We start from the raw sequence: 114,014 nt of genomic DNA, 5'->3' as shown, positions 1-114,014 counted from the left end.
CCGGCCCGAGCCCCCTCACGGTGTCCGCGAAGGCGTCGATCGACGCCTTGAGCCAGGGATGGCGACGGATGTCGCCGACCCCCGTGGTCACCACCATGTGGGCGTAGTTGTCGGCCACGCGGTCATAGGACTCACGCACCACGTCGAGATCGGCAGGGCGGGCGATGGGGTGTGCGCGCATCCGCCAACGATAGGACGGCACGGCCGACTTGGGACCGCTCCGGCCCGGGGCCGTCCTCGCGGCCGGCGGGAGTTCAGGGGGTGGCCTGCGGCTGTGCGCGGGTGAGGTGGTGCACCCGGGTCCGGTCGGTGTGCGGGGCCAGCAGGTCCCGTAGTTCGCCGGCGGCGGTCCTGAGGAGGTGTCCGTCGCGGGTGGCGTGGAGGGTTTCGAGGACGAAGGCGACGTGGGTGGAGTCCTCGGTGACGCGGGTGCGGTGGGCGTCGCGGTGGTTCCAGTGGCGGGTCAGTACGTCGGTGGTGTCGGCGTAGATGATCTCGCCGGCCTTGGGGTGTTCGGTGGTGCCGGGTTCGCCGAGCGGGGTGAAGGTCTCGCTGCCGTCGGCGTGGCGGATGTCGACGTCCCCGGTGACGTGGTCGAGGTCGAAGGCACCGGCGGGCAGGCCGTGGCGGACGGAGACGGCGTTGTAGGAGTCGACGGCCGGGTTGATCCGGGGCAGGGTGCTCTTCTTCGCGAACCGGCGTCCGAGGGCGTCGACGCTGGGCCGGACCCGGCGGGGGTTGGTGCCGAAGGAACGGTAGGCGGTGTGCCACGCCTCGATGCGCGGGTCGCTCTCGTCAGCGGGCCGCCAGGCGCCGTCGGCGAGCTGTCGCTCCAGCTCCTCAAGGGCGGCGGTGGTGGCGGGCCACGGTTCGTGGCCGCGCAGCCCGGTCGCGGTGACGACGGCGATGAGGGTGTCGGGGAAGGCGTCGGCCACGGCGGGGCTGAGACGGAAGGTGGTCATCGTGGAGAGTCCGTTCCGAAGGGGCGGGCTGGTACGGCGGGTTCAGGCTTTCCAGGGGCCGATGCGGTCCAGGCGGCGGCGCTGCTGGGCGGCCGTGGGCGCGTCGAGGCCGGTGCCGCGCTCGGTGAGCCGGCGGGCGGTGTCGGTGCGCTGTTCCACGGGTTTGTGGTCGTCGTACTTGAACTTCGCGCGGACCTCGGTGACGTCCAGGCGCAGACCGCGGATGCCGGACAGCATCCGCCCGTAGGGCGGCCGGCCGGGGTCGATGGGGGCGTGGTCCCCTTCGGGCTGGAAGTGGGCCATCTGGCGGCGCAGCAGCTCGGCCTTGGCCGCCGGGTCCTCGATGACCGTGGCCCGGCAGGTGAACTGGACGGCCGCGTAGTAGCTGGTCGGAACGCCGTCGGTGGGCGGTGTACCGGGCTGGGCGCGCCAAGGGCCGGGGATGAAGGCGTAGTCGCCGGTGACGGTGAAGGTGACGTTCGGGTCGGCCTCGATCGTCTGCCAGACCGGGTTGGGCCGGGCGAGGTGGACCAGCAAGGTGCGGCCGTCGACGGCGAAGTGGGTGGGTACGACGACGGGCGCCTGTCCGGGCAGGCCGTTGACGCTGAGGATGCCGAAGTCGTGGCCGTCGGCTATCCAGGTCTGCCACTCGGCGTCGTCCAGGGCGGCGTCCCAGGGGTGGATGAACACGTGCGGGTCCTTCCGGGGCGGAGGTGCGGGAGGTCAGGCGAGGGCGAGGAGGCCGACGGCGGCGGTGCGCGGGCCGGTGAGCTGCCCGCGGTGGATCCGCCCGGCGAGGACACCGCGGGCGAGCGGGACCGTGTCGGCCGGGTACAGGGCGGTGATCACGGCGGCGACGGCGAGGTCAACGCTGCGGGCGGCGAGGAACAGCAGGCATGCGACCGAGTCGAGCCCCCGGCCGTCGCCGACGTCGCGTACGCCGGCTTCTCGGGCCCCTGCCGCCGGACCATCGGCCCGACCGTGGCCAGGGCGACGGCGCTGGACGCGGCGCGACCGGTGATCAGCGGGCCGACGCGACCGCCGGAGGGCGCCTGGTGCAGGAAGACCAGCTGCCGGGCGATGGCGGCGCCGGCGCCGAAGGCCGGCAGGAGCACGGCATGCGACGGGCGGGCGCTCTTCGCGTGCGCCGAGCCCGCCGAGGAAGTCGGCGCACCCGTAGGCCAGGGAACGGCCCAGGGCCGGCAGCGGAGCGATCACGGGTCATCCCTTACTATCAATGGAACGACTACACCGTACAGCGCACCGACCGGGATTCGTCAACCGAACGACCGCGCGGTGCACTGCACTGATCCACTGCCGGAAGGGTGATGACGATGGCCGGGACCGAGGCGGCGTTGCGGACGCTCGCGCACAACGTCCGCGCGGCCCGTACCCGCGCCGGGCTGTCCCTGGACGAACTCGGCCGGCGCGCCAAGGTCAGCAAGGGCGCCCTGGTCGCCCTGGAGAAGGCCCAGGGCAATCCGAACTTCGCCACCCTCGTCCGCCTCGCCGACACCCTCGGCATCTCCGTGTCCGCGCTGATGGAAGGCCCTGCCGAGGGCCGCGTCCGGGTCGTGTCCGCCGACGCCGTCATGCCCTTGTGGGCCGGGGAGAAGGGCGGCGAGGCGCGGCTCATGCTCACCACCTCGGGACCGGCCCCGGTCGAGGTCTGGCGCTGGAGACTGGAACCGGGGGAGGAGTACCCCAGCCATCCCCACCAGCCCGGGGTCGTGGAGACGGTCAGCGTCACCGCCGGCCGGATGGTGCTCGTCGTCGACGGCACCGAGCATGCCGTCGAGGCCGGGCAGACGGCCACCTTCGACGGCGACGCCCCGCACACCTACCGTGGCGCGGGCACCGGGACCTGCCACCTGATCATGACGGTGCACATCCCGCCCGGCCCTGGCTCCGCGAGCTGACCGCTGCGGTGGGGCGGCCGCGCGGGACCGCGCCCGTCAGGCCCGGTCGGCGAGGTGGCGGGCCCGGGATCGCCGCTGATCGCGCCCCCGCACCCGGAGCACCCCGCCGCGCGGGAGGGGCGCCCGTCGGCGTGGGACCGGGTCCGGCTCAGGAACCGCCGCGCTCGCGGGGGATCTTGTGGCCGGCCTCGATCGCCACCGGCAGCCGGTTCTCGGCCGGGGGCAGCGGGCAGGTGGCCAGGTCCGTATAGGCGCACGGCAGGTTCGCGGCACGGTTGAAGTCCAGGACGACCGTACCGTCGGCGGCGGGCGGCTCCAGGGTCAGGGCCCGGTTGGCGGCGTAGGTGGTGACCCCGGAGGTCGCGTCGGTGAACAGCACCATCAGCCGGCCCGCACCATGGCCGGGGAACGCGGTCAGCGACAGCGGGCGCCCGTCCAGCTCGAACTCGATCCTGCCCGGGGCGTCGTACACGTGCTCAAGGCCCTCGACCGCGGCGCCCACGGTGGTCGGCCGTGGCGTGTCGAAGGGGATGTAGCGGCCCGACACCGCCCAGCGCGGGTCGGGGGAGTAGGCGGGCGTTCCGGTGAAGGCGGTGCGCAGCGGTGCGTCCGGGTGCCGGGGGCGCACGATGTCGTGCCCGCCGCGCCGGGCGATCTCGATGACGGCGTCCCCCCAGGCCGCGTCGACGCCGCCGCGCTCGGGAAGCACGCCGAAGTGGTGCTCACCGCGCACCGGTGTTCCGTCGACGACCAGTTCCTCGCCGTCGTCGAGGTCCACGACGACGCCCTCGGGGCCGGTGCGCCAGGTACCGGGAGCGTCCGGGAAGCGCTGCGGCCGGTCGTCGAGCCAGTGCAGGCCGGTGATCGCCAGGAACCCGTGCGGGGCGGCGAGCCGGGCCTCTTGGGCGCGGTACCAGTCCAGCCAGTTCTCCGTGAAGGCGTCGCGGTCCGTCGTGGTGGCCTCGGTGGTCATGGGTTCTCCTTCGTCACGGGGTGCGGAGGGGGCACGGGGGCGGGGGCCGGCCGGGGCGTCGGCGCGACCGGCGTGCTCAGCGGGCCAGTTCGCCGAGGAGCCGCCAGGTGCGTCGGCGGTCGGCCTCTCCGGCGATCTCGGTGCCCGAGAACACGACCTCGGTGGCGCCGGCGTCGCGGTAACGGCGTACCTCGGCCTCGACGGTCTTCTCGTCGCCGATCACGGCCAGGTCGGCGGCCCGTCGGCCGCCGGACAGTTCGATGACCCGGGCGTAGGACGGGATCTGCTCGTAGAACGCGAGGCTCTCGGTGGCCTTGGCCCGCACCGCGTCGACGTCGTCGGTGACCACGCCGGGCACGAGGGCCACGATCCGGGGCGAGGGGCGGCCGGCGGCCTCGGCGGCGGCGGTCAGGGCGGGGACGATGTGGTCGGCCAGGGCGCGTGGTCCCGCCAGGTAGGGCAGGATCCCGTCCGCCAGCTCACCACTGACCCGCAGCGCCTGCGGCCCCATCGCGGCGACCAGCAGGGGGACGCCGTTCTCGGCGCCCGGTACCCGCGCCGGGACCGGGGTGGCGGCGGTGAGCAGTTCACCGTGGAAGTCGGCCGTGCCGGTCTCGGTCAACTGAAGCAGCGCGGTGAGGAATTCACGCAGGCGGGCGATGGGGCGTTCGAAGGGCAGGCCGAAGCCGCCCTCCGTCAGGAGTTTCGTGCCCAGGGCCAGACCGAGGTGGTAGCGGCCGTGCGTGGCGGCCTGGGCGGTCTGGGCCTGGCTGGAGACCAGCAGCGGGTGGCGGCCGAAGACGGGGATCGCGGAGGTGCCGACGTGCAGTCCGGGCACTTCACGCCCGACGATCGCCGCGAGCTGGGGTGAGTCCGCGCCGAAGGTCTGGCCGAACCAGGCCGACGTGAGACCGAACTCGGCTGCCTCCCGGGCCAGTTGCACGGTGGCGTCGACCTGGTTCGGCGCGTCGGACGCGTTGAGCGCTACTCCAACAGTCATGTCAGTTCACAACGGGTGCCGGTCGGACCCGCATTCCGGCCCGGGTATGACAGCTTCTTGTCAGTCATGTGTACGGGGTCCCGTCCGGGGCTCAGCCCGCCCGTCGCCGGTCCGGCGCGGACCGGCGGGTGAGTGGTTCGCGCAGGCCGAGGTGTTCGCGGAGTGTGGTGCCGGTGTACTCGGTGCGGTAGACCCCGCGTTCCTGCAGTTCCGGGACGAGCAGGTCGACGATGTCGTCGAGACCGTCGGGGATGAGGTAGGGCGTGACGTTGAAGCCGTCGATCGCGCCGTGCCGCACGAAGCGGGCGAACTTGTCGGCCAGGGCGGACGGAGTGCCGACGTGCCCGCGCTGCGGGCCGAGCGCGATGACGGTCTCACGCAGCGACCAGCCGTGCGCCTCCGCCTTCGCACGCCACTCGGCCACGACCGCACGCGGGTCGGCGACGCGCCGGGCCCCGAAGGAGCCGTCGTTCTCGCCGACGACCGGATCCTCCTTGGGCAGTGGCCCGTCGGCGTCGCGGTCAGACAGGTCGATGCCCCACAGCAGCCCGGCGATCCCCAAGGCCGTTGCCGGAGTGACCTGTTGCAGCCGGACCCAGCGCTTCTTCTCCTGGGCCTCCTCCTCGGTCGCGCCGAGGATGATCTCGGTGCCGGGCAGGATCCGCAGATCGTCCTCGGGGCGCCCGCCCGCCCGCAGCCGGCGCCGGATGTCGTCGGCGAAGGCCAGCGCGTCGTCGAAGTCGGTGCCGTGCGCGGAGAAGATGACGTCGGCGTTGCGGGCGGCGAAGTCGCGTCCCTCGCCGGAGTCACCGGCCTGGAAGATCACGGGGTGGCCCTGGGCGCTGCGCGGCAAGGTCGGAGCGAGGTCGACGTCGAACTGCGGACCCTTGTGGCGCACCGGGTGCACGGCGCCGGGCGTCGACCAGGCCGGCGCGCCCGCGGAGCCGGCGACAGCGCCGTCCTCCCAGCCGTCCCACAGGGCGCGGGCCACGGTGAGGAACTCCTCGGCGCGCCGGTAGCGGTCGGCGTGGTCGAGGTAGCCGCCGCGGCGGAAGTTCGCACCGGTCCAGGCGTTGTCCGTGGTCACCACGTTCCAGCCGGCGCGGCCCTCGGAGAGGAGGTCGAGGCCGGACAGGCGGCGGGCCAGATCGGCGGGCTCGTTGAAGGTGGAGTTGGAGGTCGAGACCAGACCGATGCGGCGGGTGACGGCGGCCAGCGCGGCGAGCTGGGTGATGGCGTCCGGCCGCCCGGCCACGTCCAGGTCGTGGATCTTGCCGTCGACCTCGCGCAGCCGCAGCCCCTCACCGAGGAAGAACGCGTCGAACAGGCCCCGTTCCGCGGTCTGGGCGACACGGCGGAAGGAGGCGGGGTCGATCTGGGAGCCGCTGTCGGGGGCGGACCAGACCGTCCAGTGGTTGACGCCCTGGAAGAACACCCCGAAGTGGAGCTGGGCGTGCGGCCGGGGGACGTCGAGGGGATCGGTGCGGGTCATCGGGCGTCCTCCTGGGCGGCCGGGGCCGCGGCGGCGAACCGATTGTCGGGGCGCTCCAGACCCAGGGTCGAGCGCAGGGACGTACCGGGCAACGGACGGGCGACGAGCCGCTGACCGGACAGGGCGGGCAGGACGAGGCGGGAGAGGACGGGCAGATCCTCGTCCAGCACCAGCGGATGCAGCCGTACGCCGTCGATGTGACGGCTCAGCTCGGCCAGGAGGCCGACCAGCCGCTCCGCGGAACCGATGTGCCGCAGCCGTCCCCGGTCGCGCCAGGCCGCGTGCCGTTCCAGGTCGGCGACCCGCTCGGCGGCCGTTGCCCCCGGCGTGTCCAGCGCCACCTCGACCTCGGCGAAGACGCGGGGCGTCCCGGCGGCTGTGGCGGCCGCGGCGACCGACGCGGGGTCGTGCCCTTCGACGAGGGCGATGTCGAGCCGTGCGGGGGGAACCCGGTCCGGCCGCCCCACCACGACGAGCTGGCCCTGGGGCGGGCGCGGGACTATTGCCGGGCCCTTGACGGTGTACGTCTCACCGGTGAAGTCGATGTGGTGCAGCCGCTCGCGGTCGAGGTAGCGGCTGGTGGCCACGGACCGGATGACCGCGTCGTCCTCCCAGGAGTCCCACAGCGCGCGGGCCACCTCGACCCCGTCGGCCGACTCCCGGGCCCGTGCCCCGGCGTCGACGACCAGCGGGCGCCCCCAGGCACGGGCCGCCTCCGGACGCTCCTCCTCCGTCACCACCCACCCGGCGCGACCGGCGGAGATGTGGTCCAGGGACGCCAACTGACCGGACACGTGGAAGGGTTCGGCATACGTGAGCGGAACGGCGGGCGCGATACCGAGGGTGCTCGTGGACGCCGCGACGAAGGCCGCCCGCTCCACCGCGCCGATGCGGCCCACCGGATCCGGTGAGGCGCCGGGCGGCAGCACGCCGTCGTCCAGGGTGATCAGGGTGAACCCGGCGTTCTCGGCGATGGCGGCGACCTCGGCCACGCGGCGCGGGGTGAGCAGCCGATCGGGGGAGTGGGCGGCGCGGCGCCAGGCCGCGGGATGGGCGCCGTCACCATCGATCTCGACGGCCAGGTGCAGGGCAGGGCCGGACAATGGGGTTCCTTCCGGGAACACGCACGATGACTCGCGGCACAGGGCCGCGACGAGACGGCCGGCGGGGCGGCCGGCAGGGGTCAGGTGTGTACGGAAGGACAGACGGCGGAAGAGGTTCGGCAGTAGTCGACGTGCCGCCGGATGACGAGCCGCGCACCGCTGCACGCACCGCACGGTGCCGCGCCCGGTACGCGCATCAGAGCCTCCGACCGTCAGGAAATTTCCCGTTCAACGTACGTCGTCGGCCCCGGTGAATGTCAAGGTCGCCCCTGGCGGGTGGGCGTCTCACCGGATGGGACGCATGGTGGACGCGTCCTTCCGGGTGTGCTTTGATCCGGCCATGGAGACCACTGGCCCGGCGCACACGGTGCTGCTCGACCCGTTCTGGGTGAGCCGCCGAGCCGACCAGTTCGACCAGGTCTGTTGCTGATCGCCGTTCGACGGCTCGCGATCCCGCCCTTCTCCTTCCGCCTCGCATCCTTCCCTCGCCGCCGACCGGCCCGCGTCCGGGCGTGGTGGTGAGGCGACGCGCGCGTCCGCCCTGCCGTGAAGGAACCCCCATGGCTCAGTCCCCACCCCTGCCCGTCCACGGCATCCCCCGCTTCCACCCCCCGGAAGCCGACCGTGCCCCCCTTCTCGCCGAACTCCACCCCGCCGCCCACGATGTGGGCTCCATCCCAGGGACGCGCCGCCACGGTCTGTTCCGCACGCACGGTCTGTTCCCCACCCAGAGCTCGTACCGTACGCACGGTCTGTTCCGCACCCAGGGCCCGTTCCGCACTCACGGCACGGGCCGCATCCACGGCAGGGGCCGCATCCACGGCAGGGGCCGCACTCACGGCACGGGCCGCACCCACGGCACGGGCCGCACCCACGGCACGGGCCGCACCCACGGTCCGTTCCGCACTCAGGGCACGGGTTGCACTCACGGCTCCTTCCGCACTCACGGCACGGGCTGCACCCACGGCCCTTTCCGCACCCACCGCACGGGCGGCACCCACGGCCCCTTCCGTACCCGCGGCACGGGCCGTACCCCGCGCGACCACCTCGGCCTGTCGCGGCCGTCCGGGCGGGTGTAGATGCCGCCGGGAGGGAACCGCGCCGCACGAGGGGTCCTGCTGGTGTGCCTGGCCGCGGGCGCCACGACCCTGCTCGACCAGGCCGTGCTCACCATCGCGGTGCCGAGCATGCGCCAGTCGCTCCAGGCCACGGGCGCGGACGTCCAGTGGATCGTGGCTGGGTACTCGCTGGCCTTCGGCCTGGCCCTCGTACCGGGTGGCAGCCTCGGTGACCTGCACGGCCGCAAGCATCTCCTCATGACCGGGATGGCGGTCTTCCTCCTGGCCGGGGTGACGGCCGCGACCGCGGCGGGGCCGGGCACCGTCATCGGTGCCCGGCTGGCCCAGGGCGCCGCGGCCGGGCTCGTCAACGCGCAGGTGATCGGCACCGTCCAGGACGTCTTCCACGGCCCCGCCCGCGGTCGTGCCCTGGGCCTCTACGCGGTCACGGGCGGCGTGGCCACGGCCCTCGGCCCACCCCTCGGCGGGGGGCTGGTCGCCGGACTCGGCCCCGAAGCGGGCTGGCGGTGCTGCCTGTTGCTGAGCCCACCGTGCGCGCTGCTCACCCTGACCCTCGCCGGCCGCCGACTGCCCCCGTCCCGGCGCACCGCCCGGAGCTCCCGGCTGGACGTCCTCGGCCTCAGCCTGCTCTGCGGATGCACACTGACGCTGATGGTGCCCTTCATCCGCACCCCGGACAGCGGGGCACAGGCGCTCCTGTGGGGCACCATGCCGTGCGCGCTGGCAGCCGTCCTGGCTGTGCAGCAGCGTCTGCGGGTTCGGCGGGGCCGTCAGCCGCTGGTGCACCCGGCGCTGACCTCGTCGAAGCCGTACATGCTGGGTACGGCCGTCGCCATGGCCCAGTTCGGCTCGTCACTGGCCGCGTTCCTCGTGCTCACCGTCTTCCTTCAGGACGGGCTCGGCCTGTCCGCTCTGCTCACGGCGGTGATCACCCTTCCCGGAGCGGTGGGGATGGGCCTCTCCTCCGCCCTCGCGTGGCGGCTGGTACGACGGATCGGACCGCGTACGGTGACCGTCGGCCTGGCCCTGGGCGCCGGTGCGTCCCTGACGGGCGCGGCCGTCGCGCTCTGGGTGCCGGCGGCGGTACTGCCGACGGCGTTGGCCGGAACACAGCTGATGTCCGGCGTCGCCGGGGGGATCACCGTCTCGCCCAACCAGGCCCAGGTGCTCGAGCACGCTCCGCCCCAGGCCGCGGGGGTGGGCGGTGGCATCCTGCAAATGGCCCAGCGCATCGCGGCGGCCGTCTGCCTCACCGCCGTCCCCGCCGTCTATCTGCACGTCGCTTCCGGTCCGCCGGGAGGCGGTCACGACCGGGCCGGGTACGCGCTGGCCTGCTGTGTCTGCGCGGGCCTGCTCGGTGTGGCCCTGCTGCTCTCCCTGCGGCGAGACGCCACCCCGCCGTCTCGCCCGATGGCACCCGTGCCGGTGCACCACGCCGACGAGACCCCCTTCTCCAAGGAGGCGACCTGATCCTCCACGGCACGGGCGCAGCGCCCCCGCCGGCGACCGCACCACAAGGCCTTCCCACTCCACCCGAACCCCCGAACGCCCCTGAACAGCCGAACACCACCGAACACCCGCGCACCCACCGAAGCCCGAGGAGAACGCATGAGTCCGAACAGAATCCGGCACGCCCTCGTCGTCCTGGGCACGGCGGCGCTGTTGACCGCCTCCGTCGAGGTTCCGCAGGCCACGGCGGCCGGCCGTACCACCACGGCGCTCGCCTGGTACGACGCCACAGCCGAGACCATCGCGACGGCGGGAGCGCCCACCCAGATCACCAACAGCCGGACGTGGGCCGTCAGTTGGCTAGCGGCGGCCCGGGCCACCCAGAGCGTGCCCGCGGGTGTCGAGCGCGGCGCGTATCAGGAGGCGGCGCTCGCCGGGGCCGTACACCGCGCGCTGGTGACGCTGGTCCCGAGCCGCGCGGAGCAGCTCGACGAGACGTACGAGAAGACCCTCGCCGCCATCCCCGACGGCCCGGCCGAGGAGCGGGGCGTCGCGGCGGGGGAGCGACAGGCGGACCTCGTCCTGAAGTGGAGGGAGGGCGACGGCCTGGACCCCGCCTCGGTCAACGCCCCTTATCCCGTCAAGCCCGCGGCGCCGGGCGTGTGGCAGCCGACGCCACCCGACCACGCACCTGCGGCCCAGTACGGCAACCGTCTCGCCGCCCCGTTCCTGCTCGGCACACAGAGCCGGTTCCGGCTCGCCCCGCCGCCCGCCCTCGACTCCCGGCGCTACGCCGCCGACCTCGCCGAGGTGCGCACGTACGGCGCCGCGAACAGCACGGCGCGCAGCGCCCACCAGACGGAGACCGCCACCTTCTGGCTCGGCTCCTCCCTCACCCTCTACACCGAGCCGCTGCGTGTGGCGCTCTCCCGGACGCGGCAGGGGATCGCCGGGCAGGCGCGACTGGTCGCACTGTTCCACGTGGCGCTGGTCGACACGCAGATCGCCACCTCCGACAGCAAGTACGCCTACGAACGCTGGCGTCCCGTCACCGCGATCCGCACGGGCACCCTCGACCCCGACCCCGACTGGACGCCGCTGCACCCCACCCCCGCCCATCCGGACTACCCGAGCGGCCACAACACCTACGCCGGCGCCGCGCAGACCGTCCTGTCGGCGCTCGTCGGACCGCGCACCGCCCCGTTCGAACTGACCAGTCCCACCGCGCCCGGTGTCACCCGGACCTACACCACCTGGAAGCAGCTCTCGGACGAGAACGCCGACGCCCGGGTCTTCTCCGGCATCCACACCCGGTCGGCCGACGAGGCGGGGCTCACGCTCGGCACGGACGTGGCACGGTACGTCCTGCACCACGCGGCACGGCTCCTCGCCCCACGCTGACCCCCCGTCGCGCTCACCGGCCCCGCATGTCCGAGCAACGCGGTCCGAGCGCACCCGGGGAAAACCCTGGCCGAGTTGCGGCGACAGCGGCACGGGCCGATCGGCGCGAGGTGCCGATGCCGGAACTCCCGGCCCAGAAGCGGCCGCCGATGCCGGAACTCCCAGAAGTGGCCGCCGACGCCGAAGCTGCTCGGCCACGTGGTGACGTGCGGGGTGGACGTCCGGCCACCGGCGCCCACTGCCTCCTCCGGGGCACATGTCGCCTGGATCAGGTGACTGCCCGGCGATAGATCTGCCGTGAGCCGCCTTCCGGGCCTGGATCAGTGGCTTCGGCCGGGGTGAAACCGAGACCTTCGTAGAAGGTGCGTGCCCCGCTGGCGGCAGCGCCCGGGTGGTCGGCACCGAAGGTGACCACCTCGATGCTGCCTGGGCCGAGCACGAACCTGCGTGTCGCGTCGGCCATCAGCGCCCTGCCGACGCCCTGTCCGCGTGCCTTCTCGGAGACGACGAGCCAATGGACGTGGTAAATCGGGGGCTCCGCACCGAAGAGCAGGCCGCCGAGGAGGGCCGATTCCGAGGAGGTGGCGACGAGCGCCGCAGACTGGCGAATGTGCGTGTCCACGGCGCTATGGAAGCCAGGGTCCTCGACCATCGGGCCGAACCAGTGCTCGACCTGGGCTGCCAGGTCGAGAAAATGGGGGAGGTCCTGTTCTCGCGCGAGTCTGACGATCACCCGAGCAGTCTGACAGACGAGGCGAACGCCGCCTGATGCGGCCCTGCCCGCCCACCGCTCGGCACCCACCACACGGGCGGCTGAGCGCCCGGTCGGCCCGTCTCCGTCCGCGGATACGGGCAGCGTGGTCGTTGAGGTGTTTCAGCGGCGCAGCATCCGGGAGCCGGAGATTGCGACGAGGATCGCGGCCAGGGTGACAAGGCCGACGAGCACGGCGACCGTGGGCCAGACCCTGAGCGCGGCGGCGGTGAGCAGCGGCGGGATGGTCATGCCGGCGTAGGCGATGAGGAAGCCTGTACGGGCTTCCGGCGGCCGCCGCCCCGGACCTTGCCGTGCACCGGCTCGCCACAACGCCCTACGCGGCCATCGTCGCGGCCGACCACCACCTCGCATCGCGCCCGGTCCTGGCGCTGGGAGACCTCGCCGATGAGCGCTTCGTGGACGCGCCTGTCGGTTTCGGCAACCGGGACGTCCTCGACGCCGCGCTCAGCGCACGCGGTGTTGTGCGCGACATCCGAGCCGAGGTCACCGAGACCAACTCGATTCCGGTCTTCGTCGCAGGCGGCCTCGGCATCGCACTGCTTCCCGAACTGCTGATCCCGCCAAGCGAAGGCATCGCAGTCGTCCCCCTCAACGAACGCATCACCTGGGACTTCAACGTCGTGACGCGGACCTCGACCGGCGCAGCCACCGCGGCTCTGCTCGCGCAGTTGCTCGCGGCCTATTGACCCCTTCGCCCGGGTCGCTTCCGCGATCGCCGGCGGGCGGCGCGGTCACGGCCGGGGGCCGGGCGCGCTCAGCCGGTTGCGCGTCGGCCGGGGCCGCCACGCCGATCCGCCGTCAGCCCGGCGGTGACGTCGAGGACTTCTGCCTCGGCCCGGGGAACGTGAAGCTGCCCGCGTCCTTACGGAGTCGCACCGTGACGTCCGCGGGTGCGACCCGGTGGCCGGCCGGGTCCCTGATGGCTGCGGTGCGGGCGTCCTCAGGCCGGTTTCTGGGAAGCGGCTGCGTCGGGACGCAGGTCGCCGAGGGTGAGCTGGTGCGCCGGAGGATCGGGAAGAACGACCTGACGGGTGAGGCGGAGGCCGGGGCCGACGTGGAGCAGTTCGCCGGGCTCCATCTCGCGCCAGTGCGGGTTGTCGTCCATACGCTCGCTGGCGACGACCACGGCGGGGTGCTCGGCAAGGTGCGATGAGTGGATGCGCATGCGACCGTGGGTGCCGCTGTGGTCGAGATGCCGGTTGCCATGCTGGCCGCCCGCCTGGCGTTCGAGGACGTAGAGGTGGTGGGTGCCCGGGTAGCGCAGGGCCCACAGTTCCCCGGGGGTGACGAGGATCAGGTTGATGGCGTAGACGGGCAGGTTGCCGGCGATCCATCGGGCGGCGTGCCGGATGCCCTCGGTGACGTCACCGCCGTGCCGCCGTGTCTCCCGGGTGATCAGGGCGAAGAACCGCTCGGAGTCGGTGTCGCCTTTCACCAGTGACCGGTCCTCGCCCAGGTGGTCGTCGAGCTTGTCCAGACCTTCGATGACCCCGTTGTGGGCGAAGAGACGTCCGTCCTGCTCGAAGGGATGGGTGTTGCGTACGTCCAGGCTGCCGGTGGAGGCGAAGCGCACGTGGGCGATGAAGGTTGCCGATTCAACCTCGCGGGCCGCCTCGGCGAAGGCACGGTCGTGGTATGCGGCGACGGGGGACTTGTCGATGCGCGGGGTGCCTTCGGCAGTGAAGTAGCCCAGGCCGGTGCCGTCGGGATCGCGGTGGCTCTGCCGGCTCAGGCTGTCGGGGGCGTCCAGGAGCCAGAAGGTGTCGTGGGTACGGCGCGGGGCGCTGCTGAGGCCGAAAAGACGGCACATGGCATTCCTCCAGAGGGGTCGGCCGGCCCTTCCTGGCTCGTGCCGGGTCGGCGGTTGGTGTTCTGGCGTCAGTGACGGCCGGGGCGCGCGCCGGGGACGAAGCCACCGGCCTCGTCCTCCCGGTGAGGTCCGTACACGCACCTGGTGTCGAGTTCCGCGGTCCGCGGATGCTCGTCCGTGTGGCGCACGTTTCCTCGGCGCACTTGGCCGTCAGCCGCCGAGCCCCGTTCCCGGCGAACGTCGCCGGGTTCTGCCGGGCGGTGCCGTCGAGAAGGAGCTCGTCGTGCACGACCGCGAGAGGCGGTGTCTGGTCCCACCCGTGCGGCAGCGCATACCTGGACCGGTCCTACAGGCCCACGGCTGGGCGCCGGGGTGATCTCCAGGGCGCCGCTCACCGGGGACATCGTGCTGCATCGCCCATACGTACTCGTCCTCTCCGCCGAGTTCGTCCGCCTCTGACAGCCATCCCACGCCGAGTGGAGGATCTACCACGAGTACGACGATGTCCGGTGTGCTGCTGCCCCGAGGCCCCGCCTGCGGCCGACCCGCACGGACCGGGAGGCCGGCCCTGTCCCGGAGCAGGCGACCGATGTCGCCACGATGGAGCAGACCCGGCGGACGTTCGAAGGCGCCGCCAAGACGGCCGCCGGCGTCCGGGACCGCGCTGTCGGACCACCGCACCTCCACCACAGCGTGCCCGCACTGGACCAGCGGGCCCGCCACCCCGACGTCCACGAGACCCCCGCACCGGCGAAGGACCTGGTCCTGGCGGAGCACCGTGACGTGCCCACCGCCACCATCACCCTCGCCTTCCAGCGCCACTGCTCCCGCTGCGTCGACAGGGCGCCGACATGACGCCGCCTCTGGAGGACCTCACGGCAGGCCATGGGGAAGGGGAGGTCACCCCTGGCACCTACAGTCGGGCCGTTCGGCTCAGTGGTCTGCGGCCGGACAACTCGCGCGGCCGGTCCGTCTCCTCACCGGAGGGGAGGGCCGGGCCGGGGGCATCGCCGACTGCCCCGCGGCGGAGCTCCGGGCTGAGCGCCTGCGGTGAGGCGGCCGTCCCGGCCCTGTTCTCCCGAAGCCGCGGCGAAGTGACGAGGAGCGGTCAGGAGAGGCAGTCACCCGAGCCGATGAACTCGGGGGTCGCCATGTTGCCGCTGTAGACGGCCACGGACCAGCGGATGTACCGCCAGGATCGGTTCCTGCTGTACTCGTCCCTCAGCTTCCCGCAGGCGGTCCTTCGGACGACGTCCTGGAAGTTGTCTCTCTGGGCGCGTCCGATCAGCGCTCCATAGGTGTCCTGGATCCACACGTACGCGGCCTTCTCGGCCGGGTCGAACCCGAGGCTGATGTCGTCGTCCGCGGCGGAGGGGTCCACGCCGTTGCCCTCGGCGACCCGGGTCCTCCACGCGGCGGTGATGGCCTTGTCGGTGGCGTCGGCGACCCGGATCTCGTCCTTGTCGGCACTGGGTATCTGCGCGGTCGCCATACCGGACTCGTCCCCCTGCCACTGCCCGGCTACCTCGTTGTAGCACCCGTCGGTGGCCTGGCCGAAGCCGAGGACGTCCGCCTCGGTGTCGTCGTCGGAGTTCTTCCAGAAGACGGAGTAACGGCCGTAGGGCCAGGTGGTGGGGGTGCCCTGGAGGCGGCGCGCGAGAGTGGTGCAGGATGCCGTCTCTCCTGCCCTGCGGAACACCTCCTGGTCGTCCTCGGGCAGTTGGGAGACCGGCCCGCCGGTCACCATCACGGTCTGCGCACGCCGGTTGAACGTGACCGTGGCGGGGAGGTGGTTCAGGCCCTTGGTGGCGAGCATGGACTTCACATCGTCCTCGATCGCCCGGGCGGTGTCCTTCTCCTCCTGAGTGCTCGCGGTGGTGCTCGCCCTCCACTCGTCGTCCGACGGCTGGGCCTCGTCACCGGCCCGTGTGAAGGCCGGGTGGGCCACGCCCGCCAGCGGATCGGTCGGTACGCGCAGCCCGCGCGGATCGGCAGCGGTCCGTGTCGCCGCGGCGGGGCCAGGGGTTCCGGCGGGCCCGGTGGCGCCGTCGGTGTGCCGGGCCGGGGACGCGGTCGGCCGGCCCGCGTCGGCACCGCGTGCGCCGCCTCTGTCTTCGCCGTCCGGGAAGGCGGCCGGGATGGCCAAGGCGCCCCCGGCGAGAGCGCCGATCACGGCGGCGGCCACCAGCACGGTCGTGACGGCCCGTCTGCGGGAGGGCGGGGAGGGTGCGTGCCAGGTGGGGTCGTCCACGGCGGGCATCTCCCACACGGCCGTGACCAGTTCACCGACCCGCGTGGGTGCCGGTCCGTCGCTGCCCGCGAGGACCTGGGTGGCCTGGGAGGCGAGAAGCCGCGAGCACTCCTGGGAGGCCGAGGCGGCGGATATCCGGTCGGCGGGTTCCTTCGCGAGGGCGCTCTCCACGATGTCGCGGAGGTCCTCGGACACACCGTCCAGGTCGGGGTCCCCGGACATCACACGGAACGCGACGACGTCCGGCGCGCCGGTACCGAACGGGAGCCGGCCGGTGGCGGCGTAGGCGACGAGCGCGCCCCAGGCGAACATGTCGCCCTCCGGCCCGGCGGTGCTGGTGCGGTAGTACTCGGGGCTGATCCAGCCGGGGGTGCCGGTCATGACGCCCGTCCGGGTCACGCTCGTGCCGTCGGCGGCGCGGGCGATGCCGAAGTCGAGGACGCGAGGCCCGGCCGGAGTGAGGATGACGTTCTGCGGCTTCACGTCCCGGTGGACGACGCCGGCGTCGTGGACGGCCGCCAGTGCTTGGGCCGTACCCGTCGCGAAGGCGTACAAGGTGCCGCCGGTCAGGGGGCCGTGGTCGGCCAGGTACTGGTTGAGGGTGGGGCCCGGAGCGTAGGCGGTCGCCAGCCAGGGCGCGTCGGCCTCGGGGTCGGCGGCGAGCAGCGGCACGAGGCACGGCCCCTGCACGCGCGCGGACAGCTGTACCTCGCGGCGGAACCGGGCCCGGAACTCCGGGTCTTCGGCCTGTGCAGGGTGGATCACTTTGACAGCGACCCTGAGCCCGTCGGCGGTGAGACCGGCGTGGACGGTCCCCATGCCGCCGGAGCCGAGGCGGCCGATGATCCGGTACGGGCCGACACGGGAAGGATCACCTGGACGGGCGGGTTGCACCCGCCCGCCGGAACCAGCAGCGCTCACAAGGAGTCCCAGCCTAGGAAACGTACAGTGAAGAAGATGTGAAGGTATATCATGATCACATAATTAGGTGAAACGGGCCCTGGGACGTCGGTTTTCCGAGGAGCTGGACGAGGCCGAGCAGTCCGGATCGTCCCGGCAAGAACGCGCGGCCGCCGTGACAGCGGCGGGCCGCGTCCCGGCCGGTGGCGGAGAGCTCGCGGCGGGTTTCTTTCGACGACAACCTCTCGACGACCCCGCCCGCCGGGCTGGTTCCCGGATGACGAGTACGACGAAGCTCCCGGTAGCCCGGCATCGCCCGGAGGCGGTGCGTGAGCCGTCTCCTGCGGTCAGGGGGGATCAGCAGGGAAAAGTGCCGCTGTAGAGGGCGTGTCCGTAGGAGGAGCTTCCGGAGCCGAAGCCGTAGACGCCGTCATCGCTCCAGACCGCCTCGCGGAACCCGTTGACGCAGGTCGACGCGGGCGCGATGGCGAAGCCCTCCAGATTGTCGACCGGCATCACGGCCGGGTTCGTGTAGGTCACATCCGGCACGATCGTGCCGGACGCGTTGACCTTCATGAAGGTGTGCGTCTCGCCGCAGGTGTTGTCGCAGGTCGCGACGATGCGCTGGGTTCCGGCGTCGAACATCACGTCTATCACGGAGGCCTTGCCGGTCGAGACGGTGCCGAACGTGGTGAACGTGCCGTCGGAGTTCAGACCGTAGACGTGCAACGTGCCGTCCCACTCCAGGCCCGCGAAGTACAGGCCCGACCCGTGCAGCGGGTAGTTCGCCGGGTTGTACGCGGCCCCGGTGAGCGGGTCGACCCAGCCGTTCGCGGTCAGCCAGCTGTCGGGCACGTAGCCGACGCCCTCGAAGCCCAGGTTGGCGTCGTCCTTGCTGCCCGTGTCGAGCTGGGGGAACTGCGACGTCATGTCCCACTGGTGGACCGGCGTCAGCGTCGATCCGGTCGCGGCCGGGTCGAACTCCATGACCGTGTCCTTGGGAACCGTGTTGTCGGCGTTGTCACGCTCGGACGTCACGTAGATGTGGCCGTTGCCGCCGACCGTGACTCCCTCGGAGTCCGGCTGGCCCGAGCCACCCGCGAAACGGATCTGCTTGCCGGTCGCGCTCCACGACGGGTCCGGGACCCACTTGCCGTTGCTCTTGACGAGCTTGTACAGCCAGTTCTTGTTCTTCGCGGCCCACAGCACCGACGGGTTCGCCGGATCGAACGCCAGCCCGCTCACGTCGCGGCCCTCCGGGCCGGTGGACGTGGTGAACGCGCAGACGTTGTCCGTGATCGTGACGTCCAGGCCGCCCGGCCACGCCGGCGTGCCCGGCGGAGTCGAGCTCGTGCCGGAGGGCGCCTCAGGGGTGCAGCCGCTGGTCAGCGAGCCCCCGCCGCCCAGCAGATGGCCGGTCTGGCCGCCGCCACTGCCACCGCCGGTGCAGGAGTTGGCGCTGCCGAGCGTCGCGGTCGTGGAGGTCCGGAACCAGCCGGTGCCGTTCGTGCAGCGCTCATCGGACGGCTTGGCGCCGTCGGTGGCCCAGGTCACCGAGTCGACGGTGGTCCCGTTGCCGTCGAGGAGGAAGAGCGAGTCGTTGTCGCCCAGACCGAGGCCGGAGTTGAACGTGATGTAGCCGCGCGCAGGGATGCTCGACGCGCTCGGAGAGGAGGACGAGACCGAGACCGGGGAGTGACTGGTGTCGTTGTCGACGTACTTCCACGACCCGATGCTGACCGCGCTCGTTCCGCCGTTGTACAGCTCCACCGTGTCCGAGCCGTCGGAGGTGACTTCGTTGATCCGCACCTGGCTCACCGACGGGATGGACGACGGGCAGCCCGAGGCGTTCGCGGCGCCGAACGTGGTCGCGGCAGTCGCGGTCACCCACGCGCCGGTGCCGTCGCCCCCGCAGCGTGCCATCGCCGGTTTCGCCTTGTCGGTGGCCCACTCGACGCGGTCGACCACAGCGCCGCCGGCCGTGTAGATCACCAACTTGTCCGAGTCACCCAGCCCCTTGGGCGAGTTGAAGGTGACGAACCCGCCGGCAGTGATCGTGGTGGCGGACGGGGTGAACGACTGCGGCGAGAAGCTGTCGTCGGACATCTTCCAGCCGCTGAGGCTCACCGCGGTGGAGCCGGAGTTGTACAGCTCCACGGTGTCGTTGTTGGAGGAGGTCACCTCGTTGATGCGAACGTTCTGGTAGCCGGCCGGGTCAGCGGCAGCCGCGGGCTGAGCGGCGAGCAGCCCGGTGGCAACCAGTCCTGTGAACGTCAAGGCCGCGGCACATACCGAGGCGACGCCGACGCGTGAGTGTGAAGTAGGCACGAGGCGGAACTCTGGTGAAACGACGTTGAAACGGCGTGTACTTCGACTGAATGCCACCTGCTGACCATCAGAACGACAGGCGCACATCGCCGAGTACATCGCCAAGCGCACATTGCCAGGTGCGCTTCGTCGGGCGCGCATCGCCACGCGTGAGGACGCGGTGACCCGAGCACAGGCAGAGTGAGTGACCCGGAGCAGAGAAGCCGTTGCACGTGAACTCGGGCAAGCACAAGGAGCTCCCCAGGTTCGAGGCCGACAGCGCGGTCCGGTTCTTCGCCCGGCACTTCGGCCGAGCGGTCACCTCGCCGGCCTGACGCGCGCGGTCGCGGCGCCCGGCCTACCGGCGGCCGGGCGCCGCCGCGACCGCTCGGCCCGGGGTGGGGCTCCTGCATTCACTGAGGTCGGTTGGCGCGCCGGGTGCGCCATGCGTGTGCACGCATCGCCGCGACCAGCCGGCCTGGACCACGGCTTCTGCCGCACCCGGCCGTCCGGTTACCCGCCGGCCCTCGCTGATGCCGGCCTGCCGAGGGAGACCGGCCCGGTGCGGACGACCCAGCTCACACGCGAGCAGCGGTACGCGGCCGCGGCGGCGGCCGCACGGGAATCCCTGTCCCGCCCCGATCGTCCCACCGCCGGTGACATGCGGGTGGTGGGCGTGCACCAGTCCCGCGCACGAGCCCGGTCCCGCATCCCCTACGGCCTCCGTGGTCGCATCTCGTACGACCATGCGGGCGGTGGGCGTGCACCGGGCCGCGCGCGAGCCTGGTCCGCGCATGCCCTACGGCCTCGGTGCGGTCGCATCCGTACGACTGTGGCCGGCTTCGACGACGTACGGCCGTGGCCTGGATCCGGTCGGCCGGTGGGCGGCGGTTGTTCAGGCGCGGGTCCACTTCTGGCCGGCCTGACCGTTGCAGGTCCACAGGACCAGCGGTGTTCCGTCGGCGGTGCCGGCCCCGTCGGCGTCGAGGCACAGACCCGCGTGGACATTGCGGATCGACCCGTCCTGACCGAGGGTCCACTTCTGGTTGTTCTGGCCGTTGCAGGGCCAGGTGATGACGCGGGTACCGTTGGCGGTGCCCTGGTCGTAGGCGTCCAGGCACTTGTCGCCGTAGACGCGGATCTCCCCGCCGGTCCATGCGGTCCACAGCTGGTTGGCGGCCGTGTGGCAGTCCCAGAGCAGTACCGTGGCACCGGCGGTGGTGGAGGAGTTGTCCACGTCCGCGCAGCGGCCGGACGCGCTGCCCCGCAGACGTGAGGTGGTGGCGGCCAGGGGGCTGCCCCCGGTCACCCGGAACACGGCCACGCCGTGGGCGGGGACGCTCGCCGAGATCTGCCCGGACGTGCTCGACGTGCCGCCGGTCCACAGGTCGGTGAGGGTGAACGGGCCTCCGGAAAGGCCGACTTGCGCGGCGGTCGCGGTGACCGTCGCGGTGCCGCCTCCCCGGTTGAACAGGCCCACGGCGACCGAGCCGTCCGACAGGGGTTTGACGAACACCTCGGTGGCGCCGTCGTCGCGTACCCTGCGCCCGCCCGCGCCCAGCGGATCCTGGTTCACCGCCAGCAGACGCGGGTTGCGCAGGATCGCGCTCACGTCGGCGGACATGGTGCGGATGTCGTTTCCGGCCATGAGCGGGGCGCTCAGCAGTGCCCAGAGGGCGAAGTGGGAGCGGGACTCGGCCAGGGTCAGGCCCGGACGGCCGACGACCAGCATGTCCGGGTCGTTCCAGTGTCCCGGACCCGACTGCGCAGCCAGCGGCGCGGTGACGTCCAGGACGTTCCCGACACCCATCGGGTAGCTGTTGGTGTTGCCGTTCTGCCAGATGTCGAGCAGGTCCTCGGTCGTCCGCCACAGGTCGGCGACCTCGCCCCAGTTGTAGGTCGAGCCGGTGATGGCGTGGAAGCTGTTGGGGTTGATGGAGTAGACGATCGGCCGGCCGGTGGCGCGCAGGGCGTCACGCATCAGCGTGAACCGCGCGACCTGCTCGTCGCGCGTGCCGCTGGAGGAACACCAGTCGTACTTGAGGTAGTCGACGCCCCAGGAGGCGAACGCGGCGGCGTCCTGGGCCTCGTGCCCCCTGCTGCCGGTCGAGCCAGGGTAGGCGCCGCTGGTCTGCGCGCAGGTGCGTTCGCCCGGCACCTGGTAGATCCCGAACTTCAGGCCCTTGCCGTGGATGTAGTCCCCGAGTGCCTTCATCCCGCTCGGGAACTTCGCGGGATCGGCCCGCAGGTTGCCTGCCGCGTCACGCTGCGGGTCGAACCAGCAGTCGTCGACCACGACGTACCGGTAGCCGGCGTCCCGCATGCCCGAGGACACCATCGCGTCGGCGGCCTGGCGCACCTGTGCCTCGGTGATTCCGCATCCGAAGCTGTTCCAGCTGTTCCACCCCAGCGGTGGCGTGAGCGCGGGGCTGCCCGGCGCGGCCGAGGCGGTGGAGTGGGCGGAGGCCGTCACGGTCGCGGTGATGGTCAGCGCGGCGGCCGCCAGGAGGCGGAGCAGGCGTCCGCCTGATCGTCTGAGCACGGGGGGCTCCTTCGGCACGGCGAGGAAGGGACAGGAAGGTTCGAAATTTCGAGCATCATTCGGAAACTTGGGGTTCCACGGATATTAGAGAGGAGCCTGGACATGTCAACACCGTTCGAACGAACCAGCCGCGTTCGAGGACGACGGACCCGGAAGGGGGTACTTGCCTGGGTCAACGGTGAAGTGACTGGCGGCAGTTCGCGATGGGTCGGTGTCGAAGGTTTCGTCAGCCTTACCGAATCCTGCGGGAGGTATTGACGAGTGTATTCGCTCTCCTATCATCCAGGATGCTCGGGAAATCGACCCTTATTCGGTATATCGAACGCACTGGAGCCGCTCCGCCCCCCGTGAAGCCGAGGAGAACGCCGTACATGCATATGTCATGGACGCAACAACACCTTTCCCGTCGGCGCGCGCTGACGGCCGCCACCGGCATGGCCGTCGGCGCCCTGCTGCCCCACAGGGCCGCCCACGCGGCCGCCTCCACGTACACGAACCCGGTGATCTGGCAGGACTTCGCGGACATCGACGTCATCCGTGTCGGCGACACGTACTACGCCTCCGCCTCGACGATGCACTACTCGCCGGGCGCGCCCGTCCTGCGCTCGTACGACCTGGTGCACTGGGAGATCGCCGGCCACTCGGTGCCCGTGCTCGACTTCGGCGCCAAGTACGACCTGAACGGCTCCCGCGGCTACGTCAGAGGGATCTGGGCGTCGTCACTGGCCTACCGGCCGGGCAACAGGACCTTCTACTGGCTCGGCCAGATCGACTTCACCCGGACGTACGTCTACACCGCCACCGCCGTCGAGGGGCCGTGGAACCGGCTGACGACGATCGGCACGCCCTACTACGACGCGGGGCTGCTCGTCGACACGGACGACTCCCTGTACGTGGCGTACGGGAACACCACCATCAGCGTGGCCCAGCTCTCGCCCGACGGCCGCAACCAGGTCCGCACACAGCAGGTGTTCACGACGCCGTCCAGCGTCGGCACCCTCGAAGGCTCGCGCTTCTACAAGATCAACGGGCAGTACTACATCTTCCTGACCCGCCCCGCGAACGGCCAGTACGTCCTGAAGTCGTCCAGCGGCCCCTTCGGCCCCTACACGATGCGCCAGGTCCTCCTCGACCTGCGCGGGCCGATCCCCGGCGGCGGCGTCCCGCACCAGGGCGGGCTGGTGCAGACGCAGAGCGGCGCCTGGTACTACCTGGCCTTCGTGGACGCCTATCCCGGCGGCCGGGTGCCCGCGCTGGCCCCGGTCACCTGGACCTCGGACGGCTGGCCGGTCGTACAACTCGTCGACGGCGCGTGGGGCACCTCGTATCCCAGCCCCGCCGTGCCCCCTCCGCCCCGTCAGGTCACCCCCATGACCGGCGTCGACACCTTCGACGGTACGACCCTCAAGCCGAACTGGGAGTGGAACCACAACCCGGACAACTCCAAGTGGTCGGTCGGCAACGGGCTGACCCTGCGGACCGCCACCGTCACCAACGACCTGTACTGGGCCCGCAACACCCTCACGCGCCGCATCCAGGGCCCCACCTCCACGGCCACCGTCCAGCTCGACCACTCCGCCATGCGGGACGGCGACCGGGCCGGACTCGCACTGCTGCGGGACTCCTCCGCGTGGATCGGTGTCACACGCGACGGCGGCGTGACACGGGTGGTGATGGTCACCGGGCTGACCATGGACACCACCTGGAACACGACCGGCACCGGCTACGAGGTCGCGAGCGCGCCCGTCCCCGGTGGCCCCGTCTGGCTGCGCGCGACCGCGGACGTCCGCCCCGGCGCACCACGCCCCGGCACTTTCTCCTACAGCACCGACGGCACCACCTTCACGCGCCTCGGACCCGCCTTCTCCATGGGCAACGACTGGCGGTTCTTCATGGGCTACCGATTCGCCCTCTTCAACCACGCCACGCAGGCACTCGGCGGCGCGGTCCGTGTCACGCGGTTCGAACTGTCCACGCCCTGAACCGGTCCACCGATCGCACCCCCCCGACCACCGGCCGGCAGCGGGGCCCGACTCCGGCCGGGGCCCCGCCACAGCCGTCAGGCACTGGAGCGGACGACCAGGTGGGTCGGCAGGATCAGCGCAGTGGGGTCCTGCCCGTCGACGAGCGCGACCAGCATGCGCGCCATCTCCCGACCCAGAGCCTCTATGGGCTGATGGACGGTGGTGAGCGGCGGATCGGCGACCCGGGCGACGGTCAGGTCGTCGAATCCGACCACGGCGACGTCGGCGGGGACCTGTCGGCCGGCCTTGCGCAGCGTGCGCAGCGCTCCCACCGCCATGTTGTCGCCGGCGGCGAACACCCCCTCCACCTCAGGACGGTTCGCCAGCAGTGCGGCCATGGCGGCGGCTCCGCTGGGCTCGGTGAAGTCCCCCTCCTGCGGCGGCAACGGATCGAGGCCGGCAGCGAGCATGGCGTCCCGGTAGCCGCGGTACCGGGCGCGCCCGGCCTCGGTGTCCAGCCGCCCGCAGATCGCGGCCACCCGGGTCAGGCCGCGCGAGAGCAGGTGCTCGGTCGCCTTGCGCGCCCCGCCGACGTTGTCGACATCGACGTACCACCGGGGAGTCGTACCGACCGGGCGTCCGCCGAACACGACGGGCATCTGCGCCTCGTCGGCCACCCGGGTCAGCGGATCGTCCTCGCGCAGCGCCATCAGCATGGCGCCGTCGGCGCCCCTGGAGCGAAGGAGTTCCGCAACCCGCTTGCGGCCGCGGTCGGAAGCGGCCAGGCACAGCATCAGATGCAGGTCCGCCTCCTCAAGAGCGGCCGACGCCCCCACGATGACCTGGGCGAAGAAGGGATCGGCGAAGATCGACGGATCTTCTCCCGAGACGACCAGGGCGGCCGCTCCCGTCTGCCGGGTGGCCAGGGCGCGGGCGGTCGGGTTGGGGACGTAGCCGAGTTGCCGCACGGCCCGTTCGACGGCTTCCCGTTTGGCGCGGCTGACGTGCGGAGCGTTGTTGAGGGCGCGGGAGGCCACGGAGCGGGAGACACCGGCGCGTTCGGCCACCTCGTCGAGCGTCGGCTGCCGACGCGGCGCATCTTCTGCCATGAGCCCGGAGTCTTCCACAGGTCGGGGGCACTCGGGGTGGCCTCCTGGGAGCGCTTCCAGCTCGCTGTTTCACCAGTGGCCTCAAATTGCCGTGAAGGTCAACCCCTGTGGTCGAGTCCTGCACCGACTATTGACACCTCAATCAGCCCACCCCACGATTGGGACCGCTTCCAGTGGGAGCGCTCCCAATGCACTCGAATCCCGCCCAGGAAATCGAGGTACAGCCATGCGCCGCAGACTCCGGGTACTGGTGGCAGCCCTCTGCGCCCTGCCGTCCGCGCTCGCCCTCGCACCGTCCGCCCACGCGGCCGACCCGACCACCATGACCAGCGGGTTCTATGTGGACCCCGACTCCAGCGCCAAGAGGTGGGTGGCCGCCAACCCCGGCGACGGCCGGGCCCCCGCCATCAACGCCTCCCTCGCCAACACCCCGACGGCCCGCTGGTTCGGCTCCTGGAGCGGCACCATCGGCACGGCCACCGGGGCGTACGCGGGAGCGGCGGACTCGTCCGACAAACTGCCCGTCCTCGTCGCCTACAACATCTACAACCGTGACTACTGCGGCGGGCACTCCGCGGGCGGAGCCGCCTCGCCGACCGCCTACGCGAGCTGGATCGCCCAGTTCGCCGGCGGGATCGCGGGCCGTCCGGCGGTCGTCATCCTCGAACCGGACTCCCTCGGGGACTACGGCTGCATGACCCAGGCTCAGATCGACGAGCGGGAGGCCATGCTCACCAACGCCCTCGCCCAGTTCAGCCGTCAGGCCCCCAACACCTGGGTCTACATGGACGCCGGCAACCCGGGTTGGGTCAGCCCGGCGACCATGGCCCAGCGCCTCCACGAGGCCGGCCTGCGCCAGGCACACGGCTTCTCGCTCAACGTCTCCAACTACTTCACGACCGCCGAGAACACCGCCTTCGGCAACGCCGTCAACAGCGAGCTCAGTGCCCGCTACGGCTACACCAAGCCGTTCGTCGTGGACACCAGCCGCAACGGCAACGGCTCCAACGGCCAGTGGTGCAACCCCGCGGGCCGTCGAATCGGCACCCCCACCCGGACGGGCGGAGGCGCCGAGATGCTGCTGTGGATCAAGGCTCCGGGCGAGTCCGACGGCAACTGCGGCGTCGGAGCCGGCTCCACGGCCGGACAGTTCCTCCCCGAGGTCGCCTACAAGATGATCTACGGCTACTGATCCGGGACTCCCGCCGCCCGCAGGCGGATCGGCAGCCCGCCGGGCGGCGGGCGCCTGCCTCCACCACCTCGTCGACCAGGAAGCCACCATGAATCCACGCAGCCTTCGGCGCCGCGCGGCCGTCGTCGTCGCGGCCCTCACCGCAGGCGCCGCTCTGACCGCGACGCAGGCGCAGGCCACACCCACACACGACCTGATCACCCCGGCCACGAAGTTCTACGTGGACCCGCACAGCAAGGCCGCGCAGCAGGCCCTCGCGGACTTCGGGAACGGCGACACCGAGAACGCCGTGAACATGGCCAAGCTCGCCAGCTGGCCGCAGGCCGAGTGGTTCACCGAGGGCACGCCCGACGAGGTGCGCGGCAAGGTCGGCAAGCTCGTCCACCGGGCCCGGGCCGTGGGCCGGACCCCGGTCCTGGTCGCCTACAACGTCCCAGGAAGGGACTGCACGCAGTACTCCAGTGGCGGAGCCGCATCCTCCGCCGCCTATCGGCAATGGATCGACGCCTTCGCCGCCGGCATCGGCACCAGCAAGGCGGTGGTCGTCGTCGAACCCGACGGCACGGCCCTCCTCCCCAAGGACTGCGGACCCACCACGGACCCGACGGGCGAACTCACCGCCGCCCGCATCGCCGACCTCGCCTATGCCGTGAAGACCCTGAAGGCCAAACCGCGCACCGCCGTCTACCTGGACGCGGGGAACGTCCAATGGCGGCCCGTCGGTGAGATGGCCCGGCGGCTGCTGGACGCCGGGGTCCGCCACAGTGACGGCTTCGCCCTGAACGTGTCCAACACCCACCCCACCGACCACAACGCCAGGTACGGCACCTGGATCGCCCAGTGCATGTGGTTCGCCACCGAGGGACCCGAGGAGGCGCGTGGCCACGCCGAGCGGTGCGCCGACCAGTACTACTCGGCGGCCGCCCCCAATGACGGCACCCCCGGCAACGCGGTCTCCTCCGCCGACCCCACCACCTGGCGGTGGACCGACGCCTGGTACGACCGGAACGTGGGCACCCCGCCGGCCGACCGGTTGCAGCACTTCGTGATCGACACCAGCCGCAACGGTCTGGGCGCCTGGACCCCGGAGCCGGGCAAGTACACCGGGGATCCCGAGGCCTGGTGCAACGCACCCGGCCGCGGTCTCGGCCCGCGCCCCACCGCCGACACCGGCGTACCCCTCGTCGACGCCTACCTGTGGATCAAGATCCCCGGTGAGTCCGACGGCAGCTGCACCCGCAGCACCGGCGGCACCATCGACCCCGAGTACGGCGTCGTCGACCCGCCCGCCGGTACCTGGTGGCCCGACCAGGCCCACACCCTGGCCCGCAACGCGGCACCGCGCCTGGCCTTCAACCACTGAGCGGCCGAGGCTGCGAGCCGTCCTCCGGCCTCCCGAGGAAGAACCCGTGGCTGAGGAGGGAGATGCCGTACTCGTGCCCCGGCTCGGTGGCGGCAGGTGGGAGGCATGGAGAAGCCGCCACCTACCCGGTCCCGCCGCACCGAAGCCGGCCCACGACAGGGGAGTCGAGCACGACGACGTCGAGAGGCAGAGGACGGGAACGAGATCGGAGGTGTCCCGGAGGCGCACCCGCGGCACCTTCGGACCGGGGCGGAGCTCGCACATGCGGTGGCCGGCGCTGTCGGTTCGGCGGCCACGTGCCCAGATGCCGTGGCGTACGAGGACGGCCCCGCCCGCCGTGCCCGCCGCGCAGGTCGGCCGCGTCCGGCCCCTGACGTTCCGGATACCGCCGGTGCCTGTCTCGTCGATCGGCGCAGGTGGCTTCCGGGCACGCGTCCGGAGGCCGGCAGGCACGGACGCGTTGCTCGTCGTCGGCGGCGGCGACGGCCGCGCGGTGAACCGCCACACGGGCCTCTACGACGGAACCGGCACTCGCCCTCCGCGGACGCGGCGACGGCGGCCGGAAGCAGCACCGATCCCAGCACGGTCAGAACGGCCGGGGCGCGGGTGCCGGCCGGCACCCCCCAAGGGGTGGGGCGGGAGAGTCCTGCCGGACGGAGGCACCGCTGTGATCGGACGGGGCCGTTGCTCAGGGGGAGGGTGGCGGGTCCTGTGGGGAGTGAGGGAGAGAGCCGTTCCCTTCGGGTTCCTCATAGGGAATGCGGTTCAGGTGGATGATGCTCCCCAGCGTGCCCCACTCGTCACCCCCGAGCTTGGTGAGGGGGCGCAGCCGCTCGGAGCCGGGCCGGCCGCCGACGAGGTACTCCTCCTTCGCCGCGGCATGCAGCACCCGGCCGAAGACGAGGGTGGAGTTGCCCATGCGCAGGGTCGTGTGTGAACGGCATTCCAGCACGACGGGTGAGGCGGCCACCCTGGCCGGGCGGACCCGCAGACTGGGCTCGCGTTCGATGCCCGCGACGTCGAATTCGCTGACGGTTCGGGGGAAGTCGGTGGCGGTTGCGTTGATCATCCGCAGCAGCGGCTCCGAGGAGAAGTTGACGACGAACTCGCCTGTGTCTTCCACGTTGCGCAGCGAGTCCTTGCGGCCGATGGAGGTGAACTGGACGATCGGCGGGTCGGTGCTGGCGATGCTGAAGAAGGAGTGCGGGGCCAGGTTCTCGGTGGTTCCGTCAGGTGTGATCGTGGATACCCAGGCGATGGGGCGTGGGACGACGACGGAGGTCATGAACCCGTAGAAGGCATCGCTGCCCATGACCTCCGGATCGAATTCAACGCGCATGACCGTGAGTATCCGTGGCAGGCGTGATCCCGCCCCGCCGAAACGCCGCGGCGTCGGTTCGGCCACCGGTGTGCGGTGTACGGCCTTCCCAGGGCGGCGGGATCACCGCACGGGCCCGAGCGTCCGCTCCCTGTCCCGCCCCGTAGAGCCGAGGAGCTTGGCCCGCCCGCCATCGTCCCGGCCCCGGACACGCGCGGAGGGTGCCGGGCGCCGTTGTCGTCGGCCCATTGTCAGTGGCTGGGCCGCGTCGAACGGCATCGGCACGTCGTGGTCCTCGAACAGGGCCTCCGAGCACCAGGTGTCTGCTCGCGGCCCTCGCCGCCGGGCGCTTGGGGCCTGTTCCGCGCTTGGGTGACAGATGATACGGGCGTCACCTGGTTCACCCGTGGCCGTGCTCCGTGACATGGGCGTCGGCCTCCTGTCGCGGGACACAGCCCAAGGTCAAGGCAGGCGGATGTTGTCGTACCTGGTGTTCGGCTCCCCGTTGGCGTACACGCGCGGGGAGGTGAACACCCCGACCAGTTCCTCGCCGACGATCGTTCTCCGGGGAAGGCTCAGTCCGTAGTGCTCGCCCATCAGCCGGTACACGTCCCGGATGTCCGGGACATGCAGCCTCCACTCGTCCGGCTCGTCCGGCTCGTCCGGCTCGTCGGGCGAGTCGGGGTTCGGGGCGAGGCCGCCGAGCCCGATCTCGGCGGTCATCCGCCGGGTGAGGGGATGGTCCGCCCTGACCGCCTCGTGAACCTCGCCGTCGAAGTAGCTCCAGTCCAGCTTTCCGTCCACGATCACATCGATGACGGGTGGGTCCATGGTGGTGTCCATGATGGTCAGCCAGGTGCGGCCCTCCCACAGGTGCTTCACGTGGTCAGGGCGCTGCATGTAGAAGCCGTCGTCGCCCCCGCACAGGGCGAAGGCCCACCCCGCGTGCTCGCCCAGCCTGGCCCAGTCCGGGATGTTGCCGGAGCGGTCCAACGTCTTGTTGAACACGTCAGGAGACATGATGCCGAGGCCGGGATCGGCTCCCCTCATCGCCGCCAGCTCCTCGACGCTCACGCCTTTGACCATCTCCAGGTAGAAGCCCCAGGAGGTGAGGTCTTGCTGTATCCACTCGAATCCCTCATCGCTCATGGCCGGAAGTGTGGCAGCGGCGTCTGACAGCATGGCCCGGGACGGCGATCCGTGGCGCCCGACGCGACGCCGGCTGCCGTGTCGTGGGAGTGGTGTCCTGCGCCGGGCGCCCATCGGTCGTTCCGTGGCACTGACCATGCCGGATCCCTTTGTGAGGCCGGGCAACGGGGGATCGACCAACCGCGCGGCCCCCCCTGGTCGCCCGGCCGTCAGCCGTCCGCCGCGTACACCTCCAGCGCGGAGAGAGCCGCTCCGGTCCAGGCCGTGTTGCCCGTGATGACCAGGCGCACGAAGCGGGCCCGGGCGGTGACGGGGAGGGTGACCGTGTTGCACCGGTCGGGAGTGAAGAGGCACGCCGTGACGGGGGTGGCGGGGACGAGGTCTGTCTCGGTGAGTCCGGTGTGGACCGCCAGGGTCTCGGTACGGGCCTCCCAGCTCTCCGGGGTGCGCAGGACCACCCGCGCCAACGACACCCTCTCGCCGAGGTCCACCTGGAGCCACTGCGGGAAGCCCATGCCGTCGCTCTGCCACCAGCTCGCCGGTACCCCGTCGACAGCGGCCTCGGGCGGGAAGCCCCCCATCGCCGTGCTCGCCGTGGCGCGGCGCCCCAGGGCCCGGTCTCCGGCCGGGTCGAAACCGATGCCCGTGAGGTCGACGTACAACGGGCTGTGCGGAGCGTCCGAGTGCAGAGTCAGCAACCCGGTGCGGCGGCCCGTTGCAGAAGCGGCGAAGCTCACGGCCAAGGTGGTGTCCGCCCCGGGCGGGACGGTGGCCGGGCCCGTCAGGCGTGCCGTGAAGTCCCCGGACACCTGTGGGTGCTGGAGGACGGCCGGGCGGGAGCCGGGATTGTGAACGGTCAGGCGTCGGGGACCGGCGGTGGTGTGCGGAGTGGTCGCTTCGAAGTCAAGGCGGGCGGGGGACGCGTGGAGGGAGCCGTCGGGTGGGAGGTCGGGGCGCTCGTGCGCCCAGCCCTCGTTGCCCGGACCACAGGTGAGGTCGAAGTCCGGGGTGGCGCGGTGCAGGCCCGTCACGCCGAGTCGCCTGGCCCCGACGTGGGTGAAGCGGGCCGAGCCGGTCGCCTGGAGCTGGACCGCGCAGGTTCCCGCGCCGTCGATGGTCATACCGGCCACATGGACGCCGTCGATGCGCGATCCGCTCAGTTGCACGGCCGCGTAGGCGCTGTCCGTCAGATGGTTCTCACGAACGATGATCCTTGCGTTGATGGGCGCGTCGTCGGCGAGCAGCCACACGGCGCCGACGCCCGCTCGATGCTCCGGATGGTAGGAGCCGGCGCGGATCAGGTGGTTGCCCTCGATGCGGGTCTCCCCCGCCAGAGGGACGGCGCCGTACCGGTTGGCGACGTGGATCCCGGCGCCCTCGGTGACCGAGTCGGTCAGGACGTTGTTGACGACGGTGTTGTCGTGACCGCCGTAGACGGCGATGTGATTGCCCAGGAGCGGCAGCGCGACGGTGTTGCCTTCCACCGTGTTGTGGTGGTTGGCGATCTCGTCGGACCACAGGGCTATGGCGTCGTCACCGGTGTTGTGGAGGTGGCAGCCGGTGATGGTGACACCGGAGACGCCTCGGTGCAGGTTGATGCCGTCGCCCGTCGTGTTCATGATGCGGACGTTGCGGATGGTCAGGCCGTGGAAGGGGCCGTCCAGCCACATGCCGCACTTGGTGTGGGTGATCCACACGTCCTCGATCGTGGAACCGCCGCCCAGCGCGCCGCCGATCCCGTTGAGCTGTGCGGCGTCGTCGCGGCCGGTGACGTCCCCGGAGATCGCCAGTCCGCGGATGTGCACCTCTGTGCTGGGGCTCGGCGCCGGATGCCCGTACAAGCCGACGCCCGCGCCGCGCAGTTCCGTGTACCAGACTCCCGCGCCGTGCACGGTGACGCGGTCGAGGAGGATGTGGTCGGTCACGGTGTAGACGCCGCTCGGCAGCCAGACGGTGCGTGCCGTCCCGGTGGCGGCCTCGACCGCGGCCTGCACAGCAGTCGTCGAGTCCGCGGTGCCCGTCGGGTCGGCTCCGAAGTCGATGACCGACAGGGCGCCGGCAGGCGGCGACGCGGGTCCGCCGCTCTCCTCGAAGGTGACGGTGTCCACGGTGACGGGGACCTCCGTGCCGGCGGTGGGCCGCAGGCCGACGCGGGTGCCGGGCGCCAGGGTCTCGCCGAGGAGGACGCGGACGTCGTCGTAGAAGTGGTGGGCCCGGCCGGCCGCCGGGTCCGAGGTGAACGGACAACGTCCGTAGTACCAGGAGTAGCGCGAGGTCAGGGTCACCCGGTCGCGTTCTTCTCCGTCGACCTCGACGGCGAGACACCCGGTACGGCCACCGCCCGTCGGCGCGTCGGGCAGCGAGTAGCGCAGCGTCAGGGCGTCCGCAGGGGCCGCCAGCCGGAATTCGACGTACTCCCCGGGTCCGCGGAGTCGCACCACCGCGCGGGCCGCCGACTCGGCGACCAGCCGAGCGTGTGGTCCCGAGGCATCCAGGCGCGTGCCGTTGGTCCGGGCGTCCACGGCCCGGTACGGAGCCGGTCGTTGCGGTGACGCGGGCGTCCGGTCGCGCTGGTCGGTCATGCGTGCAGGCTCCTCTCCACTCGTCGCCCGGCCACGAGAAGCCCTGCCGCCGTCAGGGCGAACAGGTACGCGCAGTGGCCCGCCGTAGCGGGCCCGGCCGTGCCGAGCGCCAGGGCCCGGATCAGGTCGACGGCCTGGGCCAGCGGTGTGCAACGGGCGAGCACGGCGAGGACGCCGGGGTAGTCCCCTGTCGGCACGAAGGTGCCGGAGAAGACGAACATCGTGAAGGTCACCAGGTTGACCCGGTCGAAGTCGTGGGTTCCCCGCAGGAACAAGGACAGGGCGAGCCCCATCGCCGAGAAGGCCGCGCTCACCAGGAGCGAGGCGAGGAGCAGCACCGGGATGCGGGTGGGCGCGAGCAGCCCGAGGGCGTACAGGAAGGCGAGGAAGGACACCGTGTGGACGACCCCGCGCGCCACCGCCCACAGGGTCTCGCCGCAGACGATCTCGGCGGAGGACACGGGCGTGCAGGCGGTGGCGTCATGCAGGTTCATCAGACGGAACTTGGTGAAGAAGGTGAACGTCGACTCCGACACGGCGGCGTTCATCAGCGAGGCGGTGAGCATGGCCGGTGCCACGAACTCGGTGTAGCCGACCGGGTGGCCGCCGACGGTCAACTCGCCGACCAGGGCACCGACACCGAAGCCGACGGATCCGAGGTAGAAGACGGGCTCGAAGAGGCCGGACAGCAGGACCCAGAGGTGGGAGGCGTGGCGCGCCGCTTCGACGTTGCGCAGGAAGACGGCGTGGACGTGCGCCGACCGGAAAGCCGGCGCACGACGTGCCGGTGACGGGGACGACGTGGCCATGGCTGCTCCTAGTCCGCCAGGCGTCGGATGAAGGCCCGGCGGGCGAGGGCGAGGCCGGCGGTGGCCCAGCCGGCCAGGTACAGCAGGTGCACGAGCGTGCCGCCTGCCGTGCCGGTGCCGAGCAGCAGGGTCCGGGACACGTCCACCGCGTGGGTGAGGGGCACGGCGAGCGCCGCCGCACGGGGCACTGCCGGCAGGGAGTCGAGCGGGAAGTAGACACCGCTGAACATGGCCATGGGGACGATGCCGAGGCGGAAGAGGAGGTCGAACATCCCGGCGTTGCGGATGGTGGCGCTGAACGCCATGACCGGGGCGGCGATCGCGGCGGCGAACAGCGGGAAGAGGGGAACGGCCAGGAGGGCGGTCCACCGTTGTCCGACGCCGAAGGCCTCGATGACGAGGAGGAAGCCGAGACCGCCGAGGGTCGCGCGCGCCACCACGGCGGTCAGGTGCCCGGCCAGGATGTCGATCGGCCGGGCGGGCGTGAGTCGCACGGCGTGGTAGATCCGGCTCCATTCGAAGCCGCCGAAGACCGCCCACGCCGACTCCGCGGCGCCGATCTGGACGACGGACGCCGCGAGGAGCCCGACGCCGACGAAGGAGAAGTAGGGGGCGCCGAGCGAAGGGTGGGGGCCGATGTGCCGGCCCACCGACCAGCCGATGCCGAGCAACAGGCACAGTGGCAGCAGGAAGGAGTTGAACACCGAGTCGAGCCAGGTACGGCGGTAACTGGTGAGAAGGTGCGCGGTGACGGCGGCTGCTCGGGATTCGGTCAGGGCCATGGTCAGTCCACCAGGGCCCGGCCGGTCAGGTGCAGGAAGACGTCTTCGAGTCCGCCTCGCCGGACCAGGACGCTGCGCAGGCCGATCCCCTCACGGTGGACGGCCGCGGCCGCGGCCTCGCCGTCGTCGGCGTAGAGAAGGAGGCGATCGGGCAGCCTCTCCACGCGCAGCCCCAGGCGGTTCAGCTCCTCGACGGGGGCGTCGGCCTGACGCAGGCGCAGCTCGACGACCTCCTTGGTGCAGTGCCGGGCGATCAGTCCGGCGGGTGTTCCGGTCGCGACGGTGCGGCCGCCGTCCACGACGACGAGCCAGTCGCACAGTTGCTCCGCCTCGTCCATGTAGTGCGTGGTGAGCACCTGGGTGACGCCCCGGCGGCGCAGCTGGTCGAGTCGCTCCCACAGCAGGTGGCGCGCTTGTGGGTCCAGTCCCGTGGTGGGCTCGTCCAGGAGGAGCAGCCGAGGATCGTTGATCATGGCCCGGGCGACGCTCAAGCGCCGTTTCATGCCGCCCGACAAGGCATCGACGCGGTCGTCGGCCCGGCTCTCAAGGCGCACGAACGCGAGCAGGTCGGCGGCGCGGGCGGCGGCTGTCGCGCGCGGAATCCCGAAGTAGCGCGCGAAGACGGTGAGGTTCTGCACCACGCTCAGTTCGGCGTCGAGCGTGTCCTGCTGGGGGCAGACACCGATCCTCGCCCTGATCGCGGGCCCATGGGTGGCCGCGTCCATGCCGAACAGGCGCAGGAAGCCCGCTGTCGGCTTGGAGACACAGCTGATCATGCGCATCGTCGACGACTTGCCCGCCCCGTTCGGGCCGAGGAGGCCGAAGACCTGGCCGGACCGGACGTCGAAGTCGATGCCGTGCACCGCGGTGAAGTCGCCGTAACGCTTCACGAGTCCAGCGGCGTGGACGATCGGTTCCTGCTCCGGCATGGGCCGTGTTTCCCTTCGTCGTCTTCTCGCGTGGTGCGCCGCGCCGTGCCGTTGCCTCCGCCCGGGCGGGACAGGCGCGGGCGGGGATCATGTGCTGTAGTGCCGCAGGATGCTGGTGCCAGGCGGGACGATCCGGTCGATCTGGTCGCCGACTCCGGTCGGCAGGGCCGTGCCGACGCCGTCGAGGTACGTGTCGAGCTGGCCGACGGTCCGGGCGCCGATCAGGATCGTCGACACCAGGGGCCGTGCTGCCAGCCAGCCGAGCGCCAGCTGCGGCAGCGTCAGGCCGTGGGACGCCGCCACGGCGCCAAGCCGGGACGCCGCCTGGGCTCCGGCGCGCAGACGCCGTTCATGTTCGGTGCCCCAGCGCCGAAGACGCCCCGACACGGCCGGATCGGCGTACTTGCCGGTCAGCAGGCCCTCCCCGAGGGGGCTCCACGCGGCCAGGCCCATCCCCCAGGCGCGTACGGAATCCGCCGCCGCCACCTCCACCTCGCGTTCCAGCAGGCTGTAGGGCGCTTGATCCAGGACCGCGGGTGGCAGTGTCTGGGCGCGCAGGGCGCGTTGCAGCCGGTCGATCTGGGGACCGCGGAACGTGCTGGTGGCGATGTACCGGACCTTGCCCGCCCGGACGAGCGTGCCGAGCGCCGACGCGGTCTCCGCCTCGGGGACGGACGGGTCGGGCCGGTGCAGGTGGAGCAGGTCGATGTAGTCGGTACCGAGCCGTCGCAGGCAGCCGTCGACGGCCCGGAGCACGGCTGGGGCGGACAGCCCGCGATCCCGCTCGTCCGGACCGAACGGTGCGAACACCTTGGTACCGATCAGGACCTCGTCGCGGACGGGCTTCAGAAACGCCCCGACGACGCGTTCGGACTCACCGGACCCGTAGTTGTTCGCGGTGTCGAAGTAGGTGATGCCGTGGTCGAGCGCCCGCTTCATGAGGGTCCTGGCCTCTTCGGCCGGGGTCTCCCAGCCGAAGAGCCAGGCGCCCAGTCCGAGCCGGCCCAGGTCGAGAGCGGGCGGCCGTGCCTGCGCGGGCACCGGACGCACCCTGGCCTGCCGCTCCGGGGAAGTCACGGTGTCACCGCCCGTACGACGGGCGCGACGTCGACGGGGACGCCTCGCCCATGTCCCGACCGCTCGGCAGCGACACCTGCGAGGGAGATGTTGAGCGAGAGTTCCAGACCGATGTCGGGCGGGCGGTTCGCCAGTTCTTCGACGAAGCGGCGCAGCATGAGCCGTTCCGGCTCGAAGCCCAGGCCCCACAGGTCGCCGTACATCGCGGCCGGGTCGACGGGCCGGCTGCGCCACCCTCCTCGTTCGCCGTCGGCGGGTGCGCTGTCGAAGACGCGCAGCGGTCCGTCCCAGGTCCCCTCGGGGTCGCTCTCCACGGCCCATTCCTCGGCGACCACCGTCCAGCGGGTCAGGGGTCGGGGGGCCAGGCCGCTGTTGGCGGTGAAGAAGACCGCGCCGTGGTTGGTCTCCACCAGCGCGCTGGGCATCAGCGCACCCTGGGCCCGGCTCACCCGGCCGAGCGGGTCGAGGGCCACGACGCGCCGGGCGTACTGCCCGGTGGCGTACAGCAGCGGGCCCAGGCCGTGGGTGATGTAGCGGGCCATGGCGTAGGTGTCGCGCCAGCCGCCCGGGGCGAGGCCCGTGTCCATCTCCAGGTAGTGGCCTTCGCCGCCCAGGACGGTGACGGGTACGGCGTCCGGATCCGCGTTGTCGTCGATGAGTCGTCTGATCGACTGCACGGCGGGCAGGTAGCAGAACGACTCGGCCATGGCCGCCGGCAGCCCGGTCCGGGCGGCGGCTTCGGCGACGGCCTCCGCCTGCTCGCGGGTCTCGACCATGGGGCATTCCACGAGGACGGGCAGACCGTGGTTCAAGGCCGTGACGGCGTCCCGCGCGTGGCACCGCGGAGGCGTCGCGATCACGGCGAAGTCCGCCGCCACCGCTTCGAGCGCCTCCGTGAGCGTGGCGTACGCGGGAACCCCGGGGAACTCCCTGAGGAAGGCGGACACCGCCACGGGCGACGGATCGCACACCCCTGCCAGGCCCACGTCGGGATGGCCTCGCAGGGCCCGCGCCAGCATGGAGCCTCGCGGTCCCGCGCCGACGACGAGGCACGTCGGTGTCCCGCTCCTCATACGGTGTCCTCCTTCTGGGTCGGATGACCGATCACCGACAGATGCCGGTCGAGCATGGACCGGAAGGAGCGCAGCCAGTTGGTGCGGAAGTCGTGCTCCCGCCGGGCCCGCTGCCACGCCGCGCGGCTGAGCGCCGCCCTCTGCGCCGCACTCAGTTCCGTGACAGCCGTCAGCATCGCGGCGGCGTCGGCGGTGTCGCGGCCGGTGGCGACGAGGCCGGTGACGCCGTGCTGGACGAGCTCCGGATAGACCCCGGTGGGCAGCACGGCGACGACCAGGCCCTCGCCGTTGTTCATCAGCGCGGCCTCCACGGGTGTGACGGAGGCCGCTTCGCGCTCGGACAGGAACGCCGCGCACAGCGTTCTCGGCCACTGGCACAGGGCCGTCAGGACATGGTCGTCCTGGCCGTGCAGGAGCACGGCCGGCGATCCGGTGCGCCGCACGTGCTCCTGGAGGTCCGGGTAGGGACGAGGGTTGAGAATCACCGGGACCAGCCGGTGCCCGGTCAGGCGGGCGGCGTCGACGAGCCGGTGGAACCCCTTCTCGGCCACCCCGCGGCCCCAGCTGATCACCAGGTCGCGGTCGGTAGGGATGCCGAGCCGGCGCAGCAGCGCGGGGTCCGCGCCGCCCGGCGCGAACTTGGCGGCGTCCGTTGGCACGCCGGCGCGGGCGAAGAGGGTCTTGTCGTCGGGTATGCCGTACACCTGCTGGTACTGGCGGCGCATCCAGTACGACTCCCAGCCGATGGACACCCGGGGGTCCGAGCGGGCCAGGTGTCCCATCACCGAGTCGGCGTAGGTCTCGGGCAGTTCGGCGTCACCGTCGGGCCGCAGGACCGGGTTGTGCGTCATGTGCACGTAGCTCGCCCGCATGCCGAACTGGTCGGCCGCCCGTACGACGAAGCGTGCGGCCATGGCGAACATGCTCATCCCGGAAACGACGAGGATGGAGTCCGCCTCCCGGCCGACGGTGAGCGCTGCCTGACCGGCGGCCGCGCCCAGGGCGACGCAGTGCTCGAAGTGGTCGACCTCCCAGCTGTGCGCCCGCGGGTCGGCCAGGGGGTGGTAGCGCACGGCACCAGGGCGGACGTACCGGTCGAGGGCCTGGGCGAACTGCCGCTCGTCCAGGCCCGCGCAGTCGGCGCGTTCGGCGACGTGCCACTCCACGTGGACGTCGCGCTCACCGGCGAGCCCGGCGGCGTCGTCACGGGCGTCGAGGATGTTGTGCACGTACCGGGCCACCCCGCCGTCGACCTGCCGGAAACCCTCGTTGGTGAGGAGAAGGACGGCCAGGCGGTGGTCAGGCATCGAGCTCCTTGAGGGCCGCGTCGAAGCCGTGCCGGTACAGGAAGGCCACCACGAGCCGGTTCATGCCGATGCCGCAGCATCCACTCCACAGTTCCTCGCCCTCGGCGGTGATGCGGAAGCTCTCGGTCTGGTGGGTGCCCTCGGCCGAGCAGCCCGAGATCTCCCGCAGGTCGAACCGGTCGTCGAAGTGATCGGCCCAGCCCGGCCGGGCACGGTCGGGACGGCGGCTGCTGAGCGGGACCTCGATGTCCTGGACCGGTACCTCGTCGGCTGTCCGGGCGTCGTCCTGCGCCTGGACGAGGGACGGGATCTCCATGCAGCCCTCGGCCGCGACCACCTGCCAGCTCAGACCCCAGCCGGTGAGCAGGTCTGTCAGGGTGCGGCGGACCTGACCACGGGTGGCGCGCACCTGCTCGCGCGTGCCGAAGAAGACGTGCTCGACGCGGAGGAACTCGCGGGCCTTGATGGGTCCGTCCAGGTCGGCGCTGTACTCGTTGCGCCAGGTCCAGCCCCCGAGGGTCTCCACGATGCGCAGCGGCAGCTCCTGAGCGGACAGCCGGCGTCCGCGCATCAGGTGGTAGAGGCTGATGCACTGGACGGGGTCGAGGATCTGGTCGCCGCCGGGCCCGGCCGGAACGAGGAGTTCGGGCGCGTACTGGCTCAACCGGAAGTTGTCCAGGGCCTCACGGGGGATCAGGCGCGGGAAGAGCCACTCCTCGAAGCCGTTGTCGTAGGCGCGCTGGAGTATCTCGCTCTGCAGACGGCGCAGCAGGCGCACCCACGGGGCGCGGTAGACGTACTGGCCCTCCGCGAAGTCCTCGATCCACTTGCGGTCGAGGGCCTCGGCGACGACGTCGCCGCCGTGCAGGTCACCGAACTCGGACTGGTCGAGGATGGTGCCGAGCTTCATCAGACTGTCTCCTTGTGTGAGGCGGGTCCGTTCTCGCGCCGGGCGGCACCGGTGCGGCGAAGGTGCAGCACGGTCGAGGCGGCCTCCCAGAGGTCCGGGGCGTAGTGCAGTCCGGCGATCAGGCTGGGCCGCGCCGGGACACGGGGGGTGAGCAGTACAGCGGTGCATCCGGCGTTCAGCGCCGCCTGCGCGTCGGTGGGCCGGTCGCCGACGAAGTAGCTGCCGGCGAGGTCGACCGACAGGCGGGCCGCGGCCCGGCGCAGCAGCACGCTGGAGGGCTTGCGGCACCGGCAGCGCTGCCGTGCCGTGTGCGGGCACACCCAGACGCCGTCCAGCCGACCGAGCCGGCGGTGCAGCCGGTCGAGCGTGGCGGGGTCGAGCAGTCCCCGGGACAGGTCGGGCTGGTTGGTGACGACGCCGATCAGGGCGTCGGCCGCGCGCAGCCGACCGAAGCACTCCTGCACGCCCGGCAGGGCGGTCCACTCCTGCTCGTGGCGCGCGGAGGTCCGCCGGCCGCCACGCCGGACATGGGCGTTGAGCGTGCCGTCCCGGTCGAAGAACACGCCCCATCCACGGCTCCCCGCGGGCTCGGTCAGGTGTTCCACGGGGTCACCGACTTCCATCCCGCCGGGGTCGGCACGCGGCTGCATCGCTCCGCACCCGTCAACCGCAGCAGCACCGTGTGCCGCGGAAGCACGCCGGCGAAGAGCGCCGGGTCGGTGAAGGCCGGATGTTCCACCGTCAGCACCACGCAGTGGGCGCCGGCTGCGGCCTCGGTGAAGGTGGTGTACCGGTGCACCTGCCGGAGGTCCGCGGTCTCGGCGACCGGGTCGTAGGCGGTCACGGTGGCACCCTGCGCGTCCAGTTCGCGGGCCAGGCGCAGCGCGGGGGAGCCGCGCAGGGTGGACACTCCAGGTTTGTAGGTCAGGCCGAGCAGGCAGACCGTGCGTCCGGCCACGCCGTCGAGGATCCTGTCCAGTGCGGCCAGCGGGGCCAGGGCGTGGACGGCGTTGGCGTTCACCAGCGCACGGAACAGGCCGTCCCGGCCGATGGGTTCACCGTGTTCCACCAGAGCACGCACGTCTCGGTGCAAGGTGGCGCCCGCGAAGGGTTCGCCCGGACGCAGCGGGGCCCGGTCGGCGACGCGCTGGTCGGCGCGGACACCGTCGAGAACGGTCACCGGGTCGGCACCGAGGCGGCCGGCGATGGTTCCCAGGTCGTTGGCGAGCGTGATGCACAGGGCCAGGTAGGCGTTGGTGCCGTGCTTGACCAGCTCCGCCTCGACCAGCCGCATTTGCAGTTCACGGCCGGAGTCGAGCAGGTCCAGCAGAGCGCGCACGGCCTTCGGCAGATCCGGAGCGTTGCAGCCCACGACAGTGCGTGCGGGGTGCATGAAGTCGGTCACCGCCCGGCCCAGGCGCAGGTTCTCCGGGAGGTGGACCAGGTCGGGGCTGTCGGCGGGCAGTCCGGCGTCGGCGAGGGCGGCGTCGCACGTACCGGCGCGGAGCTGGCTGGCGGCGACCACGGGGCCGGTGCGGTGGGGACGTGCGAGCAGGTCTCGCAGCATGGTCGCGGGCCGGCTGTCGGTGACGCTGCCGTCGGCGGCGGTCGCGGTGTCGTACGCCACCAGGCTCAACTCGGCGCGGTGCAGGATCCGGGCGGCCTGTGCGTCGTCGAGCACCGGTCGCAGGGTGCCCCGCTCGCGGGCGGCGGCGAGGAGCTCCGCGACCCCGGGTTCCGCGCCGCAGCGGTCGCCGCGGGCGAGGGCCTCGAAGGCGTCGTGGTCCGGTGTGCCGAGGGCGTCCGGCCGCACGTGGACGGTGTAGCCGAGTCGGGTGAGCCCGGCCGCGGCGACCGACGCCAGGTGCCAGTCGCCGGCCAGGAGGACGTCAGACATGCGCCGTTTCCCTCAGCTGCCGCCGTACCGCCTCGCGGATGGCCTGGTCGGAATCGCGCGAGCTGTGCCAGCCCAGGGCGTGGGCCCGGGACAGATCGAACTCGACGACGGGCACGTCGCCGGGCCAGCCCCGTTCGCCTCCGCCGTAGACGATCTCGGCGTCCAGACCCAGTTCCTCCAGCACGATCTCGGCGATGCGGGTGACGGTGACGGTCTCGGCGGAGCCGAGGTTGACGACCAGCACACCCGTCTTGGCCGCGTCCGACAGGTCGACGATGCCTCGGGCGCAGTCCTCCGCGAGGAAGTAGTTCTTGCGCTGGCGTCCGTCGCCCAGGACGTGCAGGCACGTCGGGTCCTCGCGCAGTTTGTGGAGGAAGTCGTGGATGACACCGTGGTTCATACGTCCGCCCACCACGTTGCCGAAGCGGAAGATGGCGGCGCGGAAGCCGTACAGGTGGCAGTAGGCGGAGATCAGCGCCTCGGCGCCCAGCTTCGCCGCGCCGTAGACGGATATCGGCAGCATGGGCCCGTGGTGCTCGGCCGTGGGACGGTGCTCGGGTTCGCCGTAGACGGTGGAGGACGACGAGAAGACGATGTGCCGGACGTCGGCCCGGCGCATGGCCTCCAGGACCGAACGGGTCCCGAGGACGGACTGCTCCACGTCCACCCAGTTGTCCTCCAGCCCGACGCGCATGTCGACGCTGGCGGCGAGATGGATGACCCGGTCCACGCCGTCCGCCATGGTCCGGGCCAGCCGGTCGGTCTCCAGGACGTCCAGCGCGTGGACGACGGCGGCACCGCTGCGCTCATGGAGTTCGATCCAGCGGCGTGTGGTGTTGGAGAAGTCGTCCACCACGACGACGGGCGCGTTGCCGGTGGCCACGAGGTGGTCCACGACGTGACTGCCGATGAAGCCGGCACCGCCGGTCACCAGGGTGCGGGGTCGGGTCATCGGCTTCCTCCGTCGGTGAGGGCGAGGCACAGGGCGTGAGCCACGAGCAGGTGAACGGATTCGATGCCCGGGGTGGCGAGCGGCTCGTGGTCCAGAGCGACGTTGATGTGCACGTCGGCGAGGTCGGCGGTGGCTCCGCCGTCGAAGCCGGTCACGGCGATCACCGCGGCACCCTGCTTGCGGGCGTGGCCGGCCAGTTCGACCAGGCCGCGCGAGACGCTGCCGTCACGGGCGCCGCCGTGCACCGAGAAGAGCACCACGGCGTCGCGGGCGCCGGGGTGACTCGGCAGCCAGGGTTCGGCCAGGTGAGCCAGGGCCAGGCCCGGGTCGTCGTCGTTGGTCCAGGCGGTGTGGCAGGCGATGTTGTCCAGCAGGGCGACGGCGCGCAGATGCGGTTGGTGCGGGGAGCGGGTGAACTTCGTCAGGTCGGCTGCGAAGTGGGATGCGGTCGAGCTGGAGCCGCCGAGTCCGGCGGCCAGGACGACGCCGCGCGTGGCACGGCACTCGGCCAGCACCCGGGCGGCGGCGGCGAGCGCCGTCGTGTCGAGACCCGCCGTGACGGCGGCGGCCGCGTCACGCAGAGCGGCGATGCTGGTCAGGTTCATGGGATCTCCTCGGTGACGGGGGTCCAGCAACCTGTTGCGGTGGAGCGGTAGGCGGCCTCGACGAGGGCGAGGGCACGCCGGCCGGCCGGATCGGGAGGCGGCGCGGGGCGGTGAGCGACCAGCTCCCGGAAGTGGGCCCACTCCGCGGTCCAGGATCGGTCGGCGCCGCGGAAGCGTGTGATGTGCGCGCCGAAGGGTCCTTCAGCGCGCCGTTCCACCGTCAGGGTCTGCTCGCCGTAGGAACCGGTGAGTCCGTCGATCCGGACGGTGGCCCGCTCGAAGGTGACCTCGAACAGGAAGCGGTTGTGCCACTGGCTCAGGCTGCTGCGGACCATCGCCACCTGCCCGGTGGCGGATCGCAGCAGCAGGTGGGCGTCGTCCTCGATGCCGGGAGGCAGACCGAAGGAGTGCTGGGTGTGGGCGATGACGTCGTCGACCCGCCACAGCAGGGCGTCGACCAGGTCGAGCAGGTGGATGCCCTGCTCCATCAGCTGCCCGCCCGACACGACGGCCGGGTCGGCGCGCCACTCGTCGGCGTAGCCGTCGCGGATGCCGTACCCGTACACGCCGAGGGCGGACAGGGGCGCGCCGTAGGCGCCGTCGGTGACGATGCGGGCGAGGGCGCGGACGGCGGGATGGAAGCGGTGGTTGAATCCGCAGTGCAGCACCTTCCCGTGGGCACGGGCCGCAGCCTCCATCCGCGCGGCCTCCGCGCTGTCGCGGGCCAGGGGCTTCTCGCACAGGACGTGTTTGCCGGCGCCGAGCGCCGCGACGGTCGCGGCGAGGTGCGTGTCGGGCGGTGTGGCGACGATGACCGCGTCCAGCCCTGGCTGCGCGAGAAGCTGGTCCCAGTGGCCGAAGGCCCGCGCTCCGAAGGGCTGCGCCTGCGCGCGGGCCTGGTCAAGGTCGGGTGCCGCGACGCCGATCAGTTCGTCCTGCGGGTCCAGTGCCCGGATGCGCCGCCCGCACTGCAGGCCGGCCCCCATCACGCCGACGCGCATGGGTCCCCCTCGGCTCGGCTCGCCTCTTCCGTCAGCACCGTGCCGTCCAGGCCCTTCCGTGAGACGCGCAACGGGACGCGGGTGAGGGCCAGGGACTCCAGGAAGGCTCGTGCGCGGTCGGTGCGCGCGGGGTCGGCCGCGATGAGCAGGTGTCCCCCGCCGCCGGCGCCGATCAGTTTGAAACCGGAGATTCCGTCGGCTCGGGTGGCCTGGGTGAGCCGGCGGCACACGGGGTGGTCGGCCGCGGGGTTGGCGGCGACCTTGCGGGCCCAGTGTGCGCGCAGGGTGGCGCCGACCTCGGTGATGTCCCCGCTGAGGAATGCCTGCTCGGTGAGGGCTGCGGCGGCCACCGCCCGGCGGTGGCGGGCGGGTGTGACCTCCGGGGCCGCGGCCAGCACCCGGGAGGCGTCGCGGGTGCCGGGGATGCGGTAGAGCATGAGGCCGGTGTCGATGAGCCGGGTCAGCGCGGTGAACAGGTCGGGGCTGTGGGTGGCGGTGACGGACCCGTCGGGTGCGAGGTGGATGCGGGGGGTGCCGCCCAGTGCGGCGGCCCAGGCGTCCTGCTGACCGACCGTGCGTCCCAGGACCTCGCGTTCGAGCCGGAACGCGAGTGCGGCGACCTGGTCCGGGTCCAGGGGCCGGCCGCTCCAGCGTGCCAGCGCGTCGACGAGGGCCACGCAGTAGGCGCCGGAACCGCCGAGGCCCGAACCGGGCGGCACGGGCGAGCCCACGGCGATGCTCGGCAGGCTCGTCAGCCCCAGGACGGCGGCAGCGGCGGCGGGGTAGGGGTGGTGTGCCGACCGGTTCGGCGGTGACAGGTGGTGCCAGTCGGCGCCTTGGGCGTTGAGCACGGCGAGGGCACGGGCCGGCCGGTCGGCGACGCAGACGTGAACGCGGTGGGTCACGGCGGCGGCCACGACGGTGGTGGGGCCGTGCCGGTAGTACTCGGGCAGGTCGGTGCCTCCGCCTGCGATGCTGATGCGCATCGGCGCGCGGCTGAGAACCGTGGTCACCAGGATCGTCCCTCGGCTCGGGAGTGGGCGGAGGACGGCCCGGGGGGCGGTCCGGTGAGGGCGGCGCAGGCGTGTCGCCAGCGGTCCGGGGTGCCGACCTCGATGATGGGCTCGTCGCAGATCCAGTGGGTCAGCCGGCGTCCGGCAGCGAGGGCACCGAAGAAGGGAACGTCGCTGTCTCCGGCCTCGGACCGCAGCGCGCTGCGGCGCAGGAACCGGACGCCGCGGTCGATGTACGGCAGGGCGGGCCCCTTGGCGTAGCGCGTGATCCACGGGCCGGCGATGCTGACGTTGCCCTGGTCGCGGGAGCGCGATTCGGGGGCCACCGCCATGACGGCTCGGGCCCGCGTCCGGTGCAGGGTGCGGGTGAGGACCTCATACAGATCCGCCCGGTCCGGTGGCAGCACGTCGCCCAGGACGAGCAGGAACTCCTCGTCGAGGTGGGGCATGGCCTCGCGGAGCGCGCCGACGGGGCCGGCAGGCGCGGCTTCCACCAGGACGTCCACGCGAGGTGGTGCGGGGCTCCCGCCGGCTCCGGGGCAGGGGAGGGGCGGTCGCCACGCACGGGCGAAGTCCCTGACCTGTCCGGCGGCGTGTCCGGCGAGGAGAAGGACGTGGTCGACGGGCGGGCGCGCGGCCCGGTCCAGGACGTGGCCGAGGAAGGGACGCCCCGCCACCGGCACCGTGCACTTCTGCCCGGCCCCGGTCACCGAGGCCATCCGGGTGCCGATGCCACCGCACAGAACGACCAGCTGGCTCATGACCGGCCCACCGCCTGCCGGAGTTCGTCGGACAGGGCGTCGATGACGGCTTGGACGTCCTCGTCCGACATCGCCGGGAAGATCGGGAGCGACAGCAGTCTCGGGTAGCTCCCGTCGGCGACGGGGAACGCGGCGGCGGCGGAAGGCAGTTGATCGCGGTAGTAGCTGAACTGGTGCAGTGGCCTGAAGTGGACGCTGGTCCCGATGCCGCGTGCGCGCAGCCGGTCGGCCAGGTGGTCGCGGTCGACGCCCCGGGGCACCTGGACGACGTAGAGGTACCACGAGGAGGCGTCGTCCGTTGTGTCGGCGGGCGGGAGCAGCAGCCGGGTCGGGGCGAGGCCCTTCGCATAGCGTTCGGCGATCGCACGCCGGCGCTCCCGCAGCGCGTCGGAGCGCTCCAGCTGGCAGCGCAGGATCGCCGCGGTGACGTCCGGCATGTTGTACTTCATGCCGGCTGCGACGACGTCGTAATGGGGCGCCCGCCCGCCGTGGTGCCGTGCGAACGCGTCGCGGTCGATGCCGTGGGCGCTGAGCACCCGGGCCTCGGCCGCCAGGTCCGCCCGATGGCAGACCAGCAGCCCGCCTTCGGCGCTGGTCAGCGGTTTGGTGACGAAGAAGGAGAACGCCGCCGCGTCGGCGAGCCGGCCGGGCGTCGCCCCGTCGCGCTCGGCCGGCAGGGCGTGGGCGGAGTCTTCGATCAGGGCCAGACCGTGTTCGTCGCACAGCGCGCGCAGGGCTCGGACGTCGGCCATGCGGCCGGCGAAGTGAACGGCCATCACCGCGCGGGTGCGTGCGGTGATGTGCCGCCGTACCTGCTCCACGTCGACGGTGAGCCGGTGCGGCTCGACGTCGACCAGCACGGGGGTGGCACCCGCGTGCACCACGGTGGCCGCGGACGCCGTGAAGGTCACCGTGGGCACGATCACCTCGTGACCCGGGCCCACTCCGAGCGTCAGGAGCGCCAGATGCAGGGCCGCCGTACCGGAGTTGAGCAGAAGGGCGTGCTCCACGTTCAGGTACCGGGTGAGCAGCCGTTCGGTGTCCCGCGCGACAGCGCCGGTTCCGATCCAGCCGGAGCGCAGCACCTCGGTGACGGCGGTGACCTCCTCCTCACCGAGCAGCGGTGCCGCGAACGGCACGCGTAACAGCGGATCGGTCATGCGACCAGCCCCTCGGCGTCCGTCGCGAACTGACGGGCCATCACCACGCTGGGCGGACTGTCGAGCCATTTCCCCAGTACGGCCGGCGGTACCGTCACGACGTCGCAGGGGCCACCGAGGGCCGCGGTGACGTCACCGGGCTCGCGGATGCTCCCGACGATCAGCCTGGTTCCGACGCCCGTGACGGCGCGGCGTGCGGCGACGGCCCGGACGACTTGGGCGGGGTCCTCTCCGGCGTCACGTGTACGGCACCACAGGACGCTCAGGTAGTCGGGGGCGAGTGACAGCGCGGCGTACAGTTCGGCGAGCGAGGTGCAGACGGTGACGTTCACGCTGACCCCGGCCTCCCGCACGCGTCGGATCAGCGCGGCTCGGCGCCGTCCTTCCGACGTCACGAAGGGGATCTTCACCCGGACCCGTGGATCGAGAGCGGCCAGCTCAATGGCCTGTCGGAACGCCACCTCGTCCTGTTCCGAAAGGACTTGAGCGTGCACTTCGGCCGGTGCGTGTCCCAGGATGCCCTTGATGGCCGTGGACACCGACGTGGCGCCGGCTCTGGCCAGGATGGTCGAGTTGGTGGTCACTCCGTGGACGACCCCGGTTTGCAGCCAATCGGTGCAGTCCTCATCTCTTGCCGAGTCCAGGAACAGCAATTGATCCACCTTGATCAGTCGATTTAGCTTGCTCGTTGCGCAATTTATCGACAGTGCTATGCAACTACAAGAGGTCGTGCAGGCGGGAGCTCGCGAATGCGTGCATGGAGGGGAGATAAACAGGTCATTATCTGACAAATAACCATCGATAAGCCGCGATCGGCCTCGACATGTATCGACCTGTCACCGGATCATGATCCAGCGCATTTTGATCAAGAGGATCGAGCTCTTGCAGTGATATGCAAATAACTTGCGCGGCGCGCAACGCCCTTGGTTGGGTTGTGCCGATGAACATCACAGACCTCTTCGACGTACTGGACGCCTTGCAGTCGGCCGAGACACCCTGCTGGGTCGCCGGCGGATGGGGGGTGGACGTCCTCGTGGGACGGCAGACGCGCGAGCACCGGGACGTCGACCTGGCCCTGGACGCGGCGAAGGAGACGGAGGCACTGCGGGCACTGGAAGCGCTCGGGTACTGCATCGAGACGGACCAGCGACCCGCGCGCGTGGAACTCGCGGCTCCCGGGCGGCGCTGGGCGGATCTGCACCCGGTCGTCTTCGACGACGAGGGGGTGGGCCGGCAGGCCGACCTCCAGGGCGGCTTCTTCGTGTACCCGCCCGACGCATTCGTCACGGGCACGTTCCAGGGCCGCTCGATCCCGTGTCTTTCGGTCTCGCAGCAACTCGCCTTCCGCTGCGGTTACACCCTCCGGGACGTCGACCGCCACGACATCGCGCAGCTGCAGGGGCTGAGCGGCCGGAGGCAGGATTGACACCTGTCCGGCCGACCCGGTGAACGATCGGCGGCTTCGCCGGAGGGCCACCGGAGACAGCCCGGTGCCGGGCGACCGTTCAGCGGGGTGAGCTCGGGGGAACGAGTTCTCAGCTCCATGCCGAGGAAGCCGGGGCGTCCCTCCTGCCTGTCACTGCACCCGCCGCGCCGGTCCCGGGCAGTGGGCGATGCGGAGGCAACGGAGGGGTTGTGGGAAGTGGTCGGGGCAGCCTCGTGACGCGCTCGTCGCGCGCAGCTCGTCCAGGGCCGTCAAGCAGCAGATTCGGGGCGCGTGGAAATGCAGCGTCCCGGTGGTACGGGGGAGACCACCGGGACGGCGACATCCAGCTTACGCAGCACTTGGCCTGTGTGCGGGGAGTGCAGGGAATGTCGGGGCGATGCTCTTCACGGGGGCCGGGTCGGCATCGTCTCCGGGCGGCCGCCCACCAGGGCGGAAAGCCTGTGCGGCCGCTGCCACTGTCCAGCCCCGGAGCACCAAGGCGTACGCCGACCGACCGCTGCCCTCGTACGAAAACGTCGCGGTGAGAGAGCTCTCGGCCGTCATGCCGCCCGGGTCGCGCTCGGTTTCACTTGGTCGCTTCGACCGCTTGGAGGAAGATGTCCACGACCTCGTCGGGGTGAGAGAGCATGACCATGTGCGAGGAGTCGATCTCCACGAAGTCGATTCCGGCACGGCGGTAGCCGAAGCGCTGCACATCGGGATTGATGGTGGTGTCGGAGGTGGAGACAACCGCCCACGCGGGGTTCGTCTTCCAGGCCGCGGCGGTCCCCTTCTCGGCGAACGCCAGACCCGCCGGCGACGCTGCGACGAGGCCGGCACGGCGGCGAGGTCGGGGTCCACGTCGGCCGCCACGACCTCGGGGAACTTGTCGACGTCCACGGTGACGTCAGGGTTCTTCTCGTCGTAGTCCGCCAGTGGCGACGGTGTGTGGACGAGGGCGGCGCCCAGCTTGGAGTCGGGGAAGCCGCCCTGGAGCTCACCCAGGCTTTCGCCCTCCTCCAGCGCGTACCCGGAAAGCAACACCAGGGCCTTCACGTTGTCCTCGGTCCCGGCCATCGTGATCACGGCACCGCCGTAGGAGTGGCCGACCAGGACCACCGGACCGCCGACACCGCGCACGACGGACGCCACGTACGCGGCGTCCCCCCGGAGGCTGCGGTCGGGCACGCCGGGAGCGATGACCTTGAGCCCGCGCTTTTGCAGCCGGGTGGTGACGGGGGCGTACGAAGAGGCGTCCGCGAATGCTCCGTGGACGAGAACGATGGTGGGATCGGTCATGGCAAACTTGTCGTCAGGCCGCCGACACTGGCGAGCCCATCCACGGCAGCACACGGAGATGGTGGCCGTACGGGCTGGACCCGGACGGTTCGCCCACTCCTCCCTGGCAGTGAACAGGGCACCAAGCCAGCAGGCCTGCACTCGAAGACTGGCTCAGAACAAGGTGTCGGTGTTCTCGGTGGGTGACGGGGCCGGCGTGCGGGTGCGGCGGGGACGCTCGGGCTCGGGGTCTTGGCCTTTCCCGAACAGTGGTTGTGTTCCGCACTCGTCGGGCACGGCGGGGACGGGTCGGCACTGGGCCGCGTCGACCAGGTCGAGCGGGGCGCAGTCGTCGAAGTCGGCGCGCTGCATACGGGTCCAGTCGCGGCCCTGGGGTATGGCGGTCACGGGTGGTCTCCTGTCTGCGCTCGGGGGCCGGGGGTGCGGGCGGTGCGCCTTGGTGGCATGTCGGTGTCCGGGTCAGTGCGGTGCGACGCTTGCGTCGCACGGTGGGCCGCACAGGCGATCGCCCCTGCGGTGACGGTTGCGGCCGCTGTCGTCCTCCTCGATGCCGTGTCACGGTTGTCGTCGCCCAGCGCGCCGGCCCGGGCTGTCTCTTCATCCTTCTGCCCACACAACGGTCCCCGGATTGCGCCTCACCGACGACGTACGGGTACCTGCGTGGTCCCCCTGTCCCGGGCATTTCCGCCGCCGACATGCATGACAGCCTCAGCCTGGAACCGCTCGTGCGCGGGATCTCGCCCATCCGCTCCGGACGCGGCCCGCGCCGCCGACGCCCGGCCAAGCTCCGTGCCGACAAGGGCGTCGCACGCCTGGAACTGCCGGACGAGGCAGGCCTGGTGTCCGCCCCGGTGGCTGCCGACGCAGCACGCCACCACGACCAGACCGCCGAGGTCCGCGCCGGCAGATGGTGTCGCGCCGCCCCGACCTGTGCCTGCCCTTCGTCACCCGCACCGGCGAGGTGTTGCCGCTGGAGCTGCGGGCGAGCACTGCCGGGATCCCCGTCCAGCGGGTCCTTCTCCCGTAACGGCCGGCTCCGAGCGGGCTCCTGCGTCAGTTGCAGAGACCGGCCAGCCCAGGCATCAGGCGTCCTAGAGGTCGTGTTACGCGTCGGCGCGGCCTGACCGCGCTGCCCGGTCTCTGGAGCGCCTGGGGAGGAGAGCAGGAGGGGCACGGTGCTGTTGCGCCAGGGTGTTGCGGTAGACATTGCGCAAGGAGACCGCCTGCGGCGGTCACCTGAGGCCGCTCCGGTCAGTCGGACGACCGCCGTCCTCGCGCACGGCGACCCTGTCAACCGGTCAAAGTGCCCTGGTGGAAGTACATTCGCCAGCCCGTCTCCGTCAGGCGCCACAAAGAGCTCCGCCATGCTCGACGGCCCTGGTTGTCGGCGAAGTACGTCAGATGAACGACACCCGGAGCAAGGACGACGCCAGACATTTCACTGACCTTGACCGGAGACTCCGCAGACACCGAGCCGCCGCTCGTCACCGTGAGGACCGACTCGACATCCCATCGGCGTCCAGAGGCCCCGAACTCGGTGAACTCCGGGTCCAGGAGCTCCAGAACCCGGGCTGGGACAGCTCGCACCTCAGGATCGAGAAGCCGCATCTCTCCGGCGATGGCCGCCTGTACGGCCTGCTCATGGTCATCATCCGCCATGCCGGAATCTTACGAACACAGCAGCCCAGGCAACACCCTTCGCTCGGCCGTGACCATCAATGAGCAAGATCCACTTTGCGACAGACCCTAGCTGGACCGTACGCCGAGCGCCGCCTGAATCACACAGCGGCGTTCGTCGGCGATGGACAGCGATGGCCAGGACGCGCCGGGGCCGATCGCCAGGCGGGTGCGATCGCGGGCGAGGTCCAGGAGCGTCGGCACCGGCCCGTCCGTGCACAGCTGTCCTGCGGAACGAGTCTTGCACTTTGCACCTTCACCTCGCGTGCGAGGTTGCGTGGTGCGGTCGGATCTTGCATACGACTTCGGCTTTGGCTTCGGCTTTCGCGGGACGGGCGTTGACCAGATCGGCACTGTGGCAGAGTCCTCCTCATGCGGATACCCAGACCGAGATACGTTGCTGCGGGCCTTCTCCTGGGCACTGCCTTGACCCTGACCGCCTGCGGCCAGGAGCACACAGGACCGACGGCGGCCGGCCCCGGCTCCCCTTCACGCAGCGGCTCGCCCGTCGGCCCGGCACGCGGCAACGTGGAGCCCGACTCCCACGACGGGGCCCCGCACTACCACGAGAACAACGGCTTCAAGATCCCCAAAGAGATGTCCCCCGCCAGTGAGGAGGCCGCCCGCGCGGAGGCTGCCCGCATCGAGCCCGTCCTCAAGCGGCTCTGGACGGCCAAGACATGGGATGCCGAGAGTGTGCGCACGGCGCTGCTCAAGCTCGGCTACCGAAATGGGGGTCCGGACAGTGAGCAGGGGCGCGGAACGCTCTTCGTGCAGGCCCACGACCCCGGCACCAACCCAGGTAGCACCATCGCCCTCAACGTCCGTCACGATGCCTGTGTGACCGCGTTCGTGCAGTCGACCAACTACCAAGTCCAGGTCAACGGCCGGTTCCTGGAAACGGGCTGTTTCGAGCCGCGCGGCGGCCACTGAGCGTGTGGGGGGTCGCCTACGTCGTCGGCGACCCCACCCACACGGACCGTCAGCCTCTCCGACACATCGAAGCGATCATGGACGCCGTCTACACGGAGGACTTGACCCGAGCCTTCCCCATCAGCCCGCAGGCGACCACCGGCTGGTCAAGCATGCCGAGACGGCACGGTCCGCGAATCGCAGCCTTTGACGAGGCGGTCACCGCCTCCCTGACCTGGACCGGAGAGCCTCGTGACACAAGAAGGCTCACTCACTATGACAGGCGCTAGCACGTCCCGCTGGACGAGACCTTCATCGACCACGCACGCGCACACCAGTGGACTCCACCCGCACTCGCGACTGAAGACCTCATCGAGATTGCAGACACGTTGGAGGCGCTCGATACCGAAGACTCTCGGGGTGCACAGGGCCGGCGGTTTCTACTGACCGTTCAGTCGCCTGGTCACTGGGTCGAGTGTCGGCCAAGGAGGACCCTCGCGCAGCAAGCGCAGGAACTCCTCTCCGAATCGCCTTCCACTCGGAAACTGGTCGCCAAGCTCCCAACGCCACGCGGCGACCATCGCGATAACGAGCTGACGGCACTCGTCCAGCAGTCCTTGGTCAACGCTTGGGTAGTGCTCGCAGACCGCCTCGGGAGCATGGGCGAGATCGAACTCGACGGGTCCACGGCAGCACGTCTCAAGGTCGATGAACAACGGGCCGTTCTTCGTGCTGAGCACATTGCCTGGATGGGGCTCGCCGTGGAGGAGCTGCTCCACGGCGCCGCGGTCACTGATCGCTCGTCGCAGGCTTGCCAGCCTGCTGCTGAGGAACACGCGGTCCGCGTCGGCGAGCTCCGGCGAGCGATCCGGGTCGGCGACGACTTCTTCCGCCTCCGTGATCCGGTCCGTGAACCTCGGGCTCGGCACATCGACCTTGCGCATGCCGGCGTGCAGCTGCGCCAGCGCCTTGGCGTAGTCGGCTGGTGAGGTGTGGGGTGTGACGGGCTCGTAGTAGGTCCACAGCGTCACTGCGAAGCCCTCGCGCGTGTGCACACGCGGGTCCGCCCGAGGCTCCAAGGGACACACCGGGCATCCGACCTCGGTGAGCCTCTGAGCAAGCTCGACTTCGAACTGTGCAACCTCTTGTCCCACAGGGGCGACCCGGGCAAAGACGTCGCATGGCGTCAGCCGCAGCGCCAGCTTGTTCGAGTTGTGGAGAACGATTGCATCATCGGCTGACAGGCCGAGCGATGCGGCGACCGAAGTCGCAGCCGCGATCGCACGCGTGACATCGGTCATCTCCACCCTCGAATACTGGCACAGATGAGCGAGGACGATGCCAACTTATCGTGGCCAAGCGCCAACTACCGTGGCGCGGCACAAGCCGATGCTCGCCTGTTCGCGCTCTCGGCGACAACGAGCACGCCGAATGTGCCCGCTATCCTGCCTCGGCTCAGCGAACCGGATTCCCCAATGGTCTCTACGGCACGGCGAGGGTGCAGCGGTGGGGACGACACTGCCCCTGGCCGCGAGGTGGGCGCGCGTCATCCCGCGTACCGAGCGGACGCACGAGTGGATCCTCATGGTCGAGGAACTGCTGGCAGACGCGGTCGAGGACGAGCACGCCGGCGACCAGTCGCTGAAGGCGGCTGCCGAGCGCATGGCCGCCGCCGCGCATCCGAATATCGGCACGATTCGGGCCACACGGCCGGCTGCTCGCCGCCTCCCGCCCGCTCGTCTACGCCGTCGACCTCGACCAGGTGAACTCCCAGGACTCGGCCGCTCACGGCGGGCCGCGGCTGGAGCGCGCGGTGCTCGATCTCGTCGCGGCGGGCACGGACGCAGGCGTACACCTGGCCGAGCGCACCCGCCGGCTGGCCCCGGTGGCCGCGGTCGACGGACGCTGCACGATCGGCTGCTCGCCGCCCACCTGGCCCCCCGCCCGCCGAGGGGCTGCACGAGCAGGAGTGGTGGCAGCAGGCCCCCGTGCTCGCCGTGCGCCTGGTGGCCGACGAGCCCGCGCCCGAGACTGCCCGCCTCAGCCGTTCATCCACGCCGGGACCGGCATCGCGTCCCGCACGACCGCCCACTCCGCGTCCGACATGTCCGAGGGATACCGACACTCGCGGTCCGGATGGTCACCCGCGTTCCCGAACCGGTGCGCGAGGCAATCACACGATCGTGCACCCGAGTTGGACGCCACCAGCACGGGACCGAAAGGCTGCACCACAGGGCCTCCTGACCAGGACGTTCGGGCTTCGGCAATCCCCGAACTGGACAGAAGGCCCCGCCTTCATGCGGACTCGCGCCGAGCCCGGCGGGTCGCTGATGAGGGGGGTGACGCCGAGCAGCTTCCCTTTTCACCATTGCCCAAAGGCCCGCCAACTCCCCTGGAATGAGGGATCTGGAGCTGCGGATCCGGGACGCCGTCCGGGGCAGCAGCGACCGCCCAGGGAGATCGTCCAGTACAGCGTCTACCTTGAGTACGCTGACAACGAAGCAACCTCCGTGCCCAGCCACGCCTACATGGAAGCGGACGGTGGCCGCGGCTTCCGCCTCGACCGATACTTCCCCAACCCCGACCAGGCCGCACAGCTGTTCCGACGCAGGGACGGAATCGAATGACCCTCCTCCAACGCCTTACCGAGCTTTGCCCACCGCCCACCCCTGTGCAGCCGCCGGCGAACTGGGAAAGCGTCGAATCCGCCCTCCAACTGCGTTTGCCTGAGGACTACAAGCAGCTCACCACTGCCTACGATCCCGGACGCTTCGCCAACTTCCTCTGGGTCTACGACCCACGTCACACTTCCGTCCACGTCAGCCTGCTCGGGCCGGCCCAAGACCGTACCCGTGCGCAGGTACGTGACGACTACGCCCGGGGCATCCACCCCGCCCCCGTCGATCCGGAGCTCCTGCTTCCCTGCGGTGCCACGGACAACGGCGAGGGCATCTTCTGGATCACCGACCCGAGGGACGACCCCGACGCCTGGATCATCGCCGTCAACGAAGCACGCGGACCGCGCTGGTACACCTTCGACGGAAGCCTGACCCAGTTCCTGGTCGCCGTACTCAGCGGCACCACGACCGTCCCGCAGTTCCCCGACGGACTCTTGCAAGGTGGCATCGACTTCAAGCCCTCGCGCCTTGACCAATGGTCTCCGCCCCTGCCGCCTGAGACCACTCCCGTCAGCACCGACGAAATCCGCGATTGGGCGCGCGCCAACGGGTACGACGTGCCGATGCGCGGACGCATTCCCGCCGAAGTCCGGCACGCCTGGGAGCAGGCGCACAGGAGCCACTGATCGCAGCGGAGGCGCCTGGCGGTCATCGAACAGCGACTGCACAGGACGTGAGGGCCAGGCCGTGGGCCAAGGCGCGAGGAGGGGTATCAGGAACGTGCCCCACGCCCGCCTTGATATCGGGCCTTCGCGCGGCGGGTTCGCTGTGACCGAGCGGCATCTCGCCCGCTGCAGGGGGCCTCTCAGGGGTCAGTTGGAGCTTGATCCGCAGTCGGGGCGAGTTCCTTGTACCGGCGGCCCCGCTCGATCTGTGCGGTAGCCGTCTCGTTCGAAGCCCAGCAGGACTGATCCCTTTCAAGGACAGGACCACCGCCCTGGCCTTACCGGCCCCCGGACCGTGGCCCCGAGCACCGATCTCCCCCTCCCGACGAAGTCGCGTCTCCGCAGTCCGGCGAAACCGCTACGCGGACGGACTGTCCGTGGCCGGGGACGGAACCACTTCCGTCGTGGGCGCTGGAACATGCCCGGTGGAGATCCGTTCCTCTCGCCATGGCAGGAGCAGCGCGCTCGCCATGCACAGCAGGCCGGCGATGAACAGCGCGCCGCGTGCACCCGCTGCGGCGGCGATGAGGCCACCGGCGACCATGAAGGCGGCCTGGCATGCCTTCGAGCCGACGGACCAGGAGGTGCCGACGCGAGACATGAACGCGTCCGGGGTGGCCGCCATGCGATACGTGGTGAACGACGGGTTGAAGACCCCGGCGGAGAAGAGCAGGCCGCAGTCGGCGGCCACGATGACGCACACGCCGAGGGCACCGGAGGGCGTCAGTGGCAGCAGGATCGTCCAGAGCGTGCGCCCAACACCGGACAGCAGCAGAATGCGACGCTGTCCGAATCGCCGGGTGAGCAGCGGAGTCAGTCGTGAGCCCAGCACGCCGCCCAGGCACGGCAGGCCCAGGGCAAGGCCGTACTGCCACGGCGCCAGGCCCAGATCATCCAGCATGAGCACGGCCATCAACGGTGAGGCCATCATGACGGATCCGCCGAAGAGCAGCGCGTTGAAGAACAACGGCCGCAGCCCTGGGTGCCGCAGGAGGTACTGCCATCCGGCAGCGATGTCACGGCCCAGGTGAGAGGTGGCCGCGCGTTGCGGTGGCGCGGGTTCGGGCTGCCGGATGCGACGGATGCCCAGGGCCGACCCGAGGAAGGACATGGCGTCGACGACCACTGTGGCGGCCGCGCCCAGGGCCCCGATCAGAAGCCCGCCCACCGGCGGGCCGGCGCTGACGCTGATCCAGTTGGTCGTCTCGAACAGGCTGTTGGCACGAAGACGGTGCTCGGGCAGGACCAGTGCCTTCAGATGCGCCCCGCTCGCCGCGTCGAACGCGACAGACGCTGCCGTCTGGAGAACGCCGACGACACACAACTGGGTGAAGGTGAGCCTGTCGAAAGCCATGGCGACCGGAATGCTCGCCAGCAACACACAGCGGGCCACATCGGCGGTGATCATGACCGGCCGCTTGTACTGGTGCTCGATACGCACACCGAGCGGCAGAGCGATCACCGCACTGGCCACCGCGGACAGCGCGGCGAGCACAGAGACCTCGAACGCCGAGGATCTCAGCACCAGCAGCGCGATCAGCGGCAACGCCCCCATGCCGACGGCACTGCCCGCTGCGCTGACCGTGTAGGCGCCCCACAACCGCCGGAAGTCCTGCCCGAGCGCGCTCCGCCGTACCAACCGAACCTCCCGAGGTGCGAAGGCGCTCAGCGTAGTGAATCGGAGCACCCTCCACCCCGACCCAACTGGTGGAGGCAGTAGCCGAGCACGTCGCGGCACACGGCATCGCGGACCCTGGCCTGCGCCGTCTCGGCACCGCGACTGGTGGTCCACTCACAGAGGGACCTGTGGCAATCCGCGCCGGTATCCCGCGACGCGACGCGGCCGGCCGTCCCGCGGCCCCGTACATGCTGCCCGCGGCCGCCGACTGCCGAACGTCGTAGGCGATGCCGATGGCGAGGTCTGCACGGTGGTCGCCGTTGACATCGGCGATGGACATCGCCGCGCCGAACTCGTCCTCCTTCTCGTTGGCGCCGGGGATGCCGGCGGTGTTCTGCTGGTAGACACGGCCAGAGGTGGCGAGGCCGCCGTTGATGTGGGGTTCGCCGTAGCGGACGGATGTAGTCGGCGCCGCTGCTGGGATCGGCCAGTCCGTTGGGGCTGAGGCGGGGGTTGGACAGGGCGATGGCGAGGCCGTGACGGCCGTCACCGTTGAGGTCCCCTTCGCGCCGAGGTTCATTCAGACGAGCGAGTCGGCGCCGACCAGATATCGACGGCGCCGTCTCCGCCCGCCGCCGGCCAGATGTTGACGGCGCCGTCTCCGCCCGCCGCCGGCCAGATGTTGACGGCGCCGTCTCCGCCTGCCGCCGGCATCCAGGACGCGGTCGTCGTCGGCGGAGGACGCTCCGAACGCCTTGATCGCCAGCGTCGTGCACGGCGGTGCTCTACCGTTCGTGCTGCATCGGCGTCCGGGCACCGCCGTGAGCCTCCGCCAACTGAAAATCACAGGTCGAAGGGTTGGCGTGACCGGCTCTCGGGGTGCTCACGCTGGTCCTGGGTGACTGTCTGCGCAGTAGGTCATCTGTCAGCGATGGGCTTGGAGGTCTGTCAGGAAGAGCCGGGCGTCTCGGAGGCACTCGACGGGCGCCGCAGCGCCTATGGCGCCGACAGCCGAGCGGCATGGATCAGCCCAGCGATGCGGTTGCCGCACGTAGGTCTTCCAGGGCTGCCAGTGCATGTGGCGCGAGCCCTTCTGTGTCATCACGATCGCTTTCAGACCACTGGGCGTATCCCCGCTTGAACGCGAGGACTCCCAGCTCGCCCGCGAGGTGCGCGATCGGGTCGGGGACGCCACGGGCGATGAGCGCGGCTGTCATGGCGGCCGCGAGACCGACGCTCTTGAGGGCGTCACGCTCTTGTAGTTCGGTGCTGGCTGCCACGGCTGCTTTGAGGCGGGGGCCGAGCTCGCGGTTCGCCGGACCCATGGCGCTCGATGCGCGCTCGAGACCGGCCGCCACCGCCTGGAGCGGGCTGGCGCTCGCAGGGGCCTCGGTGATGCCGTCGGCGAGCAGCCTGCTGAGCGTCTCCTGGCCGGCGACCAGTAGCTCACGCTTGTCGGAGAAGTACCGGAAGAAGGTGCTTTTGGTGACACCGGCGCGCTCGGCGATCTGCGTCACCGTGGTGGCGTCGTACCCCTGCTCGGTGAAGAGGTCGACGGCCGCAACGACGAGTCGCTGGGCCGCCCCCGGTTGCCATCTAGCCATGAGACCAGGATAGGTGATGGGACACCTGTCCCGTCACCGTGTAGGGTCGGTGATGGGACAATGGTCCCATCACTTTCAGGGAGAACTCATGCATGTCTTCGTCACCGGCGGTACCGGCACCATCGGCTCCGCCGTCGTCGCCGAACTCCTCGGCAACGGTCACACCGTTCTCGCACTGGCTCGCTCGGACGGCTCCGCGCAGGCCCTTGAAAGCGCTGGCGCCAAGGTGCTGCGAGGAGACCTGGCGGAGCTCGACGTCCTGCGGTCCGGCGCAGGGCAGTGCGACGGGGTGATCAGTCTGGCGTTCGGACGCGACTACAGCAGTCCGGACGCTCTCGCGCAGGCCATCGCCGAGGAGAGCGCCGCTCTCGCCACGCTGGGGCAGGAACTCGTCGGAAGCGACCGCCCGATCGTCACGGTCTCCGGGACACCCTGGGTGCCGGGACGCGCCTCCACCGAGGCCGATCCGCTGCCGACCGACGGACCGGTGGGCGGCCGGGGCCGTTCGGTCAATGCGCTGCTGGACCTCGCCTCGCGCGGTGTGCGCAGCATGGCTGTCCGCATGCCGCGCACGGTCCACAACGAGGGCCAGGGCGGATTCGCCGGCCTGTTGACCGATCAAGCGCGCCGCACCGGGGTGGCCGGCTACCCGGGCGACGGCACCCAGCGCTGGCCGGCCGTGCACGCGCTCGACGCAGCCGTCCTGTTCCGGCTGGCCCTTGAGTCCGCACCGGCGGGGACGGCCTGGCACGCCGTCGGCGACGAGGGCGACGCGGTGCGGGACATCGCCACAGTCATCGGCCGACGACTGGGCCTGCCGGTCGAGGAGATTCCGCAGGAGAACTTCGGCCCGTTCGGCCCGATCTTCGCCATGGACCAGCCGGCGTCCAGTGCCCACACCCGCGATGCCCTCGGGTGGCAGCCGACCCACTCCAGCCTCCTCGAGGACCTGGAAACCATTCAGCCCTGACCCACACCGGTTCCTGGGGACTGGACGGGGCCGGCTCAATGGGCCACTGGCAGTGGGCCGGTACGCCCGGTACCGGGACACTCCAATTTGTCGTGGACGAGGGCCTGCTGAGCGGTCCCTCAGCGGTTGACTTCGAGGTTCGTCAGGACGAGCAGGGCGCGCAGGAGGCAGGTGGCGCGGGCCGGGTCGGTGCGGAGTTTGGTGAGGATCCGCCAGTTCTTGAGGTGAGCGAAGCCGTGTTCGACCGGTGCGCGTCCGTTGGCGAGGACACGGTTGGCGGTCTTCTGGCCGGGGGTGAGCTTGTGGGCGCGGGTGGCGTGGAAGCCGGTGACGATCACGGGGTCGAGTACGTCGTTGTCCAGACCGCGGAAGCCCAGGTCCGCCAGGGCCCCGAGGCCGGCGGCGCGCAGGCGGGCCAGGAGGTGGTCGTGGCGGGCGGCGGTGTTGTCGTGGGTGCGGCCGGGCTGGGCGGCGGATATCCAGTTCAGGCGGCCCCGCTCGTCGGTCAGGGCGAGGAAGTGCAGGCCGTGCCGGTGGTGTTTGCCGGAGTAGTTGCGCCGGCCGGCCTTCCCGGTGCGGCGCTGGGTCGCGATGAGGGTGCCGTCGATCAGTACCACCTCCCTGCCCTGCCGGGTGACCTTCTTCAGGGCGCGGTCCAGACGCGGCGCCTGCGCGGCGAGCAGGGTGATCAGCTCGTCGCGCCAGCTGCGGACGGTCGACTCGGACACGTTGTTGCCGCCGGCCATGTCGGCCAGGCGCTGGTCGTGGCGCAGCACAGCCAGGACGATCACCGCGGACCGGATTGCTTTCAGGTGACGCCGGAGCAGATCGGCGAGGTATTCGACGGTCCGCGTGGACAGTGGCAGACGGCACTGGTAGACAAACTGGCAGGTGTCCTCGGCGTGCTTTTTGGTTTTCGTCACACAATTCCAACGACCGCCGGGCGCAACGTGGTTACGCCCGCGCCGCGCTGCCGTGGTCGGCAGATCAGGTTACTGGCGGGTGGTGAAGCGGCCGTCGGGCAGTTTACGCAGCCAACTGCGGTCGACCAGTCCGACCAGCTTCCCGCGCAAAGGCTCCAGCTGGGACCGCACGCTGACATCGATTCCCAGGGCGTCGCCGACCTGCCGGGCCATGACCGGTCCGGCGGCCTGCCGCACGGTGGCAAGGATGCGCTGGTAGTCCGGCGGGAGCATGGTCTCCCCCATGTCCGGCGTTCGGTGCGGGACCAGCATCACCGCTCGTCCACCCACCTGCCCGGGCGCCGGCGCGGCCGAGGCGCGTTCGTTGGCAAGCTGTTCGCTCACCCGCTCAAGAACCCGCTCCGCGACGACGAGCTCGTCCCGCTCGGCCCGCACCTCCGCCAACTCCTTGGCGAGCAGTTCCTCACGTTCACGCCAGCCCTTTGACCTGCGTCTTCGAGTTGGCGGAGGCTCCGTGCGAGTCATCTCAGGGGGCTGAACGGGTCTTTGACGAGGATGCTGTGCGTCCCGGGCACCTGCGTTGCCAGCCCCGGGGGAATGATCTGGACGACGTTGCCCTGGCACCCCGGGACGTTGTGGACGCGGACGGGAACGTCAGTGAAGTTGAGTACGGTGGACAGCTGAGCGACCTCGTAACAGCCCAGCGGGTTGTTGTGGACGACTCCGCCGATGCGGAGGAATCCGTTCGTGGCGAACGCCGATCCGGGAACGGTGAGCGCAAGCATCCCGGCGGCCGCGAATATCGTGAGTGTCGAACTGATGCGACGCATGGCGCGCCTCCTCATGGGCAGGTCGGAGGGTGTTCCAGCCCTGCAAACGACCGTACGGAAGTGTGCGGGTACTGCATCCCGGTGTCGTCCGGACGGGCGACACCGGCCCGTGAACCACCGGGCGGGGCGTGCGGCAGCGTCCGGGTCCGCTTGCCGGGACGACGGGTGTACCGCCGACCGCCGGCCACCGCCGCTCCTGCGGTGCGGAAGTGTCAGACACCGTCCAGCGCGGCCGCCTCGTACAAGCTCCCCCCACGCCGATCCATGAGCCGGGTGCGTCGAGGGTGGATCGCCTCGCACAGGGATGGCCCACCCTTCGTCTGGAAATGGTCGGGGAGCCGCCGCGGCTCCCCGACGACAGCCGGTGCAGCAGGCGCCACTCGCCCGACGAGTAGGCCGCCGCCCGCCGGGTCAGGCGGGGCTGTGTGCGGTGTCCGGAGTGGGGGTCGCCTTGGCCGGCCTGCCGTCCGGCCGGCCCGAGGGTGAGCTGGCCGGCCAGCGGATACTGGCGCCACAGCGGCTCCTCGCCGTACGGCAGCGGGCCGGTGGGCCGGCCGTCGGTGCTGACCCGGTCGAGGAAGGTGCTTGCGGCGCGGACCTGGGCGTAGAGCCCGCAGGCGACCCGCAGCTGAAAGCAGCCCGCCTCCGCAGGGCCGGCCGGAGCGGTGAGCACGCGGTTCCGCTCCCCGGAAGGAGGCGCGGCCTTGCGGAGACTTCGAGGGAAGCGCTACCGCAGCACCTGCCCTGTCCTTCAACGGCAGGCTGGCTTCGTCCACGAGAACACAGCAGATGTTCACCACTTCGGGAGGCACTGAGGGTTCGAACAGACCGCACCCTGCGGCGGACGGTCCGTGAGTTCACGAACACCGACGCGCTGATGTCAACGAACCAAGTGTGGTCAGCCGATGACGGACTCAACACAAGGGGCGGTCTGCCCGGCTCAGGTTGCGGTATCGATCGAACGGCTTGCGGACGTCTGAGACGCCGGACGAGGGACTCAAGCTCTGGCCCGGTGAGCCAGTCGTGCCAGGCCGAAGATCCCCCGCCTGCTCGAACCCTGCCCCCTGCGAGGACGACCTGCGCACGCTCGGTCGTCTCGACACTGTGCGAGGGGTGGCCGCCCCCAGGGGGAAGGGTCAGGCGTTTCGCGGGCCTCGCACCCCTCTACGATGCCCTGATCGCGGCGCACGTAGGGATGCGTCGGATGGGGAGAGGGCCTGGTTCATGGCGAACAGACATTGTCGGCGCGGTGGTTGGAGATCGGGGGCGCTCCTGGTCGCCGCCGTCGTGGGCGCTCCGCTGCTGTCGGCGACTCCCGCGGTGGCCGTGCACGGCGCGGTGCCCGGGGATTTCAACGGTGACGGTTACCGTGACGCCGTGCTGCCCGCGCCGGGGGCGAACGTGGCCGGCAAGACGGGAGCCGGTGCCGTGGTCGTGCTCTACGGATCGGCGACGGGGCTGTCCACGTCCCGGAGGGCCACCATCACCCAGAACAGTGCGGGCGTGCCGGGCTCGGCCGAGCCGGACGACGGCTTCGGTTCCGCCACCGCCACGGCCGACTTGAACCGGGACGGCTTCGCGGACCTGGTGGTCTCCGCGCCGTACGAGGACACCGGGCGGGGCAGGGACGTCGGCCTGGTGACGGTGCTGTGGGGCAGCAAGAAGGGCCTGACGTCCGGCACCGACCTGCCGGCGACCACTGCGGGCGCGTACTACGGCCTGGACGTGGCGGCGCTGAGCACCGGTTCCGGTACGAAGACCGAGGTGCTCGTCGCCGGGTACGAGGGGGCGATGCGCTTCTCCGGGCCGTTCAGCCGCAGCGGCACGTACGGCGACGCCGTGGAGAACCAGGACACCGCTTCCGTCGGCAGTGTCGCGCTGGGCGATTTCGACCGCAGCGGCTTCCCCGATGAGGTTGTCGTCACCGTCCGGCTGGCCGACCTGAGCGGCGGCGCGGTGTACGTCGACCCGGTTCTGCGGGGTTGGCAGCAGAAGGGCAACGGCCTGATCGCGGCCACCGGGGACGTCAACGGCGACGGATACGCCGATCTCGTCGTCGGAGACCCGGACGAGCCGGACAAGGCCGGTGCCGACGGCGCGCTCGGCGGGCGGGTACTCGTGTGGTACGGGTCGGCGCAGGGCATCGCGTGGCAGGCGCAACCAGTACAGCTCACCCAGAACACCGCCGGTGTTCCTGGTACGAGCGAGAAGGGCGACGACTTCGGAGGTGCCCTCGCGGTGGCCGACCTGAACCACGACGGGCTCGCGGACATCGTGATCGGCTCGCCGCTGGAGGACACGGGCAAGCGGAACGCCGGGCAGGTCACGGTGATCCCCGGCCGTCGCACCGGCGCCCTGGGGGGCGGCGCCTACGCCTTCACCCAGGACACCAGCGGCATACCCGGGGGCGACGAGGTCGACGACGCGTTCGGCACCACCGTGTCCGTCGGCGACATCAACAAGGACGGCAAGGCGGAACTGTTCATCGGAGCCGGGGAGGAGAACTCCGAGACCGGCGCGGTGTGGATCCTCCCGGGCGGCACCGGCGGCCCCACCGCCAAGGGCAGCCGCATGATCACCGCCGCGTCCGTCGGCTTCCCGCAGAAGTACAACACCCGCCTCGGCGGCTACGGACTCCTCGGAGTCATCTGACCGCGACAGGTGTACCGCACCGGTCTACTCCAGCAGACCCTCGGTCCGCTGGAGTAGATCCGCAGCCGCATGACCCGCAGCCAACGACCGACGAGTTGATGAGCACCGGCGCCGAGACCTCCCCCCTCACAGCCCGTCATACGGCCGGCGCGGGCCCGGGCCGCGGACGGCATCGCGCCACGCCTCGGCGGCGGTGTCCCACGCGAGCGAGCGGCCAGGCCGATGCAGCATCGAGCCCCGGCCGGATGTCAGTGCCCTCAGGGCGCCGGGCATGGCCCGTTCCTGGACACGACTGCACGAGCACCCCGGCGGACCTTTGATGTCGCTCGGGATGCTCGCGTGTCGCAGCGCGAGGCATTTGAGCGGTTATGCCCTCTGGAAGTGAGTGTGCTCCACCGACTCGGGGGGAATCTCGCTTCCCCCTGGGCGGTACTGCGTAGTGTTGGGGGCCCGACGTGTCATGGGGGGCTTGTGAGTCTGAAGAACGCCTACTTGGAGACCGCCGCGCAGGCCGTAGCGTTGCTGGACGCACCGGAAGTGGCCGCCTCGTGGGAGAAACCCAGCGCGTTAGCCCAGTGGACCGTCAGCGGTCTGGCCGGCCACCTCGCGTATCAGATGTTCAGCGTGGATCCGGCGCTGGAGGGGCCCGCCTCTGAGCAGCAACCCGTCCCCGTGTTGGAACACTATGCGCGGGCGGTGTGGATCGACGCGCCGCTCGACGGCGAGATCAGCTCCGGAATCCGAGCGAAGGGCGAAGGCATCTCCTCCGAAGGCGTGCGGCGTCTGGTCGAGCGCGTCCGTGCCACGCTCGACAGGCAGCGAACCGGCCTTGAGGAGGTGCACGGTGACTGGGTGGTGTTCATACCGCAAACAGGGTGGGCACTGAGCCTGGACGATTTCCTCGTGACCCGACTGGTCGAGCTCGCTGTGCATATGGACGACCTGGCGATCAGCGTGGGCCTCAGCACGCCGGAACTTCCCGGCACCGCCCTCGATCCCGTGGTTGCGCTGCTGACCGGGCTTGCCGTCCGGCGGCACGGTCAAGCGGCACTGCTGCGTGCCCTGACCCGCGCGGAACGGGCACCAGCTGCGATCAACGTGTTCTGAACCCTGCGTCAGCTCGCGTCAGCCCGCTCGACCCGGGCTCTGGTGTGGGCGAGGGCCGCACCCGGAACCGACGGCGTCCACACCGTCGCCCTGGTCATCGACGAGGACCAGCACCGGCCGCCGGCCGGGCCGACCACTCGGGTGGTCGTCCGTATCACCGCCCACCCTGCTGTTACGTCGGATCGATCAGGCGGTTGTCGCCTTTTCTGTGGGTGCAAGCTGCGCCTGCTGAGCGCCCGCGTGACGTTGTGCCCAGCGGACAGCGGGTGGTGCCGCCAAGCCGGTCAGCGCGAACATGGCTCCCACGACGTACCATCCGGGACGGCCCCAGGTGATGCAGAGCGCGATGAGCAGTCCCGGTCCGAGGGCTTCGGCGAGGCCGGCGCCGAGGCCGAACACGCCCAGGTACTGGCCGGTGGCGTGCTGCGGAGCGAGGGCGAAGGAGACCTCGAAGCCCGCGGCGGAGTGCCATAGTTCGCCGATCGTGTGGATCACCACCGCGGTGATGAGCAGGGCTGCGGCGGCCCACGGCGGCACGCCTGCGGACAGTGAGATCAGTGAGCAGGCGATGAGGAATGCCACGCCCGCCCGGCGGTAGGCGTGTGCGCCGGCTGTGGGGGAATCGACGTTGCGGCTGGCCCTCACCTGGAAGGCGACAACGATGAAGGTGCCCGTGAGCATGGTGGCCGAGATGAGCCAGTGAGGGGCGGTGGTGGCGCCGACGATCCAGAGCGGGATGGCCACGGTGAGCACCTTGAACTGAACGGCCATGATGCCGTCGAGGACGGTCAGCAGCAGGTAGGGACGGTCCCCCAGGGCGAGCCAGCGAGGACCGCCGGTAGTGGGGACGGGCGCGACGGGCGGGAGGAGGACCAGGATCACCGCGGAGACCACGAAGGCGATCGCGTTGCCGATGACCATGAGCTGATAGGCAGTGAGCGTGCCCACCTGGACGACCCAGCCTGCCAGAACAGCGCCGAGGGAGACCCCGACGTTGGTCACGGCCCGGAGGTAGGCCCGGAACTCCTGCGGCCGGTCACCGCCGTAGTGCCTGATGAGCGGGGAGCGGGCGGCGATTCCGGCCGCCTTCGCCGCGGCGGCGGCGCAGACGGCGAGGGCGAACGGCCAGAAACTGTCGGCCAGGACGAAGCAGGCCGTGGCTAGCGCCTGGACCACCAGGGTGGCCGCATAGATGCCGCGTGCTCCATGTCGGTCGGCCAGGTGACCGACTACGACGCCCAGGGCCAGCGCGACAAGACCGGCGATGCCCAGCCCGAGCCCCACCTGGCCAGCAGGAAGGTGAACCGCCTCGGTGAAGAACAGCACTCCGGCGGTGAGGTAGAGGCCGCTGCCGACGGTGTAGATGAAGTTCGAGGCCGCGAGGACGCGTTGCGGTCCGGTGTCCGGCATCAGGCGGGGCATGACAAGGCTCCACGTCCTCGACAGTCGGTAAGGGCCCGTCCAGCTTGTTGCATATTACTTGCAATAGCAAGAGGGTCGCCTCAGTCGGGCGACTCCTGGCCAGTTGAGCTTGTGTGCGTGATGTCCGCAGTCGGTGGGGTGGGCCGGGCGTCGCAGGCTCCGCCCCGCTCTCCCAAGGCGCGGACCCTGGCTGGTGATCGCCGTCCGACCCACGGGACATCTCACCGGAGTGGCGCCCGCCGGTCCGACGGCCTGCAATGCCGGCGGGCGCACGGTCCACCGGCACAAGGCAGCCGAAAGGTGGGGGAGAGGCAGGTGCTGGACGTCGGCCTGTTGAAGCATCCCCCCGCGACTGCGTCGACGGGGGGCGGGAGACGCTCGTGATGGCGGCCGTGGCAGCGGCGCCCGCGGCGATGGACGGCAACACCCCGGACACGCCGGGGCCGATCGTCCAGCGGGTGCAATCCCCGTTCGGGCAGGCCCTGCAGATCCGGGAGCCGGCCTGGATACCGCGCGATGCGGACCGCCAGGCCGAAGCCCTCATGCAACAGCGGTCTACGACAGCTGAGTTGCTCACCCACACCGCAATTCCGGCCGAGCCGAGAGGCCTAGCGAAGAGGCGCTGGACCGCGCGCCCCCACTAGGGCGGTGTCGGGGCGTGATCAATCTGCGGGATTCGTCCTCGCGGTGAGGCCTGCTCTGAGTACGGGTACTCATGCGTGTCACCGCCGGCCGCGGCACCCTCCACCCATGACCGACACCCTTCCAGCCCCGGAACGCCGGCGCCCCTGGTCGCACCGGACACGCCCAGGTGCGGACCTCGCCTTCGCCATCCCGCTGTTCTTGTTCGAGACCGCATGGCTCGTGCTGGACTGGATATACGGCCACGGTCTTCAGGTATGGGCAGCACAAGGCGATCAAGCACAGATCGACGCCGCCGACCTCGCCCACATCGGACGGTTACGGATGCTGCTGATCGCCGTCTCCATCCTGGCAGTCCTCGCGGCGATCTTCCGTGCCCGCTGGACGGTGATCGCCCACCTGCTGGTGGCCCTCCTGGCGGCCGGATCGCTGACGGCCGCGCAGCACGAGCGGGACCACAGCCACACCCCGCCACCCGGATGCATCCGCTACGGCGCGAACTGCTGAGACCGTCGCCGGCCGATCGAGCCACCCCCACCGGAGTGCTGGCCAGTACCCGCGCGATCCCAGCCGGTCTTCCCCGGCCGCAGCGTGGCTGCGCGGGGGCAGCTTTGAACCGCTGCTGCTCCCCGCCCTGGCCGAGCCGCGCGAGCAACTGCCCGGCACGGAGCGCACCTGGCGCGCGACCTGCGTGCCGGCGCCGGCGGCCTGTCGGCGAGAACCGGCTCCACGGCCTGGGCTCACCGCGCGGACGGCACGGCGACGGCCTGTCGTCTGTTCTGAAGCCCCATCAGGCGCGCGGCACACGCGCCGTGCTCACCCTCTTCGGCGGCGGATGTCAGGGGTTGGGGTGTGAGGCGGCCTTCAGTTTCCAACCGCTGCCGCTGCCGCTGCCGCTGTCGTGCAGGGCCGGGAAGTGGTGGCCCTTGACGCCGGTGCTGTACTCCTGGTGTTGCCCGTTTGAACGGGTGAGTGGGCAGCGCCGTGGCGTGACTTCGACGAGGTCGAGCGGGCCGTGTTCCAGTGGGTCGCCTGGTCCTCCTCCTTCGGCTACCTGCCGCCCGACGAGTACGAACAGGCGTACCGGGCGCCACTGGAGGAAGCCCCGCTGACCGCTTGATCCCACGATCGGGGTCTCCACGAAACTCCGGGTGGCTCAATACGATGGAAGCGCGCGCGTATTCAGGCGCCCGCGTGAACGTGTGCGGCCCACACCGACGGCAGGTTCGGATACTTCGTCCTGAGCTGCCTGACCGTGCGATGGACCGCTGCCGACGCGCACAATGCACCGGATCGATTCGCGATCAACTCGCCGTAGAGCTGCTGGCTGAAGGCTGGTGCCACGGCGTCATCGACGCGCCAGAGCGTGCCGACCACCTGCGAGAAACCGGCAATCTGAAAAGCCGCCAACGGGTGGATCGCCTCGTCGGACAGGCGCGCGGTGGTGCGGGCCGTGTCGCAGGCCGACAGGAACGCGAACTCCGCGTTGCGCAGGCGCAGCCGGGAAAGGTCCAGTACCCGAAGCGGCGCGCGGTCGTGGTCGTGCAGCGCGAGGTGGCTGTCCGAAGGGTTGTCCGGGTCGCTGTAACCGTGGCAGGCGAAGTGCGCCCAGACACTGGCCGGCAAGGCGTCGAGAACGGCGTCACGAGTCGCGTCCGCGCCGACCAGGACCGTGGCGCCGGGTACGAGAGCGGCCAGGTGGTCGGCTTCGGCCTGTGCGCCGGGCAGGTCCGGGGCATCCGGAGTGTGCGGCATCGCCACCACCAGCAGCCGCGGCTCGTTCCGGTCGTCGCGGCGGCCCGCGCGGGCGTGGCCCAGGGCGCGGATCGTCGGCGTCATCGAGGAGACTACGCGGTCGAGGATCACAGGTCCGCCGTCGCGGTGGTGGCCCGCCGCGTGCAGGGGGAGGAGGCTGAGCGGCCCGACCGGGGCCCACCAGATCCTTGGCCACGGACCATCCGCCGCCGGTTCCGCCGTCAACCCCAGTTCGCCGAGCACAGGGCCCACGATGGTGTCCCACAGCCACCCGAGCGTGTCATGGATCGCCTGCTCGGCGACCAGCCGACCCTCCGTGAACGCTGTGTGCAGAGCGCGTACGCGGTGGTTCACGGTCTCTTCGCTCAGCCGGTCCAGCGCGCGTGACCGGACCCCGTCAGGAGTGATGATCAGCGCGTCACACCGGTGCCGGCTGACGTTGACGTACACGATCGGGCCCTCGTGTGCCTGCGCGGTGAGGTCGGTGAGCAGCGGGGGCCGTAGGAACCGCTCCATGCCGGGCAGCGCGCGGATCCGGTCGGTCACCGCGTCGAGCTCGTCGGCGAGGGCCACGCGGTCGCTCGTGGTGTCGGTTTCGAACTCCGCGGTGAGCGTCCGGAAGAGTTCGGCCAGCTCGGGTGCCCGCTCGCGCAGGTCGGAAAGATCGTCGCGGCTGTCGAGTGCCTGGGCGGCGAGCACGCAGCGCCCGGATTCGAGCAGGGTCACCGCGCTCACCTCGTCGCCCACGGCCAGTGCGCACGCGGCCGCGTCGGCGGCGACCCCAGCGAACCGGCCGAGCCAGTACTGGGCGTCCTCGCGGCCCAGGCGGCGCCCGGCGAGCCGGGGCAGCAGCCGGACCGCGGCGGCGTACCCCTCGGCGGCCACGTCGAACTGCCCCGCCTCGGCGGCCAGATAGCCCCACCGGTCCGCCGCTTCCACCCGGCTCTTCGCCGGCGATCCGGCAGACGCCGCGGCCTCCCGGTAGCAGCCGAGTGCCTCGGTCAGCGCGTCGCCGTCGCCGAGGTGCCGGAAGCCGAGCGCCAGGACGCTGGCGACGCGGATCAGTAGACTCGCCCGGGAATATGCGTCCTGCTCGGGCCCTTGCGCCGCACTCCGGGCCAGGCCGACCGCCTCGGCGAGTACCTGCGGATCCGGCGGCTCCCGTCCCGCGGCGGCGGGCGCGACCGGGTTCGTGCACCAGTCGCCGAGCGCGGCGGCCAGGCTCGCGGTGTACCCGGGCCAGTGCGGGCTGTCCTGCGGAGTCGCGGCCACGGACGCGCGACGCGCGGCGATCGCGTCCCGCAACGCGTTCCGGTCGCCGAACTTCCCATACGCCATCTCCAGCACGCCGCCGAGATTGGCCAGCCGCACTGCCCGGTCCGGGTCGTCATCCGCCGTCACATCCACGGCCGCGCGGTGCGCGTCGATCGCCTCGTCGAGCAGGCTCACCTCGCCCGTCCGGGTGAACAAGTCGGACAGCATGGCGCCAAGGTTGGAGAGCCGCTGGGCCTGCCCGGCGACCAGGCTCGCGCCGAGGCGGACGGATTCCCTCCCGTGGTCGACCGCCTCCGACAGCACCTTCAGCTCGCCGGTCACCCGGAACCGATTGTGCAGCACGACGGCGAGGATCCCGAGCGAACGCGGGTGGTCACCCTGCCCGGCGGTGGCCTCGGCGGCACGGCGAGCGACGTCGATCGCGTCCATGACGTGGGCCAGGTCTCCGGTCGCGTGGAACAACGCGTTGAGGTTGACGGCGAGGTTGCCCATGAACTGGACGCGCAGCGGTTGGCCCGCCGACGTGCACGCGACCGCCTCCCGCGCGATGCTGACGGCCTCCGCGAGCGCGGCGCGGTCCCCGAACGCTTCACCCCGGGTGGCCAGCGCCATGGCGAAGTGGTCCAGCCGCACGCCGCGGCGGGGGTGCCCGGCGGGGGTGGCCGCGGCCGCCGAACGTCCGAGCTCGATCGCCTGCTCAAGCAGGGCCGCGTCCCGGGTCTGCTCGAACTCGGCGGCGTACCGGCCGCACATTTCGGCTTCGGCGTCGGCGCGTTCCCAGCCATGGTCCGATCTCGGGCCCTCGCCGGTGAGCGCGGTCCAGTCTCGTTCCGTGGTCGTCAGCTCGGCGAGGTTCTGCGAATGCCGCGGATCGGTGACCGGGGTGTGGGCCACCAACGTCTGCCGGACGCGGAGGAGTTCGGCCAGATCATCCCGCGCTCCGCGAGCCCGGTAGCGGTCGTCCAGAAGATACGCGAGGATCTTCAACCGGTCGAGCACGTCGGACGATCCGGCCGGCGTGAGCTCCACCGCGCGCCGCGCGGCGTCGACGGCTTCCTCCACGACACCGGTCTCCCCGGTCTCATGGGACCAGTCGCGCAGGACGACGGCGAGGAAGTGCAGACCCCTGGCGGCGGACACGTCATCGGGGGAGCACTCGACGGCGGCCCGCGCGTGCTCGGCGGCTTCCGCCAGGAAGGCGGGGTACTTGGTCACGTTGAACGCCGTCCGCAGCGCGACAACGAGGTTGGCCAGGTAGAAGGCCTTCTTCGTGGACGGTCCCTCGTCGACGGCCGTCCGGCTCCAGTCCAGCGCGGCGTCCAGGGTGCCGCGGTCCTGGTCGTGTTGGAACGCGGTGTGCAGGAGCATGCCGATGTTGTTGGCCAAGAGGGCAGAGCCCTCCGGGTCTTCGTACGCCAGGAGGTAAGCCTCCGTGACTTTGCGGACGGCTTCCTGAAGGAACTCGGGGTCACCGGTCTGGTGATAGCGGGTCTGGAGCAGGCCCCCGAGATTGTTCAGGACCAAGCGGCGCTCGGCCACCTCCTCGGCGGCCAGCAGGGCATTGCCGAGGTCGATCGCCTTCTCGACCGACGCGGGGTCCGCGCTGTGCCGGGCCACGTGGAACGCCTCCCAGAACCGCTCGGCCAGGCCGTTCGCGGGCCCGCCACCCACGCGTCAGTCCTCGTTGCCGTTCGAGGTACCGGCTGGCCCGCCGGGCGCCTCGTCCGGCTCGGCGACCGTGCGTTTCGGGGTGTAGCCGCGTTCCGAAGCCTCCTGCAGCAGCGCCGCCTCCTCGGGCGTGAGCTCGGGTTCGGGCGTGAGCTCGGCTTCGTGCGAGAGCTCAGGTTCGTGCGCCATTACCGCTCCTCCTCCCCCGGCACGACCGCCGGTTCTCCGGCTTCGACGAACTCCAGCACGTCGAAGTCCTCCGCCCGCAGCATCAGTCCCGCCGTCCCGTGCACGCGCGCGCCGAACGCCCCGTCGGCACCCATCACGCGCGCCGATTCGAGGTACAGCTCGGCCGGGTGGGGGTACGAGGAGGCGTACGACCGGTTGCCGTACCAGCCGCCCGCCCAGTTGCCGTCCTTGAGCCGCACGCGCACGAAGCACGGTTCGCGGTCGCGGAACGCGTGGTCCCAGGCGTTGGGCGTGCGCAGGAACCGAGCCTTGCGCCGCTGCCGGTCCACCAGGGAAACGGTCACCGCCGCCACGGCCGGCACGACGAGGAACAGCACCACGGCGACGAAGCCGACCACTCGCGGCCGTTCCACGAAGCCGTCCCAGCCGCCGCCGGCGCCACGAGCCAGGCGAACCAGCGCCGGCCCCGCCACCACTGCGTACAGGGCGTCCAGCGCGATCGACGCGACGATCGCCCGCAGCACCCGCTCACCCAGATCACGCTCACCGGGCACCGGCCCACGGCGGCGTTCCCGGACGAACTGATAGGTGACCCCGGGCAGCACCAGAAGGACGAGCAGAGCGAGTTGCACGACGGTCGCAGGCGCCTGCACTCACCACCCCCATGTCGCACGGACTCCGCTCGATCAGGCTACTGGTTCGCGTCTCCGCGGTCGGCAGAACAGCCCTTTCCGCGGCCAGTGCAAGGCAGTTGGCCGGCCTCGACGACACCGGCCCGCATGGGCCTGCTGATCTGCGGGAGCGGGGCTCTGGCCTGCGGATGCGCGGACGTCGAGCAGGCCGCGCCCCCGGCTGATCTCCCCGCGAGGGCGACTCGCGTTGTCCGCTTTGTTCGTGTTATCCGAGTTCCCGCGTCACGGTGGCGTGACGGCCTGCCGGCGCCCCGGTCTCCCGGACGGCACCGCTGCATCTGCTGCCGCGCCACCGGCCCGTCGCTGCAAGCCGAGCAGCCCTACGCGCAGCTGCGCCCCCCGGCGACTGGGGCCTGCTGGCCCTGGCTGGACGGCTGTCGGCGAGGATGGGTGTCATGTCCGACGAGCAGACCGACCCCGCACAGGACCTGGCCCGCCGCATCAGCGAGTCCATAGTCAACAGTCCCGCCCTGGAGAACTTCCGCCGGCAAATCGCCGAATTCGCGGCCACACAGACAGCCCCGCTGAACGAGGTGGTTCGCCGCTTCAACGCGGCTCATCAGGAGCGGCTCGCCCGGCAGTACACACGGATCATGGCCCCCGCCATCGAAGCCGGCACCAACCAACTCGCCCAGGCCGTCGCCTCCTTCGCCGAAGGGATGCGGACCCGGTACGCCGACATCGACAGCGGATTCCGCCTGGACATGTCCCGTCTCGACATCAACGCCGTATTCACTTCCCCCTTCGACGCCCTGCCGGCCGACCAGCGAGAATGGGCCCGCCGTGCCGTCGACGAGGCCACCGCACACGTCGACACGGCCGAGTTGGTGGACCAAGTGCCCGACGAGATGCTCGACAGCCTCACCGACTCCGCCCGCACCTTCGCCTCCGCCCAGCCCGGCGGGCTGTCCCGGGCAGCTCAGAAGAAGCTGTTCATCGGGTTCGTCGTCACAGTCTTCTTCCTGCTCCTGTTGCAGGCCCAGATCGAGAGCGACGCCGTCAAGGAGTTCGTCGAGGACGCCGGCGGCGCCATGCTCGTCGTCACCCCCACAGCTCTCGGCGCCGCCTACGTCTGGGACAAGCTGAACCCTGGCCCCGACGACGAAGACGAGGCGGACGAGAATCACTGACCGCTGTCTGCCGAAGCCCCACCAAGCCCGAGCAGATCGTGAAGCCCGATGTAACTGCGCGTGGGGATGAGACACCCCGAAATCTGGAGAAGGACGGCTACCGCGCGGTGCTCTTCGCGGGTCCTGGTCGCGCGCACCTGCGTCGAGGAACGGCGCCGACCTCAGCAGTGCTTTCCCCGAGAATCACCGCTGCCGGCCGGGCCCTGCGGCAACCGTTGGTCCTCAACGGCGAGCTGGTCGTCGCCACGGAGGCACGCCTCGACTTCGGCCGGCTTCAGGCCAGCACCCGCCGCCGCGGTGACGGTCCCCGGCAGGCCGCCTTTACGGCGTCTTGACGCCCGGCCGTGCCCGGCCGCTCCCACCCGCGTGCCGCCCACCGCCCGCTCGCCGGCCCGGAGGCCGGGCCGCGTGCCGTCCCCTGTCCTGCGGCCGCCCGCCGCCGCTGTCAAACTTGCAGGATGGCACGGTCAGACACCCGGTGTCAGGTACAACTGAGGTCTGTTGGATCGACCACCGTGCCCGGCTGTTCGGCGGATAGCATGCCCGCACCCGCCGACCAGAAGGACCCGCCCATGCCCACCGCCAAGACCACCCCAACGGAAGCCGCCGAATCACAGGGCGCGCCCACCGGTCTGCAGACAGCCGTGGCCGTCTTCACGATGGGCATCGTGGGAATGGTGGTCACTACCGCACTGTACGGGCCCAAAGAGAACAGCGACCGGGCGTTCCGGCTGATCGATAGGTGGAAGCGGAACCCAGAGCCCGCATCCGAGGAGGACACAGCGCCCATCCAGCGCCGGGCACGCCGGAAGTGACCCACCAGTACCGGTCGTGAGCGGCGCCGGGAGCGGCGTGCGGCCGTTCATGAGACGGCCGGGTGCCGCGCATACCTGTCATGACTGGACTTGCTGTTGCCTCGCTGCTGCAGGACGAGCGGGAGGTGTCAGGGGATCACCAGTAGACGTTGGGAGGGACGGGTACCGTCCAGAGCTCGTCGTTGGTTTGCTGAGGGTTCTCCAGGCTCAGTGCGTTCCAGGTACCGCCGTCTCCGAGGGTGCTGGTCTGCCTCAGAACGGTGGAGATGTCGTCCCGGGGGTGGATGGATACCGTCCCGCGCGGCGCTGGGTAGGGCTTCGACCACAGCTGGAACTGCTGGTTCGTGGCGTTCGGGTTGCACGGCGCCAGGGTGACGACCCATGGGCCGTATCGTTCCCAGTCGCCGCCGGCTGCCGGCCTCGGGGTGCGGGTCCAGCAGGTTCCCTTGGTGGTGCTCTGAATGCTGTAGTACCTGCCGTGATCGCGTGGAGTGAAGATCCAGCTCCTGTCGGACGAGCCCGGCCAGTTCGCATCGGTGAACGCAGCAAGTACCTGACCGTAGTTGCCGTAGGTTCCGATGTGCCGTCCGGTGCCGGCGTTGCGGATCTCTCCGGTGCCGCCGGACGCATCAGCCGCCGCGGATGTCGCAGTGCCCAGCGCGCCACCCAGCGCGGCACACACCGCCGCCGCAGCGACGGCCGTACGGCGCCAGCGCCGGCGGCTCGCGCTGACGGCGGCCGTACCGGCGGCCGCGGCCATGGACCGGCGTACTCGCATGATGTGCTCCTTCGCAAAGGACGAATGGGACGCCGGCAACCTGTCCCGCTCCGCCCTCGTAACACGTCTCAACGCGCCAACCATTCGATCGAGCGATCTCTTTCCCGCCACTCGTGCGGGCCCGTTGGTTGAGGTCGTGTCGGTCGCGCTGCCGGGCGCTTGCGCACAGGCGGCGAACGGGGGCGGCAATGGCCACCGCAGGGGTGGAAGGGCCTCGTTGCGGTTGGAGACCGGGCACCACGACCGGAGGAACTCTGCTCCTGTCCGGTGGTCATGCTGCCGTGAGGATTGCCGGCGATGGCGGGGCCGGCAAGGAGTGAGGGGCCGTGGAGCGGGGACCGGCTCGGCTTGACGATGCCTGAATTCACCACTGACTACTAGGTGTAGTACGTACGCTACTTGCGGTCACTGTGATGCTGGTGATGACTTCGCGGGGCGCAGGTGTCGTTGGCTCTGCTTCTTCGCCGGAACGCGCGCGTGCTGTATCGCGCCCTCGCGCACGCGCCGCATCAGGGCTGCGTCGGCAGCAGCCCCAGCAGCCCGACGCCCAGGCCGCGCCGGGCCGGAAGTCCGCCGCCGCAGCCGCCCGCCTCCAGGCCGCTGCGCATGCTCTTGGGCTGTCTGTGGCGCACCGCCGACACCCCCGGAGGGCGGGCGCAGGCCGACCGCCTCATGGAACTGGCCATCAGCGGCTTCCGGCCGTGAACCGCGTCGCCGGAGCGACCGCGGACCGAGCGGGAACCGCGCGGCCGGAGGACGCTCCACTGGCGGCAGGCGCACGTCACGGCACGCGGGACTCTCCGACGAGGCCGGACGCGCGCCGCTTGTGCTCCCGCGCGCCCCTACTGGCCGGATCACGAAGCTGTCACCATCGCCCTGCGGCGGCTCACGACCGCGGCCACCGACACGGCGACGGGGGACGCATGACGCGGCGATGGCTGGTGACGGGGTGCTCTTCAGGGCTCGGGCGGGCGCTGGCAGGCGCCGCCGCGGAGGCCGGCGACCTGGTGGTCGCCACCGCCCGCAGACCCGCCACCATGAAGGACCTGGCTGACCGGTACCCGGATCGGGTGTCGGCGGTGGCTCTGGACGTGTGCGACGCCGAGCAGTGCGAGGCGGCGGTCGCCCACGCCGTCGATCGCTTCGGCGGCGTCGACGTGCTGGTGAACAACGCCGGGGCAGGGCTGTTCGGCGCGGTCGAAGAGGTATCAGACAACGAACTACGGGCGCAACTGGAATTGTTGACTGTCGCGCCGTGGCGACTCACCCGCTTGGTCCTTCCCCTGATGCGCCGTCAGGGCTTCGGGCACGTCGTCAACGTCTCCTCGATCGCCGGACGGATGGGGCTGCCGGGCCTGTCCGCCTATGTGACGGGCAAGTACGCACTGGAAGGGATGAGTCAGGCTCTAGCGGCGGAAGTCGCGCCCTTCGGCATCCGGGTGCACGCCGTCGAGCCCGGCGGTTTCGCCACCCACTACGGCACCTCGCTGGCCGAGGCCGCCGACCGCATCCAGGCCTACGCGCAGAGCACGGGAGACGTCGAGGCAGGCCTGCGGGGCATGCCCGGCAACCCCGGGCTGAGCCAGCCCGAAGTTTTCGCCCACCACGTCCTGCGCCTGGTGACGTCGCCCACGGCACCACTGCGCGTACCGATCGGCGCGGACGCCTACGACTTCCTGGGAGCGGTCGAGGCCGCGGGCCGCGCCGAGTTGGCGGCCGCGCACGCCTTCGTCCACGACCCCGCCGAGCGCCCGGGGGAAGACGCGGCACCCGTGACGCCCACTGTGTGAGAACGGTACCCGTGGTGAACCGCGCCCGCCGTCCTACCTGCCGGACGAGAGGGCCTGTCCCTCACCCGACGACTGCCCCGCGCAGCGCAATGTAGGGGACGCGCCAGAGCACCGAGTACGGCGACGATCCGGAAAGCCAGGTCCCCGGCTGAAGGCGGCGCCGTTGCGGCAGCTGTTCGCGCCGCGTATGCCGTCCGGTTCCACACCGGACACCCAGGGCGCCTACCACCCCGCCTGGCGGCTGGTCGCGATCGACGGCACGACATGTGACCTGCCCGACACGAAGGAGAACGTGGACGTCGGCACCAGATGCCCTGCTCGTCGACCCACCAGTGCAGCGGAGGGCGCAGAGAGACGCGCCCCTCAATCCCTGACGCGTCCGGGTGAGCTCTCGCCGGCACCGCCAAAGGGCGCGGCGGCTGTTCCTCTTTGCCGTCCATCTACCGGCTTGCCCCGTGGCCTACCTGGCACAGCGCGGGGGCCGGATGGTTGCGTCGTTTACGCGGCCGCCCACGACAGTCAATCCAGTCAAGAACGCCGCGCACGAACCCCTCGGGAGCGGTGGCCTACCGGCAACCGTCCCATCTGCCGCACCTGGCCCTGCTCGCTTCCGTCCGCCGTTGCCGCTTCGACCACGGCGTGCTCGCCCGGCCCGCTGATGGAGGCCCTCTCCACCGGATGCCGCACCGGCTCGTGGCATCAGCGTCTCGTCTCGCATCAGCGTCTCGTCGCCTCGAACGCCACCGCCCTGGCTACCCGAGCCGGACGCGCATACACGACGCCACTGGGCACGCCGGCAGATCCACCATGTGCTCGGGACCCCGCCCCACCCCGTGGCCCCCCGATCGTCCGTCAGTCATCGCCGAGAAGCCGCGGTGATCAGTCGAGCCACAGGAGCATGGCGTCCTCCGCCGCTGCGGCGGCCTCGAAGAACTGCGTCAGGCCGTCGTACCGGTGACGCCCCCACTCAAGCGCTCCGGGCTTATCCCATCCGAGCGGATACGCACCTGCCAGCGGATACACATCAGCCTTGGTCAGGTCGGCCGGACTCACACCGCTCACGAGCTGGTCGTACGTGATCGCACGCAGCGCCCGCGCCGCAAGACGTACCCGCTCTGTGCGCAGGTACCTCGGCGGCCCGTAACCCCAGTCCTCGTCCTCGGCGAACGGCTCCTCGCCATGGATGACGTCCACTGGGAAGTCGACACGCGTCAGGAGGAAGCCCAGCATGTCCCAGGTCTTCGACACGCTGAAATGACGCGCCTCGGTCGGCGCGGGTTCTGACCGCTCCTCGGCGTCCTGGACGTCCTCTGCGAAGTGCAGCGCCCAGTCAGGATCCTGAATCGCCCGGTCGAGCTCAGCAGCCGTAACGCGCAGGTACTCACCGATCATGCTCATGGCCGGAGACTAGGCGAGGCCTCTGACAGCGGTGGGGGCAGACCGGCTTGATCACCGTCTCATTCAGCCCCGTTCAGCTGACGGGCCGGTGCTGGGGCGCTGAGGCAAGGCGATAGGGCTGGACGACAGCCGTCGAGGTCGACTCGCCGCAGGCCCACCGGCGCCGAACCGGCCGATCTGATGGCACAGGTCCCGATGATCTGATGGCACAGGTCCTGATCCAGGCGCGGAGTCCAGGTGCGTCACGAGCGCGCCGGAGGGAGCGGGGAGCGGCGGGAAGTCACGGTGAGCCGACGGCGCCGGTGGGCACAGGTTCGGCGCGCACCACCGCGGCGTAGGAGCCGAGGCCCATCAGGCGCCCGCCGGCGATCTCCCCGAGGGCGGTGTAGAGCGTGAGGATGCGACCGGAGAAGGGGTCGAAGGCGATGTCCCTGACCGTTCCGTGCTCGACGCCGTGCTCGGTCAGGACCCGGCTCCCGAGTGCCCGGTGATGGGCGGGCACACGGTCCTGCGCCTGCTCGGCTGTGACACGTGAGTGGACGATCACCGCGTCCGTGCCCACTGCCTCCACAGCGCTCCACGGCAGCGCTTCGGCGCGGTCGGTCGCCCCGGACAACCGCACCGCGGCTACCGTGGCGTCGTGTGCGTCCACGGTCAGATCCGCCACCTTGCCCACGGTGGTCGCGTCGTCGGCCGTGATCACCGGTAGGCCGAAGACCTGGGAGAAGAGCATCGCGGGTCCTCCTTCGTCAGACGGAGCGGCGCCTGGTCAGTGGTGCCGCATGTGGGTGAGGAAGGCTTCGACCTGGGCGGCGAAGCTGGGCAGGTCGTCCGCGACGAAGTGCTGTGCCTGCGCGGGAACGACGAGGGCCTGACCGGAGACGGCCAGTGACTGGCCACGTGGCACGAACACCTTGCGGTGCTGCCGGTCGAGGTTGTCGTTGGCGGCGACCTCGAAGCCGACCACCCGGCCGCTCGTCCCCGTCTCGACGACCACGTCCGCCACGGTGCCGATGTCCGTGCCCTCTTCGGTGAGGACCGGAGCCCCCAGGACTCGGCCGCGACCGGCTTCGCCGCGTCCGACGACCGCGTCCCGGTCTTCGAAGAGAGCCTGGCTCACGATCATCACCGCGGATGACCCGACCGCGTGCACGTGGGAGAAGGGAAGACTCTGCTTCAGCGGCCCGGCCAGCAGGCCTCGCCCGCTCAGGGTGAAACCGGTGATCCGGCCCGCCGGCCCGTCGAAGACGACATCCTTGATCTGTGCCACCGCCTCCCCGCCGAGTGTCACCACCACTCGTCCGGACAGTTCGGAGGCGAGTACGAAGGTGCTCACCGTCCGCCTCCCCGGCCGGCGCGCCCGCGATTGACCGCAATCACCGTTCCGGACCGGCGTCGTGCCTGAACGAGGACCATCGCCCCGGCGAGCAATGCCACCACCGCGACGAGGGCGACCAGCCAGAACCACCACATCGTCTTCCACCTCCCTGCCGTCGGCCACCTGTCGTGAACCGAGATGCGCTCAGCGACCTCTCCGTGGTCTCCTGTTGCCCTCTGTACTGGCAGACACGCCTGCGTTTCGGAGTGGATACCGGCCATCCACGCCGCAACGCGGCCCGCGCACCAGGCACTTGTTCCGGCGCCTCACCGCAGCCGGCAGGAACCGTCCTCCGGCCTCCGAAGGCCGGACGGAACAGTGTCGCCGGAGACGCCTCGGTCCACCCATGCTGTTGTGGTGACCGATGCCGTTGACTGACCGTCCCACGTCCCCCGTGCCGCCGCCGAGTTCGGACTTCCGGAGGCGACCGTGCCCTCCACCGCCTTTCAGGGCGGGGGCGAGCGTCACATCGGTGTGCCGGCGGGCTCGCCGCGGCGGGCGCCGGGCGCCGGCCTGTTCGAGCGGCCAGGAGGACCAGGCAGGCGGCGGCCGGCCCCGTGGGCAGCAGGACGGGCATCAGCGCGGACCCGGCGGCGGCGCCCGCGGCGCAGCCGATGTCCATCACCGCGACCAGCAGGGCGGCGGCTTCCGTCGCAGAGCCGGCCGGGACGGAGGCGGAGGTGTACTGGTAGCCCCGCTGAGCGGGAGGCATGAGCAGGCCGGGCAGGACGCAGGCCATCAGTGCTGTGGGCCGGTGCGCGGGCGGTGAGCAGCGGCAGCCGGCCCGCCGCGACGCCCCCCGCGCACAGCACGAGTCGCCGACCGCCCCGGCTGCCCCGACGCAGCCGGCGCGGGCCTGAGCGGCGCGAACATGTCCTGCTGACCGGTGTGAAGGACCTGGTGGCGCCGACCGCCCCAATACCCGGCTCCTTGAACTCCCCGCCGGACACAGCGTCCACGAGACCGTCCCAGTGGAATTCGCCGCAGCTGTCAGCGGGTTCCTCGGTTCAATCTGAACCTACTCGGACGAGAACCTCAGCCGGTTGCCCCCCCGGTAACGGACCACAAACCTAATCCATATCCCCGTTCTCGAGGACAAAGTCATACAGGTAGGCCGCGACGGCCTCCTCACCCCGCACCAGCCGCCCGATCGGGCCGGCTCCGTACTTGCCGCACGGCTCTTCCGGTGTCCATCAGGACAGGGCACGCTCAGGCACGTGCGCGCGACACGGCAGAGCACGCGATCGCGGGCGCGGGCCTGGGCGTTGAGCGAGATCTCTTCAGAATCTCACTGTGCGTCTTCTTCTGGCTGGTGGCCGAGGTGGTAGCCCAGGCGCATCTCGTAGTCGCCCGGCTGATTGCGTCCTGCGGCGAGCGCGGCCGGAAGCCTGCGCTTGGACCCCGGCCAGCCGAAGGAGTGCATGTAGATGTCGTAGGAGGACTGCAGGTCCTCTGCGGACGGCAACGTGTACCGGTTGACCTGCTGTTTGACGGCGGCGATCGCCTCCTTGTCAAAGGAGGCGATCCGGCGTGCGAGCGCGTCGACGAGCGCGTCGAGTTCCCCGTCGGGGACCGTGCGGTTGACCCAGCCGTACCGCTCGGCCAGCTCACCTGGGTAGTCGTCGCTGGACAGGGCCACCTCCAACGCCCGGGCGCGGCCGAGCAGCAGCGGCAGATGTTCAAGGCCGCCTCCGCCCGGCAGGTTGCCGTTGGCCGTCTCAGGCTGACAGAACAGCGCGCGTTCACTGGCGAAACGCATGTCCATCGCCTGGATCAGCTCGCTGCCCACCCCCCTGACCCGGCCCCGGATCTTGGCGATCGAGACGACGGGCAGGCGTGACAGGCGGGTGCTGGCATCGATCAGCAGCGGGTATCCGCTTGCGCCCAGTTCCTTGGGAGTCTCAGCGACTCGGGAGGTGTCGTAGTGGTTCAGGAAGTACTCGGTATTCGCCGACTCGAACACGGCCACTCGCAGCTCCGGAGCAGCCTCCATCTGATCGACCAGCCTCGGAAGCTCTTTGATCATCTCCGGGGACACCAGGTTGATCGGTGGGCTGTCAAATGTGATCCTCCACAGACGTCTGGTCTCGACGGTCACGGAGAAATCGGTCCAGTCCTTCACGGATTCGTCTCCTTACCTGGCACTCGCGTCGTCCGGAAGCAGGTCATACGGAAGAGGCGAGGTGTACGAGAGGCCTGGCGGTTCCGGGCCGGGTCCACGCGTCCCGCTCGGTGGACAGCAGCTGGCCGCAGCCGGTGTACCAGTCCGCGGGCCGGCGTACGGGAAACCACCCTTTCACGACCACACGCTTCATGGGTTCAGCCCCGGCCGGTGGCCACGCCGGCTGGAGCCGTCTCGGGGTCAGGGCGCGTGACCGGGGTGAGGCCCGGAGCGCTGTCACGGTCGTGGACGGCTACGGGAACGTGGACGTGAACGAGATCGAGTTCGCGGCGATGGAGGCAGCGGGCGAACGACTGCCCCTGCTCACGCTTCAGGAGGCACACGACTTGCTGCACTGGCTGCGCCGTATCGCGGCCGAGTGCGGGGCTCATGCGGCGGAGGCCGGGCGCTCCTGCCGCCTCCGCCACAGACGCCACCGTCATCGCGTCGGCCACCCGACAACAGCCCCCCTCAACGACTCCTCATCGCCCCGACTGAGACAGTGAGGTCAGACCGCTGGTGAGACGTCCGGCCGACCGTGCCTACGGGTGCGTGTCCGTGATCGCGATGACCTCATCGAGGCGATCCAGGGCGGCCTGCAGGTCGTCGATCTTTGCCGCGATGCGCTCGCGCTCGGCGCGCAGCATGGCTCGTTGCTCGGCGTCGGTGTGCCCGGAGTCCCAGCACGGAAGGAGTTCGGCGATCCTTCGGCTGGTCAGGCCGACGGCGAACATCTGCTGGAAGAAGCGGACCAGGGGGATGGCGTCCTGCCGGTACAGGCGCTGGCCGGACGGGCTGCGCTCCGGGATGAGCAGCCCCTGCTGCTCGTAGTAGCGCACGGCGCGCACCGAGACGCCGGCACCCCGTGCCACCTCGCCGATGCGGATCAACCGCTCGGCCGCGGCCACTGTGACAGTCATGGTGATTCCTCTCACCCATGGCCCTGACGACCAGCACTTGCCTCTGACGTCAACGTCAGGTTTTAGCGTACCGGACATGGACATCAACAACTCCGTCGCCCTTGTCACCGGAGCCAACCGCGGCCTGGGCCGCGCCTTCGCCCAGCGCCTGCTCGAACGGGGCGCCCGCAAGGTCTACGCGACGGCCCGCCGACCGGAGACCGTGGACCTGCCCGGCGTCGAGGTGCTGCCCCTCGACATCGTCGACCCCGCATCCGTGAGGGCCGCCGCCGAGGCCGCCCCGGACATCTCGCTGCTCATCAACAACGCCGGAATCAGTACGGGGACCGACCTGGTGACCGGTTCGATGGACGCGGTGCGGCACGAGCTGGAGACCAACATGTTCGGTCACCTGGGAATGATCCGGGAGTTCGCACCGGCGCTCGCCAGGAACGGCGGGGGCGCGATCGTCAACGTCCTCTCCGCCATGTCGTGGTTCGGGAGCAAGGGTGCCAATGCCTACCACCTGACCAAGGCCGCCGCCTGGGCCATGACCAACGGCGTCCGCCTGGAGCTCGCCGAGCAGGGCACGCTCGTCACAGCGGTACACCTCGGCCTGGCCGACACCGACATGGCCGCGGGCTGGCCCGTGGACAAGATCGCGCCGTCGGACCTGGCCGACGCCGCACTCGACGGTGTCGAGGCGGGCTCCGCCGAGGTCCTCGCCGACCAGTGGAGTCGGGACGTCAAGTCCCGTCTGCCGCTGACGCCGGAAGAGTTCAACGCCGCGATGGACCGCGCCCTGGCAGCGCTGATGGCGGCCTGAGAGGCCCCTCGGGCCGCACGGACTTCGGTCGGCTGCTTCGCCAGCTGCGGGCCGAGGTCGTCGTGGTCGCTGCCGTACACCCGGCGGCCCGCACCGGGCCGCGCTTTTCACAGACACCCGGGCGGCAGGAAGCGCCCTGCCGCCCAAGTACGTCCGGCAGGCTCGGTGAGTGCAGGCAGGCCGCGAACGCCAGCTGGTCGACGCCGGCGTCGGGGGCCAGGCGGGCGAGTTCGGCGAGCAGCGCGCCATGCGCAAGGACCGGCGGAAGAAGGCCGACGGCGGCCTCCCGGGCGGCCGAGTCGCGGTAGACCCGAGGTGCGCGGACAGGGCCTGGGCGAGCCAGGCGCCGACGTCGGCCTGGACACACTCGCCGGCTCACCGGGTCAGTTCGTCACACACGGCTTCGTCCCCGTCGCGGGGCTCGGTCTGCTCCAGCGTGCCGGACTCGCGCAGCGCCTCGGGCTCGTCGGCGCGGGCGGCGATCCGCCGCGCCTCGCGGACGGCGCCCTCATGCTCGGCGGCGGCCGCGGCTTCGCGGCGAGCTCCGCCTGGACGAAACGTCGTCGGTGTCCGGGTCGTAGACGGTCCCCGGCGCGGCGGCGGCGAGCAGCTGGGCGAGGCGCTCCCACTCCGCGAGCTCCATCCGGTCGCGAACGCCGTCGGCCAGGTCCTCGAACCGGGAGTCCTGCCGCCCGTCGAACCGGGCCTCCCGAGGGCCGCGGCGGCGGCGCCGATGTCCGTGCCTTTGGCTCGGCGGCCTTCGTTCCACCGGCGGTCCGCACATCGACCGCACTCGACCAGTGACGACGCCCTCGATCAGTTCAGACACATTGCGCGTGAGAGGGCATTTGGCAGGCATGTCGCGTCGGACAGGCTCATTCAGGCAGGTCTGGACGCGCTCATAGCTGGGGTCGAGAGCCCGTCCCTGGCCATGCCGGCTGGACTCCTCCGGAGCGAAGAGCCCGAAGCGCCAGAGCTCTTCGACCAAGTGCTGGAGGAGCTGGGACTGCTCTTCCACCCGCCCGCAGACCCCCGGGCCGCAAAGTGGGCGATGGCCTGCTGGATCGCCGGTCCGATCGCCGATGGATCCCTGGATCCCGCCGCCGGCACCCACCTCATCTGGGCAGACATCGCCTATGACCTCGGCTGTCCCGACGAGCCGGCACCAAGAGGTATGCAGCCGAGGCGGGGGAGTAACCCGGGGTTCGTCCCGAGTTCTGACGTCACCGCCGGGCTTGCCACGGCGATGCGGGCAGTGTTCCGGTGCGTCATGGCCCGGAACACCTGCGCCGTGGTCTACCTGGTGAGATCGGTCGGTTTGTCGAGTCGTGTCAGTTTTTGCGGGTTGGATGTCGCGTAGATTCGGGTGATGCGCCCCTTTTCGATCACGAGGCTGACCGCGGCCCGTCCGCTGTCGGATTCCATCCGGATCGCCGGGGCGCCGTTGAGCCACACCGCCGTGGTCTCGACCTCGGCCCGGTCCGTGCCGGCGAGCATCGTCGCCACGAGTTCGGCTCCGTGGAGGGGGGCCGGCGCGGCGGCCGTGAACCCGCCGCCGTCAGCGATGAGGACCACGTCCGGCGCCATGATCTCCAGAAGGTCCTGGATGCGCCCGGTGTGCAGCGCGGCGACGAACCGGACCACCACGGCCTGGTGCTCCGACCGGCTCACGCTGACGCGTGGCTGCCGAGCGGCGACGTGGTTCCGGGCCCGCCGGGCGATCTGCCGAACCGCAACGGGGGTCTTGCCCACAGCCTCGGCGACCTCGTCGTACGGCATGTCGAAGACCTCGCGGAGCACGAACACCGCGCGTTCCACGGGTTGGAGCGTCTCCAGGACGGTCAGCATCGCGATGGAGACGCTTTCCGCGAGTTCGACGTCGTCGGCGACATCGGGGTGGGTCAGCAGGGGTTCCGGCAGCCACTCGCCCACATAGTCCTCGCGGCGACGTGAGAGTGTGCGTATGCGGTTCAGTGCCTGCCGGGTGACGGCCCTGACGAGGTACGCCCGCGGGTCGTGAACCTGTGACCGGTCGACGTCGGCCCACCGCAGCCAGGTCTCCTGCAGCACGTCTTCCGCGTCGGCTGCGGAGCCGAGCATCTCGTACGCGACGGTGAACAGCAGGCTGCGGTGGGCGACGAACGGGTCCTCGGTCATGACGTGGCCCCTGTGCGGGACGTCGCCGGGCGCTTGGCCAGCGGGATCTCGCAGGCGTCGGAGAAGCCTTGCGAGGTGACCCCATTCGCCACATTCGCCCTGGTCGCCAGGTTGACGTAGGCGATGAACGCGGTGAGTTCCACCATCGCAGACGTCCCCAGCCGCTCCAGAAGGGCGGTGTACTGCTCGTCAGTGACGGTCGGTGGCGTGTTCGTCATCGCCTCGGCATACCCCATGACGTCGCGCTCCAGCCCCGTGAACACATCAGCCTCCCGCCAACGCGGCACCTGGCTCGCCTTGGCCAGGTCCAGGTTCTCGTTCTGCGCCTGGAAATAGCCGACGTCCAGGCACCAGCTGCAGCCGACCTGCGACGCGACGGCCATGTGCGCCAACGACTTCAGGACCGGGTCGACCGCATCCCACGCCCCTACCTTGGCGCCGAACTCCAGGTTGTCCTGGGTCACCCGAGGGCTGTGCCACAGCACCTCGACGTTCTCGGGCACGACGCCCAGTTGCTTGATCATGTTCTCCTTGAGCTCGGCGGGGAGCTCGGCCTTCGGCAGGCGCAACGTCATCCTGTCTCTCCTTGCACGCGTCCCTGTGGGGCTGTTTGGCATGAAGACACCGTCCGGTCCGCGCATGTGACACCCATCGCCGCCCCGGCGTACGTCGAACTGCACCGCCTTCTCGACGCCGCCCCGGCCGCCTGGACCGCCGGACATCCCCGGTGCTGTTCGGACCAGACGCTGTTTCGACCTGCCGAGCATCGTGTGGCGCACCGTCCGCGGCACCGGCCGGCGTCGTCAGTGCCGCGCTTTCGTTCCTGCCATGGCCCGTTCCTGAACACGCCTGCACGAGCACCTCGGGGCTGCGCCCGACCCATGAACTTCGACATGGTCGCCAAGGCCGCCGCCGATCGACTGGACGTGTTCGGGCGTCTGGTCGACGGTCTGCCGGTGCGCTTGGTGCGGCCTGGCGATACCGAGAGGCCGAGCTGGGCTGTCTATCAGCAGGAGCAGCAATCTCGGCACGGTGCACGCTCGTCCGGACGGCGACGGCCTGTGGCACGCGCAGTCCACAGGCAACAGTGCCGCAGCCTGGACGATGCGGTCTCGGTGCTGCGCAGGCCGGCTTTCTGGCCCCGTCAGGGGCAGCAGGTGGCCCGCTGGGCGCGCACCGTGCCGGCTGATCCGTCGCTGCTGAGCGATGTCCAGACCACCGGTCTGGGCGCGCGGGCCTGGGCGGTGCAGATCGCGGCGATGGACGGCAGGGACCGTCCCCTGGTGAACGAGCTGCTCGACCCGCGCGAGCCGGTCACAGCGGCGGCCGGCGACGTGCACGGCATCACCGGCTCCGCGAACATGCCCCCGGATGGGTTCCCAGCGGGTCAGTCGTTGCCCTCGCTCACCGGCCCGGCCGCGTCACCGATGGCCACTCGCAGGTCATGCATGCCTTGCAGGATGTCGATCAGGGCTTCTTCCGCCCCGCTCAGAGCATGGCGGGTCCCCTCCTCGTCGCCACGGTCCGCGTGCAGCTGGGCGCCGAGCGCGTACACCGCTGTCATGACTGCGGCGAAGGCGGCCTCGCGGCCGGGGGGCAGTTCCTCCGCCTCGGGTTCGGAGACCTGCACCGCGGTGCGCTGCAGCCGGTTCGTCAGGACGTTGACCGCGAGGTCGGGGTCCCTTCCTAGCTGCTCCCCCCAACCGAGCAACGTCTCAAGGACGTCCTCGATCTCCTCTTCCTCGGTCAGACGGGTCGCGGCGGTGATCTCCAGCTCCGTCTTCGCCAGCAGACTCCCCAGTAGCCGCAGGCGCTCCTCTTCCCGCGGCCCCTCGGGTCGCTTCTTCGGAGCCGGCTCCGGCTCAGCCGCCAGAGCGGCCAGCGCCGCGTGGATCTGCTCGGTACTCACCGGCCGGTCGCTACGGATGCTCACACTCCCAGCCTCACCCAGCGAAGGCCTACCCGCCCCCAGGGCACGTACGAGTCCCCGGCGAGTTCCACCACCCAGACCAGCGCCTCGCCCGAGCAGACCAAGAACAGGAGGCAGCCGGTGAATCAAGCGGCTGTGTCCGAAGCGGCTGAGTCGGCGGCCGCACGCGCCCGCGCCGCCGGCGCTCGCGCCCCCGCCGCCGATCCCCGCCGCCCCTGGCACCCAGCAGCTCGCTCGACCTACCGCTGTGCGGCAGCCTGGTGCAGGCTGCCCTTGCCGAGGCCGGTGGCGGCGACCAGATCGCCCAGCGGTGTGGCGGCGTGGCGGCGTGGCCACGCTCCCAGAACTGCTCACGGACCGTATCCCGCACTCTGTTGTCGTCAACGCTCCGTGGACGCCCCGTCCCGCACCCCAGCCGTTCTTGACCCGTCGTTCCAGGTCGTCCGGGGCCCTGAGTGGCCGCTGCCCGAGGCCGGGTCTAGCGTGGGCAACGTGCCGTAGCCGCCTGCAGACCGTAGAAGTGGGATCCCCGGGAAGCGAGGTCGGCATGCTCCCTACGTACCACCGGACCACGACGATCGCCGGCCAACAGGTGTTCTACCGCGAGGCGGCCCCGAGCGAAGCGCCGGTGGTTTCTTGCCGCTGCACGGGTTTCCCAGCAGTTCCACGGCGCTCGGACCTTCTCCCGTGACCTGCCGGACGCCGAAGTCCATCCGCTGCGGGCTGGTCTCTTCGCTCTGGAGACGCATCTCGGCGCCATCAGCGGCCACATCCACGGATTCCTCGGCCGCGTCCTCAGCTGAAGCGCGCCAGGAGCGGGACCCCGAACAAGGAGGGTGAGCGGTGGCGACCTTGGTCGCGGTCAACGTAGGGATGCCGGCAGACGTCCCTTGGCAGGGCAGGACCGTCTACACGGGCGTGTACAAACACACCGTGTCCGGGCCGCGGATGGTGCGGCGGCTGAACATCGACGGAGACGGTCAGGGCGACCTGGGCGGACACGGCGGGGAAATGCGGGCAGTGCTGGTCTACCAGCTCGACTCCTACCGCTTCTGGTCGCGGAAACTCGGACGCGACGACCTGACGCCCGGAAGCTTCGGTGAGAACTTCACCGTGGACGGACTCCCCGACAACGAGGTGTGCATCGGTGACCGGTACCGCATCGGTGGTGCCCTCTTCGAGGTCTCACAGCCCAGGGTGACGTGTTACCGGGTCGGCCTGCGCATGGGAGAGCCGCAGATGGCGGCGCTGCTGGTCGCCCATCACCGGCCCGGTTTCTACCTGCGTGTCATAGAGGAGGGGGAGGTGGAGGCCGGGCAGGAGATCGTCAGGGTCTCCACCGGCCCGGAAGCGATGACCGTCGAGGAGATCGACTCGGTCCTTTACCTCCCCGGACACACTCGCGAGCAGGTGGAGCGGGCTCTGCGGATCCCCGCCCTCAGCCCGGGCTGGCAGGGGTCGATGCACGCGCTTCTGGAGCAGGCGGAACGGGGGCCGGGCTCGGCGTCGGGCAGCGCCGGCCTCACGGCGGCATCCAGCGCCCCGCCCCCTGCGTGGACCGGCTTCCGTCCCCTTACGATCACGGACGTCCGGCCCGAGAGCGAGAGCGTGATCAGCCTGTCCCTGGCCGCAGCCGAGGGCTCCGCCCTGCCGGCTGCCCTGCCAGGGCAGTTCCTGACCGTGAGAATACGGCCGGAGGAGGACGGGCCACCGCTGATTCGCAGCTACTCGCTGTCCGGCCGGCCCGGCACGGGGACGTACCGGATCAGCGTGAAGGTGGAGCCACACGGTGTGGCGAGCAACTATCTGCGCGCACACGCCCGCGCCGGTGGCAGCCTGGACATCGCCGCGCCCCGCGGCACGTTCTGCCTGTCCGACGGCGACCGTCCGGTGGTTCTCGTGTCCGCCGGGGTAGGGGTGACGCCCGTGCTGGCCATGCTGCATTCGCTGGCGAGCGCCCGCTCGCGACGGCAGGTGTGGTGGCTGCACGGCGCCCGTAACGGCACGGAGCATCCCTTCGCCCAGGAGGCCCGCGGCCTGCTGGAGAGCCTGGACCACGCACGGTCGATCGTTTACTACAGCAGACCGAACGCCGAAGACAGGCAGGGCGAGGACTACGCGCAGGCGGGACGCCTGACCAGCGAGCGGCTTCTCGGCCTGGGCCTGCCCACCGATGCCGACGCCTACATCTGCGGGCCGGTGACCTTCATGGACGACGTCACCGACGCCCTGGTCAAGGCCGGCCTGGAAGCATCGCGCGTGCACACCGAGAACTTCAACTCCGGCCCCTCGATCACTCCGGGCATCAAGGGCGCGCCGCCGGCCAGGGCGCCGCACCAGCCCGCGGGCCCTGCCGGCACCGGCCCTTCCGTCGCGTTCACACGCAGTGGGCTGACCGTCGCGTGGGACGACACCCGCAACTCCCTACTCGAACTCGCCGAAGCCTGCGACGTCCCGGTCCAGTGGTCGTGCCGTACCGGGGTGTGCCACACGTGCGAACTCGCCCTGATGTCGGGGAGCGTCGACTACTCACCCGATCCCGTCGAGCCGCCGGGTGACGGAAACATCCTCATCTGCTGCTCCAAACCCGCTCAGGACGTTGTCCTGGACCTTTGACCTGTTCCCGCTCTCCCAGCGCGGGAGTGTCCGGCCCATTCCACGACGCGCAACCCGCGCCGCCCGGTGCGGTTCCGCCGTGCTGCCGCAGAACGCTTCCGGTCCCGTTCGGTGCTGCGGGCAGGGGATCAGGGGATCAGCCCCGTCGGTCGCAGTCCGGTGCGGCCGCGGCACGGTCGGCCCGCCCACCGGTGCCCGCCTTCTTCGTACGAGGGACAGAGCCAGTCCGTACTTGTCGCCCATGACCCGGCAGCGGTCCGCCGGGTCGGACAGCGGCCGCTGGAGCCGGACTTCTTCTCCGGCTGGGCGATCCGCACGCTCGCCGCGGGCCACTCGTGTTCCCCACAGACCTGGGCCGCGGCGACCCCGCTCGTCCCATGAACGACGCTGCGAAGGGTGTGAAGCCGGCAACTCTGAAGCCGGCAACTCTCCCCGGACGCCTGCCGCCCATGTTGCCCGCGGCGAGGGGCCGGCTTCGGCGCCGAAGCCGGGACGCCCCTCGAACTGGGCCCGGCGGTCCGATTCTTGAACACACTCGGTGCTACGGGGCTGTCTGCCGGCGCTGGTGGCCGGCCTGGTGGGGATGCCGCTGACCCGCAGCGGCGTCGTCTGGCTGCTGCTGCGTCTCGGTGCGGGGTTCTGCAGCGCGATGATCTTCGTGATCGCCGTCGGTTCCCTGCTGGGTCATCTGCGCGACCACCCGCCCCACCTGCCCGGCTGGGCCTTCGGCGGGGTCGGGGCCGGCATCGCCCTCTCCGCTGGCGGGTGAAACGAGCGTGGCCGCCGTACCGGACGGGCCCCAGAGGTGGTGCGCCGGACCGGCCGCCGCCGGGGACGCCCGTCAGGTTCGCGGACGCGAGCGGAACGGTGCTCCCCGGCTGCCCGCATTCGTTCAGCGCCAGGCAGAGGGCAGGCCGCATGAACCTCGGCGTCGCGCGCCCCGGCCGCAGCTCGCGCGACGGTCGTCCGCCGTCGCTCCAGCAGATGCCACGGCAGCGCACCGCTACTCATCGCCTGCCGGAGTGCCCTCGCGTGGCCACAGGGGGAGACTGGAGAGACCGTGGCACGGGGTCGCTGCGCCGGGGCATATGTGCCGGGCCCGGGCGTCTGCTGCGGCCCCGGTCGGCCGGGGAGCGGGCTGGGCCATTGCGGTGGGACGCGCGGCAGTCGCCCGGCGAGTACGCGGACCGACGGACCCCGCCTCCCCGCCTCCCCGCACCCGCGGGTGCCCGGCGAAGTCCGGCCGCTTTGGACCGGTGGCCTACTCGGCGCAGGAGGAGCGCTATGTCGAGACAGACGAACATCGCCGCCCAGACCGCCTTCGCAGAGGCCGTCATGTCCGGGAACCTCGACGCCCTGGACGGGGTCGTGGCGCCCGGTTCGATCGATCACGACCCCGCCCCCGGCCAGGGGCCCGGGCCCGCGGGGTACAAGGCCATGTTCGGCGAACTCCGCGCCGCCTTCCCGGACCTGAACGTGGCGGTGGAACACCTCGTGGCCACCGATGACGAGCTGGCCTTCGCCTACACCATCAGCGGAACACACCTCGGACCGCTGATGGGGCACCCGCCCACCGGCAGGAAGGCGAGCTACCGGGGCATGCAGATCAGCCGCTTCGACAGTGACGGCAGGCTCGTCGAACGCTGGGGCAGCAGTGACGAACTCGGCATGCTGCGGCAACTGGGTCTCACCGGGTCCGGGTGACACCACGGACGTCACGGCCGGGTGTCAGGTAGGTCCACTGGCCGCTCAGGTCCTGCGCGCAGGAGGATCCCGCAACGGTGCACGGCGCGGGCATCACGCCCCCACCACCCGGCTTCCCGTACCGCTACCTGCCAGTACTGGCCGGACAGCCCGCCCCCCGCACCAGCCGCACGGAGGCCGAGCGGCACATCGACCAGCTCCTCGCAGGGCCGCTGCCGGCCGACGTCCACCGGCTGGTGCACGCCTAGGCCGACCACAACGTCATACGTGTCCGGGGCACGCCCACGACGGTGTCCAGGGCCGTCGAGCTGTGAGCACCCCGCCGTTCGACGGCACCCCGCCGGGAACGGACCTGGCGATGGGGGCACTGCGGCAGCGCAGGAACGATCTTGTCGCGGGCGAACGAGCAGGGATCGCCGGGAGGCGGCGGGCGGCGGCGTTCACGTCCGGGCTCTCCTGCGGCCGGTGTGTCCGGCCGCGTGGCGCAGCGAACGCCACGTCACCACCGCCCAGGCCGCCGCGAGCAGGACGTAAAGCACGACCGCTGTCCAGACGAGGGGCTGCGACCCGGTGCGGGCGGCCAGCGCGCTCGTGCCGGTGACGCAGGCGCCCAGTGGGAAGATGAAGGCCCACCAGGTCGGCGCGAAGGGAAGGCCCGACCGCAACTGCCGTACGGTCAGCGCCGTGGCGAGCACCAGCCACAGCATCGCGAAGCCCCACAGCCCGAGCCCCCCGAGCAGCGCGAAGGCCGCCGCGCCCCGGGCGTACGGCCCGGACAACGCGCTCGGCGCCGCCGCGGCGAGGGTGCCCATCGCCGTCACCGCCTGGTCGACGGCGCCCAGACCGATCCACACCGTCGGCACCACCGCTCCCGTGGGTGCGTCGTGGTGGACCAGGCGGCTGAAGACCATAGCCAGTACCAGCAGCACCGCCACCAGGCCGAGCCCGAGCATCGCATAGCAGCCGAGCAGCAGCGCCAGCCTCGGCTGGCCGGCGGGTGTGTGCGGGACGAGCAGTGCGCCCGTCGCGGCGGAGACCAGCGGCGGCACCACCGGCATCAGCCAGCCGCCGAACGCCGCGTCCGGCCCGAAGCGGTGCCGGGTGATCATCACGTACGGCACCGCGCAGGCCGCGGCCAGGCCGAGTGCGGTGCCCAGTGACCACAGCACCCAGTCGATGGTCAGGGCCGTCCGCGCCCCGATCACCGGTCCGCCGAGCAGCAGCGCTCCCGAGCCCACCGTGAGCAGTGCCATCGGTGGGGCCCCGAGGAACGGCGCCAGCACCGGATCGGTGACGTGCACCCGCAGCGCCCGCTGCCCGAGATACTGGGCCGCGAGGACGACCAGCAGCACCGCGGCCACCGCCCAGACCACCGTGGCCGCGTCATGCAGCCAGGGAGCGCTCCGCGGCAACGTGACCGCGGCGTTGGCGACGATGCCGGTGCCCATGACTGCAGCGAACCAGCTGGGGCCCAGGTGCGGGCGTCGCGTCCCACCGGCCGCCGGCTGCCGGGGCGGTGCATGGGTGGTCTGCGGGGCCCCCGAGCCGCTCCGGGGCAGGACGGACCGGGTGTCGCTGGGATGGGATGTCACGGCGGAGAACGCTTCTTTCCTCTGATCGGGAATCACCGTCGGCAATCGGCACAGCGGCACCCTGGCCCGACAAGACACGGGCCGCGGCCGCAGCCGTCGGCTCGTTGGCCCTACGACGTTACGGTGACGTACGCCCGCCGCCGCATCACTCCGCGTGCCATGGCACCCTCACATCAGGACGTCCGGCCCCCGCTCCCGGCGGACGCCGAGTCCACCGGCACGGCACGGCGCAGCGGCACGTCCTGATGTGACGCCTCCCCGGCAGTTTCGGGGCCCGGCGCCGTTCCGGCGCTGCCGTAGCGTCGGTGGTGCCACACGGTCAGCGATGCGCGCACCCCACCGGCATGGATCGGGGCCGCTCCCCGCAGGGAGCGATGCGCGGATGACGGGGCCCTCGCGAACGCGCCCGCCATCGGCTGTCCCGAATGAGGAAAGAAGGCGATCCACCCAGTGGCGTCGACATCCAGCGCCGAAGAAACGGCGCTTCAAGGACCGGAATTCGGCCTCAACGAATGGCTCGTGGAGGAGCAGTACGAGCGCTACCTGCACGATCCCGAATCGGTCGACGAGAAGTGGAGGGACTTCTTCGGCTCCCGGGCCTCCGCGACGGGTTGGCGTGAGCGTACGGGCACGCCGTCCTCGGACGGGAACGGGCGGGAGGCGGCGCTCAAGGCCGTGCGCGTCGCCGCGCTGATCCACGCCCATCGCGTGCGCGGACACCTCGCGGCCGACACCGACCCCCTCGCGGCCGGTGGACCGGCGGCCGCACACGCGGAGCTCGACATCGCGGCATTCGGGCTGAGCGAGGAGGACCTGGATGACGAGTTCGTCGTCGACGGCTTCGCCGGGCGCGACGCCATGACCCTGCGCGCCGTGCTGGACGTCCTTCGTGCGTCCTACCGCGGGACGGTGGGCGCCGAGTACATGCACATCCAGGCCGTCGAGGAGCGCCGCTGGGTGCAGGAGCGGATCGAGGCGCCCTCACCCCTGCCGGACCGGGCGGACCAGCTGCAGATCCTCTACCGGCTGGGCGCGGCGGAGGCCTTCGAGACGTTCCTGCAGACCAAGTACGTCGGCCAGAAGCGGTACTCGCTCGAAGGCGGCGAGTCGGCCATCGTGCTGCTGGACGCCCTGCTGCACCGCTGCATCGGGCACGGGGTGCGGGAAGCGGTCATCGGGATGGCGCACCGCGGCCGGCTCAACGTCCTCGCCAACATCGTCGGCAAGTCGTACGGGAGCATCTTCCACGAGTTCGACGACGCGGTGGACATCCTGTCGGCCCAGGGGACCGGCGACGTGAAGTACCACCTCGGGGCGGAAGGGACCTACCACGCCCTGGGCGGCGGCTCGCTCGGCGTCTCCGTGGTGGCCAACCCTTCCCACCTGGAGATCGTGGGTCCGGTGGCCGAGGGGGTCGTGCGCGCCAAGCAGGACCTGGCCGACGGCGGCGAGGCCTTCTCGGTCCTGCCGGTCGTCGTCCACGGCGATGCCGCGTTCGCCGGGCAGGGCGTGGTCTTCGAGACGCTGAACATGTCGCAGCTGCCCGGCTACCGCACCGGTGGGACGGTGCACGTCGTCATCAACAACCAGCTCGGCTTCACGACCTCGCCCGCCAGTGGCCGCTCCAGCACCTACGCCACCGCCGTGGCGCGGACGGTCGAGGCCCCGATCTTCCACGTCAACGCGGACGAACCCGAAGCGGTCGTCCGGATCGCACGCCTGGCCTTCGACTACCGCCAGACGTTCCACAAGGACGTCGTCATCGACCTGATCTGCTACCGGCGGCACGGGCACAGCGAGGTCGACGACCCGTCCATCACCCAGCCGGGCATGTACGACCGCATCGGCGCCACGCCTTCCGTGCGCACGCTGTACGCGCGGACGCTGGTCGGCAGCGGGGCCATCGACGAGCGGCAGGCGGAGGACGCCCTGCGGGACTACCGGGAGCGCCTGGAACGGGCCTTCGCCGAGACCCGGGCCCTGCCGGCGGCCGGTTCCCCCAGGCCCGCCACCCCCGCGGGCGGCGAGGACGGCACCGCCGCGCGCGTGCCGACGGCGATCACGGAGGCCGCCGCCCGGCACGTCATCGCCTCCCAGACCGGGCAGCCCGTGGACTTCACCGTCCACCCGCGCGTCCTGCCGCAGCTCCGCAGGCGCACGACGATGCTGGACACCGGAACCGTCGACTGGGCCACCGCGGAGACCCTGGCGATCGGCTCGCTGCTGATGGAGGGGGTTCCGGTGCGGCTGGCCGGTCAGGACTCCCGTCGTGGCACCTTCGGCCAGCGCCACGCGGTGCTCACCGACCGCCGCACCGGAGCGGAGCACACCCCGCTGAACGGGCTCGGCGCGGGCACCGCGGACTTCACCCCCTACGACTCGATGCTGTCCGAGCTGGCGGCCCTGGCCTTCGAGTACGGCTACTCGCTGGAGCGGCCCGACGCCCTGGTGCTGTGGGAGGCCCAGTTCGGCGACTTCGCCAACGGCGCGCAGAGCGTCGTCGACGAGTACATCGCGTCGTCGGAACAGAAGTGGGGAGAACGTTCCGGGGTCACGCTGCTGCTGCCGCACGGCCTGGAGGGGCAGGGTCCGGACCACTCCTCGGGCAGGATCGAGCGGTTCCTCCAGCTGTGCGCGCAGGGGAACATGACCGTCGCCGTCCCGACGCTGCCCGGCAACTACTTCCACCTGCTCAGGCAGCAGGCGCTCACCGAGCGCAGGAGGCCGCTGGTGGTGTTCACCCCCAAGTCGATGCTGCGGCTGAAGGAGGCCACGTCCGGGCTGACGGACTTCACCGGGGGCTCGTTCCGTCCGGTCCTGCCCGACGGAGCGGTCGACGGTGCCGGTGTCCGGCGCGTGCTGCTGTGCTCGGGAAAGGTCTTCTACGACCTGGATGCGTACCGGCGGAACGCCGGCCTGCGGGACACCGCGATCGTCCGGCTTGAGCGCCTGTACCCCTTCCCGGACGCCGAACTCTTCGCGGAACTCGCCCGTTTCCCTCGTGAGACCGAGGTGCGGTGGGTGCAGGAGGAGGCCGGCAACCAGGGCGCGTGGTCCTTCGTGAGGCCGCACGTGGAGCGGTGGGCGGACCGCTCCCTGGAACTGGTGGGCCGACCGCCCGCCTCGGCCCCCGCGGTGGGCTCCAGCAGGCGGCATGCCGCCGAGCAGAAGGAGCTCGTGGAGGCGGCCTTCCGCTGACGGCTCCCGGCCCGCCCCGGTGGATCGTGTGGGCTTCCGTCCGCACCGGGGCGGGGACGTGGCGCAGAGGTGGTCCCGCGCACCGGCCCTCGCGGGGGGCGGCCCTGCCACTCCTCACCCCTGCGGACGACAGCGCGGGATCCCAGCACTCAGCGGCTCCCCTCGCTGGGGAACGATAAGTCAGTCGCCCAGCGCCCGCTTCCACAACTGCCCGTCCTGCCGGCTCCCGTCAGGAATGATCGAGGAGTGCGCGATGCGGTACGGGCTGAACCCGTTGCGGCGCGGCACCCGCTGCGACGGCAGATTCTCCGGATTGGTGGACGCCTCGTCGCGGTGCAACCCGAGTTCGTCCGTCATCACCTGGAGTACGAGCCCGACGGCGCGCCCGGCGTGCCCTTGGTTCTGGGTGGCGCCGGCGATGACTTGGCCGTCGGTTCCCCGTTCGGCAACGCGAGGTCGGTCTTCACCCGCGACGGCGGTGCGGCCCGCCGTTCAAGCTGGAGGTCGAGACCGGCATGGTCGGCGTGAACGTGCCGATGCCGGTGCCGGTGGGCTACCACTCCTTCGGCGGCTGGAAGGACTCGGCCTTCGGCGACCACCGCATGTACGGCAGAGAAGCCGTGCACTTCTACACGCGCGGCAAGGTCGTCACGAGCCGCTGGCCGGACCCCGCCGAGACGGCGGCCGGTTAGGGGACGGATCTCGACGGCGTCCACGGCCCGAAACGCCGGCGGCCGGCATGCCCGCCTCGAAGCCGTGGGAGTGTACGACCAGCCAGGGCCTGACCTGGGTGTTCCTGGCGATCTCACGCGGCGAGGTGGGCCCGTGGTCCTTGTCGTCGATGGCTGCACGGGCCGCCGCCGCGTTCTGGGCCGTCGTGTTCGCCGCCATGGTGGGCGCCAGGCTCCGGCCCCGCCGCGCGACTGTACGCGGTTCCGCCCAGGGCGGGCGGCCCACGCGCAGGGTACGGATTCGACGCCGTCCCGGACGCTGCCGTAGACCGTGAGACGAGGAGCCCTTGCGGGTTCCGGTCGGACAGCCCCCGACGCTGTCCGTGCACGGACGCCTGGACTACGACGGGTCCGCCGCCGAGGTGCGGTCCCCGGCGCCCAGGCCGGTCGTCCGGAAACTGGCCCGGAACGCGGCCGGTGTCACGCCCAGATGGCGCACGAAGGCCCTGCGGAGCGACTCGGGTGAGCCGAAACCCGTGTGCCGCGCCACGACCACCATGGGGTCGTCACCGGTCTCCAGCATCGCCTGGGCGGCCTCCAGCCTGACCTGCTCCACGTACCGGCCGGGACTGGTGCCGACCTCTTCGTAGAACAGGCGCGTGATGTGGCGGACGCTGACGCCCGCCCTGCGGGCCATTGCCGTCACGGAGTGATTGGCTCCGGGGTTCTCCGCGACCGAGTCCAAGAGCTCGCGGAGCGTCTCCTGGCGCGGGTTCGGAACCCGGCAGCGGGCGCTGAACTGGGACTGGCCACCGGGTCGCTGCATGAATACGACCATGTCCTTGGCGACCGCGCGGGCGACCTCCGCCCCGTAGTGCTCCTCGACAAGGGCCAGGGACAGGTCGATCCCGGCGGTGACACCGGCGGACGTCATCATCTTCCCGTCGCGCACGAAGATGGCGTCCGGCTCGACGCGCACCGACGGGTACCGCAGGCCCAGTTCACGCGTCTGCCGCCAGTGGGTCGCCGCCCGCCGGCCGTCCAGGAGCCCGGCCGCGGCCAGCAGGAAGGCTCCCGTGCACACCGACGCCGTGCATCGGGCCCTGCCGCTCAGTCCCCGTACGGCGTCCAGCAGCGCGTCGTCCTTGACCAGCGTCTCCCATTCCGGGCCGCCCGGGATCACCAGGACGTCGCAGGTCTCGTGCACGTCGTCGACCGACAGGTCGGCGGCGAGACGCGTCCCGGCGGCGGTGACCACATCCGCCCCGTCCTCGGACGCGACCTGAACCCGGTATTCCCCACCCCAGTCGTTCGCAGAGGCGAAGACCTCGATGGGGCCCGTCACGTCGAGCAGGCGTACCCCCGGGAAGACGAACACCGTCACCGTGAGCGGACCCGCTCCAGGGTGCTTCTGATACATGGGGTACCTCCCGGCTGTGCGCCGCGCGGACTCTGGACGACGCGACGCGAGACGAGCCGCCGGCCGGCGGACCACGGCTGTTCCTGACGGGGAACCCCCGTCATCGATCTTGCTCAAAGGTCATTCCGCAGACCCGCCGCCGGCCCATCACCGGGCCAGGACTGCGCGTGACAGGGCCGAAGAGAACCCGACGCGATCGCTCAACGTCACCCGGCGCAACCAGGGAACCCAGTTCGATCGCGGCGGGACTGTCGCTCCCCGGTCTTCCGCCCGTCATTCTGCGCCCGCCCCGCACACCGATGCCACGACCTGCTTGCTCCCTGGTGGTAGGCCGTACCTCCCAGACAGCCCGGCCCTGCTGTGCCTCCGCACAGGGGGATGGTGACCGCACTGCGCAGAGCGCACTCGCCAGAGTCGGTCAGCAAGGTCAAAGCGGCCCTCCTCACGCGCCCGGATCCTTGGCCGCCTCACCGGCTCGCCCGGACGGCAGACGCGGTCCGGCCCGGACTCGCTGGGAAGTGGGCACCCAGCAGTACGAGGCAGTCGGCCCACAGCGGACCGAGCTGCGCCGTGTCGTTGTGGAGCTTGGCGAACAGCCGGCCCTCAAGCTGTGCCATCGGCGGCCACGCAGGTGTCCGAGACGTGCACCTGGCCCCGCTGCTGGGCATCGGCAACCACCGACTCGACCACGGCCAGCTGTGCTTCGAACATCTCCCGCAGACGTACGCAGACGGCGTCGGTCAAACTGCCCGTGGCCAGCGCGACGTTGGCGAACAGGGAGCCGGAGAGCCCGCACGGTCGCAGGCCAGGACCGTCACACCCGCTGCGGCCCCATCATGGCGACGCCGAGGCGGCAGCAGGCCGACATCTACAGCCTCCTCAGCACGCGTGCTCCGGGTGCGGGCCGCGCGGCCCCCTGGGCCGAGGGCTCGGGGCGGGACCGGCTGGTGCTTCAATGGCCTGCGGCGCGCCGGGCCGGGGAGGGTCCGGGCGAAGGGGAGGGGCTGCATGATGCGCAGGGTGGGCCAGTTGCTGGCCGGCGCGGTTCTGTTGGTCGCCGCTGCCGGATGCGGTGGCGACTCCGACAACGACAAAGGCGGGGGCGTGCCGTACGGGGCGCAGACGTGCTCGGACTATGTGGGGCGCCTGAGCGACGGTGAACGCTGGGACGCGGCCGAGGAACTGCTGATTCAGGCCAAGGGCATCGACGGCACCGACGGCGACCGTTCCCCGGCGACGAGCAGCATCGAGGCGTTCGAGCAGGCGCTGGGCGAGACGTGCGACCGGGGTTCCAGCGATGATCTGTTGGCCACGGTGGCTGACGAGCTGTACGCCTCGAATGCGGCGTTCTACAGCTACTGAGACGTGAGCAGCGCCCGTGACACTCGTCCGCGGTCGTCTCCGGATCGAAGCCGACGACCCGAGTGAACACGGCATTCAGCACATGCTCGCTGAGCTACCGCACCGGCTCATTCACCGTCATTTTCCTCCGCCATCAGCTCGTCCAGCCGGTCCCGCAGCCCTTTCACCGCGGCCACCCCGAGATCGGAGGCCCACGCGCCCCGGAGGCCGGCCCGGTCGACGCCCTCGACAACGCCTTGCAGAACGGCGAGGGACAGGCCGGCCCACTGCTCGGCGCTCAGGTAGTCCGGTGGTGACACCGAGATGTGTGCGGGCTCTTCTGTCGTATGCGGCATGGTCGATCCTTCGTCTCCGGGGCGGGGGGGGGCAGGTCCGTCCGCGGCTCACTGTGCACTGGGACCCTGACCGCGCGATGTGAGATGGTCCGCGAGTGACCGACAACACTCGTGCGGCAACGGCCTCTCAACGACCGGAGGGCCGAGCGGCGTCCGCCCTGCGCTTCGCGACGGAACTCCTGGCGTGGGTGGCCACCCCCTGGGCCTTGGCCGACCACTCATGGCTGCTCGCCGTCGGGTCCGTGGTCGTTCTGATCGGCCTCCCTACGATCTTCTCGACCCCCGGGGACAAGGCCAACGTGATCATCTCGGTCCCGGGCTGGGCCACGATCCTGCTGGTGCTGCTCCAGTTGGTCGCGGCCGTGGTCTCCTCGTGGGTGGCGTGGCCGCCTGGACCCGCGGTCTGTGTGACCCTGCTGGCCGCCGTCACCCTGGTCACCGAGCGTCGGCGCTGGTGGTGGCTGCTGTCCGCCGATCGACTCGCCCACTGATCGACCCTCAAGAGCATGATCGCCTACGCAGTGCCGGCTGACGCGAGCAACACCTGCGACGCCGTTCGACGAGGCCCAGGCGCCAGGCCCGTCGGACCGTCGTCCGCGGCGCGTCGGACGCGGTGTTCGGCGCCGGGCACCGTCTTCCGCAGGCGGTTCGGAACGAACGCGCCATGGAACCCGGCCGCGGAGAGCCCGGGGGACTGAGCGTCCCGCCCCAAGTACCGCCTCGCACGCTTGCTCCGGCCGCCGGGTTGCCGTTCCGTCGCCCTCACTGCCTCTGCCCGCCGAGCAAGATGCGCGCGGCGTGTGTGCGATGCCGCACGCCTCCTGATCGAACTTCACCAGGGCCGTTCGCCCCGTGCTCCGAGGTCGTCGAGCGCGGCTCCGGCACCCTGCATGGCGTCGTCCGGTACGCCGTCGACCCGGACGACGCCCGACGCCTGTGGACCCTGTCGCAGGAACTGCTCGCACCCACCCGCTGAGAGGACCCACCACCCGCTGAGAGGACCCACCACCCGCTGAGAGGACCCACCACCCGCTGAGAGGACCCACCGGCCGACACCGCGGGCGCCCTTACGTGGTGCTCGCCCGGATCTGAAACCGTCAACTGAGTTCCGGTACGCGACCTCTACCGCTGCGGCTGTGTGCGGAGCCCGTCGAGGATGAGCGCGAGCATGCGGGGTGACCGGTCTTCGGGACCGGACGCGGCGCGCCACAGTGCGCCGGTGAGCTGGAGGAAGTCGCCGGGGTCGGCGTCCGTGCGGATGCTTCCGTCCTTCTTGCCGGCGTCGAGGAGCTCGGTGATCGCGGCGATGACCGGCTCGTAGCTCTGCTCGCTGATCGCCTGGTGCGCGCCGGGGCTGAGCGCGTCGCCGAGGCCGTGCTTCCGGCGCATCGCTTCGACGAGGTCGGTCGTCCAGTGGCGGAGCGCTTCGAGGGGCGGCATCTCGGCGAGCAGCCCCGGCACGCTGCCGACGATGCGGGTGACCTCGTCCTGGTAGACGGCGAGGGCGAGCGCTTCGCGGGTGGGGAAGTTGCGGTACAGGGTGCCCGGGCCGACGCCGGCGCGCTGGGCGATCTGGTTCATCGACGCGCTGCCGTCCTCCGCGAGCGCTTCGCGGGCGGCCTGGAGGATGCGCGCCCTGTTCTCACGAGCGTCTGAACGGACCACGGGACCTCACCTTGCTAAGCGGAGAGTTCTCCACTACGTTATGCGGAGACCTCTCCACTTACTTTAGAGGAGCATCATGCGGTACCTCAAGCTGGGCACCACCGGCCTGGACGTGTCGCCGATCGCGATCGGCGCGATGACCTACGGCGAGCCCGACCGGGGCCACCCCGTCTGGTCGAAGGGCGAGGAGGAGGCGCGTCCGCTCATCAAGCACGCGCTGGAGGCGGGGATCAACTTCTTCGACACAGCGAACATGTACTCGAACGGGTCCAGCGAGGAGATCCTGGGCCGCGCGCTCAAGGACTTCGCCGACCGCGACGCCGTGGTGATCGCCACGAAGCTGCGCCATCCGATGCGGTTGGGGCCGAACGGACGGGGGCTGTCGCGTAAGGCGATCATGACCGAGGTCGACCATTCGCTGCGCCGCCTCGGTACCGACTACATCGACCTCTACCAGATTCACCGCAACGACCACGCGACCCCGTGGGAGGAGACGCTGGAGGCACTCAGCGACCTCGTGAAGTGCGGCAAAGTCCGCTACCTCGGCGCCTCGTCCATGCACGCCTGGGAGTTCGCGAAGGCGCTGCACCTGCAGAAGCAGCACGGCTGGGTGCGATTCGTGTCGATGCAGAACCACTACAACCTGCTCGCCCGTGAGGAGGAGCGGGAGATGATCCCGCTGTGCCTGGACGAGGGTGTCGGCACCCTCATCTGGTCCCCGTTGGCCCGTGGCCGCCTCGCCCGCGCGTGGGACGACGCCCGCTCGACGGCGCGCTCCGAGACGGACGGCGCCTACGCGGACCTGCTCTACTCGCCCGAGCAGGAGGCATCCAACCGCGCGATCATCGACGCGGTCGGCCAGGTGGCGGACGCTCACGGCGTCAGCCGTGCACAGGTCGCGCTCGCCTGGCTGCGCCGCCGGCCGGTCGTCACCGCGCCGCTGGTCGGCGCCGGCTCGATCCGGCAGATCGACGAGGCCGTGGCCTCCCTGGACCTCGAACTCACCGACGACGAGGTGCGCGCCCTGGAGTCGCCGTACACGCCGCGGTACGACTGGCAGGGCGTCTCGGACGAGGCCGAACTGGAGGCCATCCGCCGGCGCGTCCCCGGCATGGCCCTGTCGTGAACCCCATCGTCCGCACCGGCCCGGCCGCCCGCGCCGGAGCCCTCCTCATCCTGCTCGGCCCGCTCCTGTCCTGGCTCGCCGAGTTCGTCACCGCCGCGGCCTGGCGGGACCCGCCGTACTCGCCCTTCCACGACTGGGTCAGCCACCTCGGCCTGACCGGCCCGCGCCAGATTGCGTTCGGACAGGTCGCCAACTCCCCCCTCGGCGCGGTCATGGACACCGGCTGGGTGATCTACGGCATCCTCCTGATCGTCGGCGCGTTCCTCGTGTTCGACCCACGCGAGGGAACCCGCCCGATCAGCATCCTGATCCTCGCCGTCCTCGCCGGCGTCGGGGTCTCGCTCGTCGGCGTCTTCCAGGGTTCCGACGCCAACGTCGACAACGGCCTGATCGTCTTCCACACCCTCGGCGCTCAGGGAGTCATGCTCGCCGGCAACATCATGGCGATCGCCGTCGGAGCCGGCGGAGCACGCATCGGCCTCCCGAGGAGCCGGTCGATCGCGAGCATCGCACTCGGCACCGTCGGACTGATCGCGTTCCCCTTCTTCATGGCCGACGTGTTCACCGGCTGGATGTGGAACATCGGCATGTTCGAGCGCGCCGTGATCTACCCGATCATGATCGGCCACGCCCTCCTCGGAAGCAGCCTGGCCGCCCAGCGACGTCATGCGACGTGCCCGCCGGCACCGCTCGAAGCACACGTCTCGAACTGAGGAGACACAGATGACACCGGTACTGGTCACCGGAGGCACAGGATTCATCGGCAGCTGGTGCGTCCTGACCCTGCTCGACGCCGGGCACACCGTACGCACCACGGTCCGCGACCTGCGGCGCGAGCCGGCTCTGCGCTCCTGGCTTCACGCAGCCCAGCCGTTCGAAGACGACCGCCTCACGGTCGTACGCGCCGACCTGGAGCACCTCGGCGGCTGGGACGAGGCCGTCGCCGACTGCGATGCCGTCCTCCACGTCGCCTCGCCGACCCTGCGCAGTACACCGGCGAACGACGACGAGATGGTGGTCCCGGCGCGCGAAGGCGTCCTGCGGGTGCTGCGCGCCTCCCGCGACGCCGGCGTGCGCCGCGTCGTCCTGACGAGCGCCTTCGGAGCCGTCGGGATCGGGCATCCCCCGCGCTCCACCCCGTTCACCGAGGAGGACTGGACCGACATCGACAACGACATCCCGCCCTACCAGCGGTCCAAAACACTCGCGGAGCGCGCCGCCTGGCAGTTCATCGAAGACGAAGGCGGTGGCCTGGAACTCGCGGCGATTCATCCCGTGGGTGTCTTCGGACCACTGCTCGGCCCGGACGACCCACCGTCCCTGCGCCTTGTGCGCAGAATGCTCGAAGGACGGATTCCTGCGTGCCCTCCCTTCGGGATGGGTTACGTCGACGTGCGCGACGTGGCGGACCTGCATCTGCGTGCGATGACCGATCCGGCAGCCGCCGGCGAGCGCTTCCTCGCCGTCGCGGGGCACAGCCTGCGCCTCGTCGACATCGCCCGCATTCTCCGTGACCGCCTGGGCGAGCGCGCTGCGAAGGCCCCGACCCGTGAACTGCCCGTGTGGCTCACTCGCGCGCTGGGCGCCGTGAACCCCGAACTGCGACTGCTGCGGCACCAGCTGGGCCGGGATCTCCACGCCACAAGCGCCAAGGCGGAACGCCTCCTGGGGTGGCGGCCGCGTCCCATCGAGGACACCATCGCCGAGACCGCCGAAAGCCTCCTCGCCCACGGCATCGGGAAATGACCGGCTCGTCCTTGGACAGTGCCCAAGGGGTAGGGAGGGGCGGCCTACTGGAGCGGGGCAGCCACCGGCGGGGCGGTCATGGACAGGGCGGGCGTCTTCAGCCTGCAGCACAGGACGGCGGCGGTCCGGTCACCGCGCATCCCGAGCGGATCCAGCGTTCTCCCTGTCGGTGTGATCTTGATGGTTGGCAGCCCTGGCACCTCGCCACCGGGGACGGCCGGTTGTTACTCTTCCCGATCATGCGAGCCCTGTTCCCAGGATCCTTCGACCCGGTCACTCAAGGGCACCAGGATGTACTCCGGCGCGCTGCCCTCCTGTTCGACGAGGTCGTCGTGTGCGTGATGTTCAATCCGAACAAGACCGGCCGCTTGCCCATCACGGAACGGCTGGACCGGCTCCGCGCGGCAGCAACCGACTTGGACAACGTCACGGTCGACTCCCACACCGGCGGCCTCCTGGTCGACTACTGCCGCCGGGTAGGAATCGATGTCGTCATCCGCGGAGTCCGCGGCGTTCGCGACCTGGACCACGAAATGCCGATGGCTCGGATGAACCACGAACTGGCCGGAGTCGAAACGTTCTTCATCGCCGCAGACCCCACCCTGGCCCACATCTCCTCCACCCTCGTCACCACGATGAGTCAATAGGACCGTGTCCCGGTTGATCCTTCGAGCGAGCTTCTTCCAGCAGCCGGTCAGCCAGGTGCAGCGTCAGGGCGATGACAGCCCGCAGCGGCCCCAGTGAGCAGCCGCCGGCCGGCTGCGCCAACGCATCCGCCGGGGCGTTCTGCGGAACCCACGATGCCAGGGGGGTGGTGTAGGCGCTGTCAGCGGGATCAGCTTGGATACGGCTGTGTCTGTCTATCAAGTCGTCCGTCAGCTGCCGGACATCTCGATCGTTCGCGACCGCTCTCGTGCCATGGCTGTCCTCGACGCCATCATGAGTCCGGACTGGGAGTCCCGGTTCTACTCGTTCGACGCCCGGTGGTCGCCGACCGAGGAGATGGCCTCCATGCGAGACGGGTGTGGCAATGACTACTCGATCGTCTTCTCGCAGGCGGGTGCGTATGCCCGCGGTTTCGATCACGAGTCGCCGATGAGCCCGTATCGGGTCACGCCTCCAGTTCCGTGGCCAGGTCTGTTCGACGGAGTGCCGGAGGTGTTCGCCCACAACATCGTGGAGCCGGCGTTCAGCGGACACGACGGGATACCGCGGGTGACCGTGTGCTTCTGGCGTCAGCAGGCGGACTCCGAATGGAGGGCCGGAGCCATCGAGCCCCTGCCTGCGGGCGTGGAGGACGACGGCAGCCCGGAGTGGCTGTTTGACGTCTTGGTGGACGGTCGCCCCGAGGCCTATCAGCAGTTCGCGGAGGAGTGCTACGAGGTCACCACGGACATCGAGGCCATCCGCCACGTTTATGCGCTGCGGCCTCTCACTCAGAGAGTCGTATCGGCGTTGAATCCGGAAGTCGAGCTCGTTGACCTCGCCGAGGATCTGGCACAGATCGGATACCCCGTTCCGGAACCGGAAGCCACCCCCGAAACCGCATGATCAGGGGACAGCCCCGTTTCGCGCCTCACCAATTGGCAGCAGCGACGTGGTGGCCGGGGTACCGAGCCGGCGCGGTGCTCCCGGCATCGTAGGGGCCGCCTCGGACGTCCGCGGGGCCGGCCGGCGTCCTCCGGCCGGCGCGCGATCCCCCCGGGCACGGGCCGAAGGCACCCCGCCCGCGCGCCACCGTGCGGTGTCCCCTGCCTGACCTGCACCCCGTCCGCCCGACCACCTCGTCCGGAGCGGGGTCGATGGCGGTGTCCCGACCTCAGTGACGTCGATGTCCCCGGTGTGGACGCCGGTGTGGACGGTGGCGATGCCGTCTTGGAACTGGTGGTGCTGCACGGGCACAAGCTCGTGCCCTTGCTCGGTCTGATCGCTCATGGGGTGTTGCCGGGGGAGCGGTGACGCCGTCAGGGCTTGATCCAGACGAGGAACCTGCCCTTCTCCAGGATCCGATGGGGCGGCCTGGGTCACTCACTCGTGAGGTGGTCTGCCTCGAAGATCTGCGGGTTGGCCCGGTCGGCGTAACGCGTGTTCAGGGGCTCGCCAACCAGCCCGTGAACCAGGTGCGAAAGCCGGGGCTCACCGGGACGAAGCCACCCCAGTCGGGATCGATCTGCCAGACCTGGCCGGCTCGTGGACCGTTCAGGATCAGCCGTGTGAAGATGCCGCAGCCCTGTTCGGCCAACATGAGCGTGCCCCGGGTCAGTGCATCGGCCGCTGCGTCGATCCGACCGGGCCGAGGTGCGGTGAGAGGGAACGGCTCAGCGAGTCGGCCCGGCAGCCGGTCTTCCCACCACTCGGCGTCCACGGCCCACTCTTCGTCGGCCTCGGGGCGGGCGACGGTCAACGGCACCAACCCATGGCCGGGGCCGGCGGGGCCGTTGCCCACCTCTGCGACGAAAGACCGGTACTCCACCGGCAGATCGATGCCATGCGATTCCTCGAACGCTCGGATCTCCGCCTCCGGCAACCGAGCCGCCAACTTGTACCGGTGCGTGTCCGCACCGAAGCGCACCAGCCCCGGATCCCCTGCTGCCATCTCCCGTATCCGTGCGCGTACGGCGTTCCCGTCCCAACTGTCCATGCAGCGACCGTAACAAGGCGCCCGACCGGTGGCCGAGCGCGAGCAACCGGCTCTGGCTCGGAGCGTGATGCGTCGGCGACGCCTCAGCCCGTGAAGGAATCTTGGTTCGCGACCTCCCGCCCTCACCGGGGGAGGGTGCCTCAGCCGGTGAAGGCCTGCCCGTACCGGGACGCGGCGCGCGAGGCCTGGCCGCTGCCCGGACCGGTCGGGCACGACCTGGAGTGCTTAGACGTCACGGTCGAGGGAGTGGATGCCGGCGAGCTTGTCGGGGTTGGTGACCGAGAAAATGCCGGTGACGTGCTCGCCGTCCAGGGCGAGGTCCACCACCACGACGGCAAGCGGGCTCCCGCCGGAGAAGACGAGGACGCCGGGGTCACCGGCCACCAACCGGTACCGGACGTCGACGCCTTCGGGGGGCAGGGCACGGGCAACCGCCGTGAACACGGCAGCGACTCGGTCTCGGCCGTGCACCGGCCGGAGGCTGACCGCGGGACCCTTGCCGCCGCCGTCGGTCCACAGGGTCACGTCTGGTGCCAGTACTTCGAGGAGAGCCCGCAGGTCCCCGCCCAGGGCGGCTTCGGCGAAGCGTTCGGTGACCCGGGCATGCTGGTCTCGCCGGGGCCGGTGACGCGGGCGACGGGCCTGGACGTGGCGGCGGGCGCGGGTGGCGAGTTGGCGCACCGCAGCGGGCGAGCGGCCCAAGATCTGCGCGATCTCCGGGTGGGCGAAGCCGAACACCTCGTGCAGGACGAACACGGCGCGCTCCAGCGGCGAGAGCGTTTCGAGAACGACGAGGACGGCCATCGACAGTGCCTCGGCGCGTTCGGCACCGTCGGCCGCGTCGTCCTGCGAGACGAGCAACGGCTCAGGCAGCCAGGGGCCCGAGTACGTCTCCTGGCGGCGGCTCAAGTGGGCGCGGCGGGCAAGAGCCTGGTTGACCGCGATGCGTGTGAGGTAGGCACGGGCATTGTCGACGGGCTTGACATCGGGATTGCGGTGGCGGGCGGCCCAGGCCAGCCACACCTCCTGGAGCGCGTCCTCGGTGTCAGTGACGCTGCCCAGCATGTTGTAGATCACCGAGAACAGCAGCTCGCGGTGGTCGAGGAACTGTTCGGTGACGGTGTCCTCGGCCGGATGCCACGACGGTGTACGAGCCATGTGCTCCTCCTCTGCCCCGGAATGTTCTCCGACCGAAGAGATGCGCCGCGTCGTAAGTGTGACACCGGGCGGCCGGTTGTGAGCCACGCCACGGTTACGGGCGCTGATGTCACAGGGATCGGCGCGAGCCCGCTCTGTGGTGTCGTCGGGGAGGAAGGGCCTCCGCGATGTCCACAGGGAGGGCTTCACCATGCGCACTCGGATTCACGGTGCCCGTGTGTTCGATGGGGAACACATCCGGGGGATCACCGATGTGGTCGTGGAGGATTCGATGGTGGCCGCGGTCGGCACCGGGGCGGGTGGCCGGGCCGACATCGAGATCGACGGGCGGGGCGGAACACTGCTGCCGGGGCTGATCGACGCGCACACCCACGTGTTCGACGGCAGTCTCGCCGAGGCCCTGCGGTACGGGGTCACCACCGAGATCGACATGTTCTGCCTGCCCCGCCCGCTGGCCCGGCACCGGCGGCTCGCGGCTGTCCGGGACGACGTGACCGACCTGCGCAGCGCGGGCACGATCGCCACGGCGCCGGGCGGGCACCCGACGCAGCTGATCGCGGCGCTGACCGGCACAGTGCTCGACCCGGGCGACGTAACGGAGATCGACACTGTCACCGACCCGGCGCAGGCCCCGGCGTTCGTCGAGGCCCGGATCGCTGAGGGCTCCGACTTCCTGAAGATCGTCATCGACGACGGCACGGTGCAGGGCACCGATCTGCCCGCCGTGACTCCGGAGGCCGCCGCCGCCCTCACGGCGGCGGCGCACGATGCCGGTCTGCGGGTCGTCGCCCACGCGATCACCGCTTCGGAGGTGGCCATCGCGCTCGACGCGGGCGTCGACGGCCTCGCCCATGTGTGGGCCGATGTCGCGCCGGACGATCCGGCATCCCGCGGGCTTGCCCGACGCGTGCGCCGCCAGGGCGTGTTCGTCGTGACCACGCTCGCCTACTTCGAGGCGATCGACGGACCGCACCCCGACGCCGCCGCCGGCTGTGCGCGCCCAGGCCACTACGCCAACGCCGTCGGGGCGCTGCGGGCGTTGCACCAGGCGGGCGTCCCGCTGCTCGCCGGGACCGACGCCACCCCGTTCGCGCCCGCCCACGGCGCGGGTCTCCACCGCGAGCTGGTTCTGCTGACCGGGGCCGGTGGCCTGCGCGCCGAAGAGGCACTGGTCGCGGCCACGAGCGCGGTGGCGGATCGGTTCGGCCTGTGCGATCGAGGCCGCATCGCGCCGGGACTGCGCGCGGACCTGCTTCTCGTGAACGGCGATCCGACGCAGGACGTGTCGGTCCTGGGAAACGTAACTGCTGTCTGGCGGCGCGGTGTCCAACAGGCCCGTTGACTCCCTTGCTTGAGGAAGGACGAACACCCCATGTCGTACGACCGTTTCGTGCTACTCGGTGCCAACGAGGCACGGCCGGGCCGCGTGCTGCTGCCGCCCGCCTTCGCTGTAAAGGCCACGACGGCCGATACCGAAGGCCGCTTCTCGCTGCTCGAAGTCGTCCTTGGCCAGCCGATTCCCTGTCACACCCACCATCTCGCGGACGAGAGTGTCTACGTACTGGAGGGTGAGTTGCTGGTGACTGTCGGGGAGCGCACCCACTCGCTCGGGCCGGGACAGTTCACGCTGCTCCCCCGCGGCACGCCCCAAGCCCTGCGCCCCGGTGTCGGCGGCCCCCCACGCGTGCTGCAGATCTCATCGCCGGGCGGCTGGGAGTGTTTTGTCGAGGACATGGTCGAGGCCGGGCCCCAGCTCATGGTTGACGGTCGGCTCGACCCGGCCAGGCTCAACCGGATCGCTGACCGACATGGCATCAGATACGCGGACGGCGCGCGGCACAGGCAGGAGCCTGGTCCTCACGGCGGGCGGGTCTGAAGGCAGGGGTTGCAGCTTCTCGGAATGCGGTTCGCAGGCGGCGCCGGCCCGACATGAAGAGACGGACGCGTGAACCCGTTGGACCGGGCGTCCTCGGCGCCACCCCTGCGCGCCCCATCGGATCCTCCGGGTGCCGGCCCGAGCCCGGCGAGGCGCATGGCCGAATGACTTCGGCGCGTTCCGCTGGGTCGAGGCCGCGCATGATGCGTTCCCATGCACAGGCGCCGTCAGGAAGCCATTCGCCAATCGGTGCGGCGTAGGCGGGTGCGATGGCGATGATGCGGCGGCGGTCGGCGGGATCGGCCGTGCGCTGCGGGACGCCCGGCCGTGTCAGCTCGCTGACCATGAGGGCCGCCGAAATGGCCGTACGCGACCGCGGCCGACGCCTCGGCGGCCTGATCCTCATCGACGCGATCGGCCCCCCGGATCGAAGGCCACCAGGTCCACGCCCCCGGCTCCGGCGCCCGACGTCCCGCCGGAGCCCCGCAGCCCGAGCCGCCCGCCGGCGAGCGCGAACATGGAGCCCTTGCCGACCAGTTCGACGACCTCCGGATGGCTGGTGTCGACGTCTTCCAGGGGGGACGTCGAGGAAGGGCAGGCCGCTGTAGACGGGGTGGGCCCGGCTCACCACAGGGGCGGAACGCGCCGCCGGCGCCGACGAGGAGCCGGGTGCGGACGCTACGGCCGTGCGCCAGGGTGAGGAAGGGGCCGTCGGCGTCCTCCGCCACAGCGGTGATCCTGCCGTTCCACCGCACGGTGGCGTCCGGCGCACGTGGCCGGCTGTTCCGGTCCTAGCCGCTGTCCCTGACCCCGAGGATGTCGAGCATCGCCCGGGTTGCCGGGCTGGGGTTGAACCTGCTCCACACCAGGTACTCCACGCGGCGCGGCCCGCCGGACACCGGGACCAGCGCCAGCGCGGGGTTGTCAGCGGCATGCGTCCGGATGAACGCCGACGGCAGCAGGGCGACGCCGAGCCCGTGCTCGATCAGCCGGGTGATCAGCTCGACGACACCGGATTCATACGCCACCTCGCGGACCAGTCCCGCCGCGGCGAACGCCTGGTCGGACTGAGCCCGGGCGGGCGTCCCGGCCACGAAGTCCACGAACGTCTCCGCGGCGATGTCGTGCAGTGTGACCCCGGGTGCGCCCGCCAGCCGGTGACCGGTCGGTACCACCAGGACGTGCTCGTCGTGATCGAGCACCACGGCCTCCACACCCGAGGGCCGTTCGCTCTCCGGCAGGCCGAGGAAGGCGATGTCCAGATCGCCGTCGCGGATCGCCGCGGCCAGATCGTCGCTGCGTGCGGAACGGAGTGCGACCCGGACCTCCGGGTGCTGGGCGCGATACCGCTGGAGCAGTTCGGGCACGTCTATGGCGGCCGTCGTCACGATCACGCCGATCCGGAGCCGCCCCCGCACCACGCCGGTCGCTGCTGCGGCGTTGGCAGCCGCGCGGTCGGCGGCGGCCAGACACTCGCGCGCGCCGGTCACGAACGCCGCTCCCGCGCTGGTCAGCTCGACCCGGCGGCTGGTCCGGGCGAACAGCCTGACCCCGAGCTCCCGTTCCAGGCTCGCGATCCGGTGGCTGAGAGACGACTGCACCACGCAGCAGCGCTCCGCTGCGCGCGTGAAGTTGCGGGTTTCGGCGACGGCGACGACGTAGCGCATCTGCTGGAGGTCCACTCATCGATCGTCCTCGTTCATGGCTGGCATCGCAAGCATGTGTTGGATTCATGACGGACAACGCGGAGACTGCATCGCATGCATTCCTCGATCCGTCGGTCACCGGACCGTCGCCGAACCTCATCCGCCCATCAGGCGGCCACCGTCGCCCTGACCGCACTCGCTCCCGCGTCCTGGGGCACCACGTACGTCGTCACCACGGAACTGCTGCCCCCGGGCCATCCGCTGTTCGCCGGGCTGATGCGCGCCCTGCCCGCCGGTCTGCTCGGACTGGTGATCACCCGGATGCTGCCGCGCGGGGATTGGTGGTGGAAGGCCGCCGTCCTCGGTGTGCTCAACATCGGCGGCCTGCCCCTGCTGTTCGTGGCGGCCGAACGGCTCCCCGGCGGTGTCGCCGCCACTCTGAGCGCCGCCCAGCCGCTGCTGGTCGCGGCCCTGGGCATAGCGGTGCTCCACGACCGGCCCACGGCTTGGCGGCTGGCCTGGGGCGTCCTCGGAGTGCTCGGCGTCGGACTCGTCGTGCTCGGCCCGCAGGCCCGGCTGGACCCGGTCGGGGTACTGGCCGGTCTCGGCCACACGGCCACCATGGCCGGCGGGATCGTGCTCACCAAGCGTTGGGGCCGTCCGCCGGGGGCCGGTCCGCTGACCCTGGCCGGGTGGCAACTGACGGCCGGCGGCTTGCTGTTGCTCCCGCTCACCGTCGCGTTCGAGGGGGTGCCGCAGCGGATCGACGCCGGAGCGGCCGGCGGTTACCTGTGGCTCGGCAGCATGGGCGGGCTGATCGCCTACACCGTGTGGTTCCGCGGCATCGGGCAACTCCCGGTCGGCGCGTCCGCGCCGCTGGTGCTGCTGTCCCCGCTGGTCGCGGCCCTCATCGGCATCGCGCTCGGCGAGTCACTGAGCCTGCTCCAGACCCTGGGATTCGTCCTCGCCCTGGCCGCCCTGCTGGCCGCGCAGCTCAATGCCCCTGGTCTGCCCGGCCGCAGGGCGCGCGGGGGACCGGCAGTGACTCACATCCGAGAAGACCAGGTATCGGAAGG

100 protein-coding genes and 6 pseudogenes (2 of these 106 only partly in view) are annotated in these 114,014 nt (G+C 71.0%); 39 read left to right on the top strand and 67 right to left on the bottom strand.

Annotation, left to right across the window (positions count from 1 at the left end; all coding sequences use genetic code 11):
• The 4 genes and pseudogenes from C3492_RS10805 to C3492_RS46865 form a co-directional block, all read right to left on the bottom strand.
• Window positions 1-181 carry the start of a class I SAM-dependent methyltransferase gene (locus C3492_RS10805; protein ID WP_103811495.1) on the bottom strand. The gene continues 491 nt to the left of window position 1, outside the view, so 181 of the gene's 672 nt are visible here — the first part of the coding sequence; the start codon lies at window positions 179-181; its stop codon lies off the left edge, out of view.
• Between the two features lie 73 nt (window positions 182-254).
• Window positions 255-962 (bottom strand): B3/4 domain-containing protein, encoded by a 708-nt coding sequence (locus C3492_RS10800; RefSeq protein WP_103811494.1) that lies wholly within the window; start codon window positions 960-962, stop codon window positions 255-257.
• 42 nt (window positions 963-1,004) lie between these two features.
• A complete protein-coding gene (locus tag C3492_RS10795; protein ID WP_103811493.1) occupies window positions 1,005-1,652 on the bottom strand; it encodes an FMN-binding negative transcriptional regulator in 648 nt (215 codons plus the stop codon).
• Window positions 1,653-1,685: 33 nt separating this feature from the next.
• Window positions 1,686-2,122 (bottom strand): annotated as a pseudogene (locus C3492_RS46865) (EamA family transporter); the annotation flags it as partial.
• A gap of 174 nt (window positions 2,123-2,296) precedes the next feature.
• Here C3492_RS46865 and C3492_RS10785 point away from each other — a divergent pair.
• Window positions 2,297-2,881, top strand: coding sequence for a helix-turn-helix domain-containing protein (locus C3492_RS10785; protein WP_181140312.1), 585 nt, complete (start codon window positions 2,297-2,299; stop codon window positions 2,879-2,881).
• A gap of 148 nt (window positions 2,882-3,029) precedes the next feature.
• Here the strand turns inward: C3492_RS10785 and C3492_RS10780 are convergent, their stop codons facing one another.
• From C3492_RS10780 to C3492_RS10765, 4 genes are all read right to left on the bottom strand, one after another.
• Entirely contained in the window at window positions 3,030-3,854 is an 825-nt protein-coding gene (locus C3492_RS10780) for a DUF1684 domain-containing protein (protein WP_103811491.1), read from the bottom strand.
• A gap of 76 nt (window positions 3,855-3,930) precedes the next feature.
• Window positions 3,931-4,854, bottom strand: a complete 924-nt coding sequence (locus tag C3492_RS10775; protein ID WP_103811490.1) for an LLM class F420-dependent oxidoreductase — start codon at window positions 4,852-4,854, stop codon at window positions 3,931-3,933.
• Between the two features lie 91 nt (window positions 4,855-4,945).
• Entirely contained in the window at window positions 4,946-6,346 is a 1,401-nt protein-coding gene (locus C3492_RS10770) for an NtaA/DmoA family FMN-dependent monooxygenase (RefSeq protein ID WP_103811489.1), read from the bottom strand.
• Window positions 6,343-7,449: an LLM class flavin-dependent oxidoreductase gene (locus C3492_RS10765; protein ID WP_103811488.1), complete on the bottom strand. Its 1,107-nt coding sequence runs from the start codon at window positions 7,447-7,449 to the stop codon at window positions 6,343-6,345. The genes C3492_RS10770 and C3492_RS10765 overlap by 4 nt, the downstream gene beginning before the upstream one ends.
• 560 nt (window positions 7,450-8,009) lie before the next feature.
• Between C3492_RS10765 and C3492_RS10760 the strand changes: the two genes are divergently transcribed.
• The 3 genes from C3492_RS10760 (at window position 8,010) to C3492_RS10750 (ending at window position 11,378) form a co-directional block, all read left to right on the top strand.
• Complete coding sequence (locus C3492_RS10760; RefSeq protein ID WP_103811487.1) at window positions 8,010-8,528, top strand: hypothetical protein; 519 nt, start codon at window positions 8,010-8,012, stop codon at window positions 8,526-8,528.
• Window positions 8,529-9,998 (top strand): MFS transporter, encoded by a 1,470-nt coding sequence (locus C3492_RS10755; RefSeq protein WP_103811486.1) that lies wholly within the window; start codon window positions 8,529-8,531, stop codon window positions 9,996-9,998. It abuts the gene before it with no gap.
• A 138-nt stretch (window positions 9,999-10,136) separates the two neighbouring features.
• Window positions 10,137-11,378, top strand: coding sequence for a vanadium-dependent haloperoxidase (locus C3492_RS10750; protein WP_103811485.1), 1,242 nt, complete (start codon window positions 10,137-10,139; stop codon window positions 11,376-11,378).
• Window positions 11,379-11,646: 268 nt separating this feature from the next.
• Here the strand turns inward: C3492_RS10750 and C3492_RS10745 are convergent, their stop codons facing one another.
• Window positions 11,647-12,111: a GNAT family N-acetyltransferase gene (locus C3492_RS10745; protein WP_103811568.1), complete on the bottom strand. Its 465-nt coding sequence runs from the start codon at window positions 12,109-12,111 to the stop codon at window positions 11,647-11,649.
• A 141-nt stretch (window positions 12,112-12,252) separates the two neighbouring features.
• Complete coding sequence (locus C3492_RS45580) at window positions 12,253-12,381, bottom strand: hypothetical protein (protein ID WP_258055606.1); 129 nt, start codon at window positions 12,379-12,381, stop codon at window positions 12,253-12,255.
• A gap of 23 nt (window positions 12,382-12,404) precedes the next feature.
• Between C3492_RS45580 and C3492_RS10740 the strand changes: the two genes are divergently transcribed.
• Window positions 12,405-12,839 carry a LysR substrate-binding domain-containing protein gene (locus C3492_RS10740; protein WP_103811484.1) on the top strand — a complete coding sequence of 145 codons (435 nt, stop codon included), beginning with the start codon at window positions 12,405-12,407 and terminating at the stop codon, window positions 12,837-12,839.
• Window positions 12,840-13,093: 254 nt separating this feature from the next.
• On the opposite strand, the gene C3492_RS10735 is transcribed toward C3492_RS10740, so the two are convergent.
• Window positions 13,094-13,963 (bottom strand): class II glutamine amidotransferase, encoded by an 870-nt coding sequence (locus C3492_RS10735; RefSeq protein WP_103811483.1) that lies wholly within the window; start codon window positions 13,961-13,963, stop codon window positions 13,094-13,096.
• 600 nt (window positions 13,964-14,563) lie between these two features.
• Here C3492_RS10735 and C3492_RS10730 point away from each other — a divergent pair.
• A complete protein-coding gene (locus C3492_RS10730) occupies window positions 14,564-14,818 on the top strand; it encodes a hypothetical protein (RefSeq protein WP_103811482.1) in 255 nt (84 codons plus the stop codon).
• A gap of 253 nt (window positions 14,819-15,071) precedes the next feature.
• Here the strand turns inward: C3492_RS10730 and C3492_RS10725 are convergent, their stop codons facing one another.
• Together C3492_RS10725 and C3492_RS10720 are read right to left on the bottom strand one after the other, a co-directional pair.
• A complete protein-coding gene (locus C3492_RS10725) occupies window positions 15,072-17,108 on the bottom strand; it encodes a protein kinase (RefSeq protein WP_308461137.1) in 2,037 nt (678 codons plus the stop codon).
• A gap of 363 nt (window positions 17,109-17,471) precedes the next feature.
• Complete coding sequence (locus C3492_RS10720) at window positions 17,472-19,391, bottom strand: lamin tail domain-containing protein (RefSeq protein ID WP_258055605.1); 1,920 nt, start codon at window positions 19,389-19,391, stop codon at window positions 17,472-17,474.
• Between the two features lie 248 nt (window positions 19,392-19,639).
• Here C3492_RS10720 and C3492_RS10715 point away from each other — a divergent pair.
• Window positions 19,640-19,756: pseudogene (locus C3492_RS10715) on the top strand (alpha/beta hydrolase); the annotation flags it as partial.
• A gap of 560 nt (window positions 19,757-20,316) precedes the next feature.
• On the opposite strand, the gene C3492_RS10710 reads toward C3492_RS10715, so the two are convergent.
• Window positions 20,317-21,963, bottom strand: a complete 1,647-nt coding sequence (locus tag C3492_RS10710; protein ID WP_103811479.1) for a ricin-type beta-trefoil lectin domain protein — start codon at window positions 21,961-21,963, stop codon at window positions 20,317-20,319.
• Window positions 21,964-22,334: 371 nt separating this feature from the next.
• Between C3492_RS10710 and C3492_RS10705 the strand changes: the two genes are divergently transcribed.
• The gene (locus C3492_RS10705; protein WP_103811478.1) at window positions 22,335-23,945 is read left to right on the top strand and encodes a glycoside hydrolase 43 family protein; all 1,611 of its coding nucleotides are present in this window, start codon (window positions 22,335-22,337) and stop codon (window positions 23,943-23,945) included.
• A 77-nt stretch (window positions 23,946-24,022) separates the two neighbouring features.
• Here C3492_RS10705 and C3492_RS10700 read toward each other — a convergent pair whose 3' ends face one another.
• On the bottom strand, window positions 24,023-25,036 hold the full coding sequence (locus C3492_RS10700) for a LacI family DNA-binding transcriptional regulator (protein WP_181140310.1): 1,014 nt from the start codon (window positions 25,034-25,036) through the stop codon (window positions 24,023-24,025).
• Between the two features lie 226 nt (window positions 25,037-25,262).
• On the opposite strand from C3492_RS10700, the gene C3492_RS10695 reads away from it, so the two are divergent.
• Together C3492_RS10695 and C3492_RS10690 are read left to right on the top strand one after the other, a co-directional pair.
• The gene (locus tag C3492_RS10695) at window positions 25,263-26,228 is read left to right on the top strand and encodes a glycoside hydrolase family 6 protein (RefSeq protein WP_103811477.1); all 966 of its coding nucleotides are present in this window, start codon (window positions 25,263-25,265) and stop codon (window positions 26,226-26,228) included.
• A gap of 88 nt (window positions 26,229-26,316) precedes the next feature.
• Entirely contained in the window at window positions 26,317-27,591 is a 1,275-nt protein-coding gene (locus C3492_RS10690; RefSeq protein WP_103811476.1) for a glycoside hydrolase family 6 protein, read from the top strand.
• A 688-nt stretch (window positions 27,592-28,279) separates the two neighbouring features.
• On the opposite strand, the gene C3492_RS10680 is transcribed toward C3492_RS10690, so the two are convergent.
• The 19 genes from C3492_RS10680 to C3492_RS10590 all read right to left on the bottom strand — a co-directional run bounded on the left by C3492_RS10680 (window position 28,280) and on the right by C3492_RS10590 (window position 47,578).
• Window positions 28,280-28,930 (bottom strand): flavin reductase family protein, encoded by a 651-nt coding sequence (locus tag C3492_RS10680; protein ID WP_103811475.1) that lies wholly within the window; start codon window positions 28,928-28,930, stop codon window positions 28,280-28,282.
• Between the two features lie 441 nt (window positions 28,931-29,371).
• On the bottom strand, window positions 29,372-30,058 hold the full coding sequence (locus C3492_RS10675) for a hypothetical protein (RefSeq protein WP_146075672.1): 687 nt from the start codon (window positions 30,056-30,058) through the stop codon (window positions 29,372-29,374).
• A 209-nt stretch (window positions 30,059-30,267) separates the two neighbouring features.
• Window positions 30,268-32,640: a glycosyl hydrolase family 28-related protein gene (locus C3492_RS10670; RefSeq protein WP_103811473.1), complete on the bottom strand. Its 2,373-nt coding sequence runs from the start codon at window positions 32,638-32,640 to the stop codon at window positions 30,268-30,270.
• Window positions 32,637-33,449: an ABC transporter permease gene (locus tag C3492_RS10665; RefSeq protein WP_103811472.1), complete on the bottom strand. Its 813-nt coding sequence runs from the start codon at window positions 33,447-33,449 to the stop codon at window positions 32,637-32,639. Before C3492_RS10665 ends, C3492_RS10670 begins: the two co-directional genes overlap by 4 nt.
• Before the next feature lie 8 nt (window positions 33,450-33,457).
• Window positions 33,458-34,231, bottom strand: a complete 774-nt coding sequence (locus C3492_RS10660; RefSeq protein WP_103811471.1) for an ABC transporter permease — start codon at window positions 34,229-34,231, stop codon at window positions 33,458-33,460.
• Between the two features lie 2 nt (window positions 34,232-34,233).
• Window positions 34,234-35,160: an ABC transporter ATP-binding protein gene (locus C3492_RS10655; protein ID WP_103811470.1), complete on the bottom strand. Its 927-nt coding sequence runs from the start codon at window positions 35,158-35,160 to the stop codon at window positions 34,234-34,236.
• 87 nt (window positions 35,161-35,247) lie between these two features.
• Window positions 35,248-36,237, bottom strand: coding sequence for an aldo/keto reductase (locus C3492_RS44565; protein ID WP_181140309.1), 990 nt, complete (start codon window positions 36,235-36,237; stop codon window positions 35,248-35,250).
• Window positions 36,234-37,310 (bottom strand): Gfo/Idh/MocA family protein, encoded by a 1,077-nt coding sequence (locus C3492_RS10645; RefSeq protein WP_103811469.1) that lies wholly within the window; start codon window positions 37,308-37,310, stop codon window positions 36,234-36,236. Before C3492_RS10645 ends, C3492_RS44565 begins: the two co-directional genes overlap by 4 nt.
• Window positions 37,307-38,617 carry a glycosyltransferase gene (locus C3492_RS10640; RefSeq protein WP_103811468.1) on the bottom strand — a complete coding sequence of 437 codons (1,311 nt, stop codon included), beginning with the start codon at window positions 38,615-38,617 and terminating at the stop codon, window positions 37,307-37,309. Before C3492_RS10640 ends, C3492_RS10645 begins: the two co-directional genes overlap by 4 nt.
• Window positions 38,610-39,527 (bottom strand): aminoacyl--tRNA ligase-related protein, encoded by a 918-nt coding sequence (locus C3492_RS10635; RefSeq protein WP_181140308.1) that lies wholly within the window; start codon window positions 39,525-39,527, stop codon window positions 38,610-38,612. Before C3492_RS10635 ends, C3492_RS10640 begins: the two co-directional genes overlap by 8 nt.
• Window positions 39,527-40,132: an HAD-IIIA family hydrolase gene (locus C3492_RS10630; protein ID WP_181140307.1), complete on the bottom strand. Its 606-nt coding sequence runs from the start codon at window positions 40,130-40,132 to the stop codon at window positions 39,527-39,529. The genes C3492_RS10635 and C3492_RS10630 overlap by 1 nt, the downstream gene beginning before the upstream one ends.
• The gene (locus tag C3492_RS10625) at window positions 40,120-41,424 is read right to left on the bottom strand and encodes a UDP binding domain-containing protein (RefSeq protein WP_103811465.1); all 1,305 of its coding nucleotides are present in this window, start codon (window positions 41,422-41,424) and stop codon (window positions 40,120-40,122) included. Before C3492_RS10625 ends, C3492_RS10630 begins: the two co-directional genes overlap by 13 nt.
• Window positions 41,417-42,376: an NAD-dependent epimerase/dehydratase family protein gene (locus tag C3492_RS10620; RefSeq protein WP_103811464.1), complete on the bottom strand. Its 960-nt coding sequence runs from the start codon at window positions 42,374-42,376 to the stop codon at window positions 41,417-41,419. The genes C3492_RS10625 and C3492_RS10620 overlap by 8 nt, the downstream gene beginning before the upstream one ends.
• A complete protein-coding gene (locus C3492_RS10615) occupies window positions 42,373-42,981 on the bottom strand; it encodes an SIS domain-containing protein (protein ID WP_103811463.1) in 609 nt (202 codons plus the stop codon). Before C3492_RS10615 ends, C3492_RS10620 begins: the two co-directional genes overlap by 4 nt.
• Complete coding sequence (locus C3492_RS10610) at window positions 42,978-43,982, bottom strand: Gfo/Idh/MocA family protein (RefSeq protein ID WP_103811462.1); 1,005 nt, start codon at window positions 43,980-43,982, stop codon at window positions 42,978-42,980. Before C3492_RS10610 ends, C3492_RS10615 begins: the two co-directional genes overlap by 4 nt.
• Complete coding sequence (locus C3492_RS10605; RefSeq protein WP_103811461.1) at window positions 43,967-44,995, bottom strand: hypothetical protein; 1,029 nt, start codon at window positions 44,993-44,995, stop codon at window positions 43,967-43,969. The genes C3492_RS10610 and C3492_RS10605 overlap by 16 nt, the downstream gene beginning before the upstream one ends.
• The gene (locus tag C3492_RS10600) at window positions 44,992-45,756 is read right to left on the bottom strand and encodes an NTP transferase domain-containing protein (RefSeq protein ID WP_103811460.1); all 765 of its coding nucleotides are present in this window, start codon (window positions 45,754-45,756) and stop codon (window positions 44,992-44,994) included. The genes C3492_RS10605 and C3492_RS10600 overlap by 4 nt, the downstream gene beginning before the upstream one ends.
• Window positions 45,753-46,916, bottom strand: a complete 1,164-nt coding sequence (locus C3492_RS10595; protein WP_181140306.1) for a DegT/DnrJ/EryC1/StrS aminotransferase family protein — start codon at window positions 46,914-46,916, stop codon at window positions 45,753-45,755. The genes C3492_RS10600 and C3492_RS10595 overlap by 4 nt, the downstream gene beginning before the upstream one ends.
• Window positions 46,913-47,578 carry a transaldolase family protein gene (locus tag C3492_RS10590; protein WP_181140305.1) on the bottom strand — a complete coding sequence of 222 codons (666 nt, stop codon included), beginning with the start codon at window positions 47,576-47,578 and terminating at the stop codon, window positions 46,913-46,915. The genes C3492_RS10595 and C3492_RS10590 overlap by 4 nt, the downstream gene beginning before the upstream one ends.
• Before the next feature lie 278 nt (window positions 47,579-47,856).
• Here C3492_RS10590 and C3492_RS10585 point away from each other — a divergent pair, with 278 nt between their 5' ends.
• On the top strand, window positions 47,857-48,342 hold the full coding sequence (locus tag C3492_RS10585) for a nucleotidyltransferase domain-containing protein (RefSeq protein ID WP_181140304.1): 486 nt from the start codon (window positions 47,857-47,859) through the stop codon (window positions 48,340-48,342).
• Between the two features lie 586 nt (window positions 48,343-48,928).
• Here the strand turns inward: C3492_RS10585 and C3492_RS10580 are convergent.
• A pseudogene (locus tag C3492_RS10580) lies at window positions 48,929-49,641 on the bottom strand (alpha/beta hydrolase).
• 153 nt (window positions 49,642-49,794) lie between these two features.
• Window positions 49,795-50,028, bottom strand: coding sequence for a hypothetical protein (locus tag C3492_RS10575; RefSeq protein WP_103811456.1), 234 nt, complete (start codon window positions 50,026-50,028; stop codon window positions 49,795-49,797).
• A 272-nt stretch (window positions 50,029-50,300) separates the two neighbouring features.
• On the opposite strand from C3492_RS10575, the pseudogene C3492_RS10570 reads away from it, so the two are divergent.
• A pseudogene (locus tag C3492_RS10570) lies at window positions 50,301-50,444 on the top strand (IS5/IS1182 family transposase); the annotation flags it as partial.
• A gap of 487 nt (window positions 50,445-50,931) precedes the next feature.
• Here C3492_RS10570 and C3492_RS10565 read toward each other — a convergent pair.
• Together C3492_RS10565 and C3492_RS45575 are read right to left on the bottom strand one after the other, a co-directional pair.
• Window positions 50,932-51,300: a DUF4440 domain-containing protein gene (locus C3492_RS10565; protein ID WP_181140303.1), complete on the bottom strand. Its 369-nt coding sequence runs from the start codon at window positions 51,298-51,300 to the stop codon at window positions 50,932-50,934.
• An 87-nt stretch (window positions 51,301-51,387) separates the two neighbouring features.
• Entirely contained in the window at window positions 51,388-51,522 is a 135-nt protein-coding gene (locus tag C3492_RS45575) for a hypothetical protein (RefSeq protein WP_258055604.1), read from the bottom strand.
• A 222-nt stretch (window positions 51,523-51,744) separates the two neighbouring features.
• Between C3492_RS45575 and C3492_RS10560 the strand changes: the two genes are divergently transcribed.
• A complete protein-coding gene (locus C3492_RS10560; RefSeq protein ID WP_258055603.1) occupies window positions 51,745-52,251 on the top strand; it encodes a hypothetical protein in 507 nt (168 codons plus the stop codon).
• A 419-nt stretch (window positions 52,252-52,670) separates the two neighbouring features.
• On the opposite strand, the gene C3492_RS10550 is transcribed toward C3492_RS10560, so the two are convergent.
• The gene (locus C3492_RS10550) at window positions 52,671-53,531 is read right to left on the bottom strand and encodes a phosphotransferase enzyme family protein (RefSeq protein ID WP_103811454.1); all 861 of its coding nucleotides are present in this window, start codon (window positions 53,529-53,531) and stop codon (window positions 52,671-52,673) included.
• Between the two features lie 1,322 nt (window positions 53,532-54,853).
• Between C3492_RS10550 and C3492_RS10540 the strand changes: the two genes are divergently transcribed.
• On the top strand, window positions 54,854-55,534 hold the full coding sequence (locus tag C3492_RS10540) for a histone-like nucleoid-structuring protein Lsr2 (RefSeq protein WP_258055602.1): 681 nt from the start codon (window positions 54,854-54,856) through the stop codon (window positions 55,532-55,534).
• A gap of 397 nt (window positions 55,535-55,931) precedes the next feature.
• Here the strand turns inward: C3492_RS10540 and C3492_RS10535 are convergent, their stop codons facing one another.
• On the bottom strand, window positions 55,932-57,212 hold the full coding sequence (locus tag C3492_RS10535) for an MFS transporter (RefSeq protein WP_103811452.1): 1,281 nt from the start codon (window positions 57,210-57,212) through the stop codon (window positions 55,932-55,934).
• 1,004 nt (window positions 57,213-58,216) lie between these two features.
• A complete protein-coding gene (locus tag C3492_RS10520; protein ID WP_103811451.1) occupies window positions 58,217-58,795 on the bottom strand; it encodes a TetR/AcrR family transcriptional regulator in 579 nt (192 codons plus the stop codon).
• A gap of 88 nt (window positions 58,796-58,883) precedes the next feature.
• On the opposite strand from C3492_RS10520, the gene C3492_RS10515 reads away from it, so the two are divergent.
• Complete coding sequence (locus C3492_RS10515) at window positions 58,884-59,765, top strand: SDR family oxidoreductase (protein ID WP_103811450.1); 882 nt, start codon at window positions 58,884-58,886, stop codon at window positions 59,763-59,765.
• Window positions 59,766-59,884: 119 nt separating this feature from the next.
• Here the strand turns inward: C3492_RS10515 and C3492_RS10510 are convergent, their stop codons facing one another.
• The 3 genes from C3492_RS10510 to C3492_RS10500 all read right to left on the bottom strand — a co-directional run bounded on the left by C3492_RS10510 (window position 59,885) and on the right by C3492_RS10500 (window position 61,518).
• Window positions 59,885-60,688 carry a transposase family protein gene (locus C3492_RS10510; RefSeq protein WP_181140302.1) on the bottom strand — a complete coding sequence of 268 codons (804 nt, stop codon included), beginning with the start codon at window positions 60,686-60,688 and terminating at the stop codon, window positions 59,885-59,887.
• Window positions 60,689-60,757: 69 nt separating this feature from the next.
• Window positions 60,758-61,213: a hypothetical protein gene (locus C3492_RS45570; protein WP_258055600.1), complete on the bottom strand. Its 456-nt coding sequence runs from the start codon at window positions 61,211-61,213 to the stop codon at window positions 60,758-60,760.
• On the bottom strand, window positions 61,210-61,518 hold the full coding sequence (locus C3492_RS10500) for a hypothetical protein (RefSeq protein ID WP_103811449.1): 309 nt from the start codon (window positions 61,516-61,518) through the stop codon (window positions 61,210-61,212). The genes C3492_RS45570 and C3492_RS10500 overlap by 4 nt, the downstream gene beginning before the upstream one ends.
• Window positions 61,519-62,742: 1,224 nt before the next feature.
• Here C3492_RS10500 and C3492_RS10495 point away from each other — a divergent pair.
• Window positions 62,743-64,170, top strand: a complete 1,428-nt coding sequence (locus C3492_RS10495; protein WP_103811448.1) for an FG-GAP-like repeat-containing protein — start codon at window positions 62,743-62,745, stop codon at window positions 64,168-64,170.
• Between the two features lie 471 nt (window positions 64,171-64,641).
• A complete protein-coding gene (locus C3492_RS10490) occupies window positions 64,642-65,277 on the top strand; it encodes a maleylpyruvate isomerase N-terminal domain-containing protein (protein ID WP_258055599.1) in 636 nt (211 codons plus the stop codon).
• Between the two features lie 186 nt (window positions 65,278-65,463).
• Here C3492_RS10490 and C3492_RS10485 read toward each other — a convergent pair whose 3' ends face one another.
• Window positions 65,464-66,699 carry an MFS transporter gene (locus C3492_RS10485; protein WP_103811446.1) on the bottom strand — a complete coding sequence of 412 codons (1,236 nt, stop codon included), beginning with the start codon at window positions 66,697-66,699 and terminating at the stop codon, window positions 65,464-65,466.
• 750 nt (window positions 66,700-67,449) lie between these two features.
• Here C3492_RS10485 and C3492_RS10475 point away from each other — a divergent pair.
• On the top strand, window positions 67,450-67,848 hold the full coding sequence (locus C3492_RS10475) for a DUF6234 family protein (RefSeq protein ID WP_219822065.1): 399 nt from the start codon (window positions 67,450-67,452) through the stop codon (window positions 67,846-67,848).
• A gap of 675 nt (window positions 67,849-68,523) precedes the next feature.
• On the opposite strand, the gene C3492_RS10470 is transcribed toward C3492_RS10475, so the two are convergent.
• Genes C3492_RS10470 through C3492_RS10460 form a run of 3 tightly spaced genes read right to left on the bottom strand, consistent with a single transcriptional unit; the run spans window position 68,524 to window position 72,881 of the window.
• On the bottom strand, window positions 68,524-72,042 hold the full coding sequence (locus C3492_RS10470) for a CHAT domain-containing protein (protein WP_103811444.1): 3,519 nt from the start codon (window positions 72,040-72,042) through the stop codon (window positions 68,524-68,526).
• A gap of 3 nt (window positions 72,043-72,045) precedes the next feature.
• Window positions 72,046-72,228 carry a hypothetical protein gene (locus tag C3492_RS10465; RefSeq protein ID WP_103811443.1) on the bottom strand — a complete coding sequence of 61 codons (183 nt, stop codon included), beginning with the start codon at window positions 72,226-72,228 and terminating at the stop codon, window positions 72,046-72,048.
• Window positions 72,228-72,881 carry a DUF6338 family protein gene (locus C3492_RS10460; protein ID WP_103811442.1) on the bottom strand — a complete coding sequence of 218 codons (654 nt, stop codon included), beginning with the start codon at window positions 72,879-72,881 and terminating at the stop codon, window positions 72,228-72,230. The genes C3492_RS10465 and C3492_RS10460 overlap by 1 nt, the downstream gene beginning before the upstream one ends.
• 434 nt (window positions 72,882-73,315) lie before the next feature.
• Here C3492_RS10460 and C3492_RS10455 point away from each other — a divergent pair, with 434 nt between their 5' ends.
• Window positions 73,316-74,050, top strand: a complete 735-nt coding sequence (locus tag C3492_RS10455; RefSeq protein WP_103811441.1) for a hypothetical protein — start codon at window positions 73,316-73,318, stop codon at window positions 74,048-74,050.
• 572 nt (window positions 74,051-74,622) lie between these two features.
• Window positions 74,623-74,865 (top strand): hypothetical protein, encoded by a 243-nt coding sequence (locus tag C3492_RS10450; RefSeq protein ID WP_103811440.1) that lies wholly within the window; start codon window positions 74,623-74,625, stop codon window positions 74,863-74,865.
• A gap of 136 nt (window positions 74,866-75,001) precedes the next feature.
• Here the strand turns inward: C3492_RS10450 and C3492_RS10445 are convergent, their stop codons facing one another.
• Both C3492_RS10445 and C3492_RS45565 read right to left on the bottom strand, forming a co-directional pair.
• The gene (locus C3492_RS10445; protein WP_146075671.1) at window positions 75,002-75,643 is read right to left on the bottom strand and encodes a hypothetical protein; all 642 of its coding nucleotides are present in this window, start codon (window positions 75,641-75,643) and stop codon (window positions 75,002-75,004) included.
• A 509-nt stretch (window positions 75,644-76,152) separates the two neighbouring features.
• Window positions 76,153-76,275 carry a hypothetical protein gene (locus C3492_RS45565; protein WP_258055598.1) on the bottom strand — a complete coding sequence of 41 codons (123 nt, stop codon included), beginning with the start codon at window positions 76,273-76,275 and terminating at the stop codon, window positions 76,153-76,155.
• 291 nt (window positions 76,276-76,566) lie between these two features.
• Here C3492_RS45565 and C3492_RS10435 point away from each other — a divergent pair, with 291 nt between their 5' ends.
• The gene (locus C3492_RS10435) at window positions 76,567-77,433 is read left to right on the top strand and encodes an SDR family oxidoreductase (RefSeq protein ID WP_103811438.1); all 867 of its coding nucleotides are present in this window, start codon (window positions 76,567-76,569) and stop codon (window positions 77,431-77,433) included.
• 879 nt (window positions 77,434-78,312) lie between these two features.
• Here C3492_RS10435 and C3492_RS10430 read toward each other — a convergent pair.
• The 4 genes from C3492_RS10430 to C3492_RS10410 all read right to left on the bottom strand — a co-directional run bounded on the left by C3492_RS10430 (window position 78,313) and on the right by C3492_RS10410 (window position 82,331).
• Complete coding sequence (locus C3492_RS10430; protein ID WP_103811437.1) at window positions 78,313-78,831, bottom strand: YfbM family protein; 519 nt, start codon at window positions 78,829-78,831, stop codon at window positions 78,313-78,315.
• A 280-nt stretch (window positions 78,832-79,111) separates the two neighbouring features.
• The gene (locus tag C3492_RS10425; protein WP_103811436.1) at window positions 79,112-79,564 is read right to left on the bottom strand and encodes a PRC-barrel domain-containing protein; all 453 of its coding nucleotides are present in this window, start codon (window positions 79,562-79,564) and stop codon (window positions 79,112-79,114) included.
• A 36-nt stretch (window positions 79,565-79,600) separates the two neighbouring features.
• The gene (locus C3492_RS10420) at window positions 79,601-80,167 is read right to left on the bottom strand and encodes a PRC-barrel domain-containing protein (protein ID WP_103811435.1); all 567 of its coding nucleotides are present in this window, start codon (window positions 80,165-80,167) and stop codon (window positions 79,601-79,603) included.
• 1,330 nt (window positions 80,168-81,497) lie between these two features.
• Window positions 81,498-82,331, bottom strand: a complete 834-nt coding sequence (locus C3492_RS10410; protein ID WP_103811434.1) for an enoyl-CoA hydratase/isomerase family protein — start codon at window positions 82,329-82,331, stop codon at window positions 81,498-81,500.
• A gap of 191 nt (window positions 82,332-82,522) precedes the next feature.
• On the opposite strand from C3492_RS10410, the gene C3492_RS46860 reads away from it, so the two are divergent.
• Window positions 82,523-82,876, top strand: coding sequence for a DUF6417 family protein (locus tag C3492_RS46860; RefSeq protein WP_146075670.1), 354 nt, complete (start codon window positions 82,523-82,525; stop codon window positions 82,874-82,876).
• Window positions 82,877-82,912: 36 nt separating this feature from the next.
• Here the strand turns inward: C3492_RS46860 and C3492_RS10400 are convergent, their stop codons facing one another.
• Window positions 82,913-83,290: a MerR family transcriptional regulator gene (locus C3492_RS10400; protein WP_103811432.1), complete on the bottom strand. Its 378-nt coding sequence runs from the start codon at window positions 83,288-83,290 to the stop codon at window positions 82,913-82,915.
• A 76-nt stretch (window positions 83,291-83,366) separates the two neighbouring features.
• Between C3492_RS10400 and C3492_RS10395 the strand changes: the two genes are divergently transcribed.
• On the top strand, window positions 83,367-84,095 hold the full coding sequence (locus C3492_RS10395; protein WP_103811431.1) for an SDR family oxidoreductase: 729 nt from the start codon (window positions 83,367-83,369) through the stop codon (window positions 84,093-84,095).
• A gap of 1,296 nt (window positions 84,096-85,391) precedes the next feature.
• Here C3492_RS10395 and C3492_RS10380 read toward each other — a convergent pair.
• From C3492_RS10380 to C3492_RS10365, 3 genes are all read right to left on the bottom strand, one after another.
• A complete protein-coding gene (locus tag C3492_RS10380) occupies window positions 85,392-86,252 on the bottom strand; it encodes an RNA polymerase sigma-70 factor (RefSeq protein WP_103811430.1) in 861 nt (286 codons plus the stop codon).
• On the bottom strand, window positions 86,249-86,827 hold the full coding sequence (locus C3492_RS10375) for a carboxymuconolactone decarboxylase family protein (RefSeq protein ID WP_103811429.1): 579 nt from the start codon (window positions 86,825-86,827) through the stop codon (window positions 86,249-86,251). Before C3492_RS10375 ends, C3492_RS10380 begins: the two co-directional genes overlap by 4 nt.
• 812 nt (window positions 86,828-87,639) lie before the next feature.
• Window positions 87,640-88,185: a hypothetical protein gene (locus C3492_RS10365; RefSeq protein ID WP_103811427.1), complete on the bottom strand. Its 546-nt coding sequence runs from the start codon at window positions 88,183-88,185 to the stop codon at window positions 87,640-87,642.
• Window positions 88,186-89,025: 840 nt separating this feature from the next.
• Between C3492_RS10365 and C3492_RS10355 the strand changes: the two genes are divergently transcribed.
• The 4 genes and pseudogenes from C3492_RS10355 (at window position 89,026) to C3492_RS44555 (ending at window position 92,750) form a co-directional block, all read left to right on the top strand.
• Window positions 89,026-90,798, top strand: coding sequence for an MOSC and FAD-binding oxidoreductase domain-containing protein (locus tag C3492_RS10355; protein WP_103811426.1), 1,773 nt, complete (start codon window positions 89,026-89,028; stop codon window positions 90,796-90,798).
• A gap of 535 nt (window positions 90,799-91,333) precedes the next feature.
• A pseudogene (locus C3492_RS44560) lies at window positions 91,334-91,555 on the top strand (YbfB/YjiJ family MFS transporter); the annotation flags it as partial.
• A gap of 527 nt (window positions 91,556-92,082) precedes the next feature.
• Window positions 92,083-92,502, top strand: a complete 420-nt coding sequence (locus C3492_RS10345) for an ester cyclase (RefSeq protein ID WP_103811425.1) — start codon at window positions 92,083-92,085, stop codon at window positions 92,500-92,502.
• A 77-nt stretch (window positions 92,503-92,579) separates the two neighbouring features.
• Entirely contained in the window at window positions 92,580-92,750 is a 171-nt protein-coding gene (locus C3492_RS44555; protein ID WP_181140300.1) for a hypothetical protein, read from the top strand.
• Window positions 92,751-92,942: 192 nt separating this feature from the next.
• Here C3492_RS44555 and C3492_RS10340 read toward each other — a convergent pair whose 3' ends face one another.
• Window positions 92,943-94,094 carry a TDT family transporter gene (locus C3492_RS10340; RefSeq protein WP_258055597.1) on the bottom strand — a complete coding sequence of 384 codons (1,152 nt, stop codon included), beginning with the start codon at window positions 94,092-94,094 and terminating at the stop codon, window positions 92,943-92,945.
• A gap of 450 nt (window positions 94,095-94,544) precedes the next feature.
• Between C3492_RS10340 and C3492_RS10335 the strand changes: the two genes are divergently transcribed.
• A complete protein-coding gene (locus tag C3492_RS10335; RefSeq protein WP_103811424.1) occupies window positions 94,545-97,292 on the top strand; it encodes a multifunctional oxoglutarate decarboxylase/oxoglutarate dehydrogenase thiamine pyrophosphate-binding subunit/dihydrolipoyllysine-residue succinyltransferase subunit in 2,748 nt (915 codons plus the stop codon).
• Between the two features lie 180 nt (window positions 97,293-97,472).
• On the opposite strand, the gene C3492_RS10330 is transcribed toward C3492_RS10335, so the two are convergent.
• A complete protein-coding gene (locus C3492_RS10330; RefSeq protein WP_258055625.1) occupies window positions 97,473-97,712 on the bottom strand; it encodes a GNAT family N-acetyltransferase in 240 nt (79 codons plus the stop codon).
• Between the two features lie 15 nt (window positions 97,713-97,727).
• Here C3492_RS10330 and C3492_RS10325 point away from each other — a divergent pair.
• A pseudogene (locus C3492_RS10325) lies at window positions 97,728-97,984 on the top strand (aldehyde dehydrogenase family protein); the annotation flags it as partial.
• A 379-nt stretch (window positions 97,985-98,363) separates the two neighbouring features.
• Here the strand turns inward: C3492_RS10325 and C3492_RS10320 are convergent.
• A complete protein-coding gene (locus tag C3492_RS10320) occupies window positions 98,364-99,383 on the bottom strand; it encodes a GlxA family transcriptional regulator (protein ID WP_103811423.1) in 1,020 nt (339 codons plus the stop codon).
• 467 nt (window positions 99,384-99,850) lie between these two features.
• Complete coding sequence (locus tag C3492_RS44550) at window positions 99,851-100,000, bottom strand: hypothetical protein (RefSeq protein ID WP_181140299.1); 150 nt, start codon at window positions 99,998-100,000, stop codon at window positions 99,851-99,853.
• 403 nt (window positions 100,001-100,403) lie between these two features.
• Here C3492_RS44550 and C3492_RS10315 point away from each other — a divergent pair, with 403 nt between their 5' ends.
• The gene (locus C3492_RS10315) at window positions 100,404-100,745 is read left to right on the top strand and encodes a hypothetical protein (RefSeq protein WP_146075669.1); all 342 of its coding nucleotides are present in this window, start codon (window positions 100,404-100,406) and stop codon (window positions 100,743-100,745) included.
• Window positions 100,746-100,852: 107 nt separating this feature from the next.
• On the opposite strand, the gene C3492_RS10310 is transcribed toward C3492_RS10315, so the two are convergent.
• Entirely contained in the window at window positions 100,853-101,080 is a 228-nt protein-coding gene (locus tag C3492_RS10310) for a hypothetical protein (protein WP_103811421.1), read from the bottom strand.
• Between the two features lie 95 nt (window positions 101,081-101,175).
• Here C3492_RS10310 and C3492_RS10305 point away from each other — a divergent pair, with 95 nt between their 5' ends.
• The gene (locus tag C3492_RS10305; RefSeq protein ID WP_103811420.1) at window positions 101,176-101,571 is read left to right on the top strand and encodes a hypothetical protein; all 396 of its coding nucleotides are present in this window, start codon (window positions 101,176-101,178) and stop codon (window positions 101,569-101,571) included.
• A 631-nt stretch (window positions 101,572-102,202) separates the two neighbouring features.
• Here C3492_RS10305 and C3492_RS10290 read toward each other — a convergent pair.
• On the bottom strand, window positions 102,203-102,745 hold the full coding sequence (locus C3492_RS10290) for a TetR/AcrR family transcriptional regulator (protein ID WP_103811418.1): 543 nt from the start codon (window positions 102,743-102,745) through the stop codon (window positions 102,203-102,205).
• 76 nt (window positions 102,746-102,821) lie between these two features.
• Between C3492_RS10290 and C3492_RS10285 the strand changes: the two genes are divergently transcribed.
• The 5 genes from C3492_RS10285 (at window position 102,822) to C3492_RS10265 (ending at window position 107,168) form a co-directional block, all read left to right on the top strand.
• Window positions 102,822-103,871 (top strand): aldo/keto reductase, encoded by a 1,050-nt coding sequence (locus tag C3492_RS10285; RefSeq protein ID WP_103811417.1) that lies wholly within the window; start codon window positions 102,822-102,824, stop codon window positions 103,869-103,871.
• Window positions 103,868-104,584, top strand: coding sequence for a DUF998 domain-containing protein (locus C3492_RS10280; protein ID WP_103811416.1), 717 nt, complete (start codon window positions 103,868-103,870; stop codon window positions 104,582-104,584). The genes C3492_RS10285 and C3492_RS10280 overlap by 4 nt, the downstream gene beginning before the upstream one ends.
• Window positions 104,585-104,594: 10 nt before the next feature.
• Window positions 104,595-105,617: an aldehyde reductase gene (locus tag C3492_RS10275; RefSeq protein ID WP_103811415.1), complete on the top strand. Its 1,023-nt coding sequence runs from the start codon at window positions 104,595-104,597 to the stop codon at window positions 105,615-105,617.
• A 239-nt stretch (window positions 105,618-105,856) separates the two neighbouring features.
• Window positions 105,857-106,264 (top strand): pantetheine-phosphate adenylyltransferase, encoded by a 408-nt coding sequence (coaD, locus tag C3492_RS10270; protein WP_103811559.1) that lies wholly within the window; start codon window positions 105,857-105,859, stop codon window positions 106,262-106,264.
• A gap of 205 nt (window positions 106,265-106,469) precedes the next feature.
• Window positions 106,470-107,168, top strand: coding sequence for a hypothetical protein (locus tag C3492_RS10265; RefSeq protein WP_258055596.1), 699 nt, complete (start codon window positions 106,470-106,472; stop codon window positions 107,166-107,168).
• 538 nt (window positions 107,169-107,706) lie between these two features.
• On the opposite strand, the gene C3492_RS10260 is transcribed toward C3492_RS10265, so the two are convergent.
• Together C3492_RS10260 and sigJ are read right to left on the bottom strand one after the other, a co-directional pair.
• Window positions 107,707-108,258 carry an SMI1/KNR4 family protein gene (locus tag C3492_RS10260; protein ID WP_146075668.1) on the bottom strand — a complete coding sequence of 184 codons (552 nt, stop codon included), beginning with the start codon at window positions 108,256-108,258 and terminating at the stop codon, window positions 107,707-107,709.
• Between the two features lie 225 nt (window positions 108,259-108,483).
• On the bottom strand, window positions 108,484-109,416 hold the full coding sequence (gene sigJ / locus C3492_RS10255; RefSeq protein WP_103811412.1) for an RNA polymerase sigma factor SigJ: 933 nt from the start codon (window positions 109,414-109,416) through the stop codon (window positions 108,484-108,486).
• A gap of 217 nt (window positions 109,417-109,633) precedes the next feature.
• Between sigJ and C3492_RS10250 the strand changes: the two genes are divergently transcribed.
• Both C3492_RS10250 and C3492_RS10245 read left to right on the top strand, forming a co-directional pair.
• On the top strand, window positions 109,634-110,758 hold the full coding sequence (locus C3492_RS10250) for an amidohydrolase family protein (protein WP_258055595.1): 1,125 nt from the start codon (window positions 109,634-109,636) through the stop codon (window positions 110,756-110,758).
• Window positions 110,759-110,788: 30 nt separating this feature from the next.
• The gene (locus C3492_RS10245) at window positions 110,789-111,292 is read left to right on the top strand and encodes a cupin domain-containing protein (RefSeq protein ID WP_103811410.1); all 504 of its coding nucleotides are present in this window, start codon (window positions 110,789-110,791) and stop codon (window positions 111,290-111,292) included.
• Between the two features lie 791 nt (window positions 111,293-112,083).
• On the opposite strand, the gene C3492_RS10235 is transcribed toward C3492_RS10245, so the two are convergent.
• Window positions 112,084-112,974 (bottom strand): LysR family transcriptional regulator, encoded by an 891-nt coding sequence (locus tag C3492_RS10235; protein WP_103811409.1) that lies wholly within the window; start codon window positions 112,972-112,974, stop codon window positions 112,084-112,086.
• A gap of 78 nt (window positions 112,975-113,052) precedes the next feature.
• On the opposite strand from C3492_RS10235, the gene C3492_RS10230 reads away from it, so the two are divergent.
• Window positions 113,053-114,014, top strand: partial view of an EamA family transporter gene (locus tag C3492_RS10230; protein WP_103811408.1) — the 5' portion only. 13 nt of this gene lie beyond the right edge of the window; the window shows 962 of its 975 coding nt (coding positions 1-962); the start codon lies at window positions 113,053-113,055; the stop codon falls past the right edge of the window.

This window comes from Streptomyces sp. Ru62 (assembly GCF_002920615.1).
In the GTDB taxonomy this organism is placed as follows: domain Bacteria; phylum Actinomycetota; class Actinomycetes; order Streptomycetales; family Streptomycetaceae; genus Streptomyces.
The sequence above is the reverse complement of the archived record's forward strand: the minus strand, read 5'-3'. Positions and strand labels throughout refer to the sequence as shown.

Bases quoted from the DNA above. Each gene is read 5' to 3' on its own strand.
- C3492_RS10800 (WP_103811494.1), bottom strand. From the start codon at position 962: ATGACCACCTTCCGTCTCAGCCCCGCCGTGGCCGACGCCTTCCCCGAC.
- C3492_RS10785 (WP_181140312.1), top strand. From the start codon at position 2,297: ATGGCCGGGACCGAGGCGGCGTTGCGGACGCTCGCGCACAACGTCCGC.
- C3492_RS10780 (WP_103811491.1), bottom strand. From the start codon at position 3,854: ATGACCACCGAGGCCACCACGACGGACCGCGACGCCTTCACGGAGAAC.
- C3492_RS10775 (WP_103811490.1), bottom strand. From the start codon at position 4,854: ATGACTGTTGGAGTAGCGCTCAACGCGTCCGACGCGCCGAACCAGGTC.
- C3492_RS10770 (WP_103811489.1), bottom strand. From the start codon at position 6,346: ATGACCCGCACCGATCCCCTCGACGTCCCCCGGCCGCACGCCCAGCTC.
- C3492_RS10760 (WP_103811487.1), top strand. From the start codon at position 8,010: ATGGCTCAGTCCCCACCCCTGCCCGTCCACGGCATCCCCCGCTTCCAC.
- C3492_RS10755 (WP_103811486.1), top strand. From the start codon at position 8,529: ATGCCGCCGGGAGGGAACCGCGCCGCACGAGGGGTCCTGCTGGTGTGC.
- C3492_RS10750 (WP_103811485.1), top strand. From the start codon at position 10,137: ATGAGTCCGAACAGAATCCGGCACGCCCTCGTCGTCCTGGGCACGGCG.
- C3492_RS45580 (WP_258055606.1), bottom strand. From the start codon at position 12,381: ATGACCATCCCGCCGCTGCTCACCGCCGCCGCGCTCAGGGTCTGGCCC.
- C3492_RS10735 (WP_103811483.1), bottom strand. From the start codon at position 13,963: ATGTGCCGTCTTTTCGGCCTCAGCAGCGCCCCGCGCCGTACCCACGAC.
- C3492_RS10730 (WP_103811482.1), top strand. From the start codon at position 14,564: ATGGAGCAGACCCGGCGGACGTTCGAAGGCGCCGCCAAGACGGCCGCC.
- C3492_RS10705 (WP_103811478.1), top strand. From the start codon at position 22,335: ATGCATATGTCATGGACGCAACAACACCTTTCCCGTCGGCGCGCGCTG.
- C3492_RS10700 (WP_181140310.1), bottom strand. From the start codon at position 25,036: ATGGCAGAAGATGCGCCGCGTCGGCAGCCGACGCTCGACGAGGTGGCC.
- C3492_RS10695 (WP_103811477.1), top strand. From the start codon at position 25,263: ATGCGCCGCAGACTCCGGGTACTGGTGGCAGCCCTCTGCGCCCTGCCG.
- C3492_RS10690 (WP_103811476.1), top strand. From the start codon at position 26,317: ATGAATCCACGCAGCCTTCGGCGCCGCGCGGCCGTCGTCGTCGCGGCC.
- C3492_RS10680 (WP_103811475.1), bottom strand. From the start codon at position 28,930: ATGCGCGTTGAATTCGATCCGGAGGTCATGGGCAGCGATGCCTTCTAC.
- C3492_RS10675 (WP_146075672.1), bottom strand. From the start codon at position 30,058: ATGAGCGATGAGGGATTCGAGTGGATACAGCAAGACCTCACCTCCTGG.
- C3492_RS10670 (WP_103811473.1), bottom strand. From the start codon at position 32,640: ATGACCGACCAGCGCGACCGGACGCCCGCGTCACCGCAACGACCGGCT.
- C3492_RS10665 (WP_103811472.1), bottom strand. From the start codon at position 33,449: ATGGCCACGTCGTCCCCGTCACCGGCACGTCGTGCGCCGGCTTTCCGG.
- C3492_RS10660 (WP_103811471.1), bottom strand. From the start codon at position 34,231: ATGGCCCTGACCGAATCCCGAGCAGCCGCCGTCACCGCGCACCTTCTC.
- C3492_RS10655 (WP_103811470.1), bottom strand. From the start codon at position 35,160: ATGCCGGAGCAGGAACCGATCGTCCACGCCGCTGGACTCGTGAAGCGT.
- C3492_RS10645 (WP_103811469.1), bottom strand. From the start codon at position 37,310: ATGAGGAGCGGGACACCGACGTGCCTCGTCGTCGGCGCGGGACCGCGA.
- C3492_RS10640 (WP_103811468.1), bottom strand. From the start codon at position 38,617: ATGCCTGACCACCGCCTGGCCGTCCTTCTCCTCACCAACGAGGGTTTC.
- C3492_RS10635 (WP_181140308.1), bottom strand. From the start codon at position 39,527: ATGAAGCTCGGCACCATCCTCGACCAGTCCGAGTTCGGTGACCTGCAC.
- C3492_RS10625 (WP_103811465.1), bottom strand. From the start codon at position 41,424: ATGTCTGACGTCCTCCTGGCCGGCGACTGGCACCTGGCGTCGGTCGCC.
- C3492_RS10620 (WP_103811464.1), bottom strand. From the start codon at position 42,376: ATGACCCGACCCCGCACCCTGGTGACCGGCGGTGCCGGCTTCATCGGC.
- C3492_RS10615 (WP_103811463.1), bottom strand. From the start codon at position 42,981: ATGAACCTGACCAGCATCGCCGCTCTGCGTGACGCGGCCGCCGCCGTC.
- C3492_RS10610 (WP_103811462.1), bottom strand. From the start codon at position 43,982: ATGCGCGTCGGCGTGATGGGGGCCGGCCTGCAGTGCGGGCGGCGCATC.
- C3492_RS10600 (WP_103811460.1), bottom strand. From the start codon at position 45,756: ATGAGCCAGCTGGTCGTTCTGTGCGGTGGCATCGGCACCCGGATGGCC.
- C3492_RS10595 (WP_181140306.1), bottom strand. From the start codon at position 46,916: ATGACCGATCCGCTGTTACGCGTGCCGTTCGCGGCACCGCTGCTCGGT.
- C3492_RS10585 (WP_181140304.1), top strand. From the start codon at position 47,857: ATGAACATCACAGACCTCTTCGACGTACTGGACGCCTTGCAGTCGGCC.
- C3492_RS10565 (WP_181140303.1), bottom strand. From the start codon at position 51,300: ATGGCGGATGATGACCATGAGCAGGCCGTACAGGCGGCCATCGCCGGA.
- C3492_RS10550 (WP_103811454.1), bottom strand. From the start codon at position 53,531: ATGACCGATGTCACGCGTGCGATCGCGGCTGCGACTTCGGTCGCCGCA.
- C3492_RS10540 (WP_258055602.1), top strand. From the start codon at position 54,854: ATGACCCTCCTCCAACGCCTTACCGAGCTTTGCCCACCGCCCACCCCT.
- C3492_RS10520 (WP_103811451.1), bottom strand. From the start codon at position 58,795: ATGGCTAGATGGCAACCGGGGGCGGCCCAGCGACTCGTCGTTGCGGCC.
- C3492_RS10515 (WP_103811450.1), top strand. From the start codon at position 58,884: ATGCATGTCTTCGTCACCGGCGGTACCGGCACCATCGGCTCCGCCGTC.
- C3492_RS45570 (WP_258055600.1), bottom strand. From the start codon at position 61,213: ATGACTCGCACGGAGCCTCCGCCAACTCGAAGACGCAGGTCAAAGGGC.
- C3492_RS10500 (WP_103811449.1), bottom strand. From the start codon at position 61,518: ATGCGTCGCATCAGTTCGACACTCACGATATTCGCGGCCGCCGGGATG.
- C3492_RS10495 (WP_103811448.1), top strand. From the start codon at position 62,743: ATGGCGAACAGACATTGTCGGCGCGGTGGTTGGAGATCGGGGGCGCTC.
- C3492_RS10485 (WP_103811446.1), bottom strand. From the start codon at position 66,699: ATGCCCCGCCTGATGCCGGACACCGGACCGCAACGCGTCCTCGCGGCC.
- C3492_RS10475 (WP_219822065.1), top strand. From the start codon at position 67,450: ATGACCGACACCCTTCCAGCCCCGGAACGCCGGCGCCCCTGGTCGCAC.
- C3492_RS10465 (WP_103811443.1), bottom strand. From the start codon at position 72,228: ATGGCGCACGAACCTGAGCTCTCGCACGAAGCCGAGCTCACGCCCGAA.
- C3492_RS10455 (WP_103811441.1), top strand. From the start codon at position 73,316: ATGTCCGACGAGCAGACCGACCCCGCACAGGACCTGGCCCGCCGCATC.
- C3492_RS10450 (WP_103811440.1), top strand. From the start codon at position 74,623: ATGCCCACCGCCAAGACCACCCCAACGGAAGCCGCCGAATCACAGGGC.
- C3492_RS10445 (WP_146075671.1), bottom strand. From the start codon at position 75,643: ATGCGAGTACGCCGGTCCATGGCCGCGGCCGCCGGTACGGCCGCCGTC.
- C3492_RS10435 (WP_103811438.1), top strand. From the start codon at position 76,567: ATGACGCGGCGATGGCTGGTGACGGGGTGCTCTTCAGGGCTCGGGCGG.
- C3492_RS10430 (WP_103811437.1), bottom strand. From the start codon at position 78,831: ATGAGCATGATCGGTGAGTACCTGCGCGTTACGGCTGCTGAGCTCGAC.
- C3492_RS10425 (WP_103811436.1), bottom strand. From the start codon at position 79,564: ATGCTCTTCTCCCAGGTCTTCGGCCTACCGGTGATCACGGCCGACGAC.
- C3492_RS46860 (WP_146075670.1), top strand. From the start codon at position 82,523: ATGGGTTCAGCCCCGGCCGGTGGCCACGCCGGCTGGAGCCGTCTCGGG.
- C3492_RS10400 (WP_103811432.1), bottom strand. From the start codon at position 83,290: ATGACTGTCACAGTGGCCGCGGCCGAGCGGTTGATCCGCATCGGCGAG.
- C3492_RS10395 (WP_103811431.1), top strand. From the start codon at position 83,367: ATGGACATCAACAACTCCGTCGCCCTTGTCACCGGAGCCAACCGCGGC.
- C3492_RS10380 (WP_103811430.1), bottom strand. From the start codon at position 86,252: ATGACCGAGGACCCGTTCGTCGCCCACCGCAGCCTGCTGTTCACCGTC.
- C3492_RS10375 (WP_103811429.1), bottom strand. From the start codon at position 86,827: ATGACGTTGCGCCTGCCGAAGGCCGAGCTCCCCGCCGAGCTCAAGGAG.
- C3492_RS10345 (WP_103811425.1), top strand. From the start codon at position 92,083: ATGTCGAGACAGACGAACATCGCCGCCCAGACCGCCTTCGCAGAGGCC.
- C3492_RS10320 (WP_103811423.1), bottom strand. From the start codon at position 99,383: ATGTATCAGAAGCACCCTGGAGCGGGTCCGCTCACGGTGACGGTGTTC.
- C3492_RS44550 (WP_181140299.1), bottom strand. From the start codon at position 100,000: ATGGCACAGCTTGAGGGCCGGCTGTTCGCCAAGCTCCACAACGACACG.
- C3492_RS10310 (WP_103811421.1), bottom strand. From the start codon at position 101,080: ATGCCGCATACGACAGAAGAGCCCGCACACATCTCGGTGTCACCACCG.
- C3492_RS10285 (WP_103811417.1), top strand. From the start codon at position 102,822: ATGCGGTACCTCAAGCTGGGCACCACCGGCCTGGACGTGTCGCCGATC.
- C3492_RS10275 (WP_103811415.1), top strand. From the start codon at position 104,595: ATGACACCGGTACTGGTCACCGGAGGCACAGGATTCATCGGCAGCTGG.
- coaD (WP_103811559.1), top strand. From the start codon at position 105,857: ATGCGAGCCCTGTTCCCAGGATCCTTCGACCCGGTCACTCAAGGGCAC.
- C3492_RS10260 (WP_146075668.1), bottom strand. From the start codon at position 108,258: ATGGACAGTTGGGACGGGAACGCCGTACGCGCACGGATACGGGAGATG.
- sigJ (WP_103811412.1), bottom strand. From the start codon at position 109,416: ATGGCTCGTACACCGTCGTGGCATCCGGCCGAGGACACCGTCACCGAA.
- C3492_RS10245 (WP_103811410.1), top strand. From the start codon at position 110,789: ATGTCGTACGACCGTTTCGTGCTACTCGGTGCCAACGAGGCACGGCCG.